Annotated in this window: 111 protein-coding genes, 1 pseudogene, 1 riboswitch and 2 other annotated features (1 of these 115 cut by a window edge); of the genes and pseudogenes, 90 read left to right on the top strand and 22 right to left on the bottom strand. The window is 37.9% G+C overall.

What is annotated here, in order from left to right; all coding sequences use genetic code 11:
* Positions 1-114 precede the first annotated feature (114 nt).
* The gene (locus tag ACO1DI_RS13975; protein ID WP_423145391.1) at positions 115-2,286 is read right to left on the bottom strand and encodes an MMPL family transporter; all 2,172 of its coding nucleotides are present in this window, start codon (positions 2,284-2,286) and stop codon (positions 115-117) included.
* Between the two features lie 207 nt (positions 2,287-2,493).
* Between ACO1DI_RS13975 and ACO1DI_RS13970 the strand changes: the two genes are divergently transcribed.
* The 3 genes from ACO1DI_RS13970 (at position 2,494) to ACO1DI_RS13960 (ending at position 4,722) form a co-directional block, all read left to right on the top strand.
* A complete protein-coding gene (locus tag ACO1DI_RS13970) occupies positions 2,494-3,354 on the top strand; it encodes a dimethylarginine dimethylaminohydrolase family protein (protein WP_423145390.1) in 861 nt (286 codons plus the stop codon).
* A 126-nt stretch (positions 3,355-3,480) separates the two neighbouring features.
* Complete coding sequence (locus ACO1DI_RS13965; RefSeq protein WP_423145389.1) at positions 3,481-3,684, top strand: small, acid-soluble spore protein, alpha/beta type; 204 nt, start codon at positions 3,481-3,483, stop codon at positions 3,682-3,684.
* A 189-nt stretch (positions 3,685-3,873) separates the two neighbouring features.
* Positions 3,874-4,722 (top strand): YihY/virulence factor BrkB family protein, encoded by an 849-nt coding sequence (locus ACO1DI_RS13960; RefSeq protein WP_208732327.1) that lies wholly within the window; start codon positions 3,874-3,876, stop codon positions 4,720-4,722.
* A 166-nt stretch (positions 4,723-4,888) separates the two neighbouring features.
* On the opposite strand, the gene ACO1DI_RS13955 is transcribed toward ACO1DI_RS13960, so the two are convergent.
* Positions 4,889-5,032, bottom strand: coding sequence for a hypothetical protein (locus ACO1DI_RS13955; protein ID WP_423145388.1), 144 nt, complete (start codon positions 5,030-5,032; stop codon positions 4,889-4,891).
* Positions 5,033-5,232: 200 nt separating this feature from the next.
* Between ACO1DI_RS13955 and ACO1DI_RS13950 the strand changes: the two are divergent.
* Positions 5,233-6,166: pseudogene (locus ACO1DI_RS13950) on the top strand (alpha/beta hydrolase).
* Between the two features lie 194 nt (positions 6,167-6,360).
* Positions 6,361-7,254 carry a helix-turn-helix domain-containing protein gene (locus tag ACO1DI_RS13945; RefSeq protein WP_014460151.1) on the top strand — a complete coding sequence of 298 codons (894 nt, stop codon included), beginning with the start codon at positions 6,361-6,363 and terminating at the stop codon, positions 7,252-7,254.
* A 14-nt stretch (positions 7,255-7,268) separates the two neighbouring features.
* On the opposite strand, the gene ACO1DI_RS13940 is transcribed toward ACO1DI_RS13945, so the two are convergent.
* From ACO1DI_RS13940 to ACO1DI_RS13930, 3 genes are all read right to left on the bottom strand, one after another.
* The gene (locus tag ACO1DI_RS13940) at positions 7,269-7,496 is read right to left on the bottom strand and encodes a hypothetical protein (protein WP_074681326.1); all 228 of its coding nucleotides are present in this window, start codon (positions 7,494-7,496) and stop codon (positions 7,269-7,271) included.
* A 129-nt stretch (positions 7,497-7,625) separates the two neighbouring features.
* Entirely contained in the window at positions 7,626-8,162 is a 537-nt protein-coding gene (locus ACO1DI_RS13935; RefSeq protein WP_014460149.1) for a PIN domain-containing protein, read from the bottom strand.
* A 7-nt stretch (positions 8,163-8,169) separates the two neighbouring features.
* A complete protein-coding gene (locus tag ACO1DI_RS13930) occupies positions 8,170-8,526 on the bottom strand; it encodes a hypothetical protein (protein ID WP_423145387.1) in 357 nt (118 codons plus the stop codon).
* Positions 8,527-8,771: 245 nt separating this feature from the next.
* Here ACO1DI_RS13930 and ACO1DI_RS13925 point away from each other — a divergent pair, with 245 nt between their 5' ends.
* Positions 8,772-9,749, top strand: a complete 978-nt coding sequence (locus ACO1DI_RS13925; RefSeq protein ID WP_371905613.1) for a ring-cleaving dioxygenase — start codon at positions 8,772-8,774, stop codon at positions 9,747-9,749.
* 98 nt (positions 9,750-9,847) lie between these two features.
* On the opposite strand, the gene ACO1DI_RS13920 is transcribed toward ACO1DI_RS13925, so the two are convergent.
* Positions 9,848-10,354 (bottom strand): PCYCGC motif-containing (lipo)protein, encoded by a 507-nt coding sequence (locus tag ACO1DI_RS13920; protein ID WP_116741344.1) that lies wholly within the window; start codon positions 10,352-10,354, stop codon positions 9,848-9,850.
* 234 nt (positions 10,355-10,588) lie between these two features.
* Between ACO1DI_RS13920 and ACO1DI_RS13915 the strand changes: the two genes are divergently transcribed.
* From ACO1DI_RS13915 to ACO1DI_RS13900, 4 genes are all read left to right on the top strand, one after another.
* Complete coding sequence (locus ACO1DI_RS13915; RefSeq protein ID WP_423145386.1) at positions 10,589-11,443, top strand: STAS domain-containing protein; 855 nt, start codon at positions 10,589-10,591, stop codon at positions 11,441-11,443.
* A gap of 321 nt (positions 11,444-11,764) precedes the next feature.
* Complete coding sequence (locus ACO1DI_RS13910) at positions 11,765-11,962, top strand: DUF3311 domain-containing protein (protein ID WP_013083119.1); 198 nt, start codon at positions 11,765-11,767, stop codon at positions 11,960-11,962.
* Entirely contained in the window at positions 11,962-13,422 is a 1,461-nt protein-coding gene (locus ACO1DI_RS13905; RefSeq protein ID WP_423145385.1) for a sodium:solute symporter family protein, read from the top strand. The genes ACO1DI_RS13910 and ACO1DI_RS13905 overlap by 1 nt, the downstream gene beginning before the upstream one ends.
* A gap of 260 nt (positions 13,423-13,682) precedes the next feature.
* A complete protein-coding gene (locus ACO1DI_RS13900; RefSeq protein ID WP_014460141.1) occupies positions 13,683-13,850 on the top strand; it encodes a Fur-regulated basic protein FbpA in 168 nt (55 codons plus the stop codon).
* A 238-nt stretch (positions 13,851-14,088) separates the two neighbouring features.
* On the opposite strand, the gene ACO1DI_RS13895 is transcribed toward ACO1DI_RS13900, so the two are convergent.
* Positions 14,089-14,682: an exonuclease domain-containing protein gene (locus tag ACO1DI_RS13895; RefSeq protein WP_014460139.1), complete on the bottom strand. Its 594-nt coding sequence runs from the start codon at positions 14,680-14,682 to the stop codon at positions 14,089-14,091.
* A 233-nt stretch (positions 14,683-14,915) separates the two neighbouring features.
* Here ACO1DI_RS13895 and ACO1DI_RS13890 point away from each other — a divergent pair, with 233 nt between their 5' ends.
* From ACO1DI_RS13890 to ACO1DI_RS13825, 14 genes are all read left to right on the top strand, one after another.
* Complete coding sequence (locus ACO1DI_RS13890) at positions 14,916-15,212, top strand: hypothetical protein (protein WP_013057017.1); 297 nt, start codon at positions 14,916-14,918, stop codon at positions 15,210-15,212.
* Positions 15,213-15,592: 380 nt separating this feature from the next.
* Positions 15,593-17,944 (top strand): immune inhibitor A domain-containing protein, encoded by a 2,352-nt coding sequence (locus tag ACO1DI_RS13885; RefSeq protein WP_423145384.1) that lies wholly within the window; start codon positions 15,593-15,595, stop codon positions 17,942-17,944.
* A 221-nt stretch (positions 17,945-18,165) separates the two neighbouring features.
* Complete coding sequence (gene fumC / locus ACO1DI_RS13880) at positions 18,166-19,545, top strand: class II fumarate hydratase (RefSeq protein WP_423145383.1); 1,380 nt, start codon at positions 18,166-18,168, stop codon at positions 19,543-19,545.
* 172 nt (positions 19,546-19,717) lie between these two features.
* On the top strand, positions 19,718-19,936 hold the full coding sequence (locus ACO1DI_RS13875; protein ID WP_108674720.1) for a hypothetical protein: 219 nt from the start codon (positions 19,718-19,720) through the stop codon (positions 19,934-19,936).
* 46 nt (positions 19,937-19,982) lie between these two features.
* On the top strand, positions 19,983-20,879 hold the full coding sequence (locus ACO1DI_RS13870) for a GH25 family lysozyme (RefSeq protein WP_243549333.1): 897 nt from the start codon (positions 19,983-19,985) through the stop codon (positions 20,877-20,879).
* Between the two features lie 61 nt (positions 20,880-20,940).
* The gene (locus ACO1DI_RS13865) at positions 20,941-21,207 is read left to right on the top strand and encodes a hypothetical protein (RefSeq protein WP_140450848.1); all 267 of its coding nucleotides are present in this window, start codon (positions 20,941-20,943) and stop codon (positions 21,205-21,207) included.
* A 135-nt stretch (positions 21,208-21,342) separates the two neighbouring features.
* Positions 21,343-23,430, top strand: a complete 2,088-nt coding sequence (locus ACO1DI_RS13860; protein ID WP_140450849.1) for a PAS domain S-box protein — start codon at positions 21,343-21,345, stop codon at positions 23,428-23,430.
* An 89-nt stretch (positions 23,431-23,519) separates the two neighbouring features.
* Positions 23,520-23,732 (top strand): hypothetical protein, encoded by a 213-nt coding sequence (locus ACO1DI_RS13855; protein ID WP_013083131.1) that lies wholly within the window; start codon positions 23,520-23,522, stop codon positions 23,730-23,732.
* Positions 23,733-23,988: 256 nt separating this feature from the next.
* Positions 23,989-24,129: a YjcZ family sporulation protein gene (locus ACO1DI_RS13850; RefSeq protein ID WP_013057023.1), complete on the top strand. Its 141-nt coding sequence runs from the start codon at positions 23,989-23,991 to the stop codon at positions 24,127-24,129.
* A gap of 512 nt (positions 24,130-24,641) precedes the next feature.
* Entirely contained in the window at positions 24,642-26,330 is a 1,689-nt protein-coding gene (locus tag ACO1DI_RS13845; protein ID WP_115653873.1) for a M4 family metallopeptidase, read from the top strand.
* Between the two features lie 307 nt (positions 26,331-26,637).
* Positions 26,638-27,378, top strand: coding sequence for a metallophosphoesterase family protein (locus ACO1DI_RS13840; protein ID WP_115653874.1), 741 nt, complete (start codon positions 26,638-26,640; stop codon positions 27,376-27,378).
* A 276-nt stretch (positions 27,379-27,654) separates the two neighbouring features.
* A complete protein-coding gene (gene fsa, locus ACO1DI_RS13835; protein ID WP_115653875.1) occupies positions 27,655-28,323 on the top strand; it encodes a fructose-6-phosphate aldolase in 669 nt (222 codons plus the stop codon).
* Between the two features lie 164 nt (positions 28,324-28,487).
* Complete coding sequence (locus ACO1DI_RS13830) at positions 28,488-28,706, top strand: spore germination protein (RefSeq protein WP_028413367.1); 219 nt, start codon at positions 28,488-28,490, stop codon at positions 28,704-28,706.
* A 114-nt stretch (positions 28,707-28,820) separates the two neighbouring features.
* Positions 28,821-29,108, top strand: a complete 288-nt coding sequence (locus ACO1DI_RS13825) for a 3-isopropylmalate dehydratase (protein ID WP_099330992.1) — start codon at positions 28,821-28,823, stop codon at positions 29,106-29,108.
* A 28-nt stretch (positions 29,109-29,136) separates the two neighbouring features.
* Here the strand turns inward: ACO1DI_RS13825 and ACO1DI_RS13820 are convergent, their stop codons facing one another.
* The 4 genes from ACO1DI_RS13820 to ACO1DI_RS13805 form a co-directional block, all read right to left on the bottom strand.
* The gene (locus ACO1DI_RS13820; RefSeq protein WP_099330993.1) at positions 29,137-29,808 is read right to left on the bottom strand and encodes an NAD(P)H-dependent oxidoreductase; all 672 of its coding nucleotides are present in this window, start codon (positions 29,806-29,808) and stop codon (positions 29,137-29,139) included.
* A 302-nt stretch (positions 29,809-30,110) separates the two neighbouring features.
* Complete coding sequence (gene sspL, locus ACO1DI_RS13815; protein ID WP_423145382.1) at positions 30,111-30,251, bottom strand: small, acid-soluble spore protein L; 141 nt, start codon at positions 30,249-30,251, stop codon at positions 30,111-30,113.
* Between the two features lie 172 nt (positions 30,252-30,423).
* Positions 30,424-31,194 (bottom strand): SDR family NAD(P)-dependent oxidoreductase, encoded by a 771-nt coding sequence (locus ACO1DI_RS13810; RefSeq protein WP_115653877.1) that lies wholly within the window; start codon positions 31,192-31,194, stop codon positions 30,424-30,426.
* A 267-nt stretch (positions 31,195-31,461) separates the two neighbouring features.
* Positions 31,462-32,061, bottom strand: coding sequence for a DedA family protein (locus ACO1DI_RS13805; RefSeq protein ID WP_014460120.1), 600 nt, complete (start codon positions 32,059-32,061; stop codon positions 31,462-31,464).
* Between the two features lie 337 nt (positions 32,062-32,398).
* On the opposite strand from ACO1DI_RS13805, the gene ACO1DI_RS13800 reads away from it, so the two are divergent.
* The 8 genes from ACO1DI_RS13800 (at position 32,399) to ACO1DI_RS13765 (ending at position 39,690) form a co-directional block, all read left to right on the top strand.
* A complete protein-coding gene (locus tag ACO1DI_RS13800; RefSeq protein ID WP_014460118.1) occupies positions 32,399-33,679 on the top strand; it encodes a GntP family permease in 1,281 nt (426 codons plus the stop codon).
* 19 nt (positions 33,680-33,698) lie between these two features.
* A complete protein-coding gene (locus ACO1DI_RS13795; protein ID WP_014460117.1) occupies positions 33,699-34,475 on the top strand; it encodes a 3-hydroxybutyrate dehydrogenase in 777 nt (258 codons plus the stop codon).
* Positions 34,476-34,668: 193 nt separating this feature from the next.
* Positions 34,669-36,129: an aminoacyl-histidine dipeptidase gene (locus tag ACO1DI_RS13790; protein ID WP_243549337.1), complete on the top strand. Its 1,461-nt coding sequence runs from the start codon at positions 34,669-34,671 to the stop codon at positions 36,127-36,129.
* Between the two features lie 244 nt (positions 36,130-36,373).
* Entirely contained in the window at positions 36,374-36,847 is a 474-nt protein-coding gene (locus ACO1DI_RS13785; protein ID WP_423145381.1) for a hypothetical protein, read from the top strand.
* A 174-nt stretch (positions 36,848-37,021) separates the two neighbouring features.
* On the top strand, positions 37,022-37,600 hold the full coding sequence (locus ACO1DI_RS13780) for a GNAT family N-acetyltransferase (protein ID WP_140450851.1): 579 nt from the start codon (positions 37,022-37,024) through the stop codon (positions 37,598-37,600).
* A gap of 157 nt (positions 37,601-37,757) precedes the next feature.
* Positions 37,758-38,087: a PadR family transcriptional regulator gene (locus ACO1DI_RS13775; protein WP_013057038.1), complete on the top strand. Its 330-nt coding sequence runs from the start codon at positions 37,758-37,760 to the stop codon at positions 38,085-38,087.
* Positions 38,088-38,105: 18 nt separating this feature from the next.
* Positions 38,106-38,825 (top strand): pentapeptide repeat-containing protein, encoded by a 720-nt coding sequence (locus ACO1DI_RS13770; RefSeq protein WP_014460112.1) that lies wholly within the window; start codon positions 38,106-38,108, stop codon positions 38,823-38,825.
* Between the two features lie 178 nt (positions 38,826-39,003).
* Entirely contained in the window at positions 39,004-39,690 is a 687-nt protein-coding gene (locus ACO1DI_RS13765; protein ID WP_115653882.1) for an O-methyltransferase, read from the top strand.
* Between the two features lie 186 nt (positions 39,691-39,876).
* Here ACO1DI_RS13765 and ACO1DI_RS13760 read toward each other — a convergent pair whose 3' ends face one another.
* From ACO1DI_RS13760 to ACO1DI_RS13735, 6 genes are all read right to left on the bottom strand, one after another.
* Positions 39,877-40,788 (bottom strand): LysR family transcriptional regulator, encoded by a 912-nt coding sequence (locus tag ACO1DI_RS13760; RefSeq protein ID WP_115653883.1) that lies wholly within the window; start codon positions 40,786-40,788, stop codon positions 39,877-39,879.
* A gap of 133 nt (positions 40,789-40,921) precedes the next feature.
* Positions 40,922-41,107 carry a hypothetical protein gene (locus ACO1DI_RS13755; protein ID WP_115653884.1) on the bottom strand — a complete coding sequence of 62 codons (186 nt, stop codon included), beginning with the start codon at positions 41,105-41,107 and terminating at the stop codon, positions 40,922-40,924.
* 157 nt (positions 41,108-41,264) lie between these two features.
* The gene (locus ACO1DI_RS13750; RefSeq protein ID WP_013057043.1) at positions 41,265-41,399 is read right to left on the bottom strand and encodes a hypothetical protein; all 135 of its coding nucleotides are present in this window, start codon (positions 41,397-41,399) and stop codon (positions 41,265-41,267) included.
* Between the two features lie 138 nt (positions 41,400-41,537).
* Positions 41,538-42,800 carry a dicarboxylate/amino acid:cation symporter gene (locus ACO1DI_RS13745; RefSeq protein ID WP_115653885.1) on the bottom strand — a complete coding sequence of 421 codons (1,263 nt, stop codon included), beginning with the start codon at positions 42,798-42,800 and terminating at the stop codon, positions 41,538-41,540.
* A 52-nt stretch (positions 42,801-42,852) separates the two neighbouring features.
* A complete protein-coding gene (lysA, locus tag ACO1DI_RS13740) occupies positions 42,853-44,181 on the bottom strand; it encodes a diaminopimelate decarboxylase (protein WP_014460106.1) in 1,329 nt (442 codons plus the stop codon).
* 145 nt (positions 44,182-44,326) lie between these two features.
* A riboswitch (Lysine riboswitch) is annotated at positions 44,327-44,509 on the bottom strand.
* A gap of 66 nt (positions 44,510-44,575) precedes the next feature.
* Positions 44,576-45,088 (bottom strand): CBO0543 family protein, encoded by a 513-nt coding sequence (locus ACO1DI_RS13735; protein ID WP_025751926.1) that lies wholly within the window; start codon positions 45,086-45,088, stop codon positions 44,576-44,578.
* Positions 45,089-45,425: 337 nt separating this feature from the next.
* Between ACO1DI_RS13735 and ACO1DI_RS13730 the strand changes: the two genes are divergently transcribed.
* From ACO1DI_RS13730 to ACO1DI_RS13525, 42 genes are all read left to right on the top strand, one after another.
* Complete coding sequence (locus tag ACO1DI_RS13730; protein WP_226556284.1) at positions 45,426-46,544, top strand: NAD(P)/FAD-dependent oxidoreductase; 1,119 nt, start codon at positions 45,426-45,428, stop codon at positions 46,542-46,544.
* A gap of 73 nt (positions 46,545-46,617) precedes the next feature.
* Positions 46,618-46,932: a YckD family protein gene (locus tag ACO1DI_RS13725; protein WP_226556285.1), complete on the top strand. Its 315-nt coding sequence runs from the start codon at positions 46,618-46,620 to the stop codon at positions 46,930-46,932.
* A 153-nt stretch (positions 46,933-47,085) separates the two neighbouring features.
* Positions 47,086-48,810: a PAS domain-containing sensor histidine kinase gene (locus tag ACO1DI_RS13720; protein WP_140450855.1), complete on the top strand. Its 1,725-nt coding sequence runs from the start codon at positions 47,086-47,088 to the stop codon at positions 48,808-48,810.
* 86 nt (positions 48,811-48,896) lie between these two features.
* Positions 48,897-49,160, top strand: coding sequence for a DUF1292 domain-containing protein (locus tag ACO1DI_RS13715; protein WP_115653889.1), 264 nt, complete (start codon positions 48,897-48,899; stop codon positions 49,158-49,160).
* A gap of 151 nt (positions 49,161-49,311) precedes the next feature.
* Positions 49,312-50,556: an acyl-CoA dehydrogenase gene (locus ACO1DI_RS13710; protein ID WP_014460101.1), complete on the top strand. Its 1,245-nt coding sequence runs from the start codon at positions 49,312-49,314 to the stop codon at positions 50,554-50,556.
* Positions 50,534-51,307, top strand: coding sequence for an SDR family oxidoreductase (locus ACO1DI_RS13705; protein ID WP_014460100.1), 774 nt, complete (start codon positions 50,534-50,536; stop codon positions 51,305-51,307). Before ACO1DI_RS13710 ends, ACO1DI_RS13705 begins: the two co-directional genes overlap by 23 nt.
* Positions 51,308-51,326: 19 nt before the next feature.
* Complete coding sequence (locus ACO1DI_RS13700; RefSeq protein ID WP_014460099.1) at positions 51,327-52,943, top strand: long-chain-fatty-acid--CoA ligase; 1,617 nt, start codon at positions 51,327-51,329, stop codon at positions 52,941-52,943.
* Positions 52,944-53,033: 90 nt separating this feature from the next.
* The gene (locus ACO1DI_RS13695) at positions 53,034-53,600 is read left to right on the top strand and encodes a TetR/AcrR family transcriptional regulator (protein WP_014460098.1); all 567 of its coding nucleotides are present in this window, start codon (positions 53,034-53,036) and stop codon (positions 53,598-53,600) included.
* An 80-nt stretch (positions 53,601-53,680) separates the two neighbouring features.
* Positions 53,681-54,565 (top strand): 3-hydroxyacyl-CoA dehydrogenase family protein, encoded by an 885-nt coding sequence (locus ACO1DI_RS13690; RefSeq protein WP_014460097.1) that lies wholly within the window; start codon positions 53,681-53,683, stop codon positions 54,563-54,565.
* A complete protein-coding gene (locus ACO1DI_RS13685; protein ID WP_226556286.1) occupies positions 54,562-55,344 on the top strand; it encodes an enoyl-CoA hydratase in 783 nt (260 codons plus the stop codon). Before ACO1DI_RS13690 ends, ACO1DI_RS13685 begins: the two co-directional genes overlap by 4 nt.
* Positions 55,345-55,358: 14 nt before the next feature.
* On the top strand, positions 55,359-55,760 hold the full coding sequence (locus ACO1DI_RS13680; RefSeq protein WP_013083164.1) for an acyl-CoA thioesterase: 402 nt from the start codon (positions 55,359-55,361) through the stop codon (positions 55,758-55,760).
* A gap of 25 nt (positions 55,761-55,785) precedes the next feature.
* Complete coding sequence (locus ACO1DI_RS13675; protein ID WP_423145380.1) at positions 55,786-56,844, top strand: phosphotransferase family protein; 1,059 nt, start codon at positions 55,786-55,788, stop codon at positions 56,842-56,844.
* On the top strand, positions 56,841-57,584 hold the full coding sequence (locus tag ACO1DI_RS13670; RefSeq protein WP_182420590.1) for a 2-phosphosulfolactate phosphatase: 744 nt from the start codon (positions 56,841-56,843) through the stop codon (positions 57,582-57,584). Before ACO1DI_RS13675 ends, ACO1DI_RS13670 begins: the two co-directional genes overlap by 4 nt.
* Complete coding sequence (locus ACO1DI_RS13665; protein WP_423145379.1) at positions 57,572-59,350, top strand: acyl-CoA dehydrogenase family protein; 1,779 nt, start codon at positions 57,572-57,574, stop codon at positions 59,348-59,350. The genes ACO1DI_RS13670 and ACO1DI_RS13665 overlap by 13 nt, the downstream gene beginning before the upstream one ends.
* A gap of 12 nt (positions 59,351-59,362) precedes the next feature.
* Positions 59,363-60,124 (top strand): SDR family NAD(P)-dependent oxidoreductase, encoded by a 762-nt coding sequence (locus tag ACO1DI_RS13660; protein WP_014460092.1) that lies wholly within the window; start codon positions 59,363-59,365, stop codon positions 60,122-60,124.
* 29 nt (positions 60,125-60,153) lie between these two features.
* Complete coding sequence (locus ACO1DI_RS13655; RefSeq protein WP_286171361.1) at positions 60,154-60,927, top strand: enoyl-CoA hydratase/isomerase family protein; 774 nt, start codon at positions 60,154-60,156, stop codon at positions 60,925-60,927.
* A gap of 14 nt (positions 60,928-60,941) precedes the next feature.
* Positions 60,942-61,925: a quinone oxidoreductase family protein gene (locus tag ACO1DI_RS13650; protein WP_014460090.1), complete on the top strand. Its 984-nt coding sequence runs from the start codon at positions 60,942-60,944 to the stop codon at positions 61,923-61,925.
* Positions 61,926-62,118: 193 nt separating this feature from the next.
* The gene (gene pdxS, locus ACO1DI_RS13645) at positions 62,119-63,003 is read left to right on the top strand and encodes a pyridoxal 5'-phosphate synthase lyase subunit PdxS (RefSeq protein ID WP_014460089.1); all 885 of its coding nucleotides are present in this window, start codon (positions 62,119-62,121) and stop codon (positions 63,001-63,003) included.
* Between the two features lie 37 nt (positions 63,004-63,040).
* A complete protein-coding gene (locus ACO1DI_RS13640) occupies positions 63,041-63,289 on the top strand; it encodes a ferredoxin (protein WP_013057065.1) in 249 nt (82 codons plus the stop codon).
* Between the two features lie 213 nt (positions 63,290-63,502).
* Entirely contained in the window at positions 63,503-63,832 is a 330-nt protein-coding gene (locus ACO1DI_RS13635) for a DUF3870 domain-containing protein (RefSeq protein WP_013057066.1), read from the top strand.
* A gap of 179 nt (positions 63,833-64,011) precedes the next feature.
* A complete protein-coding gene (locus tag ACO1DI_RS13630; RefSeq protein ID WP_014460087.1) occupies positions 64,012-64,668 on the top strand; it encodes a CoA transferase subunit A in 657 nt (218 codons plus the stop codon).
* Between the two features lies 1 nt (position 64,669).
* Positions 64,670-65,332, top strand: a complete 663-nt coding sequence (locus ACO1DI_RS13625; protein ID WP_014460086.1) for a 3-oxoacid CoA-transferase subunit B — start codon at positions 64,670-64,672, stop codon at positions 65,330-65,332.
* Positions 65,332-66,522, top strand: coding sequence for a thiolase family protein (locus ACO1DI_RS13620; protein ID WP_014460085.1), 1,191 nt, complete (start codon positions 65,332-65,334; stop codon positions 66,520-66,522). The genes ACO1DI_RS13625 and ACO1DI_RS13620 overlap by 1 nt, the downstream gene beginning before the upstream one ends.
* Positions 66,510-67,895 carry an aspartate aminotransferase family protein gene (locus tag ACO1DI_RS13615; protein WP_423145378.1) on the top strand — a complete coding sequence of 462 codons (1,386 nt, stop codon included), beginning with the start codon at positions 66,510-66,512 and terminating at the stop codon, positions 67,893-67,895. Before ACO1DI_RS13620 ends, ACO1DI_RS13615 begins: the two co-directional genes overlap by 13 nt.
* Entirely contained in the window at positions 67,879-68,940 is a 1,062-nt protein-coding gene (locus tag ACO1DI_RS13610; RefSeq protein WP_423145377.1) for an aminotransferase class III-fold pyridoxal phosphate-dependent enzyme, read from the top strand. Before ACO1DI_RS13615 ends, ACO1DI_RS13610 begins: the two co-directional genes overlap by 17 nt.
* A 22-nt stretch (positions 68,941-68,962) precedes the next feature.
* Positions 68,963-69,175 (top strand): hypothetical protein, encoded by a 213-nt coding sequence (locus ACO1DI_RS13605; protein WP_423145376.1) that lies wholly within the window; start codon positions 68,963-68,965, stop codon positions 69,173-69,175.
* 28 nt (positions 69,176-69,203) lie between these two features.
* Positions 69,204-70,661, top strand: coding sequence for an aldehyde dehydrogenase family protein (locus tag ACO1DI_RS13600; protein WP_209369224.1), 1,458 nt, complete (start codon positions 69,204-69,206; stop codon positions 70,659-70,661).
* 29 nt (positions 70,662-70,690) lie between these two features.
* A complete protein-coding gene (locus ACO1DI_RS13595; RefSeq protein ID WP_221779980.1) occupies positions 70,691-72,211 on the top strand; it encodes a M81 family metallopeptidase in 1,521 nt (506 codons plus the stop codon).
* On the top strand, positions 72,199-72,678 hold the full coding sequence (locus ACO1DI_RS13590; protein ID WP_014460080.1) for a GNAT family N-acetyltransferase: 480 nt from the start codon (positions 72,199-72,201) through the stop codon (positions 72,676-72,678). The genes ACO1DI_RS13595 and ACO1DI_RS13590 overlap by 13 nt, the downstream gene beginning before the upstream one ends.
* Positions 72,679-72,720: 42 nt before the next feature.
* Complete coding sequence (gene ablA, locus ACO1DI_RS13585) at positions 72,721-74,130, top strand: lysine 2,3-aminomutase (protein WP_098626453.1); 1,410 nt, start codon at positions 72,721-72,723, stop codon at positions 74,128-74,130.
* A gap of 2 nt (positions 74,131-74,132) precedes the next feature.
* Complete coding sequence (locus ACO1DI_RS13580; RefSeq protein WP_013057076.1) at positions 74,133-74,411, top strand: YokU family protein; 279 nt, start codon at positions 74,133-74,135, stop codon at positions 74,409-74,411.
* A 101-nt stretch (positions 74,412-74,512) separates the two neighbouring features.
* On the top strand, positions 74,513-75,994 hold the full coding sequence (locus tag ACO1DI_RS13575) for an amino acid permease (RefSeq protein WP_226701241.1): 1,482 nt from the start codon (positions 74,513-74,515) through the stop codon (positions 75,992-75,994).
* 212 nt (positions 75,995-76,206) lie between these two features.
* Positions 76,207-76,953 (top strand): MBL fold metallo-hydrolase, encoded by a 747-nt coding sequence (locus ACO1DI_RS13570; protein ID WP_226701242.1) that lies wholly within the window; start codon positions 76,207-76,209, stop codon positions 76,951-76,953.
* A 30-nt stretch (positions 76,954-76,983) separates the two neighbouring features.
* Entirely contained in the window at positions 76,984-77,241 is a 258-nt protein-coding gene (locus tag ACO1DI_RS13565; protein WP_033578994.1) for a hypothetical protein, read from the top strand.
* A gap of 41 nt (positions 77,242-77,282) precedes the next feature.
* On the top strand, positions 77,283-77,744 hold the full coding sequence (locus tag ACO1DI_RS13560; RefSeq protein ID WP_098626459.1) for a GNAT family N-acetyltransferase: 462 nt from the start codon (positions 77,283-77,285) through the stop codon (positions 77,742-77,744).
* A 190-nt stretch (positions 77,745-77,934) separates the two neighbouring features.
* Complete coding sequence (locus ACO1DI_RS13555; protein WP_014460073.1) at positions 77,935-79,107, top strand: iron-containing alcohol dehydrogenase; 1,173 nt, start codon at positions 77,935-77,937, stop codon at positions 79,105-79,107.
* Positions 79,108-79,288: 181 nt separating this feature from the next.
* A complete protein-coding gene (locus tag ACO1DI_RS13550; RefSeq protein WP_098626461.1) occupies positions 79,289-80,494 on the top strand; it encodes an MFS transporter in 1,206 nt (401 codons plus the stop codon).
* Between the two features lie 551 nt (positions 80,495-81,045).
* Positions 81,046-82,308 (top strand): ATP-grasp domain-containing protein, encoded by a 1,263-nt coding sequence (locus tag ACO1DI_RS13545; protein ID WP_423145375.1) that lies wholly within the window; start codon positions 81,046-81,048, stop codon positions 82,306-82,308.
* 15 nt (positions 82,309-82,323) lie between these two features.
* Positions 82,324-82,884: a hypothetical protein gene (locus ACO1DI_RS13540; protein ID WP_014460069.1), complete on the top strand. Its 561-nt coding sequence runs from the start codon at positions 82,324-82,326 to the stop codon at positions 82,882-82,884.
* A 32-nt stretch (positions 82,885-82,916) separates the two neighbouring features.
* Entirely contained in the window at positions 82,917-83,855 is a 939-nt protein-coding gene (locus ACO1DI_RS13535) for a DMT family transporter (protein WP_098626465.1), read from the top strand.
* 28 nt (positions 83,856-83,883) lie between these two features.
* Positions 83,884-85,119, top strand: coding sequence for a DUF6421 family protein (locus tag ACO1DI_RS13530; protein ID WP_014460067.1), 1,236 nt, complete (start codon positions 83,884-83,886; stop codon positions 85,117-85,119).
* 15 nt (positions 85,120-85,134) lie between these two features.
* On the top strand, positions 85,135-86,436 hold the full coding sequence (locus ACO1DI_RS13525; protein WP_098626467.1) for a valine--pyruvate transaminase: 1,302 nt from the start codon (positions 85,135-85,137) through the stop codon (positions 86,434-86,436).
* A gap of 103 nt (positions 86,437-86,539) precedes the next feature.
* Here ACO1DI_RS13525 and ACO1DI_RS13520 read toward each other — a convergent pair whose 3' ends face one another.
* On the bottom strand, positions 86,540-86,914 hold the full coding sequence (locus ACO1DI_RS13520) for a (2Fe-2S) ferredoxin domain-containing protein (protein WP_423145374.1): 375 nt from the start codon (positions 86,912-86,914) through the stop codon (positions 86,540-86,542).
* Between the two features lie 91 nt (positions 86,915-87,005).
* A complete protein-coding gene (gene rpsN, locus ACO1DI_RS13515; RefSeq protein WP_047750950.1) occupies positions 87,006-87,275 on the bottom strand; it encodes a 30S ribosomal protein S14 in 270 nt (89 codons plus the stop codon).
* Between the two features lie 259 nt (positions 87,276-87,534).
* Here rpsN and ACO1DI_RS13510 point away from each other — a divergent pair, with 259 nt between their 5' ends.
* From ACO1DI_RS13510 to thrS, 4 genes are all read left to right on the top strand, one after another.
* On the top strand, positions 87,535-87,993 hold the full coding sequence (locus ACO1DI_RS13510) for a cell wall hydrolase (RefSeq protein WP_014460063.1): 459 nt from the start codon (positions 87,535-87,537) through the stop codon (positions 87,991-87,993).
* 142 nt (positions 87,994-88,135) lie between these two features.
* Positions 88,136-88,336, top strand: a complete 201-nt coding sequence (locus tag ACO1DI_RS13505) for a hypothetical protein (RefSeq protein WP_098626475.1) — start codon at positions 88,136-88,138, stop codon at positions 88,334-88,336.
* 164 nt (positions 88,337-88,500) lie between these two features.
* Positions 88,501-90,243: a sulfatase-like hydrolase/transferase gene (locus tag ACO1DI_RS13500; protein WP_423145373.1), complete on the top strand. Its 1,743-nt coding sequence runs from the start codon at positions 88,501-88,503 to the stop codon at positions 90,241-90,243.
* A gap of 390 nt (positions 90,244-90,633) precedes the next feature.
* Positions 90,634-90,860, top strand: a binding site (T-box leader).
* A 39-nt stretch (positions 90,861-90,899) separates the two neighbouring features.
* Positions 90,900-91,128: a binding site (T-box leader), on the top strand.
* Positions 91,129-91,181: 53 nt separating this feature from the next.
* A complete protein-coding gene (gene thrS / locus ACO1DI_RS13495) occupies positions 91,182-92,399 on the top strand; it encodes a threonine--tRNA ligase (protein WP_116741129.1) in 1,218 nt (405 codons plus the stop codon).
* A gap of 171 nt (positions 92,400-92,570) precedes the next feature.
* Here the strand turns inward: thrS and ACO1DI_RS13490 are convergent, their stop codons facing one another.
* Positions 92,571-92,774, bottom strand: coding sequence for a hypothetical protein (locus ACO1DI_RS13490; protein ID WP_423145372.1), 204 nt, complete (start codon positions 92,772-92,774; stop codon positions 92,571-92,573).
* Positions 92,775-93,163: 389 nt separating this feature from the next.
* Here ACO1DI_RS13490 and ACO1DI_RS13485 point away from each other — a divergent pair, with 389 nt between their 5' ends.
* On the top strand, positions 93,164-94,564 hold the full coding sequence (locus ACO1DI_RS13485) for an amino acid permease (RefSeq protein WP_014460058.1): 1,401 nt from the start codon (positions 93,164-93,166) through the stop codon (positions 94,562-94,564).
* 65 nt (positions 94,565-94,629) lie between these two features.
* Here ACO1DI_RS13485 and ACO1DI_RS13480 read toward each other — a convergent pair whose 3' ends face one another.
* A complete protein-coding gene (locus tag ACO1DI_RS13480; RefSeq protein WP_014460057.1) occupies positions 94,630-95,838 on the bottom strand; it encodes an MFS transporter in 1,209 nt (402 codons plus the stop codon).
* 255 nt (positions 95,839-96,093) lie between these two features.
* Here ACO1DI_RS13480 and ACO1DI_RS13475 point away from each other — a divergent pair, with 255 nt between their 5' ends.
* From ACO1DI_RS13475 to ACO1DI_RS13440, 8 genes are all read left to right on the top strand, one after another.
* The gene (locus ACO1DI_RS13475) at positions 96,094-96,555 is read left to right on the top strand and encodes a MarR family winged helix-turn-helix transcriptional regulator (RefSeq protein ID WP_014460056.1); all 462 of its coding nucleotides are present in this window, start codon (positions 96,094-96,096) and stop codon (positions 96,553-96,555) included.
* Entirely contained in the window at positions 96,552-99,218 is a 2,667-nt protein-coding gene (locus ACO1DI_RS13470) for an MMPL family transporter (RefSeq protein WP_116741121.1), read from the top strand. The genes ACO1DI_RS13475 and ACO1DI_RS13470 overlap by 4 nt, the downstream gene beginning before the upstream one ends.
* 264 nt (positions 99,219-99,482) lie before the next feature.
* Positions 99,483-99,647, top strand: coding sequence for a hypothetical protein (locus tag ACO1DI_RS13465; protein WP_171843216.1), 165 nt, complete (start codon positions 99,483-99,485; stop codon positions 99,645-99,647).
* A gap of 204 nt (positions 99,648-99,851) precedes the next feature.
* Entirely contained in the window at positions 99,852-100,871 is a 1,020-nt protein-coding gene (locus tag ACO1DI_RS13460; protein WP_014460053.1) for an STAS domain-containing protein, read from the top strand.
* 185 nt (positions 100,872-101,056) lie between these two features.
* Positions 101,057-101,485, top strand: a complete 429-nt coding sequence (locus tag ACO1DI_RS13455) for an SRPBCC family protein (RefSeq protein ID WP_014460051.1) — start codon at positions 101,057-101,059, stop codon at positions 101,483-101,485.
* Positions 101,486-101,821 carry an ArsR/SmtB family transcription factor gene (locus tag ACO1DI_RS13450; protein WP_014460050.1) on the top strand — a complete coding sequence of 112 codons (336 nt, stop codon included), beginning with the start codon at positions 101,486-101,488 and terminating at the stop codon, positions 101,819-101,821.
* Between the two features lie 184 nt (positions 101,822-102,005).
* Positions 102,006-102,794, top strand: coding sequence for an MBL fold metallo-hydrolase (locus ACO1DI_RS13445; protein ID WP_014460049.1), 789 nt, complete (start codon positions 102,006-102,008; stop codon positions 102,792-102,794).
* A 125-nt stretch (positions 102,795-102,919) separates the two neighbouring features.
* Positions 102,920-103,789, top strand: coding sequence for a GNAT family N-acetyltransferase (locus ACO1DI_RS13440; protein WP_209369228.1), 870 nt, complete (start codon positions 102,920-102,922; stop codon positions 103,787-103,789).
* 165 nt (positions 103,790-103,954) lie between these two features.
* On the opposite strand, the gene ACO1DI_RS13435 is transcribed toward ACO1DI_RS13440, so the two are convergent.
* Positions 103,955-104,758, bottom strand: coding sequence for an alpha/beta fold hydrolase (locus tag ACO1DI_RS13435; RefSeq protein WP_193345993.1), 804 nt, complete (start codon positions 104,756-104,758; stop codon positions 103,955-103,957).
* Positions 104,759-105,092: 334 nt separating this feature from the next.
* Between ACO1DI_RS13435 and ACO1DI_RS13430 the strand changes: the two genes are divergently transcribed.
* The 3 genes from ACO1DI_RS13430 to ACO1DI_RS13420 all read left to right on the top strand — a co-directional run.
* Positions 105,093-106,061, top strand: a complete 969-nt coding sequence (locus tag ACO1DI_RS13430) for a rhodanese-related sulfurtransferase (protein ID WP_140450866.1) — start codon at positions 105,093-105,095, stop codon at positions 106,059-106,061.
* A gap of 202 nt (positions 106,062-106,263) precedes the next feature.
* Complete coding sequence (locus tag ACO1DI_RS13425; RefSeq protein WP_014460044.1) at positions 106,264-107,121, top strand: SMP-30/gluconolactonase/LRE family protein; 858 nt, start codon at positions 106,264-106,266, stop codon at positions 107,119-107,121.
* A gap of 224 nt (positions 107,122-107,345) precedes the next feature.
* A protein-coding gene (locus ACO1DI_RS13420; protein WP_025751868.1) for a group I truncated hemoglobin crosses the window boundary here: on the top strand, positions 107,346-107,632 show its 5' portion. 76 nt of this gene lie beyond the right edge of the window; 287 of the gene's 363 nt are visible here — the first part of the coding sequence; its start codon is at positions 107,346-107,348; its stop codon lies off the right edge, out of view.

Genomic DNA, 107,632 nt, shown 5'->3' with positions numbered 1-107,632 from the left:
GCAGCAGGACTAGAACTGGAATTAGACGATGAAGAAGGCATTATCGCTTTTGCTAAATTAAGTCGATAAAGAAATCTTCAATGAAAAACCCGCTCACTTGAGCGGGTTTTTTTATCATGATTTTACCTGTTCGTTGGAACTGGACTTATCGCTTTTTTTAGTGAAAAACCACCAGTTAGCATCTCCAAGCAATTTCATAAGAGAAGGCACAAGAAGCATTCTGACAATCGTTGCATCGATAAATATAGCTAAGGCAATTCCTACGCCCATTTGTTTAACAGGCGTTACGTCTGTAAAAGCAAAGGCTCCTGTAATGACAATCATGATTAAAGCAGCGCTCGTAATGATTTTACTAGTGGAAGCTAGGCCTTCTACCGTTGCTACATTGTTATCGCGGGTTTGATGATACACTTCGTGAATGCGTGAAATCAAAAAGACTTCGTAGTCCATGCTAAGCCCAAATACAAGGCCGAAAACAAAGACTGGCAGCACTAAAGCGATATTGGATTGGGTAAGACCTAAATGTCCATTTTGAAACAGCCATACAAGTAAACCAAACGTAGCTGTTAAGCTTAAAATATTCATAATGATAGCTTTTAAAGGAATCAGGACGGAACGAAAAGCAATCATTAAAATGACATAGGTTGAAAATAAAACAAGAGCCAGGCCATAAGGCGCCTTTTCATAAATTTCATCAAATATTTCTTGTTCGAATTTTGGATAGCCGCCAATATGAACGGTGAAAGGTGAACGTTTCTCTTTCCATTTTCGAACAAAATCTTTTGCCTGATCTGAATTTTGGTCTGTATCTAGCGTAGCTTTTATGAGCATATAATGTTCGTTAATGAACGAATCTACAGCTGGCTTTGTCTGCCCGCTTATCTGCGGGTTGTTCAGCATAGCTTGAAGCTGATCACTGGATTTTACGTTTAAAGTGGTAGAAATAGAATCAACTTGCTTAACTAACGAATCTTCTTTTAATTGTTTTATAAAAGTAAAGGCATTTGTTAAAGGCTTTTCCTTCAGCATATCTTGCTTAGCTTCTAACACAAAATAAACGTCTGCCGTGTTTTTATTTATAAACGTATCGTTATACGTGTCAAAAGCTTGACGGGACTCGTATTTTGTTGGCAACGCTTCTGAAGACGGTATTTCTAGATGCATGTCTCGAACGGGAATAAGTGCTACTAACAGAATAATAAGAGAAACAATTGTCATAGTTACAGGCTTTTTCATGACAAATGTAGCGAATGAACGCCACCTAGACTGACCGCCTTGTTCACTGACTTTTAAGATGCGTAAACGATTAATGCGTGTACCTAATATAGCCAGTATGGAAGGAAGCAGCGTAAGAGCTGAAAACACAGCAATAAAAACAACAGCCATTCCTCCAAGAGCGACGTTTTGAAAAATATCGACTTGGATAAACAGCATTCCCGCTAATCCAATAAATACGCATAATCCGGAGAAGATGACTGAGCGTCCCGCTGTTTGAATGGTGATTTTGATTGCTTGCTCTACCGATTTTGTTTGAATTTCTTCTTTAAAGCGATTAATAAATAAAAGGGCAAAGTCAATACTAAGAGCTAATCCAATCATTGGAATCACGTTTAAAATGAAGATGGACAGCTCTGTGTACGGATGAAAGAAATAGACAACGCCCATGGTGGTAACGACGGTTACAATTCCTATCATAAGAGGGATTGCAGCGGCTACCACGCCACCAAAAGCTAGAAGAAGCACAACTAAAGCAACAGGAATGCCGATTGCTTCCGCTTTTGCTAAATCAGCTTGGCTTGCTGTATTCATATCTTTTTCAATAATAGGACCACCGGTTAATTTTACACTCATTTCTTTTTCTTCAGATGAAAGAGTTCTGATCTTTTCCACTCGTTTATCCATCGTTCCATCATCGTGATTAAAGTGGATAATTCCATACGCTGTGCTTCCTTTTATCATCTTGTTAGAAGCCGTTGGTATATCAACTTTCGACGCATCTGATTTGTCTTTTGCTTTTTGCATATACTGAGCGATGGTTTGCTGGAATTTCGAGTCAGAAACTCCGTCTTTTTTTTCAAACAAAACGATGATCTGAGCTTCGCTAACATCAAATTTATTAACTAAAAGCTGCTCGGTATCCTTATACATTCCTTTCATTTCAAATCCGTTTCCTCCTAGCACAGAAGGAAGCTTAGCCGCATAAAAGCCAAATCCGACAATTAGGATGATCCACAGTATTAATAAAATTTTTCTGCCCGCATATAATGCGTTCGCTACTTTATTCATATTAACCTCCAATTTTTTGTACAGTTACTAGACTATTTTATACTAACAGTTATTGTAATTAGAAGAAGTATTGTGTTTTTTTGTTTTTCTTGCCTGAAAAAGCTTTTTAGATAGACGAGCAGGGGTGCTTCCTCAGTAAAATCGTGTTTATGTTTCAGGAGATTTAGGGAACACTGTACATAAATGCACGAAGGGGGATTTAAAAAGATGCAAATGAAACAGGCAGCTAAAATGACGAATAGTTATGGGTGTAAAAATGAGTATGATACATTAAAACGTGTGGTCGTTTGCCCACCTACATATATGAAAATTGAAGAAATTATTAATGAAACACAAAAGCATTATGCGGATGAAAACATTGATGAGAGCTTGGCTTCAAAGCAGCACCGTCAATTTGTCGAATGCCTTCAAAAAGAAGGGGTTGAAGTCATCGGGCTATCTGCACAAGAGCCATTTCCAGAACAAGTATTTACGCGGGATATTGGCTATACGCTTGGAGATACCGTTATTGTCACGAAAATGGGTAGCAAAATTCGAAGTGGAGAAGAACAAGTGCTAGCCGATTGGCTGAAGCAGAAAGGTATTCCTTTCCATCAGGTACCGGATCATCCCATTGAAGGTGGAGATGTGCTCATTGATGGACAAGCTATTTTTATTGCGCTCAGCGACCGTACAAGTAAAGAAGGCGTGGAGCATATCCAAGAGCTGCTTCCAGCGTATGAGGTTGTTCCGATTCCTATTGATCGGTCTTATCTTCATCTTGATTGTGTGTTAAATATTTTATCACCTACAGAAGCGCTTGTATTTTCACCTGCTTTACATGAGAAAGAATTAAATTTACTTCGCATGAAATATGACTTAATTGAAGTAACAAAAGAAGAGCAGTTTACGATGGGAACCAATGTATTATCCATCGGTAATCAAAGGGTGGTCAGCCTGCCAATGAATACAGAAGTGAATGAAGAGTTAAGGAAACGAGGCTATAAAGTGATTGAAGTTGATATATCTGAAATTATTAAGTCCGGCGGTTCTTTCCGCTGCTGCACTATGCCTCTTGAACGAGTGTAAAAAGCTTAAAAAGAAAAAAAGATCTCGGCGATAGCCAGGGATCTTTTTTTTGAGGGATGTTGTATAAAATTTCAAGTGAAAGGAACATTAACCTATATAAGCTGTTGAAGGAAAGGAGTGATAAACATGGCAAATCGTAATCCTATTTTAGTTCAAGGTGCTGAACAGCTTCTTGATCAGTTAAAAACGGAAATCGCGGGAAGACTTAACGTTAAGCTTGGCGCTGAGCAAACGGCTCGTGCAAATGGTTCTGTTGGTGGAGAAATGACGAAGCATCTTGTTGCAATGGCGCAACAGCAATTAAGTGGTGCACAAGGACACATTCGCTAGTCTGCTCTACATAAACACTCTGATGAAAAGTTCTGGCTCTTTTGAGCTGGAACTTTTTTTGTGTAGAAAACATCATTCTACTTTCTCTTGGTCGTTTGATTTGAGATTTCGCTTGAAATTCTCCACTTTCAAGGTTGAAAAGTGCATAAAATGGGAAAAGAACAAAAAAAGAGAAAGTAGAGGTTTATCATGAAAAAGCTATTATCATTTGGAAAAAGTCTTGGTAAAGAAATTCAAGAAGACCAAGCAACGGGACTAGCGGCTGAGCAAGCCTATTATTATATGCTATCATTATTCCCTATGCTTATTTTACTGATATCGATTGTTCCGTATCTATCTATTAAACCGGAAGAGGCAATCGATGTCCTTCAAAGCGTTATGCCGGGAGAAACGGCTGCAATCTTTAAAGATAACGTAGCTCAATTTGTAAGCCAACCAAACGGCGGGTTACTGACTGTAGGGATTTTAGGAACCATTTGGTCCGCTTCAAACGGTATGAACGCCTTTATCCGTGCGATGAACCAAGCCTACGACGTGAAAGAACAGCGCTCGTTTATTAAAGTAAGAGGTTTGTCCATTCTTTTAACAATTGGATTAATTGTAACAATTGTTGTATCGCTTCTTTTACCAGTGTTCGGAGGAGTTTTATTAAATTGGATAAGCGAATGGTTTTCTCTTCCTTCAGGTACAACAGTGGTTTTAAATATTCTGCGCTGGATTGTCGGTGTCGGCATTATGGTACTTGTTTTATCCGTATTATACAGATTAGCGCCAAACAAAACGTTTCCTTTTGCTCACGTATGGCCCGGAGCACTCGCTGCTACGCTGCTATGGCAGCTAACATCTTTAGGGTTCTCATTTTACGTAAGCAACTTTGGCAATTATTCTGCTACTTACGGAAGCTTAGGAGGCGTAATTGTTCTGATGCTTTGGCTATTTTTAACGGGGTTAATTCTCGTCATTGGAGGAGAGATTAACGCTATTTATCACCGAAACAAAACGGCTGCACCTCCTAAAGATACGTCTCAGGCGATGTAATAAAAAAGGAAACCTTTATAGAGGTTTCCTTTTTTAACGTTTAAAGCTATTAACAAGCTGTTTAAATGAGTTGGCTGTATATTTGACCGAATCTTTTTTGTACTGTATATCCGTTTTAATCGCTGCTTGTGTTACTTTTAAATGGTTTGTTTTTTCTTTAATATGATCAGTTTCGTTTTTGAAGATGTTGAGAAGTGGCATTTACAGAGTTCACAGTTGGCTTGATTTTTTTATTAAATGATACGCCTGCGTAAATAAGATACGCAAGTGATGCCAAAACAACAGCTAAGCTTATATAAACAATAATCATCATTGTGCCTCCTTTGTACGTATTTATATTTATATAGGTGAGAATAAAATATATACGAATATCATCCTCTTTATTTAATTGTTATACCCATTTTTAATTAAAACAAACAAAAGCCTGCTGAGAAGACAATATATTGGATTTTTTCTGAAATTTCATTCATCATTACATATAGAGTTACCTTGAAAGGAGAGAGAAGAAGAATGCCGTTAGATCCGCATATTCAAATATTTCTAAATCAATATAATGAAATGCCCCGTCCTTCTTTAGAGGACGTTACACCCCCGCAGCTGAGAGAAATGGAAAAGATGTCTTTAACTCCTTCTAAAGAAGTAGTTAAAAAAGTATATAATGAAGAAATCCAATTAAATGAACGTACGCTCACTATACGAGTGTATGAACCTGAAGGGACAGGGCCATTTCCCGCTCTTGTTTATTATCACGGAGGAGGCTGGGTATTAGGAAGCCTGGACACTCATGACTCCATATGCAGGTCGTATGCAAATGAAACAAACTGTATTGTAGTGTCTGTTGATTACCGCCTTGCTCCTGAGGATAAATTTCCCGCTGCAGTAAACGATGCGTATGATGCCTTGGAGTGGATTTCATCTCACGCGTCTCAATTAAATATCGATTCAAACAAAATTGCCGTTGGAGGAGATAGCGCCGGTGGCAACCTCGCTGCGGTTGTAAGCATTTTAGCCAAAGAAAGACAAGGTCCATCCATTGTTCATCAGCTGCTTATTTATCCGTCTGTAGGATTTAAAAATCAGCACCCTGCCTCTGATGAAAGAAAATGCCGAAGGATATCTTCTTTCAAAAGGTCTTATGGATTGGTTTCGCCTTCAGTACTTAAATAATAAAGAAGAAGAACAGCATCCCTATAACGCTCCGGTATTACTAGAAGATTTATCGAGTCTACCAAGCGCTACCATTATTACAGCACAGTATGATCCTTTAAGAGATAGCGGAAAAGACTACGCGGACGCATTAAAAAATCACGGTGTTCCCGTCACCTATGAAAATTATGAAACAATGATTCACGGGTTTTTAGGGTTTCATGAATTTGTGCCACTCGCTCAGCAGGCAATTAATAAAAGCGCAGCTCAACTGCGTCAAGTATTTGATTCTATTTAAGGATATATAGTGTCATAAAGCATACAAACTTGAGAAAAACAGCACATTGATGTGCTGTTTTTCTGTGTTGATAGGGAGAAAAGATTGACAAGAGTTTCAAAAAATAGCCCATTATCTCTTTTAAAGTCATTTTGTTTGGAGTATAGTAGAAAAGTAGGATAAAAACATTTATTGACATTAAGTAAGGTGATTTTTTGAATGATAAAAAACAAGTAGGTCAGCTGATTCAAGATCTGCGAAAGATTGCGGAAATGACAACTGTCGAGTTATCAGAAGGAATTTGTACAGAAGAAGAGCTACATCGATTTGAACAAGGTGAAATTCATGCAAGCAGTGAAGTTCTCTATCATTTATCGAAACGCTTAGGGGTTCCGATGAATTATTTCTTTGAAGCAGGAGAGCTAACGCCCAACGATTATTCAAAAGAAATTAAATCGACCATTAGGCATTATATACGAAAACGCGATTATGAAACCGTGTTACATATGGTGAACAAAGAAAAAGATAACCCTATGTTTCAAGATCCTTTTCACGCACAATTTTTCCTATGGCACGAAGCCATATGTGATTATTATATTGGAAATAAATTTGAACAAGCGCTTCGTAAATTGGAAAAAGCCATTGCGTTCACGCGTACGAGCGAACAGTTTTATTCAGAAAAAGAGATTGCTATTTTAAATAGTATTGCCATTATTTATGAAGAAGAAGGTCATTTAAAAAAAGCGTTCAGTACGTTTATGGAAGGATTGCAGCATATTGCTTTGCTTCCTAAGTTAAAAGATCCTCTGGTCAAAATTCGAATTTTATATGGATTATCACATGCGCTTTTGCAAATGGAACGTTATGAAAAGTCGGTTAAATATGCACAAGCAGGACTAGAGCTGTGTATTCAGCATGAGACGCTTTATTTATTAGGAGAACTGCACTATCAAATTGGAGAAGCACTCTGTCAGCTTGGTGAGCTTAAAGAAGGAATAGCCTACCTCGAAAAAGCTATTACTGTTTTTGAAATTGAGCAAAATGAAGCGTTTGTGATCATTATTAAAGAAGAGATGTTTAAATATCAAGAAACAAAAAAGAAGAGCTGATAGCTCTTCTTTTTTTATCTCCAATACACTGGATGTGGGTAAAACGGACGAGGACGAGGGTAAAAGTAAGGGGGGTGGTAATAAATAGGACGAGGATAAGGGTAAGGATAAAATGGACGTGGGCGAGGATATGGATAATAACCATAAGGGAATCTTTCGTCAGTTTCCTGGGGATTTGAATAATAATCATAGCCATATTGATACTCTTCTAAAGGTTGTTCCGGGTAATATGGATAGTTCACTTTTTTCACCGCCTAAGTTTTTATGCTTTTTACTGTATTCATTATAGAAAGAATTGGAGTATGTACCCATCAAATTTTCCCTTTGAAAATTCGACGGGAGATAAGGAGTATTTTAATAATAAAAAGAACTTAGTTGTCTTTTTTATTTTTCTGTAAGGTATCTGCTGTATGAGGCAAAGTAGGCAGTTCGAAGCTTTTAATAAAGGAAGCGTAAGCAATCGTGTCTTTAATAGGATTTACATAAGATAATTGTTGACCTTGGTAGCTGAAATTAAAGGTGATCCAAGCAAAGTCTTTATTATTGTTGGAAATCAGCTTTGCGTTATGTATAAAAGCAGATGCAGCAATCATCGCATCTGGGCCTTTAATTTTTTTATTTGATTCTATTTTAGCTTTTCTGCGAATTTGAGCTGCTAGTTGTGCAATTTCACTTGTAATGTCTACAATCTTATCTGTCATATCGTAAATATAATGGTTTTTTACTGCTTTGACTTGAGGATTTGTTTCTACTTCCCAATGCGAGAGCAGTTCCATTTCCACAATGGTAGGCATTAAAAATTCCGTATTATTTGAAATAAGTTCATTAATATACTCGACAACTTCCGGATAGTTAAGAGCATGTGAAGCCCAAATGTTTGTATCAATGATTACTTTTTCATCAAACACAAATCGTTCACTCCTCTCTACTAGCCATTTGTATCAGCTCTTCTAACCCAGCAGGAGAGTAAAGAGCTGCGGATTGTGAAAGTTGCTTGCTTAATAGAAATTTTTCATATTTAGGCAGTCTAGTTTTTTCTGATTTTGTGTGTTTTTCTTGTGTGCCGTTTAGTAGACCGTCTCTTTTATCATACGTGCGTAGAGCTTTATTTTGATGTTTACATTTAAGATTTTTCTTATAAATTAGGGGTGATGGAGGTGATTGCATCGAGGATTGCATATAAGTTTTTCCACTTGTTTTTAGCTTAAAGTGCTTTTGAACTTCCTTGTTGTATGTTCCTTTTTGGTCATCTACCATGCGCTGTGCTTTCATCATATCCCTGCCTTTTATATAAATTTATATAGTATATGTGATGAATTTTTTCTTACTATTCCTTTTATGTAAAAAGATTAAAAAAGTTAGCTGCCTGTAGTTATCAATTTAATTTTCTCCCACGATCATCCATACTTTATTGACAAAGGAAAATTAATCATGGTATATTATCTTTAATTAAAGATATTTAAATTAAAGATAAATAACGAATGATAAACTAGACGATTTATCCGGAGGAATGTAGAATGAACCACTTAAAAGGAATACACCACGTGACGGCTATTACGAGCAGCGCAGAAAAGAATTATGAATTTTTCACATATGTGTTAGGTATGCGTTTAGTTAAAAAAACGGTCAATCAAGATGATATTCAAACGTATCATTTGTTTTTTGCAGATGATAAAGGCAGCGCCGGAACGGACATGACTTTTTTTGATTTTCCAGGCATCCCAAAAGGTTTTCACGGAACAAATGAAATTTCAAAAACATCTTTCCGCGTTCCGAATGATGAGGCTTTAGACTATTGGGTAAAGCGCTTTGATCGCTTAGAAGTAAAGCATACGGGGATTCAAGAGCTATTTGGGAAAAAGACGCTATCGTTTGTTGATTTTGATGATCAGCAGTATCAGTTAATTTCCGATGAAGGAAATCAAGGAGTTGAATCAGGCACTCCTTGGCAAAAAGGCCCTGTACCTCTTCAATACGCTATTACGGGACTTGGTCCTATCTTTATTCGTATTGCCGAGTTTAAATACTTTAAAGAAATGATGGAAAAAGTCCTTTTATTTAAAGAGATTGCTCAAGAAGGAGATCTGCACCTATTTGAAGTAGGAGAAGGAGGAAACGGTGCGCAAGTAGTAGTCGAACACAATGAAAAACTTCCGCAGGCTCAGCAAGGTTTTGGAACGGTTCATCACGTTGCTTTTCGCGTAGAAAATCGACAGGCTCTTGAAGAATGGATTAACCGAATGTCAAGCTTTGGTTTCCATATGTCTGGTTATGTGAATCGTCACTTCTTTGAATCGTTGTACGCAAGAGTGGCTCCGCAAATTTTATTTGAATTTGCGACAGATGGACCAGGATTTATGGGAGATGAACCTTACGAAACGCTCGGAGAAAAATTATCACTGCCTCCATTTCTAGAGCCAAAACGTGCAGAAATTGAGAACCTCGTGCGTCCAATTGATACAGTAAGAAGTACAAAAGAGTTTGTGAAAGAATAATATATAAAAAACACTCAAATAGCTATTTGAGTGTTTTTTGATGTTTTCTACTTTTACATATACCTGTCACGAATGTTTACTTAAAAAATGCTAATGTGCTACAAGGAAGGAGTAGGAGTGGGTTGTGCATAGCCTTCTTTATATTTTTCATCGATGTCTTTGCGAATATCTTTTATTGATTTGCCTCGGTTATAGTCGAGCATAGCTTTAGCTGCAATTTCTATACACAATCCGCATTTTGTTCCATGATCATCCCAGACAACTGCTCCATTTCTTTTGTTTTTAAAAATAAAGCAGTCATAGCTGTTTTTGTGATTCGCTTCCATGCCACACCCGCAGTAGCAAGGGATTTTTTCAAGTAGTTCACGATTTTTAGCAACGGATAAATAAACTAGTTTCATGTCTTTAGGCTGGTTCTTCAAAAACTGTGGTAACACATCTACTCCTGGAGTCTCTTCGCGAATATCAGCAACTGCAGCTTTATGATGTTCATGACCTGAATGTGCAGAAGAGTTTGTAGCAGAAGAAGTTGCTGTATTGTTTGAGCAAGCAGATAATCCAATACTTGTAGCAAGAATCCCTAGCAAAATAATTGATTTTTTCAATACAATTAACATCCTTTCATGTAAGAATAAATGATAGTTGCATCATACACGGCAGTTTATCTATGTAGATAATCAAATACCTGCTTGTTTATATCTAATTCTCTATAAGTATGCAGAGCGGTTATCGTGTATGATAGAGATGGACAAAGAAAAAATATGAAGCACGAATTTATCATAAGGTGGGTTTTGTAAGCAACTGGACAGAAGGAGAAAGTGAACGGAGGTTAAAAAGTAGTGAGTGAACAAAATCAACATCTTTTTGAATATATTTTAGAGAATTCAGCCTCTATCAGTGAAGAATGGCTGCGCCAAAGAAGTAATATTAAAGGATCGATTTACTCAAAGGACGCAGATGCTTCAGTTGAGAAAAAGTTGCGCGAACAGCATCTTTATACAATCGAAACAATTGCGAGCGGCTTTCTTGATAATCAAGAGATTTTCAAACAACGTATGATGAAATGGACGACGGAAGTAGTAAACAGCAGAATTAAATTTGATACGCCAATTTACGAAGTAGTAGAAGCGCTAAGCAAAACAAGAAAAATTATTTGGACGTATGTCAAAACATACAGCCTGATACGTTCATCTATTACAAAAGAAGATATACTGTCTTGGAGTGAAGTTTATCATACAACATTTGATAAACTCATTAATGAATTCTCCGAACAGTATTATAAAATCACAAGGCAAAAAATAAGTCTTCAGCAAGAGCTAATCGACGAAACGAGTTTTCCTGTTATTCCAATTGTAGATCACATCGCGGTCTTGCCTTTGGTAGGGCTTATTGATGAAATCAAAGGTGATTCTATTATCGAGGTTGTGCCAAAAAGATGTGCAGAAAAACATATAAGGCATCTAGTCATTGACTTATCGGGTGTAAATTATGTAGATACGTATGTCGCTCACAAATTTTTTGACTTAATTAACATTTTGCAGCTGCTAGGCATCCATGCGATTATGTCAGGAGTGAGTCCTGACATGGCTCAGACGGCTGTTAATGTAGGAATTAGTTTTAACAAAATTGAAACGTTTGGGCATTTAAAACAAGCTCTCTCTTCGCTTGGTGTAAAGAAAAAAGAAGAAGAATAAAGTATAGAAATGCTAGATCGAAACGGAACTGTTTGAGACCTTTACTTTCAGTTCCGTTTTTTTGTTTGTCTATATTCTGTATATGAAAATACAAAATGATATTCTGCTGCATTCAAAATCTTGTAAGCATGCCTTACAAACTCCTTTTCACATGGAGAGAAATGGAAGATACTAAGAAGCAAACGAACGGCGGTTTTCTATGCCAAACGTCTCGTTTAGCTCAAGAATGGAGGTGTAAGGAGCAGAACAAGAGAAGTACATAATGAGATAGTTAAAGTTTTAGGTAAGCACTGATAAGTCGTGTGATTAAGGAGGAGTTCTATGAAAATCATTTATCTTCTTTGCCTGCTTCCGTTTGTAGGAATATTAGGTTTATTGCCTTTTGTTAACAAAGTGACGCCGTTTATTTTAGGTATGCCTTTTTTTCTCTTTTGGATTGTTATGTGGGTAATCCTTACGTCTTTTATTATGGGTATTGTGTACAAGCTCGATCCTGCTGTTAAAGGAGGAGATAAATAATGAATACCGCTCTGATTATTATTTTTGGTTTTTTACTTTTAGCTATTTATCTTGGAATTCGAGCTACGCGGGGCAAAAAAATGGATTTAGAACAGTGGAGTGTAGGCGGCAGAGGTTTTGGAACTATTTTTGTCTTCTTTTTGATGGCGGGTGAAATCTATACTACTTTTACGTTTCTAGGTGGAAGCGCTTGGGCATATGGAAAAGGAGGGCCGGCGTTTTATATTTTAGCCTATATTTCTTTAGCGTACGTGTTAGGGTATTGGATCGGCCCGCAAATATGGCGGTATGCGAAGCAGCATAAGCTTATGTCTCAGCCGGATTTTTTTGTTTCAAAATACAAAAGCCCGTTTCTTGGCATCGTTGTTTCATGCGCAGGGGTGCTGGCAATTGTTCCTTATATTATTTTACAATTCAAAGGCCTAGGTATTATTGTATCTGAAGCTTCTTATGGCTCTATTTCTTCAACTGCAGCCATTTGGATTGGAGCCATATCATTAACGGTTTACTTAATGATATCAGGCATACACGGTTCTGCGTGGACGGCTATTGTCAAAGATATAATGATTTTTATTGTCGTATTATTTTTAGGAATATACATGCCGTTTCATTACTACGGAGGCTTACAGCCAATGTTTGAGGCTGTGCATCAAGCAAATCCAGCGTTTCTTACTCTTCCCAAGACAGGGCTAAGTATTTCGTGGTTTATTTCTACAGTCATGCTGACCGTATTAGGATTTTACATGTGGCCGCATACGTTTAATGCAACGTATTCAGCTGAAAACGAAAATGTATTTCGAAAGAATTCTATTATAAGTCCTATTTATACGTTAATGCTGCTTTTTGTCTTTTTTGTAGGGTTTACTGCTCTTATGCAGGTACCCGGACTACAAGGCGCAGAAGCGGACTTGTCACTGCTTCGTCTTTCCATTCAAACATTTGACCCGTGGATTGTCGGCTTTATTGGCGCAGCTGGTTTATTAACAGCACTTGTGCCTGGATCGATGCTTTTGATGGCAGCTTCTACGTCACTGTCTAAAAACGTTTATGGCGTTCTTGTTCCCTCAGCGACGGGCAAACAAATTTCGATGCTGGCTAAATGCTTCGTACCGGTCATTGCGCTTGTTTCAGTCTATTTTACACTTCATGGAGGGAATACGATTGTAACGCTTTTACTAATGGGCTACAGCATTGTGACGCAGCTGTTTCCTGCTTTTATTTTTAGTTTAATGAAAAACAATATTGTGACTAAATACGGGGCGTGTGCAGGTATTGTTGCCGGCATTGCGTCCGTGATGTATATAACGATTACTGAAACAACGCTTGGCACGCTGTTTCCTGCGTTGCCACAAATCATTAAAGATACAAATGTCGGCGTTATTTCTTTATTTATTAATTTAGTTGTATTAATGGTGGTTAGTTTAGCAACAAAAAAAAATCGCCGCACAGCCGCATTTTGAAAGCGGGGCGGTAGATGGAAAACAAATTTTGTGAAAATCTTTTTCCAATTGCGTTTTAAGAACATCATGAAGGGTATAAAAGTAGTGCATCACCAAAATGTTCAATATGGCTGCAAGACATAAGCAGCCTTCTCGATAAAATGTAACGATTGCGTTGTTTTTAAACATAGGTAACGAGTGTAAAAAGCAACAAGACGTATACCACAAGCGGTGTACGTCTTTTCTATGAAAGATATTCACCTAAAAAAGGAGATGATAACATGACATCTGAAAAAGCATTTGAGCAAAAGAAAGATCTTTTAATGAATCAAATTATTGAATCGGGTTACTTTAAAGCAGAAGACGGGAGACATTTGTACGAATTGAATTTAAGTGAACTAGAACAAACGCATCACGACCTTCAAAACCAAAAGGTAAGAGAGGTATAATTAAAATCTCCCAGATTATTAGAAATTCAGCTGATTTCGTATATGTGTGTAAACACCAGCTGTTCAGTTTGTTTCTCCGCGGCTTTTTTGCTTGAAAGCAGGCACGTTTCTTTTTTCTTCCGGTGCGTTTACAGCCTCGCTGTTTCCAATCATACTCCTCAAACATATAACTCAACACTTAAGAAATATGCGAATAAAAATAAAAAAAAAGCGCAGCTTCTGCGCTTTTTTTATTGAGTTAAAAACGAGTGGAGGCCGCTGTTTTTTTAGGTTTGCTCATTGCTTTTTTTAATACTTCAGAAAAATAGGGCTCTCCGTTAGGATTTTGCTGTCTTAGCAAGTCAATGGTTCCTTTCACGTCATCCATAGCTCTGTGAGCGTGCTCTCTCTCAATATCATGATGGTCAAGAAGCGTTGTTAGTTTTTTATTAGGAAAGCCGTACTCTTTCCATTTGACAGCACGCATAGAGCAGTGCCATTTTTGGTTAAATAAAGATGGATACCGTTTTAAAAGAAAACTGCGATCGAAAGAAGCATTATGAGCGATGATAGCCGAAACGCTAGTTAACAGCGATTCCACTTTTTTATCGTCTAATGTTTTATTTTTGACCATCTCATTTGTAATTCCCGTTAAGTTTGTAATATACGGGAAAATGGGAGTTGAAGGCATATTAAATTCTTCATATTCTTCTACAATGTCGATTATTTCTCCGGTAGAAGAATCGTAAGAAACAACAGCAATTGCTAATTCGATAATATCGCATGTTTGCGCACTTAATCCCGTTGTTTCAACATCTAAAACGGCTGCTAATTTCACTTGTTCAGTTGACAACTCGTCGCCCTCCCTTTCTATTTATCATTCTACTAGCTTATCATTTTTTAACAGAAAACGTTAGTAAAAAAGATGAGGGAGCACGTACATGGATTTATTTTATACGCCTGCGTGGAAAAGGAATTTACTTTTTTAAAGGAGATGACGATAGCAAAGGAGAATAGTAATATTTACTCATCTAAATTAAGTCTTCATTGAAAATAATGAAATGAAGGAAGAAGGGGATCGTTATCATGCAATTGCTGTATATGGTACTTTTTCTTGTCTTAATTTTTTGGGGAATTACATCTTTTATTCATTACAGGAATCAAACTATTAAAGTTCGTTTGAACAAACATTATACGAATGCAGTAGAATGGATTGAAGCTGTCAAACAAGAGCTAGAAAAGCAAGGGAAATCCGTGAGTTATGAAGGGGATTTCTTGTTTAAAATTGATGAAAAACCTTATGAAATCGCAGCGCGTAATATGTCTATTTGGAGCATGTCGCTCTATCATATCTTGCTGCAGCGTCAAAAAGAACATTCTTAAATTTACTTGCATACAGAGATTATCACTTCTTGTCTATTGAGAAGTGATTTTTTTATCTTTCTGTATCCATAATGGGGAATTTTTTGTTTTTATATAATAGTAATACAGAAAAGATAGTTCTAATTCCCTAAAAAATACGCTTCGTATATTTTTAGTTTTGGTTATCCATTTGGCATGGAATTTGCATATGTAAGAAGGGTTTATCAGACATTTTAATTGTCAGGCAAAGAAAACTAGTTACATACTATAAAACTATTTTACATTATCTACTAGAATCAAAAAATTTTAATAATATAGTAAAATGTAGTTGACCTTCCTAGTTTTAGAATATAAAATAAATCTTGCTAATAGTTTGAAAATTCTAAAATGGAGGGGTTTACTTGAAAAGCTGGAAAAAGATTTTGGGGACATCTTTTCTTGCCACAACTGTTACATTAAGCGGAGTGGGGCCAGTACTTATGAACGGAAGTACTGCTTCAGCTAAAACCGGACAATCGGAGGAACTTCCGAGTTCACCAATTGATATGAATACAGTACCGGAAGAAAGATTGGCTAACGCACTGAAAAACCAAGGAGTCATTTCTCAAAGTGCAACACCGCAAGAAGTGAAGAAAGCCGTTACTTCTTACATAAACAAAAAAGATGCACATAAAGAGAGCATGAAGGGACATAAAGCTAGCAAAATTGATTTGAAAGCGAAAGAAATGCAAACAAAACAAAAAGAAAAGTTTCAACGAGGCGAATTTGCTAACATTAAGTCTCAAGGAAACAATTCGGGGAACGGGGTAAATGTTAAACCTGCAGCTCAGGCCAAATATAACGGACAAGTGAGAAAAGATAAAGTTCTTGTTCTTTTAGTCGAATACGCAGACTTTAAGCACAACAATGTCGTTCAAGAACCTGGTTATATGTATGCAAAAGATTTTAACCGAAATCACTATCAGCAATTAATGTTTGGAAAGAAAGATTTTACGCTATTTAACGGTAAGAAAATTAAAACGTTTAAACAATATTATGAAGAACAGTCTGGAGGTAGTTACACAGTAGATGGAACGGTTTCTGACTGGTTAACTGTACCAGGAAACGCAAAAGAATACGGAGCAGATAATCCAGCGGGAGGAAACGATAATGCGCCTGGATCTAAAGGGCCTCGTAACCTCGTAAAAGAAGCGCTTGCTGCAGCAGCAAAAAGCGGCATTAATCTTTCAGATTATGATCAGTTCGATCAATATGATATCGATGGAGACGGCAACCGAAATGAGCCTGACGGCATAGTGGACCACTTAATGGTCATTCATGCTGGAACTGGGCAAGAAGCAGGTGGAGGTAAACTAGGAAACGATGCTATCTGGTCTCATCGCTCTACTTTGGGACAAGTGTATAAAGTTCCTGGAACAAACATGGCTGCTTATGATTATACAATTGAACCAGAAGACGGAGCAGTTGGCGTTTTTGCTCATGAATTTGGCCATGATTTAGGTTTGCCGGATGAGTATGATACACAGTATACGGGTCAAGGTGAGCCGGTAGGCGTTTGGTCAATTATGAGCGGAGGGAGCTGGGCTGGTGAAGTAGCTGGAACAGAACCGACAAGTTTCTCCCCGCAAAATAAAGAATTTTTCCAAGCAAATATGGGTGGAAACTGGGCAAATATTCAACAAATCGACAGCAAAAACATTACAAAATCGGGCTCTGTGAGCGTGGTTGATCAAAGTGTGACAAAATCTAAACGACCAGGTATTGTGAAGATTAATTTACCTAAAAAAGCTGTTCAAGGGATTAAGCCTGAGTTTGGAAGCAACTATTACTACAGTAAACGCGGAGACGATCTGCATACGACGATGACTACGCCAGAGTTTGATTTAACAGCAGCAAAAACAGCTAAATTCAATTACAAAGCATTCTATGAAGTAGAGGCAGAATACGATTACTTATATGTAAATGCGATTCTTCCTGACGGTTCAAAAGTTCTGTTAGATACAATTGGTGATAAAGCGAATAATGCAGATGGTTCTGCTGAAACATCTAACGGAAAATGGGAAGATAAAAGCTATGACTTGACGCAGTTTAAAGGTAAAAAAATCAAGCTTCAATTTGAATACGTAACGGACGGCGGACTTGCTCTTCAAGGATTCGCCCTTGATAATGCTAGTTTAGTAGTAGATGGAAAAACGGTATTTACGGACGATGCTGAAGGAGCTCCAAAAGTAACGTTAGATGGATTTGAAAAGACAAACGGCATCAGCTACAAAGATAACTATTATTACCTTGAGTGGAGAAACTACGCAGGCAGTGATAAAGCACTTCAATTCGCGCGCGGTGCAAAATATAATACAGGCATGCTGCTTTGGTACGCAGATGAAAGCTATCTTGATAACTGGGTAGGACAACATCCAGGTGAAGGATTCCTTGGTGTAGTTGATTCACATGCTCATAAAGTTCTTTACTTTAATGTGAATGGTATTAGCACTACAGCAAATTCAAGCCGATATCAAATTGCAGACGCGGCGTTCTCATTTGATAAATCACCTGCTTGGTCATATTCTCATAAAACGTGGGGAACGATTTCATCTAAAGAATCAAACGGCGTTACAAGCTTTAACGACAAAAAATCGTATTTAGATGAAAGAATTAAAGATGCAGGCCGCTTGCTTCCTCAAAACGGATTAAAATTAGACGTAATTGGTGAAGCGAAAGACAATTCAGCTGGTGCTGTATGGATTCATAAGTAAAATTGAACGTATTAAAAAGATCTGAAGAGCGTATTCTTCGGATCTTTTTGTGTATCATAAAATCAAAATAAACTATGAGCTAAATAATCAAAGACGCTAAGCCCGTTTAAAAAATAGAAAAAAGGGAATTTTCAACAGTGAATAATTGTTATTATGTCATGAAATTCATCCATATAATCAATACTAATAGGTAAAGAAAATATTGAAAAGGAGTTCTAACTATGAGCTATCGTATCGAAAGAGATTCAATTGGAGAAATCAAAGTGGCAGAAGATAAACTATGGGGAGCGCAGACGCAAAGAAGTAAAGAAAACTTTCCGATAGGAATTGAAAAAATGCCGATTGAAGTAATACGCGCTTTTGCGGTTTTAAAGAAAAGTGCGGCTATTAGTAATCATAAACTAGGCAAACTATCAGCAGGGAAATCGGAAGCCATCGTACAAGCTGCTAACGAAATTATTGAAGGGAAATGGAATGAACATTTTCCTTTAGTGGTATGGCAGACAGGAAGCGGAACGCAATCAAACATGAATGTAAATGAAGTGATTTCCCACCGTGGAAACCAGCTAATAAACGGCGACGAAACGCTCCATCCAAATGATGATGTCAATATGTCACAAAGCTCTAACGATACTTTCCCTACAGCTCTTCATATTGCAGCTGTACTAGAAGTCGAAGATAAATTATTGCCTGCTCTAAAAACATTAAAAGAAACGTTCGCTGCGAAGCAAGAGCAGTTTAAAGATATTATTAAAATAGGAAGAACCCATTTGCAGGATGCTACACCGCTAACACTAGGACAAGAAATTAGCGGATGGCATCATATGCTCGAAAAGAACGAAGAAATGATTAAACAAAGCGTAGAGTATATGAAGGAATTAGCTATTGGCGGTACAGCTGTTGGGACGGGGATAAATGCACATCCTGACTTCGGTGCTGAAGTAGCGAAAGAAATCAGCAGCACGCTTGGAAAAACATTTATCTCAGCACCTAATAAATTTCATGCATTAACAAGTCATGATCAAGTGGTTTATGCCCACGGTGCACTCAAAGCCTTAGCAGCTGACTTAATGAAAATCGCCAATGACGTACGCTGGCTGGCAAGCGGTCCTCGGAGCGGACTAGGCGAAATTACAATTCCTGCTAACGAACCAGGAAGTTCTATTATGCCTGGAAAAGTAAATCCAACTCAAAGTGAAGCTCTAACAATGGTTTCTGCACAAGTGCTTGGGAATGACGTGACGATTGGCATTGCGGCTAGTCAAGGAAACTTTGAATTAAATGTATTTAAGCCGGTTATTATTTATAATTTTTTACAATCAGTCAGACTGCTGACAGATTCCATGCAGGCTTTTAACGATAAATGCGCAGTAGGAATTGAACCCAACAAAGAAAAAATTCAGCATAATCTAGAAAATTCTCTTATGCTTGTAACAGCATTAAATCCGCACATAGGTTATGAAAACGCGGCTAAAATCGCCAAACTGGCTCATCAAGAAGGAACCACATTAAAAGAAGCAGCGGTCAAAACAGGACTCCTGACAGAAGAACAATTTGAGCGATGGGTAAATCCTGCGAATATGATTCATCCATCAAAATAAAAAAAGAAGCCAAGCATTCCGAGCTGCTTGGCTTCTTTTTTTAATAAAATAAACATTGTTCTAAATAAACATATAAAAGAAACTGCGGATTAAAAGAAATTTTACACGTCCTTATACTAGATTCAAGTACATAAGATTAGGGTATTTACATATTTATAAAGGAGGGATTCAAGTGACGTACGAAGTGAAGTTTTATTTTGGAAATGAAAAATCAATCAGTACATTGGTTGAATCAGAAAATGTAAAAGAGCTTGAGGAATCTATTATTCATACGCAAGGATGGTATCGTTATTATGACAAAAAACACGAAGCTTATTTAGCCATACAAATGAGCAACGTTTTACACATTGTTATAAAAGAATATCAGGATCCGGAAAAACAGGGGTTTTAAAGTATTCGTCGTATACATAAGGAAGCTAGCAAAAGAGGTGAAAACTATGCAAAGGCGACACTCAAATAATCCTATTATTCTCGACGTTTCTCATCATCAAGGAATCATTAATTGGAAAGAAATAAAAAACACCTCAGTAAAAGGGGTGTATATAAAGCTAACAGAAGGCGGAACTTTTGTAGACCCTAGATCCTATGAAAATTATATAGGTGCCAAAAATGCGGGCTTGAGAGTAGGATTTTATCATTATGCTCACTGTACAAATAGTCCGGAAAAAGAAGCTGCTTTTTTTATTACTCAGCTCGGACAAATGAAACTAGACCTTCCCCCATGTTTGGATCTAGAAGAAGATAAGAAAAAGTCCAAAGAGTTTATTTCTCGCTTTGCCGCAAGCTGGCTCGAGCATGTTCACAAAACAACAGGGATTAAGCCTATCGTATATACGAACTATCATTTTGCTAAAACTTTTTTTACAAACGAAATAAGTAAGTATCCTTTGTGGGTAGCAAGATATAGTGCAGCCAACAGACAAGGCGGTATGCAGCACCCTGGTGAGCTAAGTCAGTGGCAGCGATGGGCAATGTTTCAGTATACGGATTCTGGCAGAGTAAAAGGAATTTCTACAAACGTGGATATAAATGAAATGGACTACTCATTTTTTAAAGAAGTCACAACAAATCTCTCTATGACGAATAATACAAAAGGACCCTTTGTGTATTCTAAAGGTGATAGAGGGTTAGGAGTCAAACAAATTCAGCAAAACTTACTTGCACTAGGTTTTTCTCTTCCGAAGTTTGGAGCAGACGGTTTCTATGGAGATGAATTAATCGCTGCGGTGAAAAAATTCCAGAATCGATATGGCCTTTTTTCAGATGGGATAGCAGGAGCGGACACACTGCCGCGTCTTGTTAAAGAAGTGAATAATCTGAATAATCTGGTTTGAGAGATTACCTAATAGGGAAAAGTCACTGTAAGATTCAAAAAGGTACAAGGAAGGAGCTATTATGAGAAAACGAAAACAAAAAGCATTGATATCAGGTATTACCCTATCAACTGTAGGAGTCGGCATTACGTCTTATATATTAAGCGATGCTGCGAAACGACGAAAAGTAAAAGGATTTGTTCGAAGTGCCAAAGTAAAACTTTCAAGTTTATCTAAAAAACAGCAGGTAAATGCTAGCCTAAATAAAGATGTGCATTCAGATCCTACGTACGTTTCTGAAAGCAATATGATTTCAGAAGGACCTATGTATCAAGATCAGCATAGATAATAAAAAAACTAGTCTTGCCTCGGGCAAGACTAGTTTTTTTATTAATTTTATAAATAGCAGCGCTTATTCATGTTACACTCTCTATATAAGGGAATTATTTCACGCATATTTACAAGTAAAGGAGGATTAGAAGGAGTGGTTAGTAGCGGACTATTTGTTAACTTATGTATTTTTTCGTTTTTTGTGAGTATTATGATTGCGATACGAATATTTTTGTTACAGCGTCTAGCCCATAAATACAAATGGATGAGTGGTATTTATGCAAGTATTGTTTCTGCTATTCTTATGGTATATAGCGTTACGTATCAACAGATTACATATGATTTACGTTTTCTTCCTCTTATTTTGACCGTTTTATACTTTGGTTATAGAGCCGGTGCAGTTGCAGGTATTACTATGGCCGTGTGCAGTATCTATTTAGAAAGTCATTGGTTACTGACTATCTTAATTTTAATTTTTACCTTTTTGTTTTCCCTTCCTCTTATTCGATATAGAAAGCAGTTTTCTTTATTAAAACAATCTCTTCTTTGTTTTTTTATTCATTTTATCGTTCATGTCTTACTGACAAATTACTTCTGGAATACACCTATTCAGTCGCCGTTTTATAGCGAAGTAGAATATTTAGTGTTCGGAATTCTCGGACTGGGAATAGCCGTAGCGACGATAGAATTTTATCGTAAATTTTACGCTGTAGCAGAAGAAGCTGCTTATGCTGGATCAGATTCATGTAAGGATGAAGAAGATTCTTTTTTTATCAGAATAATGAAAAAAGAATTAGAATATACGAAAGAACAGCTGGAGTCTTTTATTAATCATCACATGGATGCGGTGATCATAACTGATTTAGAAGGGCGGATCTTGCGAGTTAATGAAGCCTACGAAAAAGTATATGGTTGGAAAGCCCACGAAGTCATTGGGAAAAAATATTACGATATAGCAGGAGCTTTTAGTGAGGACGTACATGAGAATATAAAAAAGACGGTTGCTGAAAAAGAGGCAATCAATCGAGTAGAAGTAGTAAGAGCTCGTAAAGATGGAAGTTTAGTAGACCTTCGCATCACTATTTCGCCGATTTTTAATGGCAAAGATGAGTTGGTAGGTTTGTCTGGAGTATGTGTGGATATATCTGAAGCTAAAAAAGCTAAACAAGAGCTTGACTTGTTACATCGTAAGCTTAAGGAAAGTGAGTTAAAGTACCGCACGTTATTTGAATATGCAAACGACGCAATTTACTTACTTGAAATAGGTACGAATCATTTTCCTTCTCGTTTTATTGAAGTAAATGAAGCCGGCTGTAAGCGCTTTGGATATACCAGAGAAGAGCTTTTATCCATGCCTTGCCACCATATTATACCTAGAAATTCTGACATTGTTCAAAAAACAGTCGAAGAAATTCGCCAAGGAAATCTTTCTTTTACGCTGCAATCACAGTTTACATTTAAGTCTGGCGAAATAAAAAAACTAGAATATAGTGGAAAGCTGTTCAATATAGAAAACAAAAAAGTGCTTCTTATTGTTTCAAGAGACAGAACAGAGTACTTAAAAACAGAAGAGCTGCTGCAGAAATCTGAGAAATTAGCAGCGGTCGGGCAGCTTGCTACAGCTATTGCTCATGAAATTAGAAATCCTTTAACGGCCATCAAAGGGTTTATGCAGCTATTAACTGAAAAAGCGAGTAAAGAAGAGTTAACCTATATGAACATTATATCCTCTGAAATTGAGCGTATTGAAATGATTACAGATGAATTCATGTCAGTGGCAAAACCACAGGCCGTAACATTTCAGTCAATTGATTTGCAGCTGTTAATTCAACAAGTGATTTTATTGCTGCAGCCTCAAGCAACCATGAAAAACATCTTTATTGAACTTCACTCATATGGAGAAATGTCTCTTGTATATTGTGAAAGCAATCAAATGAAACAGGTGTTTATAAATATTCTTAAAAATGCGATTGAAGCAATGCCTTCTGGAGGAGAAATTAAAGTTGAGCTGAGACAAAAAGACAGCAATCACCTTTATATTCAAATTATTGATGAAGGTGTAGGAATTTCAAAAGATCGCATCAAACATTTAGGTGAACCATTTTACAGTATTAAAGAAGACGGCATTGGGTTAGGGTTAATGATATGCTTTAATATTATCCAGCAGCATAAAGGAACTCTTAGTATTGAAAGTGAAGTAAACAAAGGGACGAATGTGGAAATTTGTTTACCGTTAGAATAAAAGGTAATCAGTTAAAGGAAGAAGAAATTTTGCAACAAGTTGTTTAGTAAAGTTATAATATTCTATGTTGGAGTAAAATAAGCAAAGGAGTGGTTACGATTAAACAGAAAAAGTGGATTAACATATTTCGTATTCTGTATATTATTTTTGCTATTATTGCGATTGGAGCATCTTTTGGAGACTATTCTTTTGGGCTGAATAATCCCCGCATAGTCAGTTTAACGGCTCTCGTTTTGGCGGTTATTTGTATTGTTCCGTATTACATACTTCGCTTTAAAGAACAAGCTTCTAAAAGTAAATAAGTTAATATTTGTTATCTTAAAAGAGGATGGGGCAAAAGTATTTTAGTTGAAGGAAGATCCGAACGATTCATCGTTCGGATTTTTTTGCTATGGTGAACATGGGTTTAATTTAGCTGGTTGCTTCTAGCGGTTGATTGGAGTGATTTCGTTATGTCTCAATCTCTTTTTATCGTCATAAAAGGGCGATAAATGGGCGAGCATTTTTCCTAGCCTGTACATATGCTATAGAGTAAACAGGCTACGGAGGTGAAGTGAAATGGGATTTTGTAACTGGGGTTACGGCGGTGGTTATGGCTACGGCGGTTACGGCGGCTACGGTAATTACGGTGGCGGTTTTGCATTAATCGTTGTACTATTTGTTTTATTAGTTATCGTTGGTTGTACATGTTTCAAATAAAAAAAAGCACGAATCTGCAAAGATTTTAGTAGATTCGTGCTTTTTTATGTTCATAAGAAGGGCAGTACTATAATAAAATAATGTTGTGCACATACATAAAAAACATATAAAAAATTTAATTAATAGATTAAAAAAATAAAAAAATGAAGAGGAAGAGTAGATTTAAGCTGCAAAAAGGGTCTGAAATTTATAATTTTCCTTATAAGTAATTTTTGTAAAATGCTTAATAGAACTGATAGTAAGACCGAATAACACTACCTAGACCGCTAGTTTTTATCAGCTGACTAGAAGAATTATTTTACTTGTATGAAAATCAACGTAAATGATTTTCATATAGTTTAAATAGGTAAAAAAGACTTATTGTAGAGTGTTTATTTTTAATTTTCATAATAATAGGAATATTAAAATAATATATAGACGTAGTAATTTTTAGTTGCTATAATGTTGCTAATTATCACAATTAACAGAAAAATTGAGGTAATTAAATTTACTAGGGATAGGGAGAAAAAACTATGAAAAAGAAAAAACAGGCTTTAAAGGTATTATTATCAGTTGGTATTCTTTCTTCATCATTTGCTTTTGCACATACGAGCAGTGCTGCGCCAAATAATGTACTTTCAACTGAAAAGTATAACAAAGAAATCAAATCTCCTGAGTTTATTTCCGGAAAGCTTTCAGGACCGTCATCACAGAAGGCTCAAGACGTTGTATTTCACTATATGAATACAAATAAAGACAAATATAAATTAGGAAATGAAAATGCTCAAAACTCATTTAAAGTAACAGAAGTGGTGAAAGATCCTGTGGAACAAGCAACCGTGGTACGCTTGCAGCAAGTATATAATAATATTCCTGTTTGGGGATCTACTCAATTAGCACACGTAGCGACAGATGGAACCTTAAAAGTTGTATCAGGTACAGTAGCTCCTGATTTAGATAAAAAGGAAAAATTAAAAGGACAGAAGCAAGTTGACAGCAAAAAGGCGATTCAAGCAGCTGAAAAAGACTTAGGATTTAAGCCGACGTATGAAAAATCTCCTTCATCTGAACTGTATATTTATCAAAATGGTTCAGACACTACATATGCTTATGTAGTAAATTTAAATTTCTTAAATCCTGAACCAGGCAACTATTATTACTTTGTTGATGCTACTAGCGGTAAAGTACTGGATAAGTACAATACAATTGATTCCGTAGCTGGTTCAAAAGCCGACGTGAAGCAAGCGGCAAAACCGGCAGCGAAACCTGTAACAGGCACAAATGCTATTGGCTCAGGGAAAGGAGTGCTTGGAGATACTAAATCCTTAAAGACAACGTTATCTGGTTCTACGTACTACTTACAAGATAATACAAGAGGCGCTACAATCTATACGTACGATGCAAAAAATCGTACATCTCTTCCGGGTACGCTATGGGCAGATACCGATAATACGTACAATGCAACCCGCGATGCAGCTGCAGTAGATGCTCACTATTATGCAGGCGTGACATATGATTATTATAAAAACAAGTTTAACCGCAACTCCTATGACAATGCAGGAGCTCCGCTAAAATCGACTGTTCATTATAGCAGCGGCTACAACAATGCGTTTTGGAATGGCTCTCAAATGGTATATGGAGATGGAGATGGAACTACTTTTGTTCCGCTATCAGGAGGATTAGATGTGATCGGACATGAATTGACGCATGCGGTCACAGAAAGAAGTTCTAATTTAATCTATCAATATGAATCAGGTGCATTAAACGAAGCAATTTCCGATATTTTCGGAACATTGGTAGAATACTATGACAACCGCAATCCAGATTGGGAAATTGGAGAAGATATTTATACGCCTGGAACAAGCGGTGATGCCCTTCGTTCAATGAGCAACCCAGCGAAATACGGAGATCCGGATCATTATTCAAAGCGCTATACAGGTTCTAGTGACAACGGCGGAGTTCATACAAACAGTGGTATTATCAACAAAGCTGCTTACTTGCTAGCTAACGGAGGAACGCATTACGGCGTTACTGTAACAGGCATCGGCGGCGATAAGCTAGGAAAAATTTATTACCGTGCTAATACGCTATACTTCACTCAATCTACAACGTTTAGCCAAGCGCGTGCAGGTTTAGTACAAGCTGCTGCTGATCTATACGGTTCAGGATCTCAAGAAGTAATTTCAGTAGGCAAGTCATTTGACGCAGTTGGTGTTCAATAAGTTATAAACCAAAAGTCGCAAGATAAATGAGGTATCTTACGACTTTCTATACTACCTTACTACCAATAAAGGAGTACTCGTATAAATATATTACAGTACTCCTTTATTTTATGTTAATAAATCAGGAAGATAGATTTCTTCTCAATTCATAAAAATCCGCTTCTTATTCCTCCCTTTTATATCCATTCGAATTATACCGTTGTTTGTTAAATGAAGAGGACCCGTTTTAGTAAACGGTCTTATTATAAAATGTTATAATAAAGAAAAGAATTGAATACATACATATGAAAAAGGAGTGGAGGAATCAATGGATAAAATTGCTGTTATTTCAGATATCCACGGAAATCTTCCTGCATTAGAAGCAGTTTTAGGTGACATACAACAACGAGATATCCATCGCATCATTTGTCTAGGTGATTTAGTAGGAAAAGGACCTGACTCAAGTAAAGCGATTGATATCATAAAAGAAAAGTGCGAAGTAACAGTAATGGGAAACTGGGATGACTTCATTACAAAGCCTGCGGAATTTGAAGCGCTAAAATGGCATCAGAAGAAGTTAAGTTCAGCTCAAGAGGCATACTTAAAGGAACTTCCTTTTTCTGTTGAGTTTATGATGAGCGGAAAATTAATTAGAATGTTTCACGCTTCACCTAGAAGTCTTTATGACCGAATTCAACCCTGGGATTCACTTGAAAAGCGCCTTAGTCTATTTGCTAATACGGAATATACGGAAAATATAAAAGGATCAAGAGAGCCAGATGTCATCTGTTACGGAGATGTACATAATGCATTTATTCAACATATTAAAGGGAAAACGCTATGTAATGTAGGAAGTGTAGGAAACCCGCTTGATTTACCACAAGCTTCCTATCTTATCTTGGAAGGAAAGGATCAAGACGAAAGCCCTTCAGCATTTTCTATTCAATTCGTGCGTATTCCATACGATATTGAAAAGGCAATCGAATTGGCGAGATCTGTAGAGATGCCGGACTTTGAACCTTACGTTCAAGAACTAAAAACAGCTCGCTATAGAGGACTGAAAAATTAAGAATAGAATGAATCTCAACCTTCAGCATAAGTGCTGAAGGTTTTTTAGTGGAGTATATGGGGGGTTTTTCAACATCATTAGTATGATACATGCAAATAAAAGTTATTCCGATGAATTTAAGAGAGGGAAAACTTGGAGAAAAACATACAGCATTTGAAAGGAAATAAATTTTATTTTATGAAGACAATATGAAGAGGGCAATTCTATTTGAACATAAAGTCATGCAAAAACGCCCCTGAAAAGCTGCTTTTACTATAACGAGTGGAGGAATACATGATGAAATTTTTTATTGATACAGCTAACCTGGAAGATATTAAAAAAGCATATAAAATTGGGGTATTATCAGGTGTTACTACAAACCCTTCGCTAGTAGCTAAAGAAGGCGTAAAGTTTGAAGATCGCATCGAAGAAATTTTAAAAACCGTCCCGGAAGTAGAATCCGTTTCAGCAGAAGTCACGCCCGACACAGTAACAGCAGATGACATGATTGCTCAAGCAGAAGAGCTTATCAAAATTAACGGAGGAGACAAAAATATAACGATTAAACTTCCTATGACCATTGCTGGATTGGAAGCAACCCGTTATCTAGCTAAAAAAGGCGTAAAAACAAACGTAACGTTAATTTTCACAGTGAATCAAGCGCTTCTAGCAGCTCGTGCCGGTGCCACATACGTATCGCCATTTTTAGGACGCTTAGACGATATTTCAGAAGACGGGGTTTATCTGGTATCTCGAATTGCAGAGCTATTTCGAGTTCAACACATTGACTCACAAATTATAGCAGCGTCAGTAAGACACCCAGATCACGTCACACGAGTAGCTCTTGCTGGGGCGCATATTGCGACCATTCCGTATGCCGTAATTGAACAATTAGTAAAACACCCGTTAACAGAGCAAGGAATTGAAAAATTTGCATCAGACTGGGAAAAAGCCGTAAAAAGTTAAATTGACTTAAGGAGAAGACATCATTTTAGTGTCTTCTCTGCTTAAAGAGTACACGAAGATTCTTTTTTTGTATTTTGCAGAAAACAACTTATCATTAATAGGCGAACATCCTATACATATACACAGAGATGACATACGTTAATAGAAACGAAAGAGGTGTTAAAATGGGCTGTATTATTAACATTGAGAATATCGTGACTAACGGGTTAAAAGACAATTCGAATGTAAGCGTAGGCTGTGTTGTACAAAATAGCCACACAGCAAATACAAAATCGGTAGGAGCTTGTTTTTCGTTTGGAAATGGTTCTCCTGCTATTGCCTCTATGACAAACAGTAATATCGACTTTTGCAAAGATGAAGAAAATAAAGAGCAACAATCTTGAAAACAATTCCAGAAATACTCTTTCTGGAATTATTTTTTGGTAAGTGATAGAGTTTTGTTAATAAGATGTTGGATTTTTCAAAGACAAATATCCATGGGGAAGGTGAGCTGCGCTATGAGCATTATTTCGATGATTCCTTATACATACATTGAAAGAAAAGTGAAACGAACACAAAAGGTGACGATTCAGCATTCAAAAGACATATGCTTATACGCTGATAGTATTCAAACAGAGAAAAATTGCTTCCACGTTAACAGCGTGTTTGATATCTCTTACAAATGCGTCTCAAAAGAAAGCGGCTTTTTATACTTACATACAAATCAAGGGATGTTCGCTTATACCATACACACCGATCCTGCTGATTTTATAGCAGCATATAAAGATATAAAAAAGAAGGGATAACATTGCTGTCATCCCTTCTTTTTTGTTATTATTTTATCCACTGTACAACTTGATCCATACTTCTTCTTGTCTTGCCGCGCTTAGGTTCATGAATTCGGTAGCCGAATGCAACCATAACGGAAACATCAAACTTGCCGTCTTCTAGTAATCCTTCTTCTTTTAGAATTTCATGTACTTGGTCATAGTTAAACCCTTCAATTGGGCAAGAATCAATGCCAATTTGAGCAGCTGATGTCATCATATTAGCTAGTGCAATATAAGATTGTTTGCTAGCCCAATCAAATAGCGCTCGCTTGCTTTCGAACAAGTGAAAATCATTTTCTTGGAAATCTTTATAACGAGGCATTAATGTCTCTAATACATCATCCGGCATTTCTTTTACGTTTTTTTGAAGATCCAATACATATTCAGAGTCATATCTTGCGTCTGTGCGAGAAAGAATGATAACAAAATGACTTGCTGTAGGAATTTGACCTTGTGCTCCCCAAGAAACAGCTTTTAATTTTTCTTTTAAATCTTTATTTTCAACGACTAAAAACTTCCAAGGCTCGTAACCTACTGAGCTTGGAGATAAGCGCCCTGTTTCTAAAATAAATTGGAAATCTTCATCGGAAATTTTCTTCGTTGGATCAAACTCTTTTGTAGCATGACGAAAGTTAAATGCGTCTAAAATTTCTTGTTTCTTATCTGTATTGTTCATGTGTAAACAACCTTTCTGTAAAAATATTTAATGATGAACTGTTCAGAGTAATCTATACCCTGTATAGCTTACAACTAACAGTCAGTTAACATACAATTTGTCATAAAATCCGTTTGCAGATTTATCATAAATCATATAAATCATTCTAACAAGTACGCACATTTTTGTTGTATAGTATACTTTTTTATACTATTGATGCAGTTTTATAAGAAGCAGAAAGGAGTAAACAATCTGTGGAGTTTCGTCTTCGAAAAAGTAGTTAAGAGGGGTAGAAAGGAGAAAAGTAATCTTCTCCTTTTTAATTAAATTTTTGTATTCGATTTCTTCGCTTTGTTTTCAAGTTCACTTTTCGGTTCTGCTGAAAATTCAACATCTTTTCCATGTCCTTGAGGGTTAACACCAGGGGCTACTTGACCTCGGTTAGCAGATTTTTTTGTACCCATTTTTGTCACCTCCGTTCGGTTAGTATGTGCAAAAAAGTGAAACAAAAATCAGGAAGTAAAGAGTGGAAAGATAAATATGAAAAGATTATCTTTAAGCATCTTCATTACATAAACAAGATAGTTACTCATTTAAACGGCCATAAAAAAACACCCTCGGAAGGGTGTTTTTCGTTTAAGAATCTGAACTGGTTGCTCTGTCTGCATATGGATAGATAGGATCTTTTAAGTGAAATTCGTAAGTCACTCCATCTACAAGTCCTACCGTTTTATTGCTATCATAAAGATCCAGCATAAAAGCAGCCATTTCTTTTGACGTATGGAACTTAGGTACTCGTCCTTCGTATTCAAAATCACTCATATCCATCGAACGCTGTGCAAATTCTGTTTCAGTAGCAGCTGGAGCAAGAACTTTAGCCTGCATTTTTGCTCCTTTTCCCTTTAATTCTTGAGAAAGACCTTCTGTAAATGCACTTACGTAGAATTTTGTTGCGCAATAAGTGACTGCATCAGCAACAATCGTGTAGCCGCCTCCAGAAGAGACATTAATAAGCTGTGTACCTTCAACGTTTTCATAATCTCTTACAAATAGAGAAGAAAGAATGGTTAAAGCTTCGATATTTAAGTGAAGCATTGTTTCAATTTTAGTTAATTTTTGTTCACCGACAGAAGCAAAGTTTCCGAATCCAGCATTGTTAATCCAAGTTTCTAATTCATACTCTTTGAGTGACTCGTAAAACGTATGAGCATTTTCTGCCACGGATAAATCAACCGACTGGATAATAACATTTACATCTTGGTTCAGTTCTTCAATCTTTCCTTTTAATTCATCCAGCTTGTCCTCTCTACGTGCAGCTAATATAAGGTTTTTTCCGCGCGCTGCGAAAGCTAAAGCTGTTTCATATCCAATTCCTGAACTTGCGCCAGTAATTACTGTATATTTCATGTTGATTCCTCCATTTTCGATGTTTTCAAATTGATTATAATTGTTAAAGTACACTTTAAGTCAAGCGTTTATTCGATTTATTTTTCCCTTTAGAAGTCTGTTTGTAAACATTTGAAGTTGGGTGCTAAACTTCAGTGATTTGCAACGATTTTTAATTAAGTGGGCGCTAGGAACTACGGCGGTGATGACACTAGCTGCATTAATCTTAGGTGTTATTTCTATTTAATAAAAAAAGACCCCTCGGGGTCTTTTTTTATATTCTTAATCTTAAGTTGAACTAGACTGTTCGCTGCAACTACTCTTTTTAAAATAGAACTTATAAATTAAAAATCCGCATACAGCCACTACCGCTGCAATTAGAATATAAGTTTGTGCATCTGAGATAAAAGACTGAATGGACTTAAAGTTTCCGATTTGTCCTAGCCAAAGCATGGCAATATTCAAAGGAAAGATACCAAGAAATGTGAGCAGAGCAAACGGCATAGGTTTTACTTTAGATAGCCCTGAAAGGTAAGAAATGTAGTTGCCGAGCCCTAAAGGACGAGCAATCGCAATACTCCATAATCCGCATTTTTTAAACCATTTTTGCGATTTCTCAAATGCTTTTTTCTTTTTTGATAATTTTTTCTTTACCTTATCTTCTAATTTATAGCCTATCCCATACGGTATAAAGCTAAAAGCTGTATAAACGGCGCTTCCTGCAAGAGCGATTAATAATAATTTCACTATGTGCATGTTTAATAAGTATCCGTAGGTAAGGGTGAGAAGAGAACCAGGAAACGGCAGGGAGGAAGCCTCAATGGCCAGTCCGCTTAAAAGTCCCCAAATTCCAAATTGTTTCAGTAAGTCTGTTATGAAGTGTAGCATAAGATCGCCTCTTTTTCTGTGTCATAACATTCAAATACCCATCTATATGTTCGGAAAAACTTATAAGAGAAAAGAAAATAAAGGAAGAGCGCGGGATATAACAGAAAAAAACTTAGCTTGTACAAGGAAAAAAGAAGGAAGTATATTTTATAGCTTCTACTCAAAGTGAAATTATAGGAAAAAAATAATTGAGTGTGAATTTTTAAATAAACTACGACTTTTATTCATAGTTTTGATTCCTTTTATTCATTTTACTTATAAAACTAACGGGTGTAAACTTGTTGTGTTGTGAAATAATCCATTATGTATATGTATTAAAAGGAAAGGAGGTTACCGTGTGGTTATTATTGTAGGATTGTTATTGTTGATGTTTTTTGCTTATCTAGGATGGTCTATTATCTGGGTGGCACCTGTTGTCGCTACGTTTGTTGCTTATTTTAGCGGTTTAAAAGTACTGCCTACTTATACAGATGTGTATATGGGAGGGTTTGTAGATTTCGCTGCAAAATGGTTCCCCATCTTTTTATTAGGAGCCGTCTTTGGAAAGCTAATGGAAGATACAGGCGCAGCTAAGTCGCTAGCGCAGCGCATTGCTAAATTGTTTGGAAGTAAAAGAGCCATTTTAGGGGTTCTGATTGCTTCAGCCATTTTGACATACGGCGGAGTCAGTTTATTCGTTGTTGTCTTTGCGATTTATCCTTTAGCAATCGCATTATTTCGAGAAGCTAACGTATCGCGAAATTTACTGCCAGCAACCATTGCACTCGGAGCATTTACATTTACAATGACAGCGATTCCAGGTACGCCTCAAATTCAAAATCTGATTCCGACTGCTACATTTAAAACCAATGCAATGTCCGGTTCGATTATTGGAATTGTCTCAGGTCTTATTATGGCAGTGGGAGGCTATTTATGGTTAGCTTATCGCGATAAAAAATTAAAAGCTAAAAATCAAGGGTTTACTGAGCCTAATGAATCATCGGTTGCCGCAAGTGAAGAGCAGGACTCGATGAATGTAATGTTAGCTATTTTACCGCTGATTATCGTTGTCGTGACATTAAACGTTTTAAAATGGGAGCCTATCGTATCATTATTAATTGGTATTTTTTCTATTTTACTTATTAATTTCAAACACTATAAGACGTTTATTTCTTCTATAAATGAAGGAGCAAAAGGATCCGTAATGGCTGTTATTAACACGAGTGCAGCAGTTGGTTTTGGCTCGGTTATTACAGCAGTTCCAGAGTTTAAAGATGTCACGCACGTGCTATTAAACATTTCGAGTAATCCGCTCGTTTCAGAAGCGTTAAGCGTTCAAGTGCTAGCGATGATCACGGGTTCAGCATCCGGTGGTATGGGTATTGCGCTTCAAGCATTAGGAGATACGTGGTATCACTTGTCTCAAACGACGAATTTAAGTGCTGACGCTCTGCACCGTATTGCAAGCGTTGCGTCAGGTGCATCTATTTTACCGCATAACGGTGCACTGTTAACGCTGTTAGCCGTAACTGGTCTTCGGCATAAAGAAACGTATAAAGACGTATTTGTTGTTGCATTTATTATTCCAACTATCGCTTTATTTGCAGGAGTCGCATTAGCGGCAGCTGGTATTATTTAAAAACAGGAGGAGAATACACATGGTTGAAAATCAAGTAATTGTAATCACAGGAGCAGCAAGAGGAATTGGGTTTGAAATAGGTAAACGATTCGCTGAAAACGGCGGAAAAATTGTGTTATCTGATATTGACCAAACTGCCGTAGAGTCTGCAGCACAAAATCTTCGTGAAGCTGGATTCGAAGCGCTTGGTGTCAAAGCCGATGTAACAAAAGAAGAAGAAATCAAACATTTAATCGAAACAGCAAACGCACATTTTGGAGCGGTTCATACGTTCATTAATAACGCTGGCTTGCAGCATGTTTCTCCAATTGAAGAGTTTCCAACTGAAAAGTATGAGTTAATGATTAAAATTATGCTAACAGCTCCATTTATGGCGATTAAGCACGCGTTTCCAATCATGAAAAAACAAGGGTTCGGACGTATTATTAACGTTTCTTCTATCAACGGTTTAATCGGTTTTGCAGGCAAAGCAGCTTATAACAGTGCCAAACACGGTGTGATCGGCTTAACAAAAGTAGCTGCTCTTGAAGGTGCAGCACATGGTATTACGGTTAATGCACTTTGTCCTGGCTATGTGGATACACCATTAGTAAGAGGTCAGTTAGATGGTTTAGCTAAAACAAGAAACGTACCATTAGAAAGCGTTCTTGAAGAAGTTATTTATCCTTTAGTCCCTCAAAAACGATTACTAGACGTTAGCGAAATTGCTGACTATGCTATCTTCTTGGCGAGTGATAAAGCAAAAGGTGTAACTGGTCAAGCGGTAGTAATGGACGGCGGATATACAGCTCAATAAAAATAGAATAAATTACCAAAAGCATAAATAAGTCTAACGGGCTCATTTATGCTTTTTTAGGTTATATCTATTCTATTGAGTTAATCAACGTTAAAATATAACTAGGCGATACATAAAAGAAGCCTTATACTATTTCTCCTGTAAAGATAAATGGTAGGATAAAAAAGCCTACAGATTAGAAAGGATGATACATATGGTGCAAACAGTAAATGAATTAATTAAACATCCGGTTTTTTATTTCTTTAACGAAATCTCAGCTATTCCTAGAGGATCTGGAAATGAAAAAGAAATTAGTAACTATTTAGTTTCTTTTGCAAGAGAAAGAAACCTTGAGGTTATACAAGACGAAGCTTTAAATGTAATCATTAAAAAGCCGGCAGCTAAAGGATATGAAAATGCTCCAGCTATCATTTTGCAAGGACATATGGACATGGTATGCGAGTTAAATAAAGGAACTGTCCATGATTTTGAAAAAGATCCGCTTCAACTGCGAGTTGTGGAAGATATGCTCTATGCAGATGGTACTACGCTAGGAGCTGACAACGGAATTGCCGTTGCATATGCACTGGCTTTACTAGATGCTCAAAATATAGCGCACCCCTCTCTTGAAGTAGTCATTACCACTGAAGAAGAAACAACTATGGGCGGAGCCATTGCCGTAAATCCTGCTCATTTTGAAGGGAAAATCTTTATTAATCTTGATACAGAAGAAGATGGAAAACTACTTGTCAGCAGCGCAGGTGGGGTAAAAGGAGTGCTTCGTATCCCCGTAAACTGGGAGTCGTCTTCCAATAAATCAGAAACATATAGCTTAAGCATCGGAGGACTGCGCGGTGGACATTCCGGGATGGAAATTGACAAAGAAAGAGGAAATGCGAATAAACTGCTAGGGAGAGTTTTACATGATTTGCAAAACGAACTTTCCTACTCTTTAAGCGGCATTAGTGGAGGATTAAAATCAAATGCGATTCCCCGTGAATCAGAAGCAATTCTATCAGTTGAGCCTTCTGAGGTAGGAAAGCTAGAAAATAAGGTTCGGGAGTGGAACGAAATAGCAAAAAATGAACTACAAGCGGCTGATCCGAGCGTATATGTAAAAATGAACAAATCTTCTTCCGTTGAGAAATGTTTTACAAAGGAAACGACAGAACGAATTGTACAAGCTATTATGCTAACACCAAACGGAGTTCAAAGCATGAGTATAAATATTGAAGGATTAGTAGAATCTTCTACCAACTTAGGCGTGATCACGACAACAGAATCTGAGGTTGTTTTTCAAAATGAAATTCGCAGCTCAGTAAAAAGCTTAAAAGAAAAAATAGTAAGCCAAGTGTGCATCCTTGCTCAATTAGTCGGAGGAACAGTTGAAACAAAAGGTAATTATCCTGAATGGGCGTACAATGGAGATTCAAAAATTCGTGAATTATGTAAAAAGGTTTACAAAGAAAAGTATGGAGAAGAGGCGGAGATCATCGCTATCCATGCTGGAATTGAATGCGGTATCTTCCTAGAAAAAATCCCTGGATTAGACGCCATTTCGCTCGGACCCGATATGTACGACGTTCATACGCCTGATGAGCACCTGAGCATTCCGTCTACTATTAAGACATGGGAATACTTATTAGCAGTATTAAAAGAAGCAAATAAGATATAAAGTTATCAGCATCCCTGTAATTTTTTTTAAAGAGCTTCTGTAAAGGAGCTCTTTTTCATTCGTCATTTATCAGATAATAAGCAGGGTGCCCTCAACGCGACAGGCAATTGAGAACATTTATGTAAGCGTTTTACAAATAAAGGTTTTAAAATGGCCCTAAAAGAGGTAAACAATTACTAAAACGATAGACAAATGAATTCAAAACAAGCTCTGCAACTAATAAATTAGTAGGGAGAGAATGTATATGAATGATAATAGTCTTATCAAGGATCCCTTTTTGGAAAAAGGAGAAATTGAATTTTTAGAATTAAGGAAAGATGAAATACGCTATCTAAAGTTCGATCGATTTTTGAAAGTGATTAAAGCACTTAATCAACGCAGTGATAAAGGCTACCAGAGTCTTATGCTTTCAGTTGATGGCTTTAAAGGTACTTCAAGAGAATTATATGAGATAGAGGAGTTTCGCAGATATGTAAATTTGTTAATTAATCAAGTTCCTCAAATATTATTTTATATTCATGATAAAAACAAAATGACCAATCAAATTTTGAAAAGTCTATCAAACAATAGCAGCCAACCGCCCTCTATAGATCCTAAAAGAGCACGTTTAATGATTGATGCCATACAGGAGCAAGTAGAGAAAACAGAGGATAAAGAGATAAAGGAGAATCTTTCTGAATTCGTATGTAAAATCCAGGGCTTTGTGAATCAGTATTAACAGTTCCCAATAGAAAAGTAGAATCCATATTATAAAAGAGTACGAGAACTCAAAGTTTCTCGTGCTTTTTTATTGGAAAAACTGTAGAAAGAGAAAAGGATTATCAACATATATGGATAAATAATAATGGTAAAGCTTCATATTCTGCCGTGAAATAACAAGGAGGAATGAATATTGCGTCATATTGAAATAAGAAGACCAAAAATAGAAGACCGCGCAGAACTTCACGAGCTTTTTAATGAAGTAATTACAGATACCTTTCATAGAGAGGGTCTGTCTGACATGGTGAACGATATACAAATAGAAATTGAAAGTAAAGAACAATATTTAAAAAGTGACCTTGATAGCGATGGAAAACATCGATTCTTTTGGCTCGGAATAGATACGTGCACCAACAAGATTATTGGCTGTATTGAATATGGTCCTGCTAGTGAATTAATTACGGCGTGTACAAAAGGAGAGCTGCAAGGATGGATTGAAATCGGCACAGTTTTTGTTCATCCAAAGTACCAGAGAAAAGGTATAGGGACGCTGCTTTTACATACTATGCTGCTTACGCTTCAAAGCAGAGAAATTAAAAAAATTTGTTTGGATAGCGGATACAAAAATGCTCAGGAAGTATGGAAAAACATATTTGGAATCCCCGATTATTTAGTAAAAGATTACTGGAGCAAGGGGTATCATCACATGGTTTGGAAAATATCAGCAGAAAATACGCCGATAGTATTTAAGCTCGGCTATAACGAAGAATAAGGTGTCTCCCAGAAAATAGCCGGTACGTTTCTACCGGCTATTTTCTACTGGTTAAGCTATTTACATATGTGCAATTATATATTAGTGTATTTTATTGAATATAATACCTTGACTGTCATAGTAATATGATTTAAATTATACATAAAGAGGTGATACTTTGGTATATGCAAAAATGTCTTCAGATTTACTTCGGGGACATACAGATACAATGATTTTGAAATTACTTCTCAGCGGCGATAAGTATGGTTATGAAATTAGTAAGCTTATTTATACCTACTCTAAAGAGCAGTATGAATTAAAAGAAGCCACAATGTATTCAAGCTTGAAGCGCCTGGAAAAAGACGGCCATATTCTTTCTTACTGGGGAGATGCTGTACAAGGCGGCCGCAGAAAGTATTATAAAATTACAGAACAAGGAAAAAGCGTATATAAACAAAACAAAGAAAATTGGGAGCAAGCGAAAAAAATTATCGATTTATTGTTGTAAGAAAGGATGATGTTATAAATGAACGAAAAAATAAAAAATCATGTGCATAACATTTTGGCTCCTTATCAGGATGTAAAAAATGTTCAAGATCTAGAAGAAGAACTATCACAGAATTTGCAGGAAAAATTTACAGATTATAAAAAAGACGGGCATAATGAAGAACAGGCTTATTATATGACAATCAATTCTATCGGCGATATCGCAGAACTAATTCAATCAATGAATGTAGAAACAAAGGAATTAAAGCAAACCGTCCCTATGGATTTTTCAAAGACCGAGCTTACAAAATCTGATTTTCGTTCTGTATCGGTGTATAAAGGGAAATTTAATGCCAGTAATTTGAATGAATCTGATTTTAGCTACGCAGATCTTACAGACAGCATGTTTAAAAGCAGCAATTTAACGAAAGCAATATTTCATCACGTTAATTTAACAGGCGTACAATTTAAATGGGCAAATTTTAAACAGGCCAGTTTTGAAGGCTGTATCTATGACAACACGTACTTTAAGCAATGTAATTTAACAGACATTGTATTTGACGAAGAAACATTTAACGGAACAATCTTTGAAGGAACATCATTAAAAAAAGCTTCATTTCGCAACGCAACTTTGCTAAATGTACAGTTTCGAGGATCAGATTTAAAAAAATCCGATTTTGAAGGTGCAAAAATGGATAAATTGACATATAACTTTTTAAAAAGTGCCAAGATAGATCTTAGTAAAGTTACGATTATTTAAAGATAAAAAAGACCTCTCTGAAGGTCTTTTTTTATGGACATATAACAATTCTTTTTAAGAGCGAGCAGGATAGTTTATTAGAGAGCTAGAACACATTCATAATACGAACGATTAAGGCAACAAGGTGGATATGAGAAACACATATTCGTATCTTTGAATAGTAAAGCTTTTATCACTTATGTGGAGGAGTATGGAAATGTCTATATATGAAATTTGGAATGAAGTGGATCTTTATATGAATGATAAGCTTATACAACCTGACCCTATTCTTGATGAGGTATTGAAGGCAAATCAAGAGGCTGAATTACCTGCCATCGATGTATCGCCTAGTCAAGGAAAGTTTCTCCATTTGTTAGCTTCATTAAAAGGAGCTAAACGCATTTTGGAAATTGGTACTCTTGGAGGGTACAGCACGATTTGGCTAGCCAGGGCTCTTCCCAAAGACGGACAGCTGATTACGCTCGAATTAAGCGCTCAGCATGCAGAAGTAGCAAGAGCTAATTTAAAAAGAGCGGGAGTAAGCCACTTAGTAGAAGTTATTGTGGGCCCTGGGCTTGATACATTAGCTGTATTAAAGGATAAGGGAACAGAGCCGTTTGATCTTATCTTTATTGATGCTGACAAGCCGAATAACCCAAATTACTTAAAGTGGGCTTTGGAATTATCGAAAAGAGGAAGTACGATTATTTGTGATAATGTTGTTCGTCAAGGGCATGTGGTGAACTCAGAAAGTGAAGATGAAAATGTAAAGGGAATTCGACAGTTTATGAATGCTCTGGCTCAAGAAAAACGAATCAGCGCCACGGCTATACAAACCGTTGGAAGCAAAGGCTATGATGGATTCATTGTAGGGATTGTTGAATGATAAAATTTGTATTACACATAAAAAGAGACGGAGACATAACTAAATTTATCCAATGAGCAGCTAGAAGCACCTACATACATGAAACCTACGTTCATCATCATCTTAAAAAAATCCGAACGAGTTGGATTCTCAACCAAAGTCGTTCGGATTGTCCTTCAACTAACATATTTTTGTTCCAGACTCTTTTTAAATGGGCCCCAATTTATCTGTCATTTGTTTTTCGGTTAAAAAATTAATCAACTCTCGTACAGCGAATGAACTGTAGCGTTCTTTTAACAGAATAATTCCAAGTTCCCACATCATTTCAGGATCTGCAATAGGTATGGTAATAATATTGGGATCTTTCACTTTGGCATAAAGCGATTCGGGTAAAATAGCAATACCTAGTTCTGCCGCTGTTAATTCAATAATTAAATCCCATTGAGAACTTTTATACGCGATAGAAGGCACAAAGCCTGATTTTAAAGCATCTTGAATTAACCGGTCGTGCAGCGTAAATTCTTCACTGAACATAATGAATTTTTCGTGTTCCAGTTCTTTCATCCAGACGGAAGCACGTTTCGCTAAAGGATGGTTTTTATGGGCGTATAAAAGGAATCTCTCCTTAACGAACGGGTATACGTGAAAATGCTCATCATGACCGCTTGTGAGAGGAAGCATAACGATCCCCATATCTACGCCAGCCTCTTCCACAAGTGCTTCAATTTTTTTTGCTCCAAATTCAATAAGTTCTAGAGATACTTTAGGGTATTGATTATTAAATGCTTTTGCAATCTTCGGGAAAAACAAGGTCCCGATGAGCGGAGGGACTCCCATCTTGATTTGCCCTGTTTGCAAGTTCATCAAATCTCCCAACAAGTGAGGCATGTCTTTTAACACCGACAGAGCTTTAGCTGCTTGGTGATACACAACTTCTCCTGCATCCGTTAGCTTTAATTCTCTTGTCGAACGATCAAGAAGCTCAAATCCTAGTTCATTTTCTACTTTTTTGACGGCTTTACTTAAAGCCGTTTGTGACAAATGAACTTGCAGCGCTGCCTTTGTAAAATTTTTATGATTCGCTACCTCTATAAAGTATTCTAAGTCTCTGATTTCCATGTGAAACTCCATTTCTGCAAACTGCTTATCCTTTTTCTTTACTCTTTATTTTAACTATTAAATTATTTACTGTAAATGCGCTGATTAAAAAGGGGGGTCTATCCAATGAATAAAAACGAGGAAAGGAAGTGAACTAAAGTTTCTGCCGAAGTTGATTTATAAAACGAATACTCTTTTTATAGAGAAACATAGATTTTGCTACTAGCTGATGAGGGATATAAAGATTTTTGCCTGTACGTTCGGGCAAAAATGCAAAACTTATCAAAATAACTGAAAGCCCAAAGGCTGCGGCGGTAATCTCTAGCCAAGAAAACATCATATCATTCCTCCTTTTACAAACCTATTAATAGAATATGTAAAAGTTTGAAAGGAGGTTGTACGATAGACCTATAACGAGCGGCGTAATGAAGCTTTCTCTCAAAATAAAATGACGTCAAAGAACGCAGGGCCTGTGCCAAACGTTCTTTGACGTCATTTTATTTTCGCTCTTCAGCTTGATGCTCTTGTTTGTTTTGCTCAGTTAGACGTTTTTGATGAGCTTTTGTTTCTGCACTTACGTGATTCGCATCATTCGGTTGATTCTTCTTTGAACCTCCTGCAGCGTTACTCATTAGACGACACCTCCAGTCCGGTTATGAAACATACCTATAGAATGTGCGTATTTACAGACTTTATACACCGCTATCGATATTACTGGACACGAAAAAAGCAAAGGGAGAGTCACTAAGACTGTTCCCTTTGCTTTTTTACTAGGCGACTTTATCGGTGGTGATAATTTTGTTAATCCAGTCTTTTCCTTCTGTAAACCTTGTAACAAGCATCGCTGTTACTGTATTTCCCGTACTATTTAACAGGGTAGCAGGGGCGTCAATAATCGTGGAAATGACGGCAATAATGGGCAGAACTTCTGGCGAAAATCCGTAAATTGTAATGATTAACATTTCGCCAATCATACCGCCTCCAGGGATTGCTCCCATTACAGCTCCAACTAAAAAGGCTACGCCTAAAATACTCAAAATGCTCGTAGCAGACGTCATATCTTTTCCAAACAAACTGAATAAGAAAACAATTTTTAGAATACCCCCGATAACAGAACCATCTTTATGCGTGTTTGCTCCTAATGGAATCACCGTTTCAGCAATATCAAGTGGCACACCCATTTTCTTTGTTGCATCTAAATTGACTGGAATAGATGCAGCAGAAGAACAGGTAGCAATAGCGGTGATAGAAGGAGCAGCTGCATTTTTCCAGAACAGTTTAATTCCTGCTTTACCGCCAGCAATCCATGCGTATAGCGTAAAAAAGCCGAAATAGTAAACGATTGCAATTAATAAATAAAGAATAAATGCTCTAGCGTACCCTTGTAAGATCTTTGGTCCTAGTTCTCCTACTACAGTAGCAAAATAGCACCCTAAACCAATTGGAGCATAGTACATCACAATTTTAACAACTTTCATCGATACTTCTTGACCCGAAGTCAGAAATTTTGCCATGGGCTGTCCTTTTTCACCAGCCATCGTAGTAGCAATACCGAAAATGACGGCAAAGACAATTAATTGTAAAATATGCTCTTTCGAAAACAACTGAACAAAATCAGGTACAGTAAATGTGCCAACAAGCTGAGTTAAAAGCGTCATTTTTTCAGCTGTATTTTCACTGTCACCCATCAATTCTTTAATGGCAGAAGTATCTACGTTGTGCAGCGGATTGTAAAGTGATGCGCCTAAAAAGCCTAGAACGGCTGAAACAGCAGCAGTGGCGACAAACACAACGGCAATGCCTAGCATAATTTTACCAAGACGTTTCATTTCGTTCATGTTTGCGATTGCCGAAGCAACACTAAAAAAGACAAGGGGAATGATAATCATGAACATTAAATTAAGAAACAAATCACCAAAGGGCTTTACGACTGCCACATCGGGCCCGATAGCATATCCTGCTATCCCGCCAATTAAAATAGCGAGAAGCAGAATAAGCGATGATCTGTACGTTTTAAATACACTTAAAACCATAGTTAAATTTCCTCCAAACAACAATAGCTTCTTTACTACGCAAGAACAGCTATCATTTGCTCATTGCATACGTAGTAACGACTGGCTTTACATCTTTACGCACCAAATCTTCGTATGTTTCTCGCTCTACAGCAAGACGAGCTTCTCCATTTTTTACAAATACAACAGCAGGGCGCGGAATACGGTTGTAATTGCTAGCCATTGAATAGTTGTAGGCACCTGTAGAGGACACTGCTAATAAATCTCCTTGATTAACGCGCGGTAAATCGATATCCCAAATAAGCATATCTCCTGATTCACAGCATTTCCCCGCAATTGATACTGTTTCATCTTTTTTATCCGTCACTCTATTAGCCAAGACAGCTTCATGTTTTGCATCGTAAAGGGCAGGGCGGATATTATCGGTCATACCGCCGTCAATTCCTACGTATTTACGTACACCTGGAATCTCCTTCGTTGAGCCAATTGTATAAAGCGTTGTACCCGCTTCTCCTACGATGCTTCTTCCAGGCTCAATCCAGACTTCTGGAAGGGTATAATTCTGTTCAGTTAATGTACGGCTTAGTTTTTCTGTCAGTGCATCTACATAATACTCAACTGGAAGAGGAGAGTCGCTTTCGGTATAACGAATACCAAAACCACCACCTACGTTTAAAACTTTTACTTCAAACTCCATTTTATCACGAATACTGAATAAAAAATCAGTTAAAATATCAATGGCGCGAGAAAAACCATCTACTTCAAAAATTTGTGAACCAATATGACAATGAATGCCTAAAAGATCGTAGTAAGGTTTTTCTAATGCAGAACTTACCGCTTTCATAGCCTGGTCATTGGAAAGACCAAATCCAAACTTGGAGTCTTCCTGTCCGGTCATAATATACTCATGTGTGTGGGCTTCAATCCCTGGAGTAACACGCAGAAGAATAGATGCTTTCTGTTTACGCTCAGCTGCTAAGGCATGCAAAACTTCAAGTTCGGTGAAGTTATCCACAACAAAACAGCCAATATTCGCATCAAGAGCCATTTCAATTTCTTCAATCGTTTTGTTATTTCCGTGAAAATGAATGCGTTCAGCTGGATATCCAGCTTCAAGAGCTGTAAATAGTTCGCCTCCTGAGACCACATCTAATGACATATCAAGCTTCGTTAAAAGGCTAGCCATTTCCATACAAAGAAACGCTTTCCCTGCATAGGCGATTTGATATGAAAATCCGCTTCTTTGAAAGGCTGAATGGAAGGCCTTGCATTTCGTCTCAATTAATTCTTGATCGTAGATGTATAGGGGAGTGCCGTATTGTTTTTTCAGTTCGACCGTATCGCACTGCCCAATTTCTAAATGATTGCTGCTGTTAATTTTACTCGTTCCATGTAAGTACATAATCCGTATCCCTCCATTTAAATCATTCAACTATAACTTTGAACTTTGATGGTCAGTAGAAAAACACAAAAAAGACCCGTGAAGTGATGTTCACGCGTCTTGGTTTCATAATAATAAAGTATTATTACATTCTAGGCATCAACATCTCTTCAATAGCTCTCCACAAACCAAATGGTTTGTGACAGCTCAGCATTTATTCAATACTGAACCAGTATATGAACACAATGGATGTTTATATACTTCGGCACGAAATCCCTTTTACTTATCTTCACAGACTCCATTAGTCTCCAATAAGTGACTCTTGATTTCATGCACCTCTATTCTCAGAGAGGAAAATTATATTTAAATGTAATTCCTATTATATTTCTTTTTCCGCTGTCTAGTCAATGAAAAATTAAGGCATAGGAATATCAAAAAAAATAAATAAAAAAGCTATGAAGCTTCCAGATAAAATCCAAGCAGCCAGCGCTGTCTTCTGATGAATGACTAAAAGTGAGAACGTGACAATATTGAAGAGAAAAGAACACAGCAGCGACCATCCATAATGATGAGTGATACTGTGATTAACATAAGCAATGAACTCAATCACAGTAAATAAAAGCGCCCACAAAAGAATCCACCACAGCCGGCCGCTTACATGCAGCGGCAGCCTTCCTAAAAAAACCGGTATAACAAACGGATAAATAATTAAGGTTATTCCAAGGGAAACCATTAGGTGATCGGGTAGAAAAAGGTGATCAATACCAACAGGGTGAAATACCCATACGCGGTGATGAAACAGCAGCACTTCATAAAGCAAATTCCCCGTGACCCAAAACAGCAAAGTAGGATAGTATTCTTGATACCTTCGCCACTTACCAAATAGTAAACCAAGAATGATGAAAAATAATACAAATGAAGATTGCATACGCTCTCCTTAAAATAATGGTTATTTCTTTTTATTTACATATTATAGAAATTTTATTCTCTCCGCTTTTATTCAGAAACTATAATAGAAAAGCCGTAAGCAGCATCGTTAAAGACGTACTACCACTATTTATGACTGTCTTCACCCTGCTATAATCTCCGTAAAAGAACTTCTAACGCTTTTGTTTACGAAATGAAGGGAGCTATATGTCAAAGTCAGCAAGACGTAAAAGTAAGCTCAAAATAGCTTCGCCTAGTATGTGGCTTCTTTTTTTGCTATGCTAAAATTGCATACATATAGCATGAGAATACTAGAAGAAGGAAAAGGGTGTTTTGGTATGAAAACATACATCGTAGTTGGAGCTGGGATACTTGGAGCTTCTACAGCATATCATTTAGCAAAAGCAGGAGCAGATGTGACATTGATAGATCGCAAGGATGCTGGTCAAGCTACTGATGCAGCAGCAGGCATTGTTTGTCCATGGCTTTCGCAGCGTCGAAATAAAGCATGGTACCGCTTAGCAAAAGGCGGCGCCAAGTACTATCAAACATTAATTCAGCAATTAGAAGAAGATGGAGAAACGGATACGGGATATAAGCGAGTAGGAGCAATTAGCTTACATACTGATGAACAAAAGCTTAAAAAAATGGAAGAAAGAGCATATAAGCGTCGGGAAGAAGCGCTCGAAATAGGCGAGATTACACGTTTATCCGCTAAAGAAACACAGGCTTTGTTTCCGGTTCTTTCGGAAGAATACAGTTCAGTTCATATTAGTGGAGCCGCTCGTGTTAACGGAAGAGCTCTTCGAAACGCACTTATGAATGCAGCGAAGAAAAACGGTGCGAAAATAATAGAAGGAAACGCAGAACTACTTTATGAAAATAATCAAGTAACGGGCGTTGCTGTAAATGGACAAACCCTTCTAGCAAGTACAACAATCGTGACAGCAGGAGCGTGGGCAAATCAATTACTAGAGCCTCTTGGAGTGAAATTTTTAGCAAGCTTTCAAAAAGCGCAAATTGTCCACTTGCACCTTCCAGATTTAGATACAAAAGACTGGCCCGTTGTGATGCCTCCGAGCGACCAATATATTCTTTCATTTGAACAAGGTCAAATTGTCATCGGAGCAACACATGAAAACGACACGGGTTATGACTTGAGAGTAACTGCTGGGGGGCTTCATGAAATTTTTTCAAAGGCCTTATCAATTGCTCCCGGCTTAACAGAAAGCACAGTCTTAGAAACAAGGGTAGGGTTTCGACCATTTACTCCAGGCTTCTTGCCAGTCATTGGGGCTCTTCCGGCTTACGAAGGAATACTAGTAGCGAATGGTCTCGGAGCTTCAGGATTAACCTCGGGTCCTTATCTTGGTTCAGAGCTTGCTAAATTAGCACTTGAAATGGAGATGGAAATTGATCTTAGCGACTATGATGTAAGAGGAGCTATCGAGTCTTAAACAAACAGAACGAATGAAAACAAATAGAAGTTCGCAAACTATAGCTACTATATGATGAAAGGAAGTAGATTGTTTGCGAAAGATTATGATAAGTGCAGCAGCAGCTTTTTTATTTATGAGCGCGACGCCTGTATTAGCAGAAAACAATCCTCAGCCAGAAACAAAAGACGTGCAGCTGACGTCTCAGCAAAAGCAGGAATTGTCCGTGCTGTACAAAGAAATGCTAGCAAAAAAGAACGAAATACTTTCAAAATATGTGGAGTACGGCGTGCTAAGTAAAACGGAGAGTCAAAACATTTCCTCACATATGGAAAATCGCTATCAGAATATGGAGAAAAATGGTTTTGTCCCGAAGCGACACTGTCATAAAATGCATCATTCAAAGTAATTCATATTCACATAAAAAAGCGCCTTTACAGGCGTTTTTTTATGTGAATGAATGGAAAATATCCGCTTCTTTATCTAGTAAATTCTAAAATCCTCATGTAAAATTAAGAGAATGAGAACGAGTAGGAAAGATGCTAGTGAGGGGTAGGTAAATATGAACGAAAATAAAAAAATAGTCCGATTACATGCAGAAAATCATTCAGCTGAGGCGCTAGGAATCATATTTGCTTACAAACAAAAAGGCGACCATCTTGTTTACAGTATGTATCAAGGTGAAAGCGCTCATGATCAAAAGGTACCTTTAGAAGAATGGGTCTCGTATGAGCATTTTTTGGAAGCGCTAAATACAAAGAAAAAGCTTATGTACGAGCTTCAAATAAATGATCAACGCTATGTAGTAAACTTAACCCCTTTATCTTACACAGAAAAACCTGAAATTATGGGACATTGCGTGAATATAACTAGTTATCAAGACAAAAAAGAACAGATTCAACCTTTTATTTATCATAACGCAGATGCTGTTGCAATTGTTGACTTAGAAGGTAAAACGCTTCAAGTGAATCCTGCGTTTGAGAATACATTTGGCTGGACGTTTGAAGAAATTTATCAAAAGCCTCTTCCGATTATACCTTCGTTTTTAAAGGAGCCCGTGTGCGAACTTCATAAAACTATTCAATCAGGGGAATCGAAAACGGAATTCGAGACGGTCAGACAGCATAAAGACGGGTATTTAATTAATGTAAGCGTCACACTATTCCGCGTTGAAAATATGAATGATTGGCCGTTATGCATCGCTTTTGTCTATCGAGATATAACATCGCGCAAGCAGGATGAGACGGCTTTAAAAGAAAGCGAACAGCGCTACCGAAGTTTGATTGAGTTATCCCCGGAAGCTATTATCGTTCATAGTGAAGGGAAAATTGATTACATCAACCCTGCAGGAGCCAAAGCTCTAGGATACAAAAATCCTCAAGACGTATTAGGAGCTTGTGTTTATCAATTTGTTCACCCTGATTACTATGATGTTGTGAAACAGCGAATTTATCGAATGAAAACAGAAAATAAATCTGTAGATCTGCAGGAAGAAAAGTTTATTCATAAAGACGGTCATACGATTGATGCCGAAACCATTGCCTTTCCTATTCCCTATATGGGAAAGCAGGCCATTCAAGTTTTATTTCGTGATATTACAGAACGTAAAAAAACTGAAAAATTGCTGCGTGAATCCGCTCAGCTTTCCTTAGTCGGACAGTTAGCGGCTGGTATTGCTCACGAAATTCGAAACCCTCTGACGGCGGTAAAAGGATTTATGCAGTTATTGAAAGAAACGAGCAGTCAGCCTTACTATGTAGAAATGATAAATCATGAGTTAGATAGAATTGAATTGATTACCGATGAGTTTTTGAGTCTTGCAAAGCCTCAGGCGAAAACCTACAAAGACAAACACGTCCAAGATATTTTAGAGAATACGTTAAAGCTAGCTGAGGTGCAAGGGATTACAGAGAAAATTCACGTAAAAAAAGAAATTGATCTTCATCTTCCTCTCGTATTATGCGAAGAAAATCAGTTGAAACAGGTGTTTAGCAATATATTTAAAAATGCAGTCGAATCTATGCCAAGTGGAGGAACCGTAACGATTCAGCTAAAAAGATTTAATCATGAGAACCTTGTTGTCCGGTTTAGCGACGAGGGGCCAGGCATCACTCAGGAAAGAATGCAGCATTTAGGAAAACCTTTTTATAGTACCAAAGAGAAAGGAACGGGTCTTGGACTGATGGTGTGCTATAAGATCATTCGAGAACATAGAGGAGAAATTAACTTTGTAAGTGAACTTGGAAAAGGAACTACCGTAGACATTCTTTTGCCTTTTAAAAAGTAGATTCTACTTTTATAAGCATGAAACCTTTTCTAAAGGGGAATACATGTTAGTGAACGAATAATGAGGTTAAAATAGGAGGGAATACGATGGAACGTATTGAAACGGGAGAGATTTTTACAATTTTAGATGAAAATGATCAAGAGCAAGATATTGAAGTGCTTGGAAAAATGACGATTGAAGGGCAAGATTATATTGCTGTTGCGTTTGTGGAAGAAGTTTTAATTGAAACAGAAGAAGAAATTGACGTTTTCTTTTTGAAAATTGAAGATGATGGTGAATGGTCTTCAATTGAAGATGACGATGAGTTTGAAAAGGTATCAGCCGTATTTGAGGAAATGACATCCGCGTAAAAAGAGAGCTTAAAACCTCTCTTTTTTTCTTTTTAAATAATATAATATTTAGAATTTTTCTAAAAATATCTTGCTGAATTATTTCCCTTCATTTATGATAAATATGTAACATACCAACCGGTTAGTAAGTAAATGAAAGCGAGGGACTACCGTGTATTTTTCTTACTCTGACAAAGTAGTGAAGCTGCAAAAAGAATTGACCTCTTTTATGGAAGAGCATATTTATCCAAATGAACGGCTATACGAACATCAGCTGAATGAACAGCCATCTAGATGGTCAGCTGTTCCTCCGATCATGGAAGAGTTAAAAGAAAAAGCAAAGCAAGCTGGATTATGGAACTTATTTTTGCCAGAAAGCGAATACGGAGCGGGTCTAACAAATGTCGAATATGCCCCCCTTTGCGAAATTATGGGCCGTTCTATTATTGGACCAGAAGCTTTTAACTGCGGAGCTCCTGACACTGGCAATATGGAAGTATTGGTTCGATACGGAACGCCTGAACAAAAAGAAAAATGGCTAAAGCCGCTGTTAAATGGAGACATTCGCTCCTGCTTTTCTATGACAGAACCAGATGTAGGTTCTTCTGATGCCACAAACATTCAGTGCAGTATTGTAAGAGAAGGCGATGAATATGTAATCAACGGAAGAAAATGGTGGTCTTCAGGTGCGGGAGATCCTCGCTGCAAAATTGCTATTGTCATGGGAAAAAGTGATTTTAACGCATCTAAATATGAACAGCAATCTATGATTCTAGTTCCATTAAATACTCCAGGAGTTAAAATTGAACGAATGCTTCCAGTCTTTGGATACGATCACGCTCCTCATGGACATGCTGAAATTCATTATGATAATGTGCGTGTGCCAGCATCCAATATGCTTTTAGGCGAAGGAAAAGGGTTTGCTATTGCTCAAGGCAGATTAGGGCCTGGACGTATTCATCACTGCATGCGTCTAATAGGAGCAGCTGAAAGAGCGCTTGAAGAATTATGTAAGCGTATTCAAAATCGTTCTACGTTTAATAAGTTGCTTTCTCAGCAAGGGGTTATTCAAGAATGGGTGGCAGAATCGCGTATTGAAATTGAGCAAGCTCGCTTATTAACATTAAAAGCTGCTTATATGATGGACACAGTTGGAAATAAAAAAGCGCGGAAAGAAATTGCCATGATTAAAGTAATGGCTCCTGCTATGGCTTTAAAAGTCATTGATCGCGCTATTCAAGCATTTGGAGCAGCAGGTGTTTCAGAAGATACGCCGCTTGCGGCACTTTGGGCAAATGCCCGCACTCTTCGCCTCGCTGATGGTCCAGACGAAGTGCACAAAGCACAGCTTGCAAGACTTGAGCTAAAATCCTATCAAGAACAGGAGGCAACGTATGCACATAAAGGATTTGTTTGATTTAACTGGAAAAACAGCTATTGTTACCGGAGGAGGCAGAGGATTAGGAGAACAAATGGCAGAAGGGCTTGCAGAGGCAGGGGCAAATATTGTTCTATGTTCAAGAAAAAAAGAAGCATGTCAGCAAGTGGCTGATCGATTGGCCACCATGGGCGTAAAAACTCTCGCTTTAGCATGCGATATCAGTCAGCCTGAAGATATTAAAAATGTCGTGCATCAAACGATTGAAACATTTGGACGCATTGATATTTTAATTAACAACAGCGGAGCTACGTGGGGAGCTTCGGTTGAAGAAATGCCTCTTGAAGCATGGCAAAAAGTGATGAATATTAATGTGACAGGAACGTTTTTAATGTCCCAAGAAGCTGGAAAAGAAATGATTAAACAAAAAGCTGGTAAGATTATTAACATTGCTTCAATTGCGGGTCTTGGAGGAACGGACCCTCAGTATATGGATACAATCGGGTACAACACGAGTAAAGGAGCGGTCATTACGTTCACGAAAGATTTAGCTGTCAAATGGGGACAGCATAATATTCAAGTTAATGCGATTGCGCCGGGATTTTTTCCTACTAAAATGTCAGGTGCGATTATGGAACAAGGAAAAGATTATTTTCTAAGTCAAACCCCTTTAAAACGCTTTGGCTCCGAAGCTGATTTAAAAGGAGCGGCTGTTTTTCTTGCTTCTGCAGCGTCTAATTATATTACGGGCGATATTCTGACAGTAGACGGTGGAGTTCATGCTATGTGAATAAGAAAGGAGTAACTTGATGGAAGACGTTAAAAAATGGTTTACACCTTATCCAGAAACCTACACTCATGACATTCACATCGAAGATATTTCACTATTTGATATGCTGAAAGAAACAGCCGAACGTTATCCTGCTCACACAGCCACGCGCATGTATCAGCATACGTTAACGTACCAAGAGCTGTACCACTCAGTTCGCGTATTTGCAGGAGCGCTGCAGAAAAAAGGAATTAAAAAAGGAGATCGTGTAGCAATTATGCTGCCAAACTGTCCGCAATATATAATAAGCTATTTCGCCATTGTAGCGGCGGGCGGCATTGTTACTCAGGTCAACCCTATGCTTGTCAAGCAAGAGCTAGAGCATATTTTACACGATTCCGGGGCAAAAAAAATAATTCTACTCGATGATTTTTATACGAGACTTCAAGAGATAAGAAACCGCGTTGATATAGAAGAAGCGATAACTGTCAGCTTGCAAAAACCTTTTGTTCCTACATCACCAGACCTTTCCTTCCTAGATTTTTTAACCATCAAGCATGAATTTCATCAGCCGGTTATCCATCCAGCACACGATATTGCTGTTCTTCAGTATACGGGAGGAACGACCGGACCATCTAAAGGTGCGATGCTTACACATACAAATATTTACACAAACGCAGTTCAATCATACGAAATATTTAAACATGATATTGAATTAGGAAAAGAAAAATGCTTAACCGTTATTCCATTGTTTCACGTATTTGGCATGACTTCCTGTATGCATTTATCGATTCTTTGCGGAAATGAAATATTGCTATTGCCACGTTTTGATTTGGAAGAAGTACTAAATACAATCAAAAAAGAGCAGCCTAGTATTTTTCCTGGCGTGCCAACTATGTATGTTGCGATTACAAATCATCCGCGGGCAGAAGAATACAACATCGAAAGTATTCGCATCTGCAACAGTGGCAGTGCGCCGATGCCTGTTGAGCTGATGAAAGAGTTCGAACGAAAAACGGGCGCTAAAGTGTTAGAAGGGTATGGCTTATCAGAAGCATCCCCCGTGACGCATTGCAACCTGCCGTTTTGTGAACGAAAGCCAGGTACAGTCGGACTTGGCGTTCCGCAAACTGCTTATAAAATTGTAGACGTGGCTACCGGAACAAAAGAAATGCCAAGAGGAGAGCTTGGAGAAATAGTGATTAAAGGGCCTCAAGTTATGAAGGGCTATTGGAATCAGCCTGAAGAGACGGCTCACGCGCTCAGAAACGGCTGGCTGTACACGGGAGATATAGGACAGATAGATGAAGACGGGTATTTATCTATCGTTGATCGAAAAAAAGATATGATTATTGCGAGTGGTTTTAATGTGTATCCTCGAGATATTGAAGAAGTTTTATATGAACACAGCCACATTAAAGAAGCCGTTGTAATTGGCGTGCCGCATCCTTACAGAGGAGAAACCATTAAAGCGATTTTGGTAGTGAAAGAAGGGAAATCTCTTTCTGAAGAAGAGCTTACTTCTTATTGCCGACATCACCTTGCAGCTTACAAAATTCCGCGAATCTTTGAGTTTCGCGCCGAGCTTCCTAAGACTAACGTAGGGAAAATTTTGCGACGGGCACTGCGAGAAGAAGTGATGAAAGAAACGATGTAAAGAAGCTGAACATAAACAAACTTTTTCAAAAGCTCCCTCTAAGCCATGGTATAATTTGTGAAAATGAGAAAAGACAGAGAGGGTTTGACGATGAAAGATTTGATGATGGAACGAAGCATTCAGCTTTTTGCTCAAAAAGGTTTCAAAGAAACGTCTATTCAAGATATTGTAAATGAATTAAACGTCACAAAAGGAACGTTTTATTATTATTTCAAAAGCAAACAAGAGCTTTTAATGGATATTCATCTTCAATATATTGAAAGATTAATAGAAAACCAAGAGACGATTCTTGCAGATAAGACAACATCTTATCCAGAAAAGCTTCACAGTATTATTTTTAAACTTGTTCATGATATTGAGAAAGAAGGTCTTCGAGCTAAAGTGTTCTTTCGAGAGATGCGTCATTTGAGTGAAGAACACTTAGAACAAATCATTCCAAAGCGCGATCGTTTTAAAGAAAACGTACAAGAAATTATTGAAAAAGGAATGGAAGCAGGGCAATTCCGTTCAGATTTGCCTTCAGATATCGTGACGCTAGGCATATTAGGAATGACAAATTGGAGCTATTTTTGGTTTCAGCCGGATGGTGAAAAGACAGATCGAGAAGTTGCAGCTATTTTTTATAAGATGCTAATGAAAGGTATTCAGTCACAGTAGCTGTTAGGCTAGACAGTGCTCGTAAAAGGCGGGAAAGTATAAGCTCTTTCTCTCCTTTTATATTAAAAGGAGGATATAACATGGATAGTAAAGATATACAGCGTATTGCTGTCATTGGCGCAGGACAAATGGGACATCAAATCGGTATGCTTTGTGCACTTGGAGGATATGAAACGATTATCCAAGATATGAATGAACAATCACTCATTGATGCAAAAAATAAGCTGGAAGCAATTATAGACAAGTGGGTTCATAAAGGCAAAATCTCCCCGGATGCTAAAGAAGCCGCATTTCAAAGGTTGTCTTTTACAAACACATTAAAGGAAGCGGTTTCAAATTCTGATTTTGTGATTGAAGCCGTTGTAGAAAAGTTAGATGTAAAACAAAGCGTTTTTAAAGAAATAGATGAGTACGCACCAAGTCACGCCATTTTAGCATCAAATAGTTCAACTATTGTTAACTCGCTTATTGCAAGTGCAACAAACCGTCCAGAGCAAATCGTTAACATGCATTTCTTTTTTCCTCCTCTTGTAATGGACTGCGTAGAAGTTGTGATGAGTGAGAAGACAAGTGAACAAACAGCTCAAACGACAATGGAAGTTTGTAAGCAAATTAATCGCACAGCAGTCCTTCTGAAAAAAGAAATCTCAGGTTTTATTGCCAATCGAATTTTAGGAGCGTTGCAAAAAGAAGCCGTTTTTCTTTATGAGAATGGATACGCAGATTTTGAAGATATTGATACGATTTGCAAAAAAGCGCTCAACCACCCGATCGGTCCTTTTGAATTGATGGATCTTTCAGGAATTGACGTCGGATATTTTGTGATGCAGCAGCGCTATAGCGAAACGGGGGATCCAGAGGACAAGCCAGCTGCGTGCATTGAAGAAAAAGTTCAAAAAGGCGAGCTTGGGCGCAAAACAGGAAAAGGTTTTTACACATACCACACACAGGGAGTGAAGCAATGATGAAAAAATTTGTACGTATTGAAAAAGAAGAGAAAACGGCAATTGTAACCATTGATAACCCGCCTTTAAATGTAATGAGCCAGGCTGTTGTGCAGCAGCTTGAAGAAACGTATGAAGAGCTTAGTAAAGATCCTGATGTCATTACAATCATTTTAACGGGAGCGGGCGACCGGGCGTTTATGGCTGGAGCTGATATTAAAGAGTTTCCTCAGTTAATGGGGCAAAGCGGCATTAAAGAAGAGTTTATGAAAACCCATCGCGTTTTGCAAAAACTTGAAAACATTGAAAAACCAACAATTGTCGTGTTAAACGGTTTAACGTTTGGAGGAGGGTGCGAACTTTCACTAACTGCTGATATACGCATTGCCGAAGAACATGCTCAAATCGGTCTTCCGGAAGTGAAGCTCGGATTGTTTCCTGGAGGAGGCGGCACTCAGCGTCTTCCACGCGTAATCGGCGTTTCTAAAGCTAAAGAGTGGATGTTTGCCGGCGGTCCTGTTTCTGCAGAAGAAGCGCTTCATGCAGGCTTTGCCAATCATGTCACGCCTAAAGGAAAAGGGCTCGAAAAAGCTAAAGAGCTGGCTAAGAAATTTAACCGCCACTCTCTTCCGTCACTTTCTCGAATTAAGACAGCGGTAAACGAAGGAATGAATCGTACATTATCTGAAGGTCTTGAACTTGAGGCAGAGCTGTTTGAAGAAGTCTTTCAAACAGAAGATATTAAAGAAGGAGTATCAGCATTTATTGAAAAGCGTCCCGCTGTTTTTTCACATAAGTAAAGGAGGAGAAAACCATGTATGAAACACAGGTCAAAGTGCGTTTTTGCGAAACAGACGCACTCGGTCACATTAACAATACGAGCTATTTCATTTATTTAGAAGAGGCCCGCATTGCTTTTTTTGAAGAAATGGGAGCATCCATGCATACAAAAAAGTGGGAGTATATTTTAGCTTCTACTAAATGTGATTTTGTTGCGCAAGGTTATTTTAATCAAGTTCTAATGATTAAAACCTTTGTATCTAATGTCGGCAATAAAAGCTTTACAATTGGCCATGAAATTACCGACAGCAAGACGGGATCGCTGATTGCTAAAGGAGAAGCTGTCATCGTGTACTTTGATTTTGATGCGCAAAAAAGCGTTTCTATTCCAGCGGACATTAAGCAGTTTTTGATGAATTATAAAGTAGCTGTTTAACTATAAAAAAGCAGGTGGTAAAAGAATGTCACAAATCATTCCTGTACGAAAAGGAGAGGAGTTAAACACGGAAAAACTGCATCAGTTTCTCCGTGTTTCGATTCCAGATTTACCTAAAGAGCCTCTTTTAATCAAGCAATTTGGATCAGGTGCATCCAATTTAACCTACGCTCTTTCAGTGGGAGAGTGGGAGGCGGTGTTGAGACGCCCTCCCTTTGGGCCAGTTGCGCCAAAAGCGCATGACATGCAAAGAGAATATAAGATTTTATCTGTTTTATCGAAGTCTTTTCCTCTCGCTCCTAGGCCGTATGTGTTTTGTGAAGATGAGACGGTGGTCGGGAAATCCTTTTTTTTAATGGAACAAAAGCACGGTGTTCTCATCGACACAGCGTTTCCAGAAGACGTGAAAGGAACTAGCGAACTTTGCCGTTGTATTTCAGAACAAATGGTGGATGTTCTTGCTCAACTTCATGATGTTCCTTATAAAGGCACGCTGCTTGAAAAAATCAGCAAGCCCGAAGGATTTTTAGAACGTCAAGTACACGGATGGATTTATCGTTATGAAAAATCAAAAACAAGTGACATACCGGAAGTAGAAGCCTTAAAAAAATGGTTGACCACACACATTCCCACTACACAGCATTCGACCATTATTCACTATGATTATAAGCTTAATAATACGTTATTTTCAACGGATGGAAAGAAAATTGTAGGATTATTTGACTGGGAAATGACAACCGTTGGAGACCCGCTTGCTGATTTGGGAGTTGCGCTGAGCTATTGGATGGAAGATAGTGACCCTGAACTTTTAAAAAGAGGATTGGGGAACCCACCTGTTACTGTGCAAAAAAGCTTTTATTCCCGTCGAGATTTTGTAGAAGCGTATGCTAAAAAAAGCGGACGAGATGTTTCACACATTGACTTTTACTTGAAATTTGCGTACTTCAAACTTGCTGTCATTTGTCAGCAAATTTATTACCGTTATAAAAAAGGCCAAACAAATGATAAACGGTTTTCACAATTTGGAGAGTATGTAAAAACACTAATTATTCATGCTCTGCATACAGAACGCGGGCATATATGAAAAGAAAAGTTCACGTAATACTCAAAAAAGAAGAGCTTCTTGCCAAAAAGCTAGAAGGAAAAACGGTCGTTATATTTGACGTCTTATTGGCTACGTCAACAATTGCGGCTGCTTTACAGCAAGGAGCAACAGAAGTTATCCCAGTAAAAAATGAAGAAGAAGCGCGTAATAAAGCAAAAACGTATAAGCCTGACGAAATTGCACTTGTAGGCGAATATAGAGGAAAAACGATTGAAGGCTTTTTTGATCCAAACCCCAGCACGTTAAAGGAGCATGTTAAAAATAAAACAGTTATTTTGTCTACCACTAATGGAACGGTGGCCATTCGTAGCGCTGAAAAAGCAAAACAGGTGTATGCTGCTTCACTTTTAAATGGAGAAGCAGTTGCCAGAGCTGTCTATCAGCAAGGACAAGCTGAAACTGTTTTATTAGTTTGTTCAGGTTCGTCGGATCGCTTCTGTCTAGAAGATTTATATGGAGCGGGTCATTTTATAAACTGCCTGCTGCGATTAAAAACATTTCATTTAACGGATGCTGCAAAAGCCGCACTGCTTTTGTATAAGGCTTATGAGCATTCACCCCTTGAAATATTGAAACGCTCATCCGTAGGAGAAATGCTCACTCAGTATGGCTTTCTAGACGAAATTGGCTTTGTAAGCCGGAAAAACGTCTATTCCGTAGTTCCTAAGGTAGTGAAAAAAAAGCTAGTAAACGGGGAGGAAACGATATGTCTGAAATGAAAACCGAAGCAAAAGGCGGATCATTTTTACTAAAAAAAACATCTGCGCATCACGTTTATACACCCGAAGACTTAACGGATGAGCATCGTATGATTGCTCAGACAGCAAAGCAGTTTATTGAAAAAGAAGTAGACCCTTACCACAGTGACATTGAGCAGCAGGATTTTAATAAAGTAGTAGAATTGATGCATAAAGCAGGCGAGCTTGGCCTTCTTGCTCACAGTATTCCAGAAACATATGGAGGACTAGGTCTTGATAAAGTAAGCAAAGGACTCGTCGGTGAAATCATTGGCCGGACAAGTGGATATGGAGTCGCTCATTCTAATCATACATGCATTGCGACACTTCCTATTACGTATTTTGGCACCAAGAAGCAAAAAGAAAAATATTTGCCTAAATTGGCAAGCGGTGAATATATTGGCGCCTACTGTTTGACAGAGCCTGAAGCAGGTTCTGATGCTCTTGCAGCCCAAACAAAAGCCGTATTAAATCCTGAAAAAACGCATTATGTATTAAATGGAACGAAGCAGTACATTACCAATGCTGCCTTTTCAGATACGTTCATCACATATGCAAAAGTAGACGGAGAACATTTTACTGCTTTTATTGTAGAAAAAGATTTTGAAGGACTGTCTCTCGGCCCAGAAGAAAAGAAAATGGGAATCAAAGGGTCGTCTACTCGTCCAGTTATTTACGAAGATTGTTTAGTACCTGTAGAAAACGTACTTGGACAAGTAGGAAAAGGTCACTTGATTGCGTTGAACGTCTTAAACCTTGGACGTTTTAACTTAGGTTCTGCATGTATGGGCGCAGCAAAATATGCGTTTGAACTTGCTTTATCTTATACAAAAGAACGCAAGCAGTTTAAAACAGCTATTGCGGAATTTAATGCTTCAAAAGAAAAGATAGCTAAAATGGCGGCTCGTATTTTTGCATCTGAATCTATCCAGTACCGTACAGCTGGTTTACTAGAAGAGGCGCTTGGTGGACTATATGAAAGTGAAAATCATAAGTTAGTAGCTAAACAGCTGGCTGAATTTGCAATGGAATGTTCAGTTTGTAAAGTGTACGGATCGGAAACTCTTGATTTAATTGCCGATGAATCGCTGCAGCTTCATGGCGGCGCAGGGTTTATTCAAGAATATAAAATCGAACAAGTATATCGTGACTCACGCATCAATCGTATTTTTGAAGGTACAAATGAAATTAACCGCCTATTACTTCCAACTCAGCTTCTAAAAAAAGCAGGCAAAGGAGAAATAGAGCTGAGCAAACAAGTAGAACATGCCGTTAGTGAATTGATGAGCGGTCAGTGGGAAATACCTTCAAATGAACTTCTAGCCAGAGAGAAGCAGGCGGTTATTACCACAAGACATTTATTTCTTGCTTTATTAGGAACAGCATTCCAAACGTTTCAAGCCAATCTAGCACAAGAACAAGAAACGCTGATGAAGCTCGCAGAAATTGCTGTTGGACTATTTGCCATAGAGTCATCTGTGCTGCGCACGGAAAAAGCCGTAACCAGAAATGGAGAAGAAAAAGAAAAGTTAAAAAGCAAGCTGACAGCAACGGTTGTTAGTGAAACGCTCTTTGAAATTGAAAAACAGGCTCGACAATTAATAAACGGGATGCTAACAGGTGAAAAGCACCGACAGTACCGTACAATTCTCGGAAAATGGATGAATGATTTGCAAAGTGAAGGCGAATTCACGCGCAATCGAGGCATCGCCCGTGAATTTATTGACAGCGGACGATACGTTGTATAAAGGAGGGATATTATGCGTTTTGAAGGGCAAATAGCTGTTATTACAGGGGCTGGAAGCGGCATTGGAGAAGCGACCGCTCAGAGAATGGCAAAAGAAGGAGCCCGCGTCATTCTTGTCGGGCGAACGAAAGAAAAGCTAGTACAGGCTGCATCCGCTATTGACACACTGTGTGAACGAAAATGCACGGATATTTTCCCAGCTGATGTAACGAAAGAAGGAGACGTCAAAGAGCTTGCTGAGTTCATAAAAGAAAAGTACGGACAAATTCATTTATTAATTAATAATGCAGGCGGATCTGTTAATTCAACAATTAAAGAAACAACGCTTGAACAGTGGAAACACGTACAGGACGTTAATTTAACAAGCGTATTTCTTATAACAAAACAGTTGATTCCTTTTTTAACTGAAGGAATAGGAGAAAATCGATCTATTGTTAATGTCGCTTCTCTTTCAGGACATAAAGCAGGTGCGCAAATTCCTCACTACAGCGCTGCTAAAGCTGCTTTAATAAACTTTACAAAAGCAATGGCATTTGAATTAGCACCTCACGGAGTCAGAGTAAACTCTGTGTCTCCTGGATTCGTAGAAACACCTTTAACACAGCCTGGACTTGAAAATGAGCGCTTCACTAAGGCAATCGAAAAAAATACGGCTTTAAAACGTGTAGGTAAACCAGATGAAATTGCAAATGTTATTGCTTTTGCAGCGTCTAAAGAGGCATCGTATATGACGGGAAGTGATTTATTAGTAGACGGCGGGTGGCTTATCGTTTGATGCAAAGTAAAGAGGAGGGAATTGAAATTATGAGTGATTTAGTAGTAGAAAAGCAGGGGACTATTTTATCTTTAACGTTAAATCGGCCCGAGCGTTTAAATGCATTCAGTGAAGAAATGATTGAAAAGTTAACAACTGAAATAAAACAGGCACAAAGCGATGAGTCTATTAAAGTAGTTATATTAAATGGAGCAGGGCGCTCGTTTTCTGCCGGAGGCGATGTAAAAACGATGGGTCAAGCATCCGGAGCGGATGTGTATGAACATATCGGCCGTTTAAATGAATGTATTTTAGCGATGCAAAATTTAGAGAAGCCAATTATTGCAGCAGTTCATGGGTTTGCAGCAGGAGCGGCTTTTAATTTAGCTCTCGCTTCTGACTTTATCATTGCGTCAGAAGAAAGCCGATTTGTATTAAGCTTTTCTCAAGTTGGATTGATTTCAGACGGAGGAGGCCTTTACTTTCTTACAAAGGTCGTCGGTCCCCACAGAGCGAAGGAACTGTTATTTTTAGGAGAGCCTATGGATGCCGAAACAGCTTATAAAGCCGGTTTTTTAAACCGTGTAGTGCCGTTAAATCAGCTGAAAGATGAGGTAACTTCCTTTGCAAGCCGCTTATCACAAGGACCAACGAAAGCGTATGGGAAAATGAAAAAAATTGTCAACGATTCATTTCATTTAACGTTACAACAAGTGCTCGAACAAGAAAGGCTAACGCAAGTTCTTATGGTAGAAACAAGAGATCATCAAGAAGGAATATCTGCGTTTAAAGAAAAAAGAAAGCCACTATTTCAAGGGAAATAAAAGGGGGATCTACGATGAAAGCCATTCAATTTACGCAGTACGGGGGACCTGATGTTCTTCAAGTTATCGATATTGCACGCCCTGTACCAAAAAAGAAAGATGTGCTCATTAAAGTTGCGGCAATCGGCGTTAATTATGCCGATGCTGCGCGGCGTGAAGGAGCATATGTAGTAGAAACACCGCTTCCTTTTATTCCAGGTTCTGAAGTAGCGGGCGAAGTGGTTGAAGTAGGCGAGGATGTAAAAGGGATACAAGTAGGTACAAAAGTCGTGACGCTGCTAGGATCTAATCGAGCAACAGGATACGCGGAGTACACGCTGGCAGATTCAAGAGGCCTTATTCCGTTGCCGGAGAATGTGGATTTAACACAAGCGGTTGCTTTGCCTCTTCAAGGACTAACGGCTTATCATATTTTAAAAACGATGGGTCGCCTTGAAAAAGGAGAAACCGTCATCGTTCATGCGGCAGCAGGCGGCGTCGGAACCTTAGCTGTTCAGCTTGCCAAAATTTTTGGAGCCGGAAAAGTCATTGCTACAGCGAGCTCTAAAGAAAAGCTTGAGCTCGCAAAAAATCTCGGAGCTGACGAAGCGATTAACTATACAGAAACAGGCTGGGAAAAACGAATTTTAGAAGTAACGGAAGGAAAAGGAGCCGATATTATTTTAGAAATGGTAGGAGGGCATATATTCTATGAATCTCTTCAATGTCTTGCACCATTTGGGCGTCTCGTTTTTTACGGAATGGCTAGCGGAAAACCTGTAAAATTCAACCCTGCCCGCCTGATGGAAAAAAATCAATCGGTTCTAGGCTTTTTCTTACCTCAAATGATGGCAAAACCAGCGCTTTATCAGCAAAGCCTGCATGAGCTATTAAACTACGTAAATTCCGGTCAGCTAAAATTAATGCTGGGCGGCACATTTTCACTTGATGAAGCGGCAGATGTACATCGTCTGCTTCAAGGAAGAAAAACGACCGGAAAATTAGTGTTAGTTCCTTAACAAAACAGCTTCCGTCTCTAATAGGGACGGGAGCTGTTTTGGTTTAAAAAATTGGCTTTCACCTGCCAATTTTTTAAAAACCGCTTAATAATTTGGCATAAAAATCAATGTTTTTTACTAATTTCTTCTATATTTTAACACTGGCATGGAAGTTGCATAATAAGTGTTTGAACATATAAAGGAGGAATTGAATATGGTGAGAAATGGAACGGACCGCGTGAAGCGGGGAATGGCAGAAATGCAAAAAGGCGGCGTTATCATGGACGTGATCAATGCAGAACAGGCAAAAATTGCAGAGGCAGCAGGCGCTGTTGCCGTTATGGCGTTAGAGCGTGTTCCAGCCGATATCCGTGCAGCAGGCGGCGTGTCTCGTATGGCAGACCCAACAATTGTTGAAGAAGTGATGAACGCTGTATCCATTCCAGTTATGGCGAAAGCCCGCATCGGCCATATCGTTGAAGCGCGCGTGCTAGAAGCAATGGGCGTAGACTATATTGACGAAAGTGAAGTACTCACTCCAGCTGATGAGGAATATCACCTTAACAAAAGTACATTTACGGTTCCATTTGTATGCGGATGCCGTGATTTAGGCGAAGCAGCAAGACGAATTGGTGAAGGTGCTTCAATGCTTCGTACAAAAGGCGAACCAGGAACAGGAAACATCGTCGAAGCAGTGCGTCATATGCGCCAAGTAAACGCTCAAGTACGTAAAGTGGTAGGCATGGATGAAGATGAGTTAATGACAGAAGCTAAGCTATTAGGTGCGCCTTATGAGCTCTTACTGCAAATTAAACGTGAAGGCCGTTTACCGGTTGTAAACTTTGCCGCAGGCGGCGTAGCAACACCAGCAGACGCAGCCTTAATGATGCAGCTTGGAGCAGACGGTGTGTTCGTTGGATCAGGAATCTTCAAATCAGACAACCCGGAAAAATTTGCGCGTGCAATCGTGGAAGCAACAACACATTATCAAGACTATGAACTTATTGCAAGCTTGTCAAAAGGGTTAGGAAGTGCAATGAAAGGAATTGAAATTTCATCATTATTACCAGAAAATCGTATGCAAGAACGCGGCTGGTAATGAGTAATAACTTTTAAACTTAGTTAGGAGAATGACCATGGGGAAATATACGATAGTTGATAAAGAAACGTGTATTGCGTGCGGCGCATGCGGAGCTGCGGCACCTGATATTTATGATTATGATGATGAAGGAATTGCGTTCGTTATACTTGATGATAATCAAGGCACGGTTGAAGTGCCCCAAGAGTTGGAAGACGATTTGATAGATGCGTTTGAAGGCTGTCCAACAGAGTCCATCCGTATAGCGGATGAAAAGTTTGATGGAGACTCGAATAAATTTCAATAAAGCGGAATAAATAAAAAAATAGAAAATTTTTTAAAAGAAAAGAAGGATTTTGTCTAGAAAAGGCGAAATGTTAGTTGTGTAAGAACATATCTTTTTAAAAATGAAAGCACTTACATAACTAAAAGCATATGAGTTAGCCTCATTTGACCTTTCAGAATTATTAGTGTAAAAGTGCAGAGTAATCAAATAGTTTTTAAAAGGAGATTAAGGGGCATGCAAATACTGAATACAGTCATTGTGACAGGATATGCAAAAGCTCCACAGGGAACTTCCATGTATGAAATGTATAAGCATGCGGGAATTGTACTAGAAGTGGATCTGACAGAGCATAAAATTGTAAATGCTGAGTTTACGTTTATTACGGAGCTAACGCAAAATTTTTTCCGGAAGCTGCTTATTGGTTACTGCCTTGCAGATGGAATTGAACCTCTTATTGAACGTATTCAAAATTATTATTTTGCTCCATCTCAACAGGCGATTATCGTAGCGCTTCAGGCTGCAATCCAACGTTACTGGGATAATGTGAATCAAAAAATTACATAGCGTTTGGTTAGAATAAAGTGAGAAGACAACCTCTTTTCATGGTCTTATTAAAACCAAGCAGACACACACACTTTACAAAGAGTGGGGGACATCCCTTTTTCTTTGGGGAGTCATTGTGTCCTGCTTGGTTTTTTTCGTGTAAAGCGCTGTGAAATATAAAAAGAAAAGGAGGAAACAAAATGAACAAAATCATCACGCGCGAAGAAGCAATAGAAAAAATAACAGATGGCGCACGCATTATGGTAGGTGGATTTGGTCTTGTTGGAAGCCCGCTTAGTCTGATTGAAGCGATTGCCAAATCAAACCTTAAAGATTTAGAGATTATTAGTAATAACCTCGGTGAACCTGGAAAAGGATTAGGTGTATTGGTTCAAAAAAAACAAGTAAAAAAAGCCATAGGGTCTTATTTTACTTCCAACCCTGAAGTTGTACACGCTTATCAACAACAAGAACTTCAAGTGGAGCTCATCCCGCAAGGAACAATGTCCGAGGCAATTAGAGCAGGAGGAGCAGGCATCGGAGGATTTTATACGCCTGTGAGCGTAGGGACTCGGCTTGCGGAAGGAAAAGAAGAACGAGTATTAAAAGGAAAGAAATATGTTTTGCAAGAATCGCTGCACGCAGATGTAGCTCTAATAAAAGCTAAAAAAGCAGATCGACTCGGAAATCTTATTTACAGCAAATCAGCAAGAAACTTTAATCCAATGATGGCAACGGCTGCTGATATCGTGATTGCTGAAGTAGAAGAAGTGGTTGAAGTTGGGCAGATTTCTCCTGAAGAAATTGTAACTCCTCATTTATACGTTACTTATATCGTAATGAAAGGAGAACAATAAGATGAACGTCAAACAATATATTGCTGCGCGTGCTGCAAAAGAGCTTTGTCACGGAGATGTAGTGAACTTAGGAATCGGCATTCCTACTTTAGTTGCTAATTATATTTCACCCGATGTTCACGTGTTTTTACATTCAGAAAACGGGATTCTTGGCGTTGGCCCTACTCCTGAAGAAGATTATATAGATCCAGAACTTGTGAATGCTGGAAAGCTGCCCGTCACGGTTTTGGAAGGTGCCTCATTTTTTAACAGCGCTGATTCTTTTGCCATGATACGCGGAGGCCATGTGAATGTATCGATTCTTGGAGTGCTTCAAGTAGATGAAGCAGGCCGAATTGCAAACTGGGCTGTCCCTGGGAAAAGTGTTCTTGGCGTAGGAGGAGCAATGGATTTATTAGAAGGCTCAAAAAAAGTGATCGTGACGACTCTTCATACGAACAGCCAAGGAGAGTCAAAGCTAGTTGAGGAGTTAACTTATCCGCTTACTTCAGAGCGACGAGTCGATATGATTATTACAGAATTAGCTGTCTTTTCGGTAACAGACCATGGTCTTGAACTTCTTGAAACAGCTCCCGGTGTTTCTTTAGAGACAGTGCAACAAAAAACGCAAGCTTCTTTTCGCGTTTCTAAATTATTTAATAAAAACAATGAGGTGACAGCATAATGGCAGTGATTGTAAATGCATTTCGAACGCCTATTGGAAAGTTTGGGGGTTCGCTTGCAGATACGCTTCCAGAAGAACTAGTCTCTCTTGTGATGAAAAACAATTTGTCTTCAGCGGGATATACTTCAGAGATTATTGATGAAATCATTGTCGGACAGACTAAACAAAGCGCTCATGCTCCTAATATAGCGAGAGTAGCCGGGCTGAAAGCTCAATTCTCTGAACGTATTCCAGCTTATACCGTGCACCGCCAGTGCGGTTCAGGCATGCAGGCTGTAATGAATGGAGCTATGTCCATTTTGTCGGGTCAAGCCGAAGTGGTATTAGCCGGAGGAGCGGAAAGCATGTCTCAAGCACCGCACTATACGGTAGGCACTCGTTTTGGTTTTCACGTTGGTGATTTAACACTCTATGACTCTAATACAGAAAGTCAGCCAAAATCACAGCCTGAAACGTTATACGGAACGTTTACGATGGGACAGACGGCCGAGTGGCTCGCTGAAAAATATAGTATTAGCCGCACGGAACAAGATGAGTTTGCTTTTTATAGTCAGGAAAAAGCTAGGCGGGCTATAGAACTGGATTTGTTTGAAGAAGAAATTATCCCGGTACCTGTAAAAGAAGGAAAAAAAGGTATGAGGCATTTTGCAACAGATGAATTTCCTCGTCTTACTAGCAAAGAAAAGCTTGGTGCGCTTAAGCCTGTTTTTCAAAAGAATGGAACGGTGACAGCCGGCAATTCATCCGGCAGAAACGATGGCGCTTCAATGATGCTGTTGATGTCGGAAGAAAAAGCTGAGCAGCTTGGATTAACGCCTATGGCAAAGATTGTGTCGTTTGCCGCAGCGGGCGTCTCTCCAAAGGAAATGGGAATTGGCCCCGTTTCTGCTTCGCAAATTGCTTTAAATAAAGTCGGTTTAAGCTTAGGTGATATGGACTTGATTGAATTAAACGAAGCATTTGCCGCTCAAAGTATTGCTTGCTTAAGAGAATGGGACATCACATCAGAAAAAGTGAATGTAAACGGAGGAGCAATTGCGCTTGGACACCCTTTAGGCTGCTCCGGAGCAAGAATCATAACAACTCTGTGTCATGAACTCCACAAGCAAAAAAGACGATACGGCCTGGCTACTATTTGCGTTGCAGGAGGATTAGGAATGGCGATGGTGGTGGAAAGATGGACGAAATAAAAAGAGATTATGTTTTTCATAGAGATTTAACAAAAAAGTATCCAATGATTACGCATGGTGAAGGAAGCTACTTAATAGATGAGCAAGGAAAAAAGTATTTAGACGGCTGCTCCGGCGCCGTGGCGGCAAACTTAGGGCACGGCATTGCGCAAATAGCCGAGGCGATGGCGGAGCAGGCAAAAAAAGCGGCGTTTGTTCATACATTGCGTTTTGAAACGGATGTTTTGCATAAACTTGCAGGCAAAATTGGAGAAATGGCGCCGCTTCATTTAAACAAAGTCTATTTTACATCAGGAGGATCAGAAGCAAATGAAAGTGCATTGAAATTAGCAAGGCAATATCACAGGGATGCCGGAAAGATGCAAAAACACATCGTAATCGGAAGGTGGCAGTCTTACCATGGAAACACGATAGGGGCACTATCAGCTGGAGGAGACGTAAAAAGACGATATCCTTATACACCTAATCTTTTACATTTTGCGCATGTCTATTCGCCGTATTGTCATCGCTGTCCGTATAATCGCAATCAAGAAGACTGCGTGGCAAATCAAAACTGGAGCTGTATCACCGATATTGAACGCACCATTTTAGAGCTTGGTCCAGAAAATATTTCAGCTTTTATCGCAGAGCCCATCGTAGGAAGTCAGCAAGGAGCTGTTGTACCTCCGCTTGACTACTTCAAAAAAGTACGTGAGCTTTGCAGCCGCTATGACATTCTTTTGATTGTTGATGAAGTGATGACAGGCTTCGGGAGAACGGGAACTGATTTTGCAGTGGGACAATTCGGAATCGAACCGGATATCCTAACGTTTGGTAAAGGAGTTTCAGCTGGGTACGCTCCTTTAGGAGGAATGATTGTTCATGACCGTCTGATTCAAGGCTTGTTAGAAAATAGCAGCGGGAAATTTCTTCATGGCTATACGTACAGTGGACATCCTGTTTCGATAGCGGCAGGCCTTGCTGCTTTGGATATGTATGAAGAAATGAATATCCTTCAAAACGTTGAAACTCAAGGCGCGTATTTAATGGAATGTTTAGTAGCGCTGCAGCGCAAGTATCCTTATATTTCAGATATTCGCGGCCGCGGACTTTTAATTGGATTAGAACTAATGAAAGACGTCAATCAACAGATATTTTTCGAGCCAAGTGAAGCAGCCAGCGAAAAGCTCAATGAAATTTGTATGGAGCTTGGAGGCGTGTTTTACCCAGGATCCGGATCTGTAGATGGACATAAAGGAGAACATATGATTATCAGTCCTCCTTTAAACATAACGAAATCAGAAGTTGATGAAATAGTGAGATTGCTAGATCATGCGTTTTCTATTTTTCATCAGCACATAAGAAAGGATGAGTCATATGAAAGTACAAAATAAAACAGAAGAGCTTCAAATCAAAGGAAAAAAACATTTATCACCGGTGATGACAAGAGTAACAGAGCTTGTTATTGAAAAAGCGCACGGTGCGAAATTTTGGACAGCTGATGGCAAGGAATATATTGATTTTGTATCAGGAGTAGCTGTCAATGCAGTGGGTCATACGCATGAAAAGATGGTAGAAGCGATAAAAAAACAAGCAGATCAGCTGCTTCACCTAGGCTTAAACTACGGCTATTACGAAACAGCAGTGAATTTGGCAGAAAAACTTGCGCAAATTACGCCTGGAAACTTAGACACGGTGTTTTTTTCAAACTCAGGCGCAGAAGCCATTGATGGTGCGCTCAAATTAGCAAAAGCGGCCACTGGCAGACCAGCGATAATTGCTTTTGAAGGTTCTTTTCACGGTCGTACACTAGGAGCTACAGCTATTACGGCTTCAAGCTCAAAATACCGCAGCTACTACGAGCCGATTTTAGGAGAAGTGTATCACGTCCCTTATCCTTATCCAAGTCAGCTTCCTAATGTTGACGAGGAAGATGCAGAAGCATATTGCTTAAATCAACTGCAAAAGCTGTTTGATCTGCGAGTGGATCCTTCACGCGTAGCGGCGATTGTAATTGAGCCAGTCATGGGCGAAGGGGGCTATTACCCTGCTCCTTCTAGCTTTTTACGTGCACTGAGAGACATAGCGAATGATTATGGCATTCTGCTTGTTTTTGATGAAGTGCAAACGGGATTTGGGCGCACTGGAAAAATGTTTGCCGCAGAACATGCTGGAGTCACACCAGATATTTTAGTTTTAGCAAAAGCTCTTTCCGGCGGCATGCCTTTAGGAGCCATTGTAGCAAGCCGAGAACTGCATGAGAAATGGCCAACAGCTGGACATGGTTCTACTTTTGGCGGAAATCCAGTATCGTGCGCAGCGGCTTTAGCTAATATTTCAATCATTGAAGAAGAAAAGCTTGTAGAGCGCAGTGAAAAAGTAGGCGCTGATATTGTTAAACGCCTTCAGCATTCTATTCGGACATTTACCGGCTATTAAAGAGGTTAGAGGAATTGGTATGATGATTGGTATTGAATTTCATGTTGAAACAGCAGCTGCTTATGTCCCTGTTATTAAATCAAAAGCGCTGGAAAAAAGACTGCTAATTATGAACTGTGGAGTCAAAGGGCAAACCATTCGTTTAATGCTGCCGCTAAATATTGATAAAGACGTGCTGGATCAAGGACTGTCTTTACTAGAAGAAGCCATCACAGAAGCAGTTTCAATTAACTAGCTTTTTAAATGAAAAGGAGGGTAACAATATGAGTCAGACTAAAATCGAACTGTTACAAGGAAATTTATATATTAACGGCGAGTGGGTAAGTGAAGAGGAGCAAACCTATTTTGAAAGTATAAACCCTGCAACACAAGAGCTCGTTGGAACGTGCGCAGCCGCTACGGCTAGTCAAGTTGATGATGCGGTAAAAGCGGCTAGTACAGCCTACAGCCACTGGAAAAATACATCTATTCCTGAACGTGCAGCATTTTTAACAAAAGCAGCTGAGCTTTTTGAAGACAGAAAAGAAGAGCTAGCTCAAGTGATGACAAAAGAGATGGGAAAACCGCTGACAGAATCCATAGGGGAAGTTGGTGTCGTCATTGCAACAGCTCAGTATATGGCTGGAGAAGGAAGACGTTTGTTTGGCGAAATAGTGCCCGCTGGCTTTCCTGACCGAGATATAAAAATGGTTCGCGAACCGCTTGGAGTTGTGGCATGTATTACACCTTGGAACTTTCCTGTTTCTCTCGCTTCTTATAAAATGTTTGCCGCTTTAATCGCTGGCAATACCGTTGTCTGGAAGCCGGCTTCAGAAGTAGCGCTCTCAGCGAAGATTTTTATGGAAGTATTGCACGCTGCGGGGCTTCCAAAAGGAACAATTAATTTGCTTACAGGATCGGGCAGAATTGTTGGACAAAAGCTTGCTACGCACTCTGAAGTGAAAATCATATCATTTACAGGTTCTACGGAAGTTGGTCAGCAGTTAGCAGAAATGAGCAGCAAAACCTTAAAACGAATTTCTTTAGAGCTAGGAGGAAAAAACGCTGTTATTGTGTTAAAGGATGCCGATTTGGATAAAGCAGCAGAAGGAATTGTTAAATCAGCATTTACGACAACGGGGCAGCGCTGTACCGCAGCTAGTAGAGTGATTGTGGAGCGTTCAGTAAAAGAAGAGCTTTTGAAAAAAGTAATAGCTCTTACAAAAGAAATGAAGATTGGAAATGGTCTTGAACAAGGAGTTGTGATAGGACCGCTTGTTAATGAACAGCAGTGCCGTTTAGTAGAAAATTACGTACAAAAAGCGGTGGAAGAAGGCGGAAATATTGCGCTTGGAGGTCATGCTTTATCAGAGTTAGGAACTTGTTATTACATGCCTACAATTATTGATAACGTCCATTCGAACCACACAATTGCTCAAGAGGAGATTTTTGGTCCCGTGCTTGCTTTTATTGAAGTAGATGGCTACGAAGAAGCAATGAGCGTCAATAATGGAACGATGTACGGGCTTTCCACTTCTATTTATACAAGCAGCTTGCACTATGCCAGCCGAGCGGCAAAAGACGCTGTTAGCGGATTAGTCTATATCAATAACGGAACATCTAATGCTGAAATGGGAGTAGCATTCGGAGGAATGAAAATGTCTGGCAACGGCCACAGGGAAGTTTCTCATCATGCATTTGATGTGATGACAGAATGGAAGTCTGTCTACACCAACTATTAATCTCGCACCTTAGCGAAAAGGAGGAGCACATGTCTTCATATCGCATTGGCATTGCCTTTTTTTATCATGAATCTCACAGCTTTAGTCCATTAAAAACAGAAATAGAACACTTTGTACAAGAAGGCTATTTTGTTGGAACGGAAATATATAAAGCATACTCAGGAACCAAAACAGAAGTAGGGGGATTTTTAGATGTATTAAAGCAAGAGAAGCAAGTAGAAATCGTTCCCCTTGTTTGTGCAGCTGCAGTTCCGTCTGGGATTGTATCTTCAGCAGCTTATTACACAATTGAAAAGCAAATGTTGCATACGCTTACTCACGCCGGCCCGCTAGATGGCTTATTAATCGCTTTGCACGGCGCAATGGTAGTAGAGCATCTTTTCGATCCTGAAGCTCATTTGTTAAGTCAGATAAGAAGCTGCATAGGAAGCGACGTTCCCATTGCTACTACGCTCGATATGCACGCAAATATCAGTGAAGATATGCTTACGTACACGCCGCTTCATTTCGGGTTTAAAACATATCCTCATGTTGATATGTACGAACAAGGAGTGAACGCTGCGCGAGCGCTTTTAACACAAGTAAAAGAAAGCGTTATCTATTATGCATCTTTTAAAAAAATGCCTATGCTTTTGCCGTCGATTAATATGCGAACAGCAGAAGGGCCGATGAAAAAAATGATGGACCTTGCTAAGCAAGCCGAGCAAGAAGAAGACGTATACAATGTTTCTATTTTTGGAGGCTTTCCTTATTCTGATATTTCAATTGCCGGAGCAAGCGTGCTCGTAACAGCTTTGAATCCTGAAACAGCAGAAAAAATAGCAAAGAGACTAGCTTCTCAGTTTTGGAGTATAAAAGAAGATTTTATCGTGGATTTGCCTACCGTTGAAGAGGGTCTGCAAACAGCGTTAAAACTATCAGACGAACAGCCAATAGTGCTCGCTGATATAGCGGACAATCCTTTAAGCTGCGGAAGCGGCGATACAACAGAGCTTTTGGAATACATGCTGAAGCTAAATATGCCGAGGACACTGTTTGGAGGTCTTTATGACCCTGAATCTATTAAACAATGCGTGCAAGCAGGAGCTGGGAATTACGTCTCTCTTTCCTTAGGAGGAAAAGTTTCTCCTGAGTTCGGAAAGCCCGTTGAAGTTGAGGCCAAGGTCGTTGCTTTGTCGGAAGGTGAGTTTTACAATTCAGGACCGTTTAATCAGCATTTAAAAGTAAATGTAAAAGGTGCAGCTCACATTCAAGTAGGAGAATTGGATATTTTGCTGATTGGAAGGCCGGTATCAGCCAATGATCCTGAACTTTTTCGCCATATTGGCATTGAGCCAGCGACGAAAAAAATCATTGGTTTAAAAGCTAAAAATCATTTCAGAGCCGCTTTTGAACCGCTTGTAGGATCTATCATCTATGTGGATGCGCCAGGCGTAGCGTCAAACCGCTTAACGACCTTTAATTATCAGCACCTTCCAAGTCCAATATGGCCGCTGCAAGATGCAAAATATGAAAGTGAAAAAAGGAGGAAAGAAAAATGGATGCATTAAAAGAGCAGTACTATATCGAAGTGCCGGAATCGTTAAATCCTGAGCAGCAAAAAATGATGATTGAACTTGAAAAAGATGCGTTTCCCGGCATGGGAGCCGTTGATGAACAGACGCTTGTACCTTTAGCACGCTATGGAAAGCTCATTCAATATTTCCAGGAAAATGACGCAAGGCCAATTGCCATTTGCGAGCTGCTTCGAGATTACAAAGATGTCACAAAAGCTTATATCTTTGGTTTCTACGTCCGCTCTGATAAACAAGGAAGCGGAATTGGACAGCTGTTCTTAGAAGAAATATTTTCGATTTTACAAAAAGATAGTTTTGAGAGCGTTTGTTTGACTGTGAATGTGAAAAATGAAGGCGCTGTGAAGCTGTATAAAAAAATGGGCTTTACGATTAAAGAAACGCGATCAGGAGAGTTTGGCGAAGGAGAAGATCGCTATTATATGGTGCGGTCAATTTCTTAGTAGAACATCTATTCAAAAAATGAACTTTGGAGGGAATATAAAATGAAAAATACATTATATAAAGTAAGCAGACACTGGAAAGAAATCGAGCTTTGGAAAGATGTAACGGACGAGCAGTGGAACGACTGGGTATGGCAGCTGACAAACACAATTAAAACATTGGAAGATTTAAAGAAAGTCATAAATTTAACACCTCAAGAAGAAGAAGGCGTAAAAATTGCAACCAAAACGATTCCGTTAAATATCACTCCTTATTACGCATGGTTAATGGATGAGAACGATCCGAAATGTCCAATCAGAATGCAGTCCGTTCCTATTTCAGAAGAACTGCATAAAACAAGGTATGATTTAGAAGATCCGCTTCACGAAGATGAAGATTCACCGGTTCCTGGCTTAACGCATCGTTATCCCGACCGCGTGCTGTTTTTAGTTACAAATCAATGCTCGATGTACTGCCGCTACTGTACAAGAAGACGTTTTTCAGGACAAATTGGCATGGGCGTTCCAAAAAAACAGCTGGATACAGCTATTAATTACATTGCAGCCAACCCTCAAATCCGTGATGTATTAATTTCTGGAGGAGACGGACTATTAATCAATGACAATATTTTAGAATATATTTTGAAAAATTTGCGCGATATTCCGCACGTAGAAATTATTCGTATCGGTACAAGAGCACCGGTGGTGTTCCCGCAGCGCATTACAGAAAACCTGTGCAATATCTTAAAGAAATATCATCCGGTTTGGCTAAATACGCATTTTAACACATCAATTGAAATTACAGAAGAATCAAAGCGTGCTTGTGAAATGCTTTCGAACGCAGGAGTTCCAGTCGGAAACCAAGCGGTTATTTTAGCCGGAATTAATGACAGCGTGCCAATCATGAAGCAGCTTATGCATGATTTAGTAAAGATTCGCGTGCGTCCTTACTACATTTATCAATGTGATTTATCAGAAGGAATCGGTCATTTCCGTGCGCCAATCAGCAAAGGGCTAGAAATTATGGAAGGACTTCGAGGCCATACGTCCGGCTATGCAGTTCCTACATTTATCGTGGATGCTCCTGGAGGAGGCGGTAAAATTCCATTGCAGCCAAATTACATTATTTCTCAAAGCTCCAATAAAGTTGTGCTTCGAAACTTTGAAGGTGTTATTACGTCTTATCCGGAGCCGCAAAATTACCAAAGTGGTAGCGCAGAAGAATTTTATAAAAAAGTATATCCTGAAGTGTTTGAAAAATTTGAAAGCAACGGTGTTCTTTCGATTATTGATGATACAAAGTTCAACTTAACGCCAGAAGGTCTGAACCGTCTTGACCGCCGGAAAACGTACGATCAAAATCCAGAGCATAGCTCTTTAAAAGACAAGCGTGAAAAGCGCGATCAATTAAAAGAGAAAAAATTTGAAACGCAAATGAAAAAATACGAAACGGCGGGAGCGAAGGAGGAATAATATTGAAATGTCAATGGTGCGAATCCTATGAAGCGAAAGAGACGGATGCAACGGTATATTGGGAGCTTCCTGACGGCACAAAAGCTATAGAAATTAAAGAGACGCCTTCCATTACATGTTCAGAATGCGGAATTACGTATCAAACAGATGAAACGGTTGGACACATTGAAGATCAACTGTTTTTAATCAACACCTCTGCCTTAGAAAAAAGTGTAACGTACGAACAGCTTATGAGCTTGCCTCGTCTATTAAAACGAAACTACTTTGATTTTTCAAAGTAAGCAATGAAGGATCCATCTCCTGCTTTTTGTGGGAGATGGATATTCTTATACGCTTTACGTTAAACATGTGCGCATAGTTCATTTATAAAGGTGGGATAAGTATGGAAGCGGTCGATATAAATCGTAATGAAGAAGAAAAAAAGCAGGACGATAAGCATATAAAACGCCATTTAAAAGCACGTCATATGACCATGATTGCCATTGGAGGGTCAATAGGAACGGGCTTATTTCTAGCTACCGGATCATCCATCCAAACTGCTGGACCTGGAGGAGCGCTGATTGCTTACGGGGCCATTGGAATTATGGTTTACTTTCTCATGACTAGCCTTGGAGAAATGGCCACGTTTATGCCGGTATCAGGTTCTTTTTCAACGTACGCCAGTCATTATGTAGACCCAGCTCTCGGCTTTGCGCTCGGCTGGAACTACTGGTTTAACTGGGCTGTTACGCTCGCTGTAGAAATAGCTGCTTCTGCTATTATCATGAAGTTTTGGTTCCCTGATGTGCCAAGTATTATCTGGAGCGCTTTGTTTTTAGGCTTAATTTTTTTACTTAATTTCCTATCTGTAAAAAGCTATGGAGAATCTGAATATTGGTTTGCTCTCGTAAAAGTAGTAACCATCATTGTGTTTATCGGAGTGGGCCTTCTGACCATATTTGGCATTTTCGGCGGTGAATATATCGGTTTTAAAAACTTTACATTAGAAGAAGCGCCGGTCAACGGCGGATTTCTGTCCGTACTAAGCATTTTCTTTATCGCGGGATTTTCTTTTCAAGGTACAGAGCTAGTCGGCATTGCGGCGGGGGAAAGTGAAAACCCTCAAAAAAATATCCCTAAAGCCATTCGCCAAGTCTTTTGGCGCATTCTTCTATTTTATATTGCAGCCATTGCTGTAATCGGGCTTATCATTCCTTACACAAGTCCATCTCTTCTAGGAGGAGATGTGGATAACATTGCTGTTAGTCCATTTACGCTTGTTTTTGAAAAAGCAGGAATTGCTGCAGCTGCTTCGGTGATGAATGCTGTTATTCTTACCTCGGTTTTATCAGCCGGAACTTCTGGCTTATATGCTTCTACGCGAATGTTGTGGTCCATGGCCAATGAAGGGCAAGCGCCTAAAGCGCTTCGAAAAATTAATCGTCGAGGAATTCCAGTAAACGCGCTTGTTTTAACTACGATCATTGGCGGTCTTGCCTTTTTAACATCAATTTTTGGTGATCAAATGTATATGTGGCTTTTAAACGCTTCAGGCATGAGCGGATTTATTGCATGGATTGGTATTGCCATCAGCCACTATCGTTTCCGAAAAGCATATGTTGCTTCAGGACGGGATATAAATGATCTAGCCTATAAAGCAAAATGGTTTCCTCTAGGTCCTGTTCTTGCATTTGGAATGTGTCTCATCGTTATTCTAGGACAAAACTATCAAGCGGTACTTTCTGACAAAATTGATTGGTACGGCTTAACGGTCTCATACATCGGACTTCCTCTCTTTTTAGCGACGTGGTGGGGATATAAAGTAGCAAAGAAAACCAAGGTTGTGTCTTTGCACGAGTGTATTCAAAAAGAGGATAAGAAATAAAAAAAGGTGAGCCTTAGACAACAAGGCTCACCTTTTTACTTATAAAAATCATTCATATTAGGCTTCATTCTATAGATAGCATAACACAAAAAGTGATTTTTTTCCAGTCTGGTTTTTATTTTGTTTATTGATAAAATTCAAGAATAGCTCTGTAAGCTGCGCAATTATAGAAGGTTAAAACCTTGTAATTTTAATAAGAAAAGGGGTTTGTGATGAGAATTTCAGAAGGTGTTGAAATGATACAGTTGACTGCTAGAGCGTTTAATCAAGACATAACATTAAATCCTACATTAGTTTGGAATAATGAAGAAGTTATTTTAATTGATACAGGAATGCCTGACCAAATCGATCAACTTAAAGAGGCGTTAAACAAATTAAATATGTCTATTGAACAGCTAAAAGTAATTCTTCTAACACATCAAGATCTAGATCATATAGGATGCGCTGCTGATATACGAAATAATTCAGATAAAAATATCATCGTATATGCTCATGAATTTGATAAGCCGTACATTGAAGGAAAACTTCCGCTTATTAAAACGAATGCGAGTCAAATGAGTAAAGAAGAACTATCAGCTATACCTGATGAAATAAAATATTTATATAAAACCCCTCCAAAAGTTGACGTGGATATAGTATTAAAAGGAAGTCAACTGCTTCCATACTGCGGAGGCATTGAAGTTATTTTTACTCCCGGACATACGCCTGGGCACGTTAGTTTTTATTTAAGAAAATCAAAAACGCTGGTTGCCGGAGATGCTCTAGTATTGGCAAATGGACAGCTAATGGAACCTGTTAAACAAACGACCTTAAATATGGACCAAGCAGTTCAATCACTTGAAAAGTTTTTAAACTATGAGATCGAGCATGTTATTTGTTATCACGGAGGCTATTTTCAAGGCTGTCCGAAAGAAGCGATTTTAAGGATAAAAGAACACGTTGCAGAGAGACAAAGTTAAGATAAATAGAAGCCAAAGGGGATGGACAAAATGTTTACACCAACTATCAGTGTCCGAAAAATAAATGATAATCTCATTATAAAATGGCAGCTTGCACACTTTACGATTCCGTTAGAAGACATTCTTGAAGTAACGGAAGATGACACGTACGGAGGCAAAGAAGCAAACGCCATTCGAATCGGCCCTCCGTACGGAACGACTGACCGCATCTTTATAAAAACGACCAATAAAAACTATCTGTTATTTACCTCAAACGCACCGGCTATATTAAACGAAATAAATTCATAACGATCACATTACTAAATACGAGATATATAGGAGAGAAAAAATTGAAGATTAGCCGTACTTTCGATGCTGATAAAATCGCCAAGCTTAATCAATCCGTTCATCAACTGCATGTAGAATTATACCCCGAGCACTTTCAATCATATGATTTTCAGAAGATACATGAATTTTTTAAGAAAGTGATGAAAAACGATAGATTTATCTTTCTTTTAGGAGAAGACGATGGAGAGCATGTGGGATTCGCTTGGCTAGAAATAAAGCAGTATTCAGAGACAGTGTTTAAAAAAGCTTACGAGTCAATTTATGTTCATCAAATAAATATCGCCGAACATTATAAAAACAAAGGGTTTGGTTCGAGTTTGATGAAAGAAATTTATAGTATTGCTCGTGAAAAAGAGATCACTACAATTGAGTTAGACTATTGGAGTGACAATACGATTGCCGAGAGCTTTTACGAAAAAGAAGGCTTTGTTACGTATAGAAAAATGGTTTATAAAGAACTTTAAAGAGAGCATTTACTTGCTCTCTTTTTTATACCTAAGAAGCCATTTTCTTTATTTTAATTACTCAATAAAATAAAGTACGCGATTTGAGAACCTAACTCTTGAAAAATTTTTGTTTTACATTTATACTTACATTCTTGTTCGCGTAATGCGACAACTTACTTTATATTCAACTAGGAGGTATACAGATAGTATGGAAAATTTCATTTATCATAATCCCACAAAATTAATCTTCGGAAAAGATCAGCTTCAAGCATTATCAGAAGAACTCCCGAAATACGGAAAAAATATTTTGCTTGTATATGGCGGAGGAAGCATTAAGAAAAACGGTTTATACGATCAAGTTCTTACGCTGTTAAGAGAGTTAAACGTAAATATACATGAGTTAGCGGGCGTAGAGCCAAATCCTCGACTATCTACGGTACGAAAAGGAATTGAAATTTGCCGAAATGAAAACATTGACTTCATGTTAGCAGTCGGCGGAGGAAGCGTTATTGACTGCACAAAAGCAATCGCTGCCGGAGCTGAGTATGAAGGCGACGTTTGGGATATTATTAACAAAAAAGTAACGGCTACAAAAGCACTGCCGTTTGGAACGGTATTAACGTTGGCAGCAACAGGTTCTGAAATGAATCCTGATTCTGTTATTACGAATTGGGAAACAAATGAAAAATACGTTTGGGGAAGCGCCGTTACGCACCCTGTATTTTCTATACTAGATCCTGTGAACACGATGTCTGTTCCTAGAGATCAAACTATCTACGGCATGGTAGACATGATGAGTCATGTGTTCGAACAATATTTCCATAACGTGAAAAACACGCCTTTACAAGATCGTATGTGCTATTCCGTATTACAAACAGTAATTGAAACAGCACCGAAATTGCTAGAAGATCTGCAAAGCTACGAACATCGCGAAACGATTTTATATTCCGGAACAATCGCATTAAACGGAACACTTCAAATGGGATACTTTGGAGATTGGGCTTCACATACAATTGAACACGCGGTATCAGCAGTATATGACATTCCTCATGCGGGCGGTTTAGCAATCTTATTCCCAAATTGGATGCGACACGTTGTAGATCAAGATGTAACTCGTATGAAACGCGTCATGACAAGCATGTTTGATATTGAAACTGCAGGTAAAAGTGACAAAGAAATTGCGTTAGAAGGAATCGATAAGCTAAGCGCTTTTTGGTCAAGCCTTGGTGCACCTTCTCGCTTAGCAGATTACGATATCGGAGAAGAGCGACTAGACGAAATTGCTGGAATTGCTGCTCGTGAAATGGAGCACGGAGGTTTCGGTAACTTTAAGAAACTAAATAAAGATGATATTTTAGCTATTTTAAAAGCATCACTGTAAAGTGAAAAATAAAAAAGAAGGAGACACCTGTCTTCTTCTTTTTGTTTTATCTTATAAATGACTGGAAATTAAGTAGAGTAGGAAGAATGGTTTTTTTCTCAAATTTCAGTTAACAACTAAAGGAAAAGCTTTATAATTAAGTACAGAAAGAAAGTTTTAGAGAATTTAAGGGAGTGGGGAGATGAAAAAGTTTGCGCTAGCTTCATATGCGCTTTATTTGTTGGGCGGATTAGTCATTACAGCCGTAGGATCCGTCTTACCGCAATTGTTAACACATTATCATGTGTCCTATACAGTTGGCGGACAGCTTGTATTATTAGGTTCTTTAGGATTTTTGATAGGAGTTCCGCTTTCTTCTTTTCTATTAGGACGCTTCAGCGAAATGAATTTACTTACAATTGCCGCACTAATGATAGCGTTATCACAAATAGGTATGCTTTTATTGCCTCCATTTGAGTGGATTATTGCATTCAATTTTTTAAACGGTATTGGTGTAGCCGCATTGGAAGTAGTTGTAGCTACTTTAATGATGGAAGTATTTATCGGTAGAAGAGCTATTGTTATGAGTTATTTAGAAGTATCATTCGGTCTAGGTGCGCTGTTGATGCCGTTAGTAGCTAGCTTATTGATTTCACAGAACAGCTGGAGGTTTTCATTTTTTATAACAAGTGTACTAGCTTTACTAATGGTTGTGGTTTGTAAAATAATTCCTTTTAAAAAAGAGACTGTTTCAACTTCAGAAAGCGATGCTTCAGATGCCAGCTCAGAACCTGCGCCTGTGCTTACTAAAAATCAAAGGTGGAAAATACTTACTCTTTTTAGTGTGATGATTTTTATGTATGCCGGAGTAGAAAGCAGTATGAATAATTTTCTTTCGTCTATTTTTATCACATATCTAGACGTAATTCCCTCACAGGCTACTTTAAGCATAAGCGTTTTTTGGGTAGCTATGCTCATAGGACGAGTGGCTACTGGATGGATTATTCGAATTGTTACATACGAACGTTATCTTTTTGGTAGCATTGGAGGGACAATTGTGAGTTTAGTGCTGTTTATTGTGTTAAAAGAAGCAGTAGCAGGCTATATTTTATTAGGGTTTTTAGGGCTTGCAATGTCAGGTATCTATTCGATAACGATGGTATATGCTAACCATACGTTTACCGGATCTGCCCGTATTGTAACAAGTTTAATTACTGGTTTTTCAGGGCTTGGAGGAGCTATTTTTCCTGCACTTATTGGCTTTACTATGGACACAAGCGGAATTACCTCAGCACTTTGGTACATAACAGCTTTTGCATGTTTATATCTTCTGGCGCTCTGCATCATTTTTTTCGTTCAGCGTGATGCAAAACAAAAAGCTAATAATCATTTGCAGCCTATGAAATAAATGTTACGTCAAAAAAAGAAGTGAACTTATAAGTTCACTTCTTTTTCTTTTTATTTTCTCTTTCGTTATAGTAAACAAAAAGGGTTCACATAAATTCAAACTAAAAAGTGAAAAATGGATATATCTATGAAAAAGGAGTGCAATATGAAAGAAGTGAATATAAAGGATCCCGCATTAAACCCCGACGTGGCATTAAAAAGAATACTAAATGAGATGGCTGAAAAAGATGTAACTTTATAAATGGTTAATATCTATTTTAATAAAAAATAAAAAAAGAAAGGTTGAATCTATGTCGACCTTTCTTTTTTTTAGAAAAATTCTCATTAAATTTTTTCTAACAATATCTTTATAATCAAATAGCAAAATTCCTGCTTTTAAGTTCGTTTTAGTATTAACCCTACAAACCATTCTTTTCTTTACTTTTTACTAATATATCAAATATTCTATATATTCCTAATGTTATATAAAATTAAATTGACAAATATATGAAGCGATTATTAGAATTTAGTCATTGAACAGTGAAGAGCTGTTTAAAAGTAGGGGGGAAGTAAATGCCGTTACAAAACAAGCATCTAGCAGTTGTGTTACAAAATACATATTTACCGTTTATTTTTGAAGAAGCAGAAGCTCTCGGAATTAAAGTGACGTTTTTTTATAACCAAGAAGAAGTGGAACCTAAGCATCTTAAAAACGTACAAAATTTCATACCCATCGATTTATTTCACACCCCAGACAAAGCTCTTGAAATTATTAAAGCAGAGCATCACAAAAATCCTTTTGACGGCATTATGACATTATATGAGCCTGCATTAGAGTTTGTATCTCAGCTGACAGAAGAATTAAACTTACCTGGTTTATCACCGTTTGTGATTAGTAACTGTCGCAACAAACAGAAAATGAGAGAGGTTTTAAAAGATAATGATCTTAACACTCCGTATTTTAAAGAGGTTGAAAATACGGAGGAATTAAAGAATCTTTCACTGCCTTATCCTGTCGTAGTAAAACCTTCTAACGGATTTTCCAGTCAAGGTGTATCACGAGCGAATAATAAAAAAGAACTGATTGACAGCATAGAAAAAGTGAGACGCGTAAATGAAGAAGACCTAAGTAAATTCATAAAAAATAAAACGGGCATGGTAATTGAACAATTTGTAGACGGACCAGAGTTTGCTATTGAGACGTTTTCTGTACAAGGAGAGGTTTGTGTACTCTCTATAGGCTACAAAGGAAATTCCAAAGGGCCTTTTTTTGAAGAAGGTGTTTATATAGCGCCAGCTCACCTAGAAGAAAACGTTTGGGAATCTATTTCGCAAGAAGCAGCTAAAGCAGCAACCGCTTTAGGGATTGAGAATGGCCCCGCTCATATTGAATTACGTTTGGACCCAGCAGGAAAACCTTATGTAATTGAAATAGGAGCGCGCATTGGAGGGTCTGGGATTTCTCATTATATCGTAAAAGAAAGTACAGGTATTAACTATATGGAGCTAGTTTTTCACTATGTATTAGGATTAAAACCTCCTGTATTAAAAAATGAAAGAAAACGAAAGAAAGTGGTGGGCAACTACATTATCCCTGTGCAAGCCCATGGGATTTTTAAAGAAATTCGAGGCTTAGAAGACGTGCGCAGAGATACTGAAGTAAAAAGAGTTATTCAATTTATAACTGAAGGGACAGACATTTTACCATATCCGCACTTTTCAGGGTATCCTGGATTTATTTTAACCACTCATGACTCTTATTCCGACTGTGAGCAGTATTACAGCTATTTAGATAACAAAGTAAAAATCGTTTATCAAAATAAAGTAAACGCATAGGGGGTATCAAAGGCTATGATAGTTGCAGAGTCGTCTAGTAAGAAAAATAAGCAGCTTCAAAAGATTAGCATTATCCATACCTTAGGGCCTGAAGGAACAAATTGTGAAAAAGCAGGCTATCTGTGGTTTGAACGCCAAAGCATACAAGGTCAGGTCTTTTTGCATCAAACGTTGGAAGAAGCTTTAGTTCATGTGAAAGAAACAGAGAGTTCTGCTCTACTAGGCTGTGCGGTATATCCTTACTTACATGATATTGTGTTCAAAAATTTAACTAGTTTAGAGCTAGTAGATAGCTTTATTATGCCAACGTATAACATGGTGCTTGCCTCAAAAGAAGAGGTGATAACAAACAACAACCTGTTAATTGCTTCACATCCTGCCCCTGTTGATTTAGCTCATTCCATCAGTCCCAATGTTCAGTTAGTAAATAGTAATGCTCAAGCGGCGATTGATTGCTTAGAAGGAAAAGTAGACGCATGTATTACAACAAGTAAAGCTGCTAACGAGCAGGGGTTAACAGTTTTAAAAGATTTTGGAGAAGTGCCGATGTGTTTTACGCTCCACGGAAGAAAATAGGCTTAACTTTAAAAAAGAAATAAGGTGAAACAGTGATTTCTAAATTAACCCGTATTCATGTACATCTTTTGTTCTGTCTATTAGCCGTCATCGGGGGAACGACATGGGCTTTTCAAAAGACTGGATTAAAGGATAGCTTGCCTCTATGGTCAGCAGGTATGAGGTTTTTAATTGCTAGTTTAATAATTGCCCTCTACCTCTTATTCACAAAAAAAATGGCCGTTTCAAAAGAAGTAGTAATCATTTCAGCATTAAACGGAATTTTGTACTTTGCTCTACCGTTTGGTTCTGTTTATTGGGCATCCGTCTATTTGCCAAGCGGGCTTGTTTCCGTTTTAGCTGCCAGCATTTCAGTGTTTGCTCTTTTATTTAATCGCTTATTTAAAGGATCACCCGCTACAAAAGGGCAAAAGATAGGTGTAGTCATGTGCCTAATTGGTATGAGCGTTGTATTTGGAAATCAGCTGTTTATACAGGGAAATGTTATTCAAATAGTAGCCATGATCGTCATTTTAATGGCTATGCTAGGTTCTGCTTTTATAACTGTTCAAGTTCAATCTCGCATAAAATCCTTGCCTATTATGACCTTTAATTCTTTTTCGATGCTAAGTGGAGGCGCTTGTTTACTGATTGTTAGTTTATTTATAGAGAATGGAAACCGCACTTTCTCTGGGGTTAGTCTTATCTCATTATTGTACTTGGCTATTATAGGATCGGTCTTGGGGTTTTCTATTAATATTTATTTATTAAAAAAATGGCATATATCAAAAGCAACGGCGCATCTATTTATTTCACCGGTTATCGCCTTATATGTAGGATTTGTCTTTTTAGGTGAAACATTAAACAAACAGGTCTATATAGGTACAGCGTTTGTAATAACGGGGGTTATATTTATTAACTTGAAAAAGCAAATAGAGAAAAACACACATAACTCTACTCTTAAATCATCTAAAAATATTTCTGCTAAGTAGCTGTTCTAAAAAAAGGAGGGTTTTAATCATGTTAACAAAAAATCATACTCAAAGTTTAGTGGAGTTATTAAACGATAAAATAGTACCTGCTCTATATGAGATAAGAAAATATCAGGGCCCAAATGGAGAGGTCAAAAGAAATTACGAAACAGCTAGAGAGCTCTTATTAAAAGTAGTTACTGAAACTGAAACAATATATAACTCTTTAAATTTACCTGAAGTGTGGAATGCATTAAAAAATGACGTATGTGATTGGATTGAAAGAGGACTCGATCAATCTCCTTATTTTGATCAAACGTTAATTGCTTATAGCCCGCCTGCAAACGGAGAGGTGACGTTCTTTTTAGGACCGATTGTAACGCCTAATGGCCCTACAAAAAGAGGGTTTTATTTAGAAGCCTTTATCGCCGTTCGTGATGAACCCGAAATCATGAACTCCATTGAAGCAGACCTTCCTCATCCTAAAAATGGATGTGAATCTTTAAAGCTGTTGGCTGGTACTCAAGGATTTATGGAAGGGAAGTGTATTGTATTTTTCCCTGAGAATGTAAAAACAAAAGAAAAGGTAACAAGTCAAAACTTCGCGATATTTTTCTTTAATAAATTTCACAGCATATACAATGATGATACATTAAAAAGAGCGTATTCTATCTTTCCTGATTTTAACTTTAAATCTCATACTATGAATAGAGAAGACACCTATCAGGCAAGGGTAATCTGGGGATATCTACATGATTATTACCATCACTGCGGAAATAAACCTTTTGACCAGCATATACAGGCAAAAATGAATTTTTTTGCAGGCATACTGGAAGAAGTTAAAGTAGACTGTCAGACGGTGCTGACTCTTCATAAAAGAAAATATCCTTTTTGGGAAGAGATAACAGAATTTGTTCTCTTTGAACGACTTTTAAGATACCCTATTCAGCATAATGCACCCCGAAACTTTGATTCTGGAACAGGATTTTTTCTTTTTAGCTGGTTAGTTGCAAATGGGCATTCAATATCCCGAAAAGGAGACCATGCTTATTTAAATTTAGACATATGCTTAAAAGAACTGGATCTTTTAGTAAAAGAAATTGAAGAACTTGAAACGGTTCAAAGTGACTCTGACTATAAAGAAAAAGCTGAACATTATGTTCGAAAATACTTATTGCCTAGTGAGAATGGTGATAAATTTACTATTCCGAACAAGTACTTTATTAATCAGCAAAATAAAAAGATTGAAGTTCCATACTTACTATTCGATGACCATAATCTCTAAGGAGAAGATGCACTAATGAATGCTTTGCATTTAAGTAAAATCGGAAACAAAATGACTAATAAAGTAGGCGTTCGCGCTATTATGCATGACATCCAAGAAGTGCTCAATTCTGGTCTCAATCAATATGTGAATTTAAGCGCTGGCAATCCTGCCATACTCCCTCAAGTTTATGAAATGTGGGAAGAAGCTTTAAGAGATATTGTGAACGACAAACAACTAAAGAATTTGATTAGCCAATATGGTTCTAGTTACGGTACGTATGAATTAATTGATTGCATAAGAGAATACTTCTTTAGGAATTATCGTATTGAGCTGGACAGAGAACAAGTCTTAATCACTTCAGGGAGTCAAAATCTGTTTTTTTTAGCTATAAATTCATTTTGCGGTACAAGTAAAGAAGGAAGAGTTAAAAAAGCATTAATACCTATGCTGCCGGATTACGCTGGGTACAGCGGAGTGGCACTAGAGGAAGCTATAATAGAAGGAATTCCTCCTATCGTCTCAAAGCTTGACCATCATACGTTTCGTTATGAATTTAACAAACAGGCATTCAAAGATAAAATAGCACAGGACCCAGATATCGGAGCTGTCGTATTATCAAGACCTAATAATCCAAGCGGCAACATTCTTTCAAAAGAAGTCGTACACTTTATATCCCAAGTATGCAAGGACTATAACATTCCATTGCTAATTGATTCAGCGTACGCACCTCCTTTTCCGGCTATGAACTTTGTTGAAATGAATCCAATTATACATGACAACATCATTCACTGCATGAGTCTTTCTAAAGCCGGATTGCCTGGAGAGAGAATAGGAATTGCTATAGGAAAAAGTGACTTCATAAAAGTAATGGAAGCATTTCAATCAAACATTTTGATTCACTCTTCTAGGTTAGGTCAGCGGATGGTGGTTAACACCTTAAAGAACGGGAAGTTACCTGAAATTTCAGCTAACTATATAAGAACTCATTATAAACAAAAACATGACTATTTGAAAAATCTTTTAACTACACGTATGCCGGATGATATTTCTTGGTATTTACATAAAGCGGAAGGTTCGTTGTTTGGTTGGCTTTGGTTAGAAGGTTTGCCTTTCAGTGATAACGATCTATACAATAAATTAAAAGCAGAAAACTTGATTGTAGTACCAGGCGGATCATTCTTTCACGGCAACCGGTCTTGTCCTCACAACCAGGAGTGCATTCGCATAAGTCTTACTGCTACAGATGAGGAGTTAAAGAAAGGAATTGATATTCTTTCGTCAGTAGTCAAGAAAGTATACAGTTCAGATTTTATATGTGAAACAGAAAAAATCTAATTTCTTAAAGGTTTAGAGGTGAAAAAAGCCGACCCGGTTGCTAGGGTCGGTTTTTTTGTTTAGATTAAGCAATAGGCGCATTAGAGAAAACAAACAGACATTTTTAATGATGTTTCTCTTTTTGTTTTGAGATACCTTTAATAGTACCTTCTGTTCGCTGGAAACCTTCTCCGCAAAAAGTATGACTTGTTTTTTGGACAAAAGGTTGATCTGTCTTTAAAGAGTTAATAAGCTCTCGTGCATCATCAGGCTTCATATCTTTATACCAAATACCGTCTGGGTAGGAAATGACGACGCATTTATCATGACATCTTCCATTACATCGAGTGCGAGTCGTATGTATGTATTCGTCCATCTCTTGATTAGCTATCTCAGTTCGAATCGCTTGTGTAACTTCTTCGGCTCCAACTCGATTGCAGCTGCTTCCATTGCAAATGAGAACGTGATGTTTCGTTGTACCTAAGTTCCATGTAGCCATGTTGATCCCTCCTATTAAAAGTAATGATTACGATTTATGACGTATACTAATTCCTTTTTTAGCAAAGAGGGCCCTTTACCTCATTAGAATTTTACCAGCTTGATTTTTTCACCCCAGGAAGCTGTCCCTTGTGAGCGAGTTCTCTAAATGCAATTCGCGAAAGCTTAAATTTACGTAAATATCCACGAGGTCTTCCCGTTACTTCACAGCGATTATGCAAGCGAGTAGAAGAAGAGTCTCTAGGAAGCTTTCGTAGTTCATTATAATTTCCTTGTTCCTTTAACTGTTTTCTTAACTCAGCATATTTTTCGACAAGTGCTTGTCGGTGCTTTTCTTTTGCTATTTTTGATTTTTTAGCCAAATAATCAATCCTTTCTTAAAGTCCTTCTTGAAAATCGTAATCATTACTATTTATATTTTTATATCATAAACCACTAAAGAATGAAATGCAACTCATATTTAATGAGTAAAGTTATATTTTTATATGCTGAAAATAGTTAAAAAAATACGATAATATACAATTTCTTTTGGAACTGGATAATTTTTTGCAATGAAAGACTCTTATCTTTCTGCTAGCATATGAACCACGTCAAGAAATAGCAAGGAGGCTTTTTATTTTTATGATAAAGAAACTAGTGATCGCTATCGCAATGCTTATCCCAAGTTTTGGTGCAGGTTACTCAGCATTCGCTGCAGCGCCCGCTCATGAACAGCACATTCAAGTAAATAAAAATGATAAAGAACTATTAGCTCGTCTTGTATCAGCTGAAGCCAAAGGAGAGCCGTACGCAGGCAAAGTAGCTGTGGCGACAGTTGTATTAAATAGAGTCGACAGCAGCAAATTCCCGGACACTGTAAAAGGCGTTATTTATCAAAAAGGTCAGTACAGCCCAGTCAGCAACGGTCAAATTAATAAACCTGCAGACAAGGGTTCAAAAAAAGCTGTAGAAGAAGCAATTAACTTCCAAGGTCAAGGAAAAGGTTCATTATTCTTCTTTAACCCTGATAAAACGGGAGATCAATGGCTGCGCCAAAAACAAGAAACAATTAAAATAGGGCATCATGTATTCGCAAAATAATGAAAAAGCTAATGGCTAGATAAGCGTAGCCATTAGCTTTTTTAGTTATGTACATAAAATAAACAGTAGAACAACCTTTGAAAATAGAATTTTATGGTAAAATAAAAGAAGTCATTCATAATTAAAAATATGAGGTGATAACTTGAAAGAGAATATGATGTTTGCTTGGATAGCTTCATGGTTAGCTCTGGTTGGTCAGCTCATTTTTTTTATGGGATTAGCGCTTTTGACAGGGGATTGGCGCTACATGATGTGGAGTTTTATGATAAGCATAATTGTAGGTATGCCTAGTATAATTGGTACCTATAAACGAAATCAGCACCTAAAAACGTACAAAAAATAAGAAATATCGTATTGAAATGAGCTATGAAAGACTTAGAGAAATCCTCCAAGTCTTTTTTTGTTTGGGTATAAAAAGACATGAACCGTACTCCGTTCTTCTAAAAAAAGTACTTTTTACATAGTTTATCAATACAGAACATTTGATAAACACGCGGAGGAGTAAACATGAAGGAGCAGCCTAATTTTTTGTTAATTATGGTGGACGAAGAACGATTTCCACCCGTATATGAAAGTAAAGAAGTAAAAAAGTGGCGAAAAAAACATTTAAAAGCACATGAATTTTTAAAACAGCATGGAATGGCCTTTACTCGTCACTACGTCGGTTCTACAGCCTGTTCACCGAGTCGAGCTACATTGTTTACAGGGCAGTACCCTTCCTTGCACGGAGTTACGCAAACGCAAGGTATCGCAAAGAAGTCACAAGATCCTGATATGTTTTGGCTGCAGCCTAATACCGTCCCAACGATGGGAGATTATTTTAAGCAGGCTGGGTATCAAACCTTTTATAAAGGAAAATGGCATATTTCTGATGAGAACATCTTAATTCCAGGAACACACAACGTTTTTTCTAGCTACCAGATGCAAACAGGAAGACCGGATCCAGAAAAAGAGCGCCTCTATCAACGGGCTAATAAGCTTGAAAAGTTTGGTTTTTCAGAGTGGATTGGTCCAGAGCCGGAAGGGAGAAACCCGCACAATTCTGGTTCATCTGCGGCCATTGGAGTGAGTGGACGAGACAAAATATATGCAGAGGAAATCATAGAGCTTATCCAACGATTAGAATATCAAAAGACTGCGCAGCCTTGGCTCATGGTAGCTTCGTTTGTGAACCCGCATGACATTGCGCTGTTCGGAGCGATTACCAAACACCTTCCTATGTTTCAGTTTTTTATTGACGAGACAATTCCGGACATCGAGCCGCCACCTACCATTAGAGAATCTTTACAAACAAAGCCTAGCGCTCAAAGCAGCTATAAATACATTTACCCAAAAGCGCTGCAGCCGACGCCAAATTCTAGTTTCTACCGGCGCTTATATTATCAGCTTCAAAAAAATGTTGATAAACAAATTTTAAAAATTCTTGGCACCATCGAACAATCTTCGTTCTATGAAAATACCATTATTATTTTTACGTCTGACCACGGTGATTTGCTTGGGGCTCACGGAGGACTACATCAAAAATGGTACAACATGTATGAAGAATCTATTCATGTGCCGTTTCTCATTCACAACAAGCATTTGTTTCCTAGCTATCAACGTACAGACCTGTTGACTAGTCACGTTGACTTGATCCCGACAATGCTTAGTTTGGCTAATATAGATGCTTCAGCTATTCAAAAGCAATTACAAAAAAGTCATACGGAAGTACATCCATTTGTTGGGCGAGACCTGTCAGGTATACTTCGAGGAGAAACGTGTGCTGAGCAAGAGGAAACAGCGATTTTCTTCATGACGGATGATGACCCGACAAAAGGACTTCACCAAACAAATTTTTTAGGAGAAAGCTACCCGTCAGTTGTTCAGCCTAATCACATTCAAGCGGTCATTGTAGAGTTTCCGTCAGCGGCAGGAAAGGAAATTTGGAAATACGCTCGCTATCATGATAATCTGCAATTTTGGTCAGCAGATGACGAAAAAGATGAATTCATTCACGGAGAGCAATATGAAGGTTACCCAGTAAGTCTTACTATCCCCAAAACAACAGGGGTTCCCGATCAAATTGAAATGTACAACTTGACCAAGGATCCGTTAGAAACAGTAAATCTGGCTCATCCGTATTTTTCGACAAATGAAACAAGGAAAATTCAGCGTCAGCTTGATGTTATTCTTAAAGAACAAATCAAGAAAAAACGGATTTTTCCGCAAAGTGGAAACATGCATAATGAGCTTCCGTCTAAAGATAGATAAAAAATAATTTCGACGGATTGAAGTCAAATATCTTTGTAAGTAGAAAAAGACATATTTAATATTTTAGTATACAAATAAAAAACCTGACGATACTTGTGCTATGTTACTTATTCTGATTTGGAGAAGTATTGGATCTTACTTCGTTTATAAAGCGTATATAAAATAAATCCGCGCTTTTAATATCTTTCTGATTCGCCTTTATTGTGTAAAAACAAGAATAAAATACAGTTTTTAATATTATAATAAAAAACTTTTTAAGTTCATGTATTCCTAAGTAACTTTTGAGAAATTTAAACATAAAGTAATCCTATAACATTAAAAAATAAAAAATTATCTCTTGACTTCTGTTAAATTTATACACTATAATCGCTTTTAACAACTAATAAACAGTATTTGGCAATGAAAAGGACATGAATTAGGTGCTGTTTTCTTCGCAGAGAATAGGGTCACTGGCTGGGAGCCCTTAAGAAATCATCTAATTTACCACCTTAGAGCTATTGCAGGGAACGTGCATAACTGAAACTGCAATCGGTAAAACCGTTATCTTTTTTGAGCGTAAAATACGTATGGGTATTTTACGGAATTAGGGTGGTACCACGACCGCATTCGTCCCTTCACCAGGGATGAGTGCGGTTTTTTATGTAGAAAAAATGAATATACGAGCAATGAGAAGGACATGAATCATTTTTTAATTTTCTTTACAGAGAGTAGGGTCACTGGCTGAGAACCCTTAGAAAACGAAATGAATTTACCACCTTGGAGCTGCGGCGGGGAATGTATATACACTGAAACCGCAACCGGTAAAACCGTTATCTTTTTAAGCGTAAAATACGTATGAGTATTTTACGGAATTAGGGTGGTACCACGGCCGCATTCGTCCCTTTACTGGGGATGAGTGCGGCTTTTTTGTTGAATAAAAACATATTGGAGGAATGAACATGTCAAAACAAATGGAAGCAGAAAAACGAAATCATCAAAAATTAGGTCAAGAACTGGAGCTGTTTATGTCGATGGAAGAAGCTCCTGGTATGCCGTTTTTCTTACCTAACGGAATGATTGTTCGAAATGAGTTAGAAAACTACTGGAAACAAAAGCATTACAAAGCAGGCTATCAGGAGATAAAAACACCAATCATGATGAAACAGGAGCTATGGGAACAATCAGGACACTGGGAGCACTATCATGAAAATATGTATTTTTCAAATGTTGACAAACAAAACTATGCGATTAAACCGATGAATTGTCCGGGAGCCATTTTATTGTTTAACAGCAAGCGAAGAAGCTACCGAGAACTTCCGATTCGATACGCAGAGCTTGGATTAGTTCATCGTCACGAGCTTTCTGGTTCTTTAAACGGATTGCTAAGAGTCCGTTCATTTACACAGGACGACGCTCATTTATTCGTAGAACTCAGTCAGATTGAAGCTGAGATTAGCCGCATTCTAGCGTTTATCCATGACTTTTACTCACATTTTGGCTTCAATTACAAAGTGGAGTTATCCACACGACCTGAAAAATTCATGGGAGATATTGAAACATGGAACCAAGCAGAAAAGTCGCTTCAATCTGTGTTAAGTGAAAAAGGCTTACACTATCAGGTGAATGAAGGAGACGGAGCTTTTTATGGGCCGAAAATCGATTTTCATATTTTAGATTCCTTAGGTCGAAGCTGGCAGTGTGGAACAGTTCAGCTTGATTTCTTAATGCCGGAGAAGTTTGAGTGTATGTATATTGGAGAAGACAATAAACCTCATCGTCCCGTAATGATTCACCGCGCTATATACGGTTCCGTTGAGCGATTTATGGCCATCTTGATTGAACATTACGAAGGCCAATTTCCTCTTTGGTTAGCTCCTGTTCAACTCAAACTATTGCCTATTGCACCGCCGCACGTGGAATATGCATATAAAGTGAAATACGAGCTGGAGTTAAAAGGGTATCGTGTTGAAGTAGATGATCGCATTGAAAAAATAGGGCTGAAAATTCGAGAAGCAGAAATGCTGAAAGTTCCTTATATGGCTGTGATAGGAGATAAAGAAGTGGAAAATGAATCCCTTGCTATGCGAAAGCACGGGAAGAAAAATATAGGAACAGTAAGTGTAGAAGAGGCAGCTGTACACTTGAATAAAGAAAAGAATTCAAACAGAGTGTATTGAAGCTATTTACCTTACTAAATAGAAAAATCCGATCTTTTAAGTCGGATAGTGATTCCCTTCATTTTGTCTCACACCAAAATGAAGGGAATATTGAACTAGAAGGGTATAAGATAATATATATCAGCAGTATAACTTTTGCCTTAGACAAACGCCGGTATTTTATAAAAAAATTTATCTTATTCCATTCGAATCGTTTATACGGGATGAAGCTGAAGCCTCACCTGATGGTTTATTCATATTTTGCTGATCTCGCTTCTTTTTAGAAGGAGAGTAAAAAAGAAATTTAAACATAAAGTATACTCCTAATGCTAGTAAAACACAGCCAATAAGTAAGTTAATCATCTTTCTCCGCCCTTCATACACTTCAGTTTTCATCATTATAACACCCGGTAAGATAAAACATTCATCATTCTCTAAATAATCTCTATGTCAGGAATTTATATTTGAAGATAGTTAGTAAAAAAGTTATCTAAAAACATATAAAATAATTTTTTAGAATATTATTTTTATTCAAACTTATTATACATAAGCACAATGATAATGTTATTATTTAGTTTATAAATCCAAAATAGAGTGATATTAAGAAATCGCTTACAAAAACTCTTGAAATATATATAATGATATTAGTATACTAATAGACAAGTTAGTAATTATTTCTATATAATTGATTCTGTATCTGAAGTAAAAATGCGCAGCCGAATGGGAAAAGACGTCATTTTCAAGTTTTTTTAAGGGATGAGTGGTAACAGAGAGGAGAGAGTGCAATGGGAAAACTATTTAAAAAGAAGTCAATCGAGCAATTATTAGAACAAAGTCAGAACAAATCTCTAGTCAAAACATTAGGAGCATTCGATTTGACCCTTCTTGGTATTGGAGCCGTAATAGGGACGGGGGTTTTAGTATTAACAGGCTTAGTAGCTGCTAACGATGCTGGGCCAGCGGTTATTTTTTCTTTTATATTGGCTTCTATTGTATGCGGATTTGCAGCGCTGTGTTATGCGGAATTTGCTTCAACTATACCTGTATCTGGTAGCGTTTACACCTATACATATGCAACAATCGGTGAAGTGGTAGCACACTTAATGGGATGGACGTTGCTTTCCGTCTATTTATTAACGATGTCAGCAGTAGCAAATGGATGGTCTTCTTATTTCAATAACTTTTTAGAAGGCTTTGGTTTTTCGCTGCCAAAAGAATTGATTACGATCCCTGCAAACGGAGGCCTAGTGAACCTTCCTGCTATTTGTATTACACTACTTATTACATGGCTGCTTTCAAAGGGAACTAAAGAAAGTAAAAAAGTGAATAACTTTATGGTGCTTGTTAAATTATTTATTATCCTTCTCTTTATTATTGTAGGAGCTTTTTATGTGAAGCCGTCTAATTGGACTCCTTTTATGCCTTATGGAATTGAAGGTGTTGTGACAGGGGGAGCGGCCGTATTTTTTGCTTTCTTAGGTTTTGATGCTTTATCTACATCAGCAGAAGAAGTAAAGAACCCGCAGCGCAATTTGCCAATTGGAATCATTAGCTCACTCGTGATCTGCACAATTATTTATGTAGCAGTATGCCTTGTTATGACAGGAGTTGTTTCTTATAAGGAACTGAATGTTCCAGAAGCAATGGCCTATGTTCTTCATTCAGTAGGACAAAATGCAGTGGCAGGAGTTATTGCTGCAGGAGCTGTCATTGGAATCATGGCTGTTATTTTCGCCTACATTTATGCAGCAACACGCATTTTATTCTCGATGAGCCGCGACGGCTTGCTGCCAAAAGCATTTGCCAAAACAAACGAGAAAACAGGAGTTCCGATTCTTTCTACTTGGCTAGTAGGGATTATCGGAGCGTTAATTTCAGGATTTATCGATCTAAAAGAACTTGCAAATTTAGCAAATATCGGAGCTCTTTTAACTTTCGGCATGGTGGGCGTCAGCATTATCATCTTACGTAAAACGCACCCAACTTTAAAACGTGGATTTACAATGCCGTTTGTCCCGGTTTTACCAATTTTATCTGTATTATCTTGTTTATTTTTAATGATTAACCTTCCTAAAACAACATGGCTGTATTTTAGCATATGGATTGTGCTTGGTATATTTGTATATATAGGTTACTCTCGTAAACACAGTCGATTAACAAGTAAAGAAATGAAAAAAGCGAGTTAAAAGCAAAAAAAGGGCCTTTCAACAGCGAAAGGCTCTTTTTTGCTTGTTGTTCAGTTGTTAGACAGTTAGGAAGATTGTTCACTATGTTTTTTGCGTGTTTCCACAATAAACAGACAAGTGCTAATAACAAAAGCCGTTCCTACAAAAATAGCGCCAACCCAAGGAAGTGAAGTAAGTCCCATATGGTTAATAATTACGCCTCCGAAAAAGGCGCCAAAAGCATTTCCCAAGTTAGCAAATGAGTGATTCGAAGTAGAAGCTAAAGCAGGTGCTTCCTGTGCTAAGTTCATAATTTTCACTTGAATGCCAGGCATTACAGCAAAAGCTGCTGCTCCCCAGAAAAACAGCGTGATAATAGCTGCTGCTGGGCTTTTAACAGTAAACGTAAAAATAGTCAGCACAATACAAAGAAAAGCAAATATACCTACAACCGAAGGCATTAGCTTCCAGTCTGCAAGCTTTCCTCCAACAACGTTTCCAAGTGTAACACCACATCCGTATAATACAAGTATCCACGTAACGCTGTGTTCACTTACTCCTGTAACGTCTTCAAGAAGCGGTGTAATGTACGTAAACACAGTAAATAAACTACCGCATCCTATTGCGCTTAAAAGAAGCATTACAAGAAGTTTTGGTTGGGTAAAAGCAGCAAACTGCTGTTTTAGACCTGTTAATTTGTCTTGACCAAGCTTTGGGATAAACAGAATAATACCGATAAATGCAATAATCCCCATAATCGTGATAGCTCCAAACGAAGCTCTCCAACCTAAGTGTTGACCAATAAATGTTCCTACAGGAACACCGATGATATTTGCAATAGTTAAACCTGCCATCATCGTTGCGACAGCACTTGCTCGCTTATGCGGTTGTACGAGCCGTGAAGCAATAACAGCGCCTACTCCAAAGAAAGTACCGTGACATAATGCCGTAACTAAACGAGCTCCCATTAAAATTCCATAGTTGGGTGCAATGATAGCAATTGCATTTCCGAGAATAAATAAAAGCATGAGTAAACAAAGCAGAAGCTTTTGAGGAAGTCGATGAGTAAAAATAGTTAAAATTGGCGCGCCGATTGCTACTCCTAAAGCATAGCCTGTAATGAGCTGACCAGCAGTCGAAATGCTAACATGAAGATCTTCTGCAACGTTAGGCAGTATCCCCATAATAACAAATTCTGTCATTCCGATAGCAAAAGCTCCAAGAGTTAACGAGATGAGAGCAATTGGAAAGGAATCTTTCTTACTGACCTGCTCATTAGCATGCATTGTATTCATGTGTGTTCACCCTTTCTGTGTATAAAATTTATATCTCCTTGAAAAGAAGTCAATTACTAATAATACTTAAGTGATTGAGCTTTGACAACCAAAAAAGCTGATGTAAGCGGTATCTTTTCGAATTCCATTTATCTTTATCATATATGAAGACAGTCAGACATAAATTTATTGACAGAATAAAGTTTAGTCCTATAAACTATTTTTAAAATTGAATAGTTTATACCTATAAACTAAATGTGCAAAGGAGGGAAAGAAGTGACGAAAAGCAAGTTATATCAAGCTGTAGAACTTTTTGAAGAAGTGCTGTTTGTAGGAACAGAAGTAATTCACAGAGAGATAAGCCATAACCTCTTCGAACATGTCTCTAGGCAGCAGTTTGATTTGTTAAATAGTTTAATGATTAAAGGTCCGTCTTCACCTGGCAGTCTTGCAGTCTTGCAAGGTGTTCATAAAAGTGCCATTTCGAATCGAATCAAAAAACTGCTCGAAAAAGGGCTTGTGGAGTGGGACACTAATGAACTAGAGAGCGATAAACGTTCTAAGCTTATTAAGATTACGGCTGAAGGCGAAAAGGTAATAAATGACGGAAATGCCGCGTGTTTTAGTATCATTGAGAATTTGTTTGATGATGTAGAAGAAGAAAAAATAGATACATTTATTGAAATTCTTACGATGGCAAAAGAAAAGTTAACTACAAAAGGGGAAAGCAAAGAATGAAATTTATTGTGAAATTTAAATGGGTGATTGCGGCCTTCATTTTAGCTTTAACAGTTATATTGATGCTAACGGCACCAAATTTAACAAAGCTCGCAAGTGAAAAAGGACAGTCTCAGCTTCCCGACGATGCCGTTTCATCTAGAGCCAGCCAAATTCTAAAAAATGCCGGAGAAGACAGTAATACCATCAGTATGGTGATTAAGCTAGATAACGCATTAGATAAAGATAGTGAGAAACAAATACAGAAAATCATTGATAAGACAGAGAAAATTAAAGGTGTAAAAGATGTCACAACGCCTTTAACAGATGATCAAGATGTTCGTAATCAATTAATGTCTAAAGACAAAAAAACCGTTTTAGTTCCGGTTACTGTCAGTGGATCGGATGAAAAAGTTGAAAAAATAGCGAATCAGATTTATGATAACGTGCCAAAAGACATTACGGCATATGTAACAGGTGCATCTCTTATTAATCAGGATTTTGCACACAGTTCAGAAGAAGGGTTAAAGAAAACCGAGTTTATTACTATCTTTTTGATTTTAGGTTTGCTTCTACTCGTTTTCCGTTCAGTAGTGACGCCGTTTATTCCTATTTTAATTGTGGGGATCACATACTTAATCAGTCAATCGTTACTAGGAATTTTAGTTAAAAATGTCGATTTTCCAATTTCAACGTTCACGCAAACGTTCTTAGTAGCTATTTTGTTTGGAATTGGTACGGATTACTGCATTCTTTTACTTAATCGTTTCCGTGAAGAATTGGCAAACGGACATGATAAAGTAGAGGCCACAATCACGGCTTATCGTACAGCAGGAAGAACGCTATTTATCAGCGGAATTGCCGTATTTATTGGGTTTGCAGCCATCGGATTTGCCAAGTTTGCCATTTTTCAATCGGCTGTCGGCGTAGCAGTGGGCGTAGGTGTACTGCTAGTCATTTTATTTACCCTGCTTCCACTCTTTATGGTTACGCTTGGAGAAAAATTATTTTGGCCGTCTAAAAAAGTGACTTCTCATAGCGACAATAAGCTGTGGGGCTTTTTAGGGAAAAAAGCAGTGGCGCGACCGTTCGTGTTTTTAGTTATTACAGCGGTTATTACCGTGCCTTTTATTGTAACTTATGACTCAAAAGTATCGTTTGATTCTACTGCTGAAATCAGCAGTGATTATAAATCTATAAAAGGACTAAACGCCATCAGTGACGCACTGGGAGAAGGAAAAGCGTTTCCTGTCAATGTTGTTATTAAAGGAGATAAGGAGTTAACAAAGGCGGATGTTATTCCTTATTTAGGAAATATAAGCAAAGCAATTGAAAAAGTGGATCACGTGGACTCTGTCATGACGATCACACAGCCTACCGGAGAAAAGATCGATGATTTATATGTTAATTCACAGCTGGGCTCTGTATCAGACGGAATCAAAGAGGCTGTTAAAGGAATCGGAGATGTACAAAAAGGATTAAGTGATATTGAAAAAGGGCTAAATCAAATAGCTGACCAAACTGGTTCCGCTTCTAAAGAATCTGGCGGGTCACTTGCACCTGCCGCAGACGGATTAGCTCAAATTAATCAACAGCTGCAGCTTGTCAGCACTCAGCTTTCTACAACAGGAAATGTGCAGCAAGCGGCCCCGCAGCTTGTTGCAATCAGTAAACAGCTTACTACCATTCAAACCGGTCTCCAACAAGCAAATGAGAATCTTTCAGCTCAGCAAGGTCAAGTTGGAACGCTATCAGACAGTATCAACCAGTTAGCAAAAGGAGTTAAAAGTGCGAATGACGGACTGACGAAGATCTCGGATGGCTTAACAAAAGCAACAGATATGCTTGATAACATGAGTGACAGCTCAACAGTTAGAGATACGGGTATTTATCTTCCAGAAGAAGTGATGAAAGATAAAGGGTTTAAACAATCCATCGATAACTATTCTTTTGCAGATGGAAAAGGAGTTAAGCTCAGCGTAGTGCTTGATCAAAATCCATATTCTGAAGAAGCCATTTCAACCGTAAAAAATATTGAAAAAGCGGTGGCAAGCGAAGTGGTTGATACGCCGTTTGAGCATACAGAAATTGTGTACGGAGGTGTATCGAGCTCAAATGCGGATTTAAAAGATTTATCTACAACGGATCTTTCACGCACAATGGTTATTATGATGATTGGACTGTTTATTGTGCTGACCATTTTATTCCGTTCAATGATCATGCCTGTATACATGATTGCTTCACTGCTGCTTACGTATTATACAGCAATGGGAATCTCAGAGCTTCTATTCGTTGATATAATGGGGAATGACGGAATCAGCTGGGCCGTGCCATTCTTTAGTTTTGTTATTTTAGTTGCCCTTGGAATTGACTACTCTATTTTCTTATTAGACCGTTTTAACGAAGAAGTAAAAAGCGGCGTAGCAGAAGGGATGGTTACGTCTATGAGTAAGATGGGATCGGTTATTATCACTGCTGCTATTATCTTAGCCGGAACGTTTGGGGCTATGATACCATCAGGTGTATTAACACTTGTTCATGTAGCAACGGTTGTTATCATTGGTCTTTTACTTTATGGCCTTGTTATTCTTCCGCTTCTTATGCCAGCGATTGTCGTGACGCTTGGAGAAGGAAACTGGTGGCCGTTTCTTCGGAAAAAAGAAAAATACAAAGTAGAAGAATAACTTGTATATGCTAGCTGTATCAAAAATCAGATACTTGTTAGGAAATAGTGATAGACGCCTGTATAGCGTTAAACATTATATAGGATAAAAATGAAGGATAGATGAGCGTCATAAGAATGCTCTATCTATCCTTTTTGTATTATTGGAAAATGTGAGTATAGTTTAAAAGCACAATCAAGCAGGTGCTGTTATAAATACACCTAGTCGAATAAAAGACCTCTCATAAGGAAAACCTATAGTCAAAAACATGAGGAAGGTTCTTTTATGAAATTTGTAAATTTCTTAGCTAATCAGCGAGACAAACGACGGGAACAAATGAGCGAAGCAGGAATATGTCCAGATTGCTTAGGGAAACGATTCCACCATATTGGACTTTATTTTGTACATGTTTATGAGTGTCCGAGCTGTCAAGGTAAAGAGGAAAACTAAATACTTCGGCAAAAAGCTTCTATTTTATTTAAGAAGCTTTTTTTATTTAATCACGATTACAAGCCCAGTAGTTTGAAAAGAATTGTTCCTTTAGAACTAATAATAATGATAAGATTAAAAAAAGTAGCATCTAAGGTAATTCATACTCACTTTTACGTAAAAACCACTATTAGTAGAGAGATTATATAAAAAGGAGAGTCCGCCATGGGTGAAAAAAAGAATATTGATATAGGTGGTCTTAGTTTTGCTTGGGATTTAGAAAAAGGACAATTTAGCTTTGAAGGAGAAGATGCGATCCTTTTTTGGATTTCTTCTGCGATGAAAACATTGTTTGACACAATCGAAGAAATATCTGGAGAAGAGGCAGCTTCTGTAGTACTGGAAACCACTGGTTTCCGACAAGGATTAGTAGTAGGAGAGTACTTTCAAAATATGAAAGGCGTAACGGTTTTTGAAGCGGCTGAGTTAATTACAAATACATACGCTTCCGCTGGATGGGGAAAAACAACTATCAAATATTTAAATCCTGAAAGTAAAACTCTATCTGCTGAATTAAAAGACAGTTGGGAACATAAAATTAACGTGGCGCAAAAGAAAGCAAAGGGAGGAAATTTTCTTCCGGCCCATTATGCAGGGATTTTTACAGGACTGTTCGGAACAAATATTTGGTACAAGGTGATTCAACATCAAATAGAAGGGCATGAATACACCACAGTAGAATACTTCCCTTCCAACATTGATATCACTCAAAATATTCATCAATTAGCCAGAAGAAAAGAAGCGCAGAAAATAGAACATTTGCAAAACATTGTAGCAGAAAAAACAGCAGAGTTAAAAGATCTTATTAAAAAGCTTTCTTCTCCTATTATTCCGGTTTTGGAAGGCATAGTCGTCGTTCCTTTGATTGGCAAATACGATGAGGATCGAACAGAAGATTTGATTGTCAATACATTAAATAACCTCCCAAAACATCAGGCTAATTATCTTGTGCTGGATTTAACCGGATTGGATAAAGAACTTACTGAATATACGGCAAGTCTTATCGAAAAATTAGGTGCAGCAGCGTCCCTGATTGGTACGAAAACAATTTTAGTAGGAATTTCTGCTGACTTAGGCTTAGTTATATCAGAGACCCATATTGATTTATCAAAATATGATTGTTTTCAAACATTGCAGCACGGCATTCATTATGCATTGGCACAAAGCGGACGAAGCATTGTTTAAAAGATATATTTGAAATATAACAAAATGCACTCATTCAACATCATAACAACTTTCTTTATCAAAGAACGGAGATGTATTGAAGGATTTCATTTTCAAAGGAATTGACATGAAATCAAAAGGTGTTATATCATTCTTATATGAAACCTTTTGGTGTTATTTTTTGAAAAAGGAGAATGAAGATAACGATGAATGATAAAAGTGTAGTAGAAGATGTAAAACAGACGATAATCTTTAACGCGCCGATTCAAAAAGTTTGGGATAAAGTAGCAACCTCAGAAGGACTCCAACAATGGTTCATGCCTAATGATTTTCAGCCTCAGATAGGATATGAATTTCATTTGCAATCGCCTTTTGGACCATCTCCGTGTAAAGTATTAGAAATAGATGCACCAAACTATCTTTCTTTCTCTTGGGATACGGATGGATGGGTCGTTTCGTTTACCTTAAAAGAAATAGGTAATCAAACTGAATTTACGCTTATTCATAGCGGATGGAAAGAAGCTGAAACACTTCTTGAAAAAGCAAACGAAAAGAGTTCAGTGGTACGAGATAGAATGAGCTACGGGTGGATTAGTCTCGTGAATGAAAAACTTCGAAAGGTTGTTGAAAACTAAATGACTTCATCAGCTGCCAAGCATGATATCTTTCAAGCCATTGCTGATCCTACTCGAAGAAAAGTACTTGAGCTGCTTTCTGAAAAAGAATTGCCTATTTCAGAAATAACGTCTCATTTTTCAATAAGTCGTACCGCTGTTGTCAAGCATCTTCATATACTTTCAGAAGCAGACTTAGTCCATGGACAAAAAAAAGGCAGAGAAAAAGTGTATTACCTTCAGCCAGAGCCTTTAAAAGAAGTAAAAGATTGGCTTTCTTACTACGAACAATTTTGGACGAACAAATTATCTATTCTTCAGCATATTGTCGAAAGAGATGAAGAAAGAAATCAATAGAAAAAGCATAAAAACGTTTTTTATAGGGGATATAGCAAAGCCAGTCGTTAAAAAGACTGGCTGTTTTACATAAAAGCTGGTTTTATTCTAGAAGGACAAATAAAGGAAAGATGCAGAACAACATAGGACATTTCTTGAAATAAAAAGATAGACCTTTAGAAGAAAAAAAGGGGGAAATAGAGTAATGAACAAGCTTTTATTTTACGGAACGAGTGATGCTCAAGGAGTACCTCGATTATTATGTGACTGTAAAGTATGTACACAAAAAGATCCATTAAATCAGCGCACAAGACCTAGTGCACAGTTTACAATGGACGGTAACGTGTTTTTGATTGATGTCTCACCTGATTTTAAACATCAATTTCATTTATATAATAACAAAAAAATCCCTTCTACCGTTTTTATTACTCATCCTCACAATGACCATGTTGCTGGTTTAGGAGATTTAGCCGACTTATGCTACTGGAACAATGTAAATACAGAAGTTGTAGGGGCTCCTGAAGTCATCAGCGAGTTAACCGAAAGATTTCCTTATCTTGCAAAAAGAAAAGGGCTTACCTTTAAAGGAACGTTAAAATGGGATAGTGGAGAAACAACCATTACGTTTCATAAAGTAAATCACGGATTTAACGGTCATTCCTACGGTATTGTGGTTCATCAAAAACAAGGCGAACGCTGGGCATATGTATCCGATTCTTTTAATGTAACAAAAGAACAGTGGCAGCCCTTTTACCACTTAGATTTACTGATATTTGGTACATCTTTTTGGAAAGAATATCTTCAAAAAGAAAAAAGATCCGTATATGACGTGACAGAGGCAATGGAGATTAAAGCGAAGCTACAGGCAAAAAACATGGTGTTCACTCATTTATCACATGATATTGATATCCCAAAGCACGCTGAGATGCTCTCAGATGAAAACGTAAGCTTTGCCTATGACGGACGCGAGATTTTATTACCTTATTTGTGTTGAGATTAACTAATATCTTATAGAATAATAATTTCAAACTAGGGAGGTAAAAGAGGTTAATAAGCAGGGATAGCTTGAAGTAGGAACGAACACGACACTAAATTGGAGTTAAAGAAGGGGATAGTGTTATGGATGCTATTATAGAAAAAGCAAATAACCTCGGTGAATTATCTCGATTTCTATCAGAAACAAATAGTCAGAAAACATCACATATTGGTTATTGTGGTGACAAAGAAGAAGAAATCTACCAGACATTAAAAGAAGATTTTATTAGTGACGAGGGTGATATTAAATTTTTAATCGCTAGAAATAGGACAGGAGAAATTTTAGCAGCTATTGGGTTTGATATCGAAGAAACAGTAGCAGAAGTGTGGGGACCTTTTAATAAAACATCTTCTATTGATTTGCAATCTCAATTATGGAAACAGTTAGTTAATGAAAATCCTTTGATCCAAGAATTTCATTTTTTTATTAATAACGAAAATATACAGCAACAAGTATTTATGAATGATATAAAAGCAAAAAAGACTGGTGAACACTCCATCTTAGAAATTAAAGAACAAAATTTTGATAAAGTTACTGAAATGAAAAGTGAGTCATTTAAACATAGTGATTCTCAAGCATTTGAAATGCTGCATAATGCGATGTTTCAAAATACTTATTACAATGGAAAAACAATTATTGAGAGACTTAACGATAGAAATATGTTAAAGATACTTAAAAATATTTCTAACGAGTTGCAAGGTTATGCGTACTTTGAAGTCGATACTGAAATGGCAGAGGCCTCATTGGAGTATATTTGTATTTTGAAGAATGCTCAGAGTCAAGGTCTAGGAACGATGTTGTTAAAAGAAGTTTTAACAGAGATGTTTTTATTTCCACAAATTGATGAAATTAAACTAACTGTTGATAAAGCAAATAGTCAAGCAAATCGAGTATATATGAAAGTTGGTTTTGAACCAAAAGATATTCTTATAAGTTATCGCCTCAAACTGTAAAAGAGTTAAGTTCAATGAGAGCGGAGAACATTAAGTGTAAAAGCGCTCGGATTTTTTTCGAGCGCTTTTACTTATCATTTATATTGCTGATTTGTAGTTCTAACTTATGCTTCTTTCTATCAACCGAATCCTTTAGAAACAAGGCAATTCTTTTTTTGTTGTAAATTAGATATGCTCGATAAAGTCGCTTACAACTTTGTTAAATCGATCGCTTTCTTCTAGAAAAGGGCAGTGGCAGCTGTTTTCAAAAACTTCAAGTACAGAACCTGAAACCAGCTTTTGAATATGGATTCCAGCCGCTACAGGAATGAGCTTTTCTTCTTTTCCAAAGCACAGTAAGGTAGGAATTGTAATAAACGGGAGAAAATCTCGATAGTCTACAATGGATTGATCAAACAATATAGCACTGGCTATCGATTCTGGCATTTTCGTTACTTCTTTCATAATCCAATGTTTATCTTCTTCAGTTAATTCATCCTTAAACATAAGCGGAATAAAACTTTCTAATGTACTTGTTCGATCAAGCTGAATACCCTGCATGAGCGAAATAAGGACAGGTAAATCAAATGCACCGATCGGAAAGTCTGGCCATTTAAAGTCTGAAGCCATTTCATCTACAATAATATTCCCTTTTACATTTTCTTCACCAAATTGTTTCAAATATTCCCACACAACAAAAGCACCCATCGACCAGCCTACTAATATGACGTCTTTTAATCGATTATTATTTATAAACTCATGCACATCGCGAGCATAAGTGGAAATTGTGTGACCATATGGAGTATGACTTGAATTTCCATGTCCTCTTAAATCCAAAAGAATAGTTTGATACTGTTTCGAAAAAAAAGAAAGCTGGTTGTGAAAAAAACGACTGCTCATCCAAACTCCGTGAATGAAAATAATAGGTGTTCCTTCCCCTTGTTGTTCATAGTATAAAGTTGCACCGTCTTTTAATGTATAAAAAGGCATCATTTCCGCCTCCAATCTCAAAGGTTCATATCTCATCATGTATGCGCAGAAAAGCTCAGGTAGAACGTATCTCCGCAAGAAAATGTTCATAAAAAAACAAATCCTAGAAGTGTTCGCCTTGATATGTTATACTATTACAGGCTTAAATACTGTATGTTTTTGAAACAATCATTCACTGTAATACTTTTTAGATAGAAGCATCCTCATAAAAAGGATGTTGTTTTTGTCGTAATGTACCTTTAAGTAATGAATTGTTACCATCAATTCGGTTCACAATAACCGACCTACATGCATTATATCTTGCAAATATAAACAGATAGGTGGAAGAAGCAACATGACTGAAAGAAAACCATATCAAGTACTACTATATTATTTGTACACTCCAATTGAAAATCCTGAAGAGTTCACAGCTCAGCACTTGGCATTTTGTAAAGAGCTTGAACTAAAAGGACGCATTTTAATTGCGGCTGAAGGGATCAATGGAACAGTATCAGGAACAGTTGAACAAACAGATAAATACATGGAAACGATGAAAAATGATCCTCGTTTTGAAGGTATTGTATTTAAAATAGACGAAGCAGATGAACATGCGTTCAAAAAAATGCACGTGCGTCACCGCAAGGAATTAGTAACTCTTCGATTAGAAGAAGATGTGAATCCTCTCCGCGTAACGGGTAACTACTTAAGCCCAAAAGAATTTTATCAAGCAATGCAAGATGAAAATACGGTCGTAATCGATGCACGAAACGATTATGAATACGATCTAGGTCACTTCCGAGGAGCTGTTCGTCCGGATATTCGAAACTTCCGTGAGCTTCCTGAATGGATTCGCGACAACAAAGAACAGTTTGAAGATAAAAAAATCTTAACGTACTGCACAGGCGGTATTCGCTGTGAAAAATTCTCTGGATGGCTTCTTGAAGAAGGTTTTGAAGATGTAAGCCAACTTCACGGAGGCATTGTAACATACGGAAAAGATCCGGAAGTACAAGGTGAACTATGGGATGGTCAGTGCTATGTATTTGATGAGCGCATCAGCGTACCAGTTAACCAAAAAGAGCATGTGATTGTCGGGAAGGATCACTTTACCGGCGAGCCTTGTGAACGCTATGTCAACTGCGCAAACCCAGAATGCAACAAGAAAATCTTAGCTTCTGAAGAAAACGAACACAAATATTTACGCGCTTGTTCACATGAATGCCGAGTAAGTCCTCGTAACCGCTATGTAAAAGAACATGGTTTAACAGAAGAAGAATTTGCAACACGTGTTAAAGAGTTAGAAAAAGAACACGTAACTTTATAATAAAAAAACAGCACGCTATATATAGCGTGCTGTTTTTTTATGAAAAGATTCTCTTGTAACCTATTGTTTAGAGAAGGTTATGCAACGGGTATTTATAAAAAGGAAACATATTCCTGTTTTTTTGTTTTGCGTACTTAAAGGAATATTTTTTAGAAAGCAATTAAAAAACGGTTGTACATAAAAATAACAAAGGAGCTTGAAAATGGAAGCGAAAATTGAAAAAAAGTACGATGGACGTTTACTGGAAGGACCCCTATGGGATGAAGAAAATCAAAGATTAGTGCTAGTAGACATTTTAGATAAAAAACTTCTTACGTACGATCCAAAAACGACAACCTTAGAAGATATGGATTTTCCTTCAGTCGTTACAAGCGTTTCTACAACCAATCATTCAAAATTGATCGTCTCCACTCGTAATCAGCTGCTTTTAGTGGATAAAAACAAAAAGAATCATGAAGAATATATCCGTTTAGATACTCTTGAAAAAACCATGCGTTTTAATGACGGGAAATGTGATCCATATAATCGCTTTTGGATTGGCACGATGAGTGAAGAAGATGAAGAAGGAAAAGCACAGCTGTACGTAGTAGATGAAAAAGGTGTAATTAAGAGCGCTAAAGAAGGATTAAGCGTGTCAAACGGGCTAGCTTGGAATCGAACAGGAGACAAATTTTTTCTGGTTGATTCACCGAAAAATAAAATTATGTCTTATTCATTTTCTAAAGAAACAACAAGGCTCGAAGATGAAAAAGTGGTGATTGACCTTTCAGATATGGACGGGTTTCCTGATGGAATGACAATTGATGAGCACGACCGATTATGGGTAGCGCTTTGGGGAGGTTCGAAAGTTATTTGTGTAGATCCAGATAAAGGAGAAATTATAGAATCTATTCATCTTCCTGTTTCCAATGTAACCTGCTGTACATTTGGAGGAGACGATTTACAAACCTTATTTATCACCACAGCTAAGGAAGAAGAAAAATACGAAGAAGCTGCCGGCTCTCTTTTTTCATGTCGAGTAGGAGTAAAAGGCGTGCCGGCTTATACTTACGTGTATTAGAGAAGCGCTTATCTAATGTCGTCATGCTTAAAGTCCGTTAGCGATAGATATTAAATGCAGTTTCTACAACTCCTTTGCACTGCGTTCATTCCCTTTACATTTTATTCTTTATGAGGAAGAGGAATAAAACATGACAATAACGAATTTCCATAAAGAAGCCTTTTAAAGAATATGAATACTTGTATTGGGTAATAATGGGTAAAGGTACAAAAGGAGGAATTGGTTTGGAACAAACATTGTATGAAAAAGTGGGCGGACAAGAAGCGATTGAAAAAGTAGTAGACTATTTTTATTCTGAGCTTGTATTAAAAGACGAAACAGTCAGTCACTTTTTCGAGCACACGGATATGGATAAACAGCGTCGACATCAAGCAAAGTTTATAAGCTTTGCCTTAGGTGGACCGAATCAATATTCAGGAAAGTCGATGGCCAAAGCACATGCAAATATGAATATTCAACCCGAACATTTTAATGCAATTGCTAAGCATCTTCACGATGCACTTGCTCACTT

The sequence above is a fragment of the Priestia sp. 40 genome (assembly GCF_049368575.1).
Classification (GTDB): Bacteria; Bacillota; Bacilli; order Bacillales; family Bacillaceae_H; genus Priestia; species Priestia zanthoxyli.
The sequence above is the reverse complement of the archived record's forward strand: the minus strand, read 5'-3'. Positions and strand labels throughout refer to the sequence as shown.

Excerpts from the sequence above, each read along its gene's own strand:
- ACO1DI_RS13905 (WP_423145385.1), top strand. The coding sequence starts at position 11,962 with ATGAATACCGCTCTGATTATTATTTTTGGTTTTTTACTTTTAGCTATT.
- ACO1DI_RS13470 (WP_116741121.1), top strand. The coding sequence starts at position 96,552 with ATGAAATTTATTGTGAAATTTAAATGGGTGATTGCGGCCTTCATTTTA.
- ACO1DI_RS13745 (WP_115653885.1), bottom strand. The coding sequence starts at position 42,800 with ATGGTTTTAAGTGTATTTAAAACGTACAGATCATCGCTTATTCTGCTT.
- ACO1DI_RS13760 (WP_115653883.1), bottom strand. The coding sequence starts at position 40,788 with ATGGAAATCAGAGACTTAGAATACTTTATAGAGGTAGCGAATCATAAA.
- ACO1DI_RS13555 (WP_014460073.1), top strand. The coding sequence starts at position 77,935 with ATGGAAAATTTCATTTATCATAATCCCACAAAATTAATCTTCGGAAAA.
- ACO1DI_RS13575 (WP_226701241.1), top strand. The coding sequence starts at position 74,513 with ATGGAAGCGGTCGATATAAATCGTAATGAAGAAGAAAAAAAGCAGGAC.
- ACO1DI_RS13730 (WP_226556284.1), top strand. The coding sequence starts at position 45,426 with ATGAAAACATACATCGTAGTTGGAGCTGGGATACTTGGAGCTTCTACA.
- ACO1DI_RS13590 (WP_014460080.1), top strand. The coding sequence starts at position 72,199 with ATGGATGCATTAAAAGAGCAGTACTATATCGAAGTGCCGGAATCGTTA.
- ACO1DI_RS13630 (WP_014460087.1), top strand. The coding sequence starts at position 64,012 with ATGAACAAAATCATCACGCGCGAAGAAGCAATAGAAAAAATAACAGAT.
- ACO1DI_RS13820 (WP_099330993.1), bottom strand. The coding sequence starts at position 29,808 with ATGAACAATACAGATAAGAAACAAGAAATTTTAGACGCATTTAACTTT.
- ACO1DI_RS13650 (WP_014460090.1), top strand. The coding sequence starts at position 60,942 with ATGAAAGCCATTCAATTTACGCAGTACGGGGGACCTGATGTTCTTCAA.
- ACO1DI_RS13455 (WP_014460051.1), top strand. The coding sequence starts at position 101,057 with ATGAATGATAAAAGTGTAGTAGAAGATGTAAAACAGACGATAATCTTT.
- ACO1DI_RS13790 (WP_243549337.1), top strand. The coding sequence starts at position 34,669 with ATGGTGCAAACAGTAAATGAATTAATTAAACATCCGGTTTTTTATTTC.
- ACO1DI_RS13445 (WP_014460049.1), top strand. The coding sequence starts at position 102,006 with ATGAACAAGCTTTTATTTTACGGAACGAGTGATGCTCAAGGAGTACCT.
- ACO1DI_RS13665 (WP_423145379.1), top strand. The coding sequence starts at position 57,572 with ATGTCTGAAATGAAAACCGAAGCAAAAGGCGGATCATTTTTACTAAAA.
- ACO1DI_RS13480 (WP_014460057.1), bottom strand. The coding sequence starts at position 95,838 with ATGAATACAATGCATGCTAATGAGCAGGTCAGTAAGAAAGATTCCTTT.
- ACO1DI_RS13430 (WP_140450866.1), top strand. The coding sequence starts at position 105,093 with ATGACTGAAAGAAAACCATATCAAGTACTACTATATTATTTGTACACT.
- ACO1DI_RS13695 (WP_014460098.1), top strand. The coding sequence starts at position 53,034 with ATGAAAGATTTGATGATGGAACGAAGCATTCAGCTTTTTGCTCAAAAA.
- ACO1DI_RS13750 (WP_013057043.1), bottom strand. The coding sequence starts at position 41,399 with ATGAGTAACGCTGCAGGAGGTTCAAAGAAGAATCAACCGAATGATGCG.
- ACO1DI_RS13525 (WP_098626467.1), top strand. The coding sequence starts at position 85,135 with ATGAATGCTTTGCATTTAAGTAAAATCGGAAACAAAATGACTAATAAA.
- ACO1DI_RS13435 (WP_193345993.1), bottom strand. The coding sequence starts at position 104,758 with ATGCCTTTTTATACATTAAAAGACGGTGCAACTTTATACTATGAACAA.
- ACO1DI_RS13675 (WP_423145380.1), top strand. The coding sequence starts at position 55,786 with ATGTCACAAATCATTCCTGTACGAAAAGGAGAGGAGTTAAACACGGAA.
- ACO1DI_RS13680 (WP_013083164.1), top strand. The coding sequence starts at position 55,359 with ATGTATGAAACACAGGTCAAAGTGCGTTTTTGCGAAACAGACGCACTC.
- ACO1DI_RS13845 (WP_115653873.1), top strand. The coding sequence starts at position 24,642 with ATGAAAAAGAAAAAACAGGCTTTAAAGGTATTATTATCAGTTGGTATT.
- ACO1DI_RS13765 (WP_115653882.1), top strand. The coding sequence starts at position 39,004 with ATGTGGAGGAGTATGGAAATGTCTATATATGAAATTTGGAATGAAGTG.
- ACO1DI_RS13930 (WP_423145387.1), bottom strand. The coding sequence starts at position 8,526 with ATGAAAGCACAGCGCATGGTAGATGACCAAAAAGGAACATACAACAAG.
- ACO1DI_RS13450 (WP_014460050.1), top strand. The coding sequence starts at position 101,486 with ATGACTTCATCAGCTGCCAAGCATGATATCTTTCAAGCCATTGCTGAT.
- ACO1DI_RS13705 (WP_014460100.1), top strand. The coding sequence starts at position 50,534 with ATGCACATAAAGGATTTGTTTGATTTAACTGGAAAAACAGCTATTGTT.
- ACO1DI_RS13600 (WP_209369224.1), top strand. The coding sequence starts at position 69,204 with ATGAGTCAGACTAAAATCGAACTGTTACAAGGAAATTTATATATTAAC.
- ACO1DI_RS13840 (WP_115653874.1), top strand. The coding sequence starts at position 26,638 with ATGGATAAAATTGCTGTTATTTCAGATATCCACGGAAATCTTCCTGCA.
- ACO1DI_RS13500 (WP_423145373.1), top strand. The coding sequence starts at position 88,501 with ATGAAGGAGCAGCCTAATTTTTTGTTAATTATGGTGGACGAAGAACGA.
- ACO1DI_RS13700 (WP_014460099.1), top strand. The coding sequence starts at position 51,327 with ATGGAAGACGTTAAAAAATGGTTTACACCTTATCCAGAAACCTACACT.
- ACO1DI_RS13690 (WP_014460097.1), top strand. The coding sequence starts at position 53,681 with ATGGATAGTAAAGATATACAGCGTATTGCTGTCATTGGCGCAGGACAA.
- ACO1DI_RS13970 (WP_423145390.1), top strand. The coding sequence starts at position 2,494 with ATGCAAATGAAACAGGCAGCTAAAATGACGAATAGTTATGGGTGTAAA.
- ACO1DI_RS13510 (WP_014460063.1), top strand. The coding sequence starts at position 87,535 with ATGATAAAGAAACTAGTGATCGCTATCGCAATGCTTATCCCAAGTTTT.
- ACO1DI_RS13530 (WP_014460067.1), top strand. The coding sequence starts at position 83,884 with ATGTTAACAAAAAATCATACTCAAAGTTTAGTGGAGTTATTAAACGAT.
- ACO1DI_RS13910 (WP_013083119.1), top strand. The coding sequence starts at position 11,765 with ATGAAAATCATTTATCTTCTTTGCCTGCTTCCGTTTGTAGGAATATTA.
- ACO1DI_RS13850 (WP_013057023.1), top strand. The coding sequence starts at position 23,989 with ATGGGATTTTGTAACTGGGGTTACGGCGGTGGTTATGGCTACGGCGGT.
- ACO1DI_RS13870 (WP_243549333.1), top strand. The coding sequence starts at position 19,983 with ATGCAAAGGCGACACTCAAATAATCCTATTATTCTCGACGTTTCTCAT.
- ACO1DI_RS13610 (WP_423145377.1), top strand. The coding sequence starts at position 67,879 with ATGAAAGTACAAAATAAAACAGAAGAGCTTCAAATCAAAGGAAAAAAA.
- ACO1DI_RS13865 (WP_140450848.1), top strand. The coding sequence starts at position 20,941 with ATGAGAAAACGAAAACAAAAAGCATTGATATCAGGTATTACCCTATCA.
- ACO1DI_RS13965 (WP_423145389.1), top strand. The coding sequence starts at position 3,481 with ATGGCAAATCGTAATCCTATTTTAGTTCAAGGTGCTGAACAGCTTCTT.
- ACO1DI_RS13545 (WP_423145375.1), top strand. The coding sequence starts at position 81,046 with ATGCCGTTACAAAACAAGCATCTAGCAGTTGTGTTACAAAATACATAT.
- lysA (WP_014460106.1), bottom strand. The coding sequence starts at position 44,181 with ATGTACTTACATGGAACGAGTAAAATTAACAGCAGCAATCATTTAGAA.
- ACO1DI_RS13615 (WP_423145378.1), top strand. The coding sequence starts at position 66,510 with ATGGACGAAATAAAAAGAGATTATGTTTTTCATAGAGATTTAACAAAA.
- ACO1DI_RS13900 (WP_014460141.1), top strand. The coding sequence starts at position 13,683 with ATGACATCTGAAAAAGCATTTGAGCAAAAGAAAGATCTTTTAATGAAT.
- ACO1DI_RS13425 (WP_014460044.1), top strand. The coding sequence starts at position 106,264 with ATGGAAGCGAAAATTGAAAAAAAGTACGATGGACGTTTACTGGAAGGA.
- ACO1DI_RS13460 (WP_014460053.1), top strand. The coding sequence starts at position 99,852 with ATGGGTGAAAAAAAGAATATTGATATAGGTGGTCTTAGTTTTGCTTGG.
- ACO1DI_RS13605 (WP_423145376.1), top strand. The coding sequence starts at position 68,963 with ATGATTGGTATTGAATTTCATGTTGAAACAGCAGCTGCTTATGTCCCT.
- sspL (WP_423145382.1), bottom strand. The coding sequence starts at position 30,251 with ATGGGTACAAAAAAATCTGCTAACCGAGGTCAAGTAGCCCCTGGTGTT.
- ablA (WP_098626453.1), top strand. The coding sequence starts at position 72,721 with ATGAAAAATACATTATATAAAGTAAGCAGACACTGGAAAGAAATCGAG.
- ACO1DI_RS13490 (WP_423145372.1), bottom strand. The coding sequence starts at position 92,774 with ATGAAAACTGAAGTGTATGAAGGGCGGAGAAAGATGATTAACTTACTT.
- ACO1DI_RS13795 (WP_014460117.1), top strand. The coding sequence starts at position 33,699 with ATGGTTGAAAATCAAGTAATTGTAATCACAGGAGCAGCAAGAGGAATT.
- ACO1DI_RS13655 (WP_286171361.1), top strand. The coding sequence starts at position 60,154 with ATGAGTGATTTAGTAGTAGAAAAGCAGGGGACTATTTTATCTTTAACG.
- ACO1DI_RS13485 (WP_014460058.1), top strand. The coding sequence starts at position 93,164 with ATGGGAAAACTATTTAAAAAGAAGTCAATCGAGCAATTATTAGAACAA.
- ACO1DI_RS13550 (WP_098626461.1), top strand. The coding sequence starts at position 79,289 with ATGAAAAAGTTTGCGCTAGCTTCATATGCGCTTTATTTGTTGGGCGGA.
- ACO1DI_RS13975 (WP_423145391.1), bottom strand. The coding sequence starts at position 2,286 with ATGAATAAAGTAGCGAACGCATTATATGCGGGCAGAAAAATTTTATTA.
- ACO1DI_RS13715 (WP_115653889.1), top strand. The coding sequence starts at position 48,897 with ATGGAACGTATTGAAACGGGAGAGATTTTTACAATTTTAGATGAAAAT.
- ACO1DI_RS13810 (WP_115653877.1), bottom strand. The coding sequence starts at position 31,194 with ATGAAATATACAGTAATTACTGGCGCAAGTTCAGGAATTGGATATGAA.
- ACO1DI_RS13755 (WP_115653884.1), bottom strand. The coding sequence starts at position 41,107 with ATGATGTTTTCTTGGCTAGAGATTACCGCCGCAGCCTTTGGGCTTTCA.
- ACO1DI_RS13685 (WP_226556286.1), top strand. The coding sequence starts at position 54,562 with ATGATGAAAAAATTTGTACGTATTGAAAAAGAAGAGAAAACGGCAATT.
- ACO1DI_RS13960 (WP_208732327.1), top strand. The coding sequence starts at position 3,874 with ATGAAAAAGCTATTATCATTTGGAAAAAGTCTTGGTAAAGAAATTCAA.
- ACO1DI_RS13640 (WP_013057065.1), top strand. The coding sequence starts at position 63,041 with ATGGGGAAATATACGATAGTTGATAAAGAAACGTGTATTGCGTGCGGC.
- ACO1DI_RS13925 (WP_371905613.1), top strand. The coding sequence starts at position 8,772 with ATGAACCACTTAAAAGGAATACACCACGTGACGGCTATTACGAGCAGC.
- ACO1DI_RS13830 (WP_028413367.1), top strand. The coding sequence starts at position 28,488 with ATGGGCTGTATTATTAACATTGAGAATATCGTGACTAACGGGTTAAAA.
- ACO1DI_RS13465 (WP_171843216.1), top strand. The coding sequence starts at position 99,483 with ATGAAATTTGTAAATTTCTTAGCTAATCAGCGAGACAAACGACGGGAA.
- ACO1DI_RS13805 (WP_014460120.1), bottom strand. The coding sequence starts at position 32,061 with ATGCTACACTTCATAACAGACTTACTGAAACAATTTGGAATTTGGGGA.
- fumC (WP_423145383.1), top strand. The coding sequence starts at position 18,166 with ATGAGCTATCGTATCGAAAGAGATTCAATTGGAGAAATCAAAGTGGCA.
- ACO1DI_RS13955 (WP_423145388.1), bottom strand. The coding sequence starts at position 5,032 with ATGATTATTGTTTATATAAGCTTAGCTGTTGTTTTGGCATCACTTGCG.
- ACO1DI_RS13540 (WP_014460069.1), top strand. The coding sequence starts at position 82,324 with ATGATAGTTGCAGAGTCGTCTAGTAAGAAAAATAAGCAGCTTCAAAAG.
- ACO1DI_RS13770 (WP_014460112.1), top strand. The coding sequence starts at position 38,106 with ATGAACGAAAAAATAAAAAATCATGTGCATAACATTTTGGCTCCTTAT.
- ACO1DI_RS13595 (WP_221779980.1), top strand. The coding sequence starts at position 70,691 with ATGTCTTCATATCGCATTGGCATTGCCTTTTTTTATCATGAATCTCAC.
- ACO1DI_RS13890 (WP_013057017.1), top strand. The coding sequence starts at position 14,916 with ATGCAATTGCTGTATATGGTACTTTTTCTTGTCTTAATTTTTTGGGGA.
- ACO1DI_RS13660 (WP_014460092.1), top strand. The coding sequence starts at position 59,363 with ATGCGTTTTGAAGGGCAAATAGCTGTTATTACAGGGGCTGGAAGCGGC.
- ACO1DI_RS13570 (WP_226701242.1), top strand. The coding sequence starts at position 76,207 with ATGAGAATTTCAGAAGGTGTTGAAATGATACAGTTGACTGCTAGAGCG.
- ACO1DI_RS13565 (WP_033578994.1), top strand. The coding sequence starts at position 76,984 with ATGTTTACACCAACTATCAGTGTCCGAAAAATAAATGATAATCTCATT.
- ACO1DI_RS13785 (WP_423145381.1), top strand. The coding sequence starts at position 36,374 with ATGAATGATAATAGTCTTATCAAGGATCCCTTTTTGGAAAAAGGAGAA.
- ACO1DI_RS13825 (WP_099330992.1), top strand. The coding sequence starts at position 28,821 with ATGAGCATTATTTCGATGATTCCTTATACATACATTGAAAGAAAAGTG.
- ACO1DI_RS13735 (WP_025751926.1), bottom strand. The coding sequence starts at position 45,088 with ATGCAATCTTCATTTGTATTATTTTTCATCATTCTTGGTTTACTATTT.
- thrS (WP_116741129.1), top strand. The coding sequence starts at position 91,182 with ATGTCAAAACAAATGGAAGCAGAAAAACGAAATCATCAAAAATTAGGT.
- ACO1DI_RS13520 (WP_423145374.1), bottom strand. The coding sequence starts at position 86,914 with ATGGCTACATGGAACTTAGGTACAACGAAACATCACGTTCTCATTTGC.
- ACO1DI_RS13620 (WP_014460085.1), top strand. The coding sequence starts at position 65,332 with ATGGCAGTGATTGTAAATGCATTTCGAACGCCTATTGGAAAGTTTGGG.
- ACO1DI_RS13670 (WP_182420590.1), top strand. The coding sequence starts at position 56,841 with ATGAAAAGAAAAGTTCACGTAATACTCAAAAAAGAAGAGCTTCTTGCC.
- fsa (WP_115653875.1), top strand. The coding sequence starts at position 27,655 with ATGAAATTTTTTATTGATACAGCTAACCTGGAAGATATTAAAAAAGCA.
- ACO1DI_RS13625 (WP_014460086.1), top strand. The coding sequence starts at position 64,670 with ATGAACGTCAAACAATATATTGCTGCGCGTGCTGCAAAAGAGCTTTGT.
- pdxS (WP_014460089.1), top strand. The coding sequence starts at position 62,119 with ATGGTGAGAAATGGAACGGACCGCGTGAAGCGGGGAATGGCAGAAATG.
- ACO1DI_RS13720 (WP_140450855.1), top strand. The coding sequence starts at position 47,086 with ATGAACGAAAATAAAAAAATAGTCCGATTACATGCAGAAAATCATTCA.
- ACO1DI_RS13440 (WP_209369228.1), top strand. The coding sequence starts at position 102,920 with ATGGATGCTATTATAGAAAAAGCAAATAACCTCGGTGAATTATCTCGA.
- ACO1DI_RS13635 (WP_013057066.1), top strand. The coding sequence starts at position 63,503 with ATGCAAATACTGAATACAGTCATTGTGACAGGATATGCAAAAGCTCCA.